Here is a 114,129-nt window from a genome sequence, read left to right as displayed (position 1 = left end):
GCCGTAGTTGACGCACATCGTCATGTTGAGCGCGGTGTTGTGCTTCGTCTTCTCCTCCGCGACCTGCAGCTCCTTGATGACGCTTCGCCACAGTTTCGGTCTGCGTCCCGCCCACCGGATCCGCACGCCGATGGAACCGAGGTAGTCGACCTGCCTGCGGATCGTGTCGCGGTTGAAGCCCATCAGGAAGCGCACCTCCTCGGGGCTGCGCTTCCAGTTCTCGGTGGAGAAGGCGTAGACCGACAGCCACTTCACGCCCAGTTCCACGGCACCCGCGGCCACGTCGATCATCACGGCCTCGCCGCGCTTGTGCCCCTCAATGCGAGGCAGGCCGCGCTGGTTGGCCCAGCGGCCGTTGCCGTCCATCACCAGCGCTACGTGCCTGGGCAGGAGCTCCGCCGGTATCCGTGGTGGCCGGGCGCCGGAGGGATGTGGATCCGGCGCGCGCACCTGGGTGGGAGCCGTCGTGATCGCCCGTCCTGTGAGCCGCACCCGCTGCCTCCGTGTCGCTTTCGGTAACCGGACCGACCCTACTTGCCGGGTACCGGCGCGGCTCGCGCGCGCCTCTCGACGAGCGGCAGGGACCGCAACTGCCGTTCGAGATGCCACTGCAGATGTGCCGCGACCAGGCCACTCGTGTCCCTGCGCGGCCCGGGCAGGGACTCCTCCGCGATGTCCCAGTCCCCGTGCAGCAGCGCCTCGAGCAGCACCAGCACCTCTGGCGCGGGGTGCACCGAGCCGGCGACCCGGCAGCGTCCGCACAACGAACCACCCGCCTGGACGTTGAACGCGGGGTGCGGTCCCGGCTCGCCGCAGCGGGCGCACTCGGTGATGGCGGGCGCCCAGCCGGCGTAGGCCATGGCGCGGAGCAGGAACGCGTCGAGCACCAGGGAGGCGTCCCGGCTGCCCGCCGCCAGCGCCCGCAGGGCTCCGGTCACCAGGAGGTACAGCCGCATCGCGGGCTCGCCCTCCTCGGCGGAGAGCCGGTCGGCCGTCTCGGTGATCGCGCTGGCCGCTGTGTAGCGCTGGTAGTCCCCGACCAGGGGGACGGCGAAGGCGTCCACCGTCTGCACCTGGGTGATCACGTCGAGCGTGCGCCCGGTGTAGAACTGCACGTCGACATGACCGAACGGCTCCAGTCGCGCACCGAAGCGCGAGGTCGTCCTGCGCACACCCTTCGCCACGGCACGGACCTTGCCGTGCCGGCGGGTGATCAGGGTGATGATGCGGTCGGCCTCGCCGAGCTTGTGCACACGCAGCACCACGCCGGTGTCGCGATAGAGCTTCACCCGCTCATGGTCGCACGGCACACCGACTGGACCTGGCGCGCCGCGCGACCGGCGGGTGCCTCAGTAACGGCTGTAGGTGCTGTAGAGGTCGTCGGCGGCGGCGAGGCTGACGATGATCAAGATGATCGAGAGCACCCAGGCAGCGGCACCGATGCAGGTGGCCACGAGGCAGAGCGTCTTCGTGTTCTTCGACGCCTCGCGGGCCATCGGCAGGTTGCCCTGCATCTTGTACGTGTTGACCTCGTTGGACTTCATGATCGCGAAGATCGCGATGATCCACATGAGAAAGATGCAGCCGATGGCCCAGCCCTTGTAGTCCGGGATGTCCTCGCCACCGGGCTGACCGAACGGCTGCTGGCCGTAACCGGGCTGACCGTAGGGCTGCTGCCCGTACGGGGCGGGCTGACCGTACGGCTGCGGCTGTCCGTACGGCGCGGGCTGTCCGTACGGCGCGGGCTGGCCGTACGGCGCGGGCTGGCCGTACGGCAGCGGGGTGGCACCGGACTGCGGATAGCCGGGCTGCTGGCCGTGCCCCGGCTGCTGCTGGCCGTACGGATTGGTCATGAGGATCCCCCTCTGTCGATTCCCCAGTGTGCGCGCCGGTGGCAATCCGAGCGGGACGGGCCACCGTTGCCGGCGGCCGTCAGCGCTGCGTCGAATTCCGGGCTCGCGCGGCAGAGTACTCGCTTCGGCGAGCGCGCACGCAGGCAGGCGGAAAACCGGGCGGCAGTGCTGGGACGGCCGCCGCCGCACCGGCGCGCGGCACACCCGTCGTACCCCGAGTCAGACACGCAGGGCCTCGAACGGCGGGAACGGAAGGTTGCGGACGAGCAGCCAGCCCCCGAGCACCACCCCGGCCGCGAGCGGAGCGAACCGGAGGTGCTGCCAGCCGCGCAAGTGCCTGCCGCGCACCCTGCCCACCGTCCAGGTGACCAGGCTCGCCAGCAGGAGCACGAGGAACGCCAGCGCCACCGCGTTGAAGTGCGCGGCCGCGGCGAGATCGCCGTGCAGCAGGCTGTACAGCATGCGCATCCCGCCGCAGCCGGGGCAGACCAGGCCGAACCACGCCCTCGTCGGACACACCGGAATGGGACCGCCCGGTGTCGTCGGGTCGGCCAGCAGCACCCCCGCGCAACACACTCCGGCCGCCGCGGTGACGGCGAGCGGCGGGGCGAGCGCGCGGGCAAGGGCCCGTACCCCGCGCGCGGGGCGCCCCCGGTAGACCGACGCGCGGGCCGGGCTCACCGGAATCACGGTCAGGCCGGTGCGAACGGGACGACGTCGGCGAACCTGCTGCCGATGAACACCAGTGCCACCACGATGACGACGATGTAGATGACGACGAGGATCACCGTGCTCAGCGCGCCCCACAGCGCCCACTTCTTCGCCTCGTCTGCGGCCTGCTGCGCCTGCGCGTGCATTCCCTGCGCCCACAGGGAGTTCACCTGCCCGGCCTTGACGATCGAGACGATCCCGAGTGGAAGGCAGCACAGCACCGTGACGAGGATTCCCCAGATCAGGTTGCTCTCCGGCGGCGGTCCGGCGTACTGCGGCGGACCGCCGTACGGCCGGCCGGGCGGATAGTGGCCGTAGGGACCGGGGGCACCGTACTGCGGGCCGCCGTAGGGGTACTGGCCCTGTCCGCCGTACTGGCCCTGTCCGCCGTACGGATCGGACCCGCCGGACCATTCACCCGGGTACCGCTCGGTCATGTCGTCCCCTCTCCCGGACGCCCTCGTGACACGTCCCTGGTGTTGACGGATACGCGGGCACCTGTGGTTCCCCCGTCCACCACATCGCGCCGCGGGTCACCGACGATACCGGGACGACCGAGTCAGAAACCGAGGCGGCGCAACTGCTTCGGATCGCGCTGCCAGTCCTTGGCGACCTTGATGTGCAGTTGCAGGAACACCTTCGTGCCCAGCAGCGCCTCGATCTGCTTGCGAGCCCGCGCGCCCACGTCCTTGAGCCGCTCCCCCTTGTGCCCCAGGATGATGCCCCGCTGACTCGGCCGTTCCACGTAGATCAGGGCGTGGATGTCGACGAGGTCGTCGCGGTCCTCGCGCGGGATCATCTCCTCGACGGTCACCGCGATGGAGTGCGGCAGCTCGTCGCGGACGCCCTCAAGGGCGGCCTCGCGGATCAGTTCGGCGATGAGGGTCTGCTCGGGCTCGTCGGTGAGTTCCCCGCCCGGATAGAGCTGAGGTCCCTCCGGAAGCTTGCCGACCAGCACGTCCGCCACGGTCCGCACCTGGAACCCGGACTGCGCCGAGACGGGCACCAGATCGGCGAACTCCATCACCTCCTGCAGGGCGAGGAGTTGCTCGGCGACACGCTCGGGCCCGGCGAGGTCGGTCTTGGTGACGATGCCGACGACAGGTGTGCGCTTGGACAGCTTGCCCAGCTCGGCGGCGATGTAGCGGTCGCCGGGGCCGATCTTCTCGTTGGCCGGCACGCACAGTCCGACCACGTCGACCTCGGCCCAGGTGGAGTGCACGAGGTCGTTGAGGCGCTCGCCGAGCAGTGTGCGCGGCCGGTGCAGTCCCGGCGTGTCGACGACGATGAGCTGCGCGTCCTCGCGGTGGACGATGCCGCGGATCGCGTGCCGGGTGGTCTGCGGTTTGCTGGAGGTGATCGCGACCTTGGTGCCGACCAGCGCGTTGGTCAAGGTCGACTTGCCCGCGTTGGGCCTGCCGACGAAGCAGGCGAAGCCGGAGCGGTGGGCCGACGCCTCGCCGGTCAACGGAGGTCCTCGCGAACAGTGCCGGACGGATCCGCCCGGAAGATCACGGCGTCCGGCGACATGTCCCGGACGGCCGAGACGCAGGCCTCCCTCAGCAGCGGCGTGTCGCTGACGACCACGGCGGCCTCCAGGCCCTCGGCCCCGCTGGACACGGCCGCGGCGACGGCCGCCTGCACCGCGGTGAGCCGCAGCGTCGGCAGCTCGACGGTGCTCGCGGCGTAGGTACGGCCGTCGGTGTCGCGCACCGCGGCGCCCTCGGTGGCCTGGGTGCGGGCACGAGCGGACCGCGCCAGGGTGACGAGCTTGACGTCCTCCGGGTCGGTCAGCTCGATGGCCGCGGTGTCCGTTCCCGCGCTGCCGTTCTCAGGCATGTTCGACGCTCCTGTCGCGCTCGTCCGGTTCGTCGGGGTGGGCGGATCGCATCCGCTTTCCCGCGATGCGATCGTCGACGGCCTGGACGACCACCGTGGTGATCCGCATCCGGCCGCGACGGTCCTTGCCGCCCTCGGCGTGCAGCCGCAGGCCCTCGATCTCCGCCTCGGCTCCGGGCAGCGGGACGCGCCCGAGGCGCTGGGCCAGCAGTCCGCCGACGGTCTCCACATCGCGGTCGGTGAACTCGATGCCGAAGAGTTCCCCGAGATCGTCGACGCCGAGTCTCGCGGATACGCGGACCGAACGTTCGTCGAGATTCTCCACCGGTGGGCGTTCGTCGGTGTCGGACTCGTCGGTGATCTCACCGACGATCTCCTCCAGGATGTCCTCGATGGTGAGCAGGCCGGCGGTGCCGCCGTACTCGTCGACCGCGATCGCCATGTGGTTGTGCGATACCTGCATCTCCTTGAGCAGCTCGTCGAGCCGCTTGGAGTCGGGCACGAACCCGGCCTCGTTCATCATCTCGCCGACCTCGCGGGTGGCCCCCTGCTCGCCCATCGCCGCGCGGGCCAGGTCCTTGAGGTTGGCCACGCCCACGATCTCGTCCACCGACTCGCCGGTCACCGGCAGCCGGGTGAAGCCGGTGCGCAGGGACAGCGCGAGGGCCTGCCGCACGGACTTGGTCTGCTCGATCCAGACGATCTCGGTGCGGGGCACCATGACCTCGCGGGCGACGGTGTCGCCGAGCTCGAAGACGGAGTGGATCATCTCCCGCTCGGAGTCCTCGACGACGCCGCGTTCCTGCGCCATGTCGACGAGCTCGCGGAGTTCCACCTCCGAGGTGAACGGGCCCTCCCGGAAACCCTTGCCCGGGGTGATGGCGTTACCGAGCACGATGAGCAACCGCGACAGCGGGCCCAGCAGCTTGCCGAGCACACGGACCGGCCCCGCCACGACGAGCCCCACCCCGTACGGGTGCTGCCTGCCGATGGTGCGCGGGCCGACGCCGATGAGCACGTAGCTCACCACGAGCATGACCAGCCCGGTGACGACCACGGCGAGGCCGACCGGCTCGATCCAGCGCAGGAAGACGACCGTGACCAGAACGGTCGAGGTGAGCTCGCAGCTCATCCGCAGCAGCAGGAGCAGGTTGATGTGGCGGCGCCGCTCGTCGATGACGGCGGCGAGCTGGCTCGCGCCCCCGCGTCCCATGCGGATGAGGCCGTCGGCCCTCGCGCGGGAGACGGTGGAGATCGCGGCGTCCGCCGCGGCGAACAGCCCGGCCAGCAGGACAAGGAGAATGGCGATGATCAGCAACGCCGTGGAACTGGTCACGTGGCCTCTTACCGCGGGTCTTCCTGCTCGGCAGGTGCGACGTCGAGGCCCGCCGTCCCGAGCAGCCGGTCGTCGGCGCTGCGCTGGGCGTCCCTGCGGTTCGCGGCGCGCATGGCCGACTGGAACTCGCCGAGGATCCGGTTCTGCAGCCCGAACATCTCCCGCTCCTCGGCGGGTTCGGCGTGGTCGTAGCCGAGCAGGTGCAGGACGCCGTGCACGGTGAGCAGGTGCAACTCGTCCTGCAGCGCGTGGCCGGCGGTGCGGGCCTGGTCCTTGGCGAACGCCGGGCAGAGCACCACGTCACCGAGCAGCGCGGGCGAGGCCTCCGGGGCGTCCGGCCTGCGGGTGGATTCCAGCTCGTCCATCGGGAAGGCCATCACGTCGGTGGGGCCCGGCAGGTCCATCCAGCGGACGTGCAGGTCCTCCATCACCTCCAGGGTGACGAGCATGACCGACAGCTCGGCGAGCGGGCTGACCTCCATCTTGTCCAGGGTGAAGCGGGCGGCGGACACGATCGACGTCTCGTCCACCGCGACGCCTGCCTCGTTCGCGATCTCGATGCTCATGCGCGGCGGCCCTTCCGGTCCGCGACGGCCTCGTCCTGGCCGACCTGCCAGCGCTCGTAGGCGTCGACGATGTCGCCGACCAGTCGGTGCCGCACGACGTCCTGGCTGGTCAGCGTGGTGAAGTGCAGGTCATCAACGCCTTCCAGGATCTCCCGGACCACACGCAGCCCGCTGCGCTGCCCACTGGGCAGGTCGACCTGGGTGATGTCGCCGGTGACGACGACCTTGGAACCGAAACCGAGCCGGGTGAGAAACATCTTCATCTGCTCGGGCGTGGTGTTCTGCGCCTCGTCGAGAATGATGAACGCGTCGTTGAGCGTGCGGCCGCGCATGTAGGCCAGCGGGGCGATCTCGATCGTCCCCGCCTGCATCAGCCTCGGGATCGACTCGGGATCGACCATGTCGTGCAGCGCGTCGTAGAGCGGGCGCAGGTACGGGTCGATCTTCTCGTACAGCGTGCCGGGCAGGTAGCCGAGCCGTTCGCCCGCCTCGACGGCCGGGCGGGTGAGCACGATGCGGTTGATCTGCTTGGCCTGCAGCGCCTGCACGGCCTTCGCCATCGCCAGATAGGTCTTGCCGGTGCCCGCGGGGCCGATGCCGAACACCACGGTGTTGGCGTCGATCGCGTCGACGTAGCGCTTCTGGTTCAGCGTCTTCGGCCGGATCGTGCGGCCACGTCGGGACAGGATGTCCATGCTCAGCACGTCGGCGGGTGACTCGGCCGCGCCTGCCGAGAGCATGGCGACGGTGCGGCGGACGGTGTCGGTACCGACCTGCTGACCACGGCCGGCGAGCGTGACCAGTTCGGCGAACACGCGCTCGGCGAAGGCGACGTCGGCGGGTTCCCCGGTCAGGGTGACCTCGTTGCCCCGCACGTGCACGTCGGCGTCGAGCAGCTCCTCGGCCAGCCGCAGGTTCTCGTCACGCGAGCCGAGCAGCGAGAGCACCGCCGCGTCCGGGACGGGGAACTTGGACCGGGCCGGCGAGCCGGCTTCCGGTTCCTGTGCTGCGTGGTTCTCGACTGCCTGCTGTTCGACATCCCCTGGAACGTCGGATCGGGCGGCTCCACCCTGTGCGGTACCGGCCACGTGCCCTCGGGCCTGCTTTCTGCGTGTGTTCGCTACTCGTCGTGTGTGGCGCTGTCCCGTCCGATGCTAGCGGTATCCGCCGACAAGCCGCAGGTGGTCACCCGCTGGACGACTCAGCCGGGCCCGCCGGCCGCACTGCCGAAGAAGCCGAGCTGCTCGCCGCCGAGGACGTGGGCGTGCACGTGGAAGACGGTCTGCCCGGCGTCGGACTCGGTGTTGAACACCACCCGGTAGCCGGACTCCGCGATGCCCTCCAGCCGGGCGACCGTGGCGGCGGTGCCGAGCACTTCGGCCAGCAGCGCCGGGTCGGCCTCGGTGAGCTCGGCGACGTGGCGGTAGCGGGTCTTGGGCACCACGAGCACGTGCACCCGCGCCTGCGGGTTGATGTCGCGGAACGCGATGGTCCGGTCGGTCTCGTGCACGACGTCCGCCGGGATCTCCCTGGCGATGATCTTCTCGAACAGCGTCTCCGCGTCACTCATGCGCGCACCCTATCGCCACGGAACCCGTGACGCCGCAACAACTCCCGGACGCGGGGGGACCATCGGGACGCAGGGTGCCGCGAGGCGATGGAGCCTGGGGGTCGCTCCACCGCCTCGCGGCTCCGCCGGGCCGAGGGGGAGGTGCCCGACGGGGTCGCGGCAGACCGAATTGGCTTGTGACAAGCGAAAACCCGGTCGCGCGATCGTTAACAAGGGTAACTGCTTCGCGGACACGGGCGCCAGGAAACCGCGTAAAAATTTCCGGGTTTCGAAACGTCAGGTGGATTCTCCCCGATCCCACCGGCCGGTGAGCACACCGAGAGCACCGAGGGTCACCGCCGCGGCGGTGGAGGTGCGCAGCACGTCGGGACCGAGCCGGACGGCGGTCGCGCCGGCCTCGGCCAGCAGCCCGGCCTCCTCCGGCGCGATCCCGCCCTCGGGGCCGACGACGAGCAGCAGTTCACCCTCGGCGGGCAGGTGCACGGCGGCGAGGCCGGGGCCGGCGGCGGCGTCGAGCACCAGCGCGGCGGTGGCACGGCGAACCCGGCCGGCGAGTTCCGCCGTGCTCAACGGCTCGGCGACCTCGGGAACCCTGCTCCGCCTGGCCTGCTTGGCGGCCGAGCGGACCGTGGACCGCCACCGGGCCAGCGCCTTCGCGCCACGCGGCCCCTCGTCCCACTTGGCGACGCTGCGGGCCGCCCGCCAGGGGATCACCGCGTCCGCCCCGGCCTCGGTGGCCAGTTCGACGGCCAGTTCGCCCCGATCCCCCTTGGCCAGCGCCTGTACGACCGTGACGCGCAGCGCGGGTGCCGGGTCGGTCCAGCGGCGGGTGACCCTCAGCTCGATCTCGGCGTCCCGGCCCGGCCGGACGGCCTCGACGGTGCAGCGGGCGAGCCCGCCCGCGCCATCGCCGAGCAGCAGCCGTTCACCGGCCCGCATCCGGCGGACCGTGGCGGCGTGGCGGGCCTCCTCGCCGGTGAGTAGGGCGTACTCGCCGGAAGGGAGTGCGTCCACCAGGAACACCGGCGGGGTGGTCTCCCCCGCGTCGGCCACCGGGGCCTACCGGTGGCTCTTGGCGCGCAGCTTGGAGAACAGCCCGCCCGGCTTGGTGCCGTTGCCCGCCACGGTCGGGGCCTCCTCGCCGCGGCGCTGGGCCAGCTCGCGCAGCAGGTCCTTCTCCTCCTCGGCGAGCTTGGTCGGCACCACCACCTCGACATGCACGTGCAGGTCGCCCCGCCCGTCGACACGGCCGGTGGAACGCAGTCGCGGCATGCCCTTGCCGCTGAGCACCAGTTCGGTGTTCGGTTGGGTGCCCGGTTCGATGTCGATCTCGTGCGCCTCGTCGATCAGCGTCTCGAACGGGACGGTCGCGCCGAGCGCAGCCGCCGTCATCGGGATGCGCAGGTTGCAGTGCAGTTCGTTGCCCTTGCGGATGAACACCTCGTGCGGCGCCTCGTCGATCTCGACGTACAGGTCGCCCGCGGGACCACCGCCGGTACCGACCTCACCCTGGCCGGACAGCCTGATCCGCATGCCGTCGCCGACACCGGCGGGCACCTTCGCGGTGACGTTGCGACGGGAGCGGACCCGGCCCTCGCCGGAGCACTGCCTGCACGGATCGGTGATGACCTCGCCGAAACCGCGGCACACCGGGCAGGGGCGGGCCGTGACCACCTGGCCGAGGAAGGAGCGCTGCACGGACTGGATCTCACCCTGGCCGTGGCAGGTGTCGCAGGTGGCCGTCTTGGCCCCCTTCGCGGTGCCCGCGCCGCGGCACAGATCGCAGAGGATCGCGGTGTCCACCGTGATCTCCTTGTCCACCCCGGTCGCGCACTCCTCGAGGCTCAGGCCGATGCGGATCAGCGCGTCGGAACCGGGCTGGACGCGGCTGCGCGGTCCGCGGCCCCGGCCGCCTCCGCCACCGGCACCGCCGAAGAAGGCGTCCATGATGTCGCCGAGCCCGCCGAAGCCCGCGAACGGGTCACCGCCGCCGCGGCCACCACCGGCCCCGGTGTCCATCGGATCGCCACCGAGGTCGACGATCTTGCGCTTCTGCGGGTCGGAGAGCACCTCGTACGCCGTGGTGACCTCCCCGAAGCGATGCTGGGCGTCCTCCGACGGGTTGACGTCCGGGTGCAGCTCCCGTGCCAGCTTGCGGTAGGCACGCTTGAGTTCCTGGTCGCTGGCGTTCTTGGCCACGCCGAGAGTGCCGTAGTAGTCCCTCGCCACCGTCTTGCCGTCCTCCTGCGGTATCGGAACAGAGTGGTCCTCTCCGGCTACTTGCCGGAGAGGATCTGTCCCACGTAGTTCGCCACAGCGCGCACCGCGGCGATCGTGCTCGGATAGTCCATCCTGGTCGGGCCGACCACGCCCATGCCTCCCAGCAGCAGGTCGTCCATGCCGTACCCGACGGACACCACCGAGGTGCTGCGCATCTGCTCGTCCTCATTTTCCTCCCCGATGCGCACGGTGACGGCACCGGGGTTGCGTGCGGCCGCGATGAGCTTGAGCACCACCACCTGCTCCTCCAGCGCCTCCAGTACCTGGCGCAGCGAGCCGGGGAAATCCGCGACGTTGCGGGTGAGGTTCGCGGTGCCGCCGAGCACCAGACGTTCTTCCGGGTGCTCGACCAGCGACTCCACCAGCACGGTACAGATGCGGGTCATCGCGTCGCGCAGGTCGGCGGGTGCCTGCTCGGGCAGGTCGGCCACGCGGGCGGCGGCTTCGGCGAGGCCGTGCTCGGCCACCGCGGAGTTGAGCACGCCGCGGACCCGGCCCACGGTCTCCTCCGACATCACGTCGCCGAGGTCCACCGTGCGCTGGTCGACCCGGCCGGTGTCGGTGATCATCACCAGCATCAGCCGCGCCTGGGTGAGCGGGACGACCTCGACGTGCCGCACCTTGGCGTTGGTCAGCATCGGGTACTGGATGATGGCGACCTGCCTGGTGAGCTGCGCGAGCAGGCGCACGGAGCGTCGCAGCACGTCCTCGGTGTCCAGCGCGCCGTCGAGGAAGCCGATGATCGCCCGCCGTTCGGCGGGCGAGAGCGGTTTGATCTCGGACAGCCGGTCGACGAACAGCCGGTAGCCCTTGTCGGTGGGGATCCGCCCGGCGCTGGTGTGCGGCTGCGTGATGTAGCCGTCCTCCTCCAGCACCGCCATGTCGTTGCGCACGGTGGCACTGGACACGCCGAGGTTGTGCCGGTCGACGATGGCCTTGGAGCCGACCGGCTCCTGATTGGAGACGTAGTCGGCCACGATGGCGCGCAGCACCTCGAAACGGCGATCGTCCGAGTTCGCCACCGCCCACCTCCGTATCCACCTGGTCCGTCCGCCGGGCCCGCCGCGGTCCCCGAGCCGAGTTTACGGACAGCGGGACCGCGGCGGCTCGGTGCCGTGCGGAACCCCCGGCGCGGGACCGGAGGCGGCCCGCTCAGGTGTTGCGCGGGAAGCCGAGCGTCACCCCGGCGGGCTGCTCCGGCCAGCGCGAGGTGACGACCTTGGTCCGGGTGAAGAAATGGAAGCCCTCCGGGCCGTAGGCGTGACTGTCGCCGAACAGCGAATCCTTCCAGCCGCCGAAGCTGTAGTAGCCGACCGGCACCGGGATGGGCACGTTGACGCCGACCATGCCGACCTCGACCTCGTTCTGGAACTTGCGCGCCGCGCGGCCGTCGGCGGTGAAGATCGCCGTGCCGTTGCCGTACGGGCTGGCGTTGACCAGTTCCAGCGCGGCCTCGTAGTCGGCGGTGCGGGTCACCGAGAGCACCGGGCCGAAGATCTCGTCGGTGTAGATCGACATGTCCGGGCGGACGTGGTCGAACAGGGTCGGGCCGAGCCAGAAGCCGCCCCGTTCACCGTCCACCTCGACGCCCCGCCCGTCGACGACGAGCGTCGCCCCCGCCTCCAGGCCTGCGTCCACATAGGACTCGACGCGCTGGTGGTGTGCGGCGGTGACAAGGGGGCCCATCTCCGACTCCGGCTTGCGGCCGTCGCCGACGCGGAGTTTCGTGATCCGCTCGGCGATCCTGGCCACCAGCTCGTCGCCGATCGGGTCGACCGCGACCACGACCGCCACCGCCATGCACCGCTCCCCCGCCGAACCGAATCCGGCGGAGACGGCCGCGTCGGCGGCCGCGTCGAGGTCGGCGTCGGGCAGGACGAGCATGTGGTTCTTCGCCCCGCCGAGCGCCTGTACCCGCTTGCCGTTGCGGGTCCCGGTCTCGTACACGTAGCGGGCGATGGGGGTCGAGCCGACGAACGAGATCGCCTTGACCTCCGGGTGCTCCAGCAGGCCGTCGACGGCAACCTTGTCGCCGTGCAGCACGTTCAGCACCCCGTCGGGCAGTCCCGCCTCGGTGAACAGCTCCGCGATGAAGTTCGCCGCCGAGGGATCCTTCTCGCTCGGCTTGAGCACCACGGTGTTGCCGCTGGCGATCGCGTTGGGCACGAACCACAAGGGCACCATGGCCGGGAAGTTGAACGGGGAGATCACCCCGACCACCCCGAGCGGCTGGCGCAGCGAGTAGACGTCGACACCGGTGGAGGCGTTCTCGCTGAAGCCACCCTTGAGCTGGGCCGCCGCCCCGCAGGCGTACTCGACGTTCTCGATCGCGCGGGCGATCTCGCCCGCCGCGTCCGACTCGACCTTGCCGTGTTCGCCGGTGACGATGCGGGCCAGTTCGTCCTTGCGCGCGGTGAGCAGCTCACGGAAGGCGAACAGGACGCGGGTACGGGCGGCGAGTGAGGCGTCCCGCCAGCCGGGGAAGGCACGGGAGGCGGCGGCGACCGCCTGCTCGACCTGTGGGCCGTCGGCGAGGTCGACCCGCGCGCGAACCTCGCCGGTTGCGGGGTCGAACACGTCCCCGGCCCGGCCACCGGCCCCCTCGGCGGGCCCGGCCGCAGGCTTGCCGTCGATCCAGTGGCTGATCCGGGTGGTCATCGGCTGAGTTCCTCCTGTGCGGTGGCGATGGCGGCGCCGAGGATCTCCAGTGCGTCCTCGGTCTCCTCGTCGGTCAGCGTCATCGGCGGGGCGAGCCGGACCACGTTGCCGTGCAGGCCGCCCTTGCCCACGAGCAGACCGCGTTCACGGGTCTGTTCCAGCACTATGCCCGCGGCGGGCGGACTCGGCTCGTGACCCGCTCCGGGCTCGACCAGTTCCACGCCGATCATCAGGCCCTTGCCGCGGACGTCGCCGATCACGTCGTACCGGTCCGCCAGCTCGCGCAGTCCGCCGATCACCCGGTCGCCCTGCTTGGCGGCGTTGCCCTGCAGGTCGTGGTCGAGCAGGTAGTCCAGCGTCGCCTTGGCCCCGGCGGTGGCCATCGGGTTCCCGCCGAAAGTGGAGATGGAGTTGGCCCGCAGGCAGTCCATCAGTTCCGGGCGGGCGATGACGCCACCGATGGCGAGGCCGTTGCCCAGCCCCTTGGCGAAGGTCATCGCGTCCGGGGTGACGCCGTGCGCGTCGATTCCCCAGAAGTGCTCGCCGGTGCGTCCCCAGCCGGTCTGCACCTCGTCCGAGATCAGCAGGATGCCGTGCTCGTCGAGTACCTCCTTGAACGCGGCGAGCATCCCGTCCGGTGGCACGTTGAATCCGCCGACGCCCTGGATCGGCTCGACGATCATCGCGGCGACGTCGCCGGCGGTGGTCGTCTGCAGCACGTCGCGCAGGTCCTCGACGCAGGCGGCGATGTAGTCGGCGTCGGTGTACCCGGAGAAGGGGCCGCGGTAGCGGTAGCCGCCGTGGACGTAGCTGACCTTCAGCGGCGAGAGCGAGCTGGCCGACCAGCCGCGGTTACCGGTGATACCGATCGTCGCGAACGCCCGGCCGTGGTAGCTGTTGCGCAGCGCCAGTACCTGGTTGCTGCGCCGGTGCTGGGTGGCGAGCATCAGCGCGGTCTCGTTGGCCTCGGTGCCGGAGTTGGTGAAGAACACCTTGGCGTCCGGGATGCCCGACAGTTCGGCGATCTGCTCGGCGAGTTCGACCTGCTTGCGGATCAGGTAGAGCGTGGAGGTGTGCACGACGCCGGTGTCGAGCTGGCCGCGCACGGCGTCGGAAATCTCCGCGACGCCGTAGCCGATCGCGTTGGTCAGGATGCCGGCGAAGAAGTCCAGATAGGTGCGCCCGCGCGAGTCGGTGACGTGGCGGCCGCTGGCATGCACGATCTCGATCGGCTCGTCGTAGTAGAGGGCGAGCCAGTCGGGCAGCACCTTCCGGTGCCGTTCCAGCAGTTCCGCGTCCGCAGGCAGCGTCACCGTCACCACGCCTTCCTCAGCAGGGTCCGTCACCAGGACCGTGCGGCCCCGTCCTCCCAGCGAGTTTCACGGCGTGCTCCGGCGGCCCGCCAGCCGCAACATGTACGGACTCCGCTGACCGCCCGTACAGTCTGTCTCCTGGCCGTGCCGGGCGGCCGGGCCGGAGCGGGCGAGGAGGAGCGCGGTGTACCCCACGGTCGCGGACGTGCTCGCGCTCCCCGTGTTCCGGCAGGGCGGACCGCGGGTGGTCGCCGGTTCGGCGGGCCTGGACAACCGGGTGCGCTGGGCTCACGTCGCGGAGCTCTCGGACATCGCGCACCTGCTGCGCGGCGGCGAACTCGTGCTCACCACCGGGATCGCACTGCCGGACGATCCGGTGGCGCTGGACGTCTACGTCGCCGAACTCGCCGGGGTGGGCGTAGCGGGCCTGGTCGTCGAACTGGTGCGGCACTGGAGCGAGGAACTGCCCGCCGCACTGGTCGAGGCCGCCGCCGGACGAGGGCTGCCGCTGGTGACGCTGTCCCGGGAGACCCGGTACGTGGCCGTCACCGAGGCGGTGAACGGCCTGATCGTCGACGCCCAGGTGGCCGAGCTGCGGGCCGCGGAACGGGTACACGAGACCTTCACCGCGCTGACCGTGGCCGGGGAGGGGCCGGAAACCGTGCTGGCCGAGGTGGCGCGGGCGGTGGATCGGCCGGTGGTGCTGGAGACGCTGGCGCACGAGGTGCTCGCCTACGACGCGGCCGGCACCGATCCGCGCGAACTGCTGGCCGGCTGGTGTGCCCGCTCCCGCGCGGTCCAGCTCGGTGAGCGCACCGGCCACCATCCGGACACCGGCTGGCTGGTCACCGTGGTCGGCGCCCGCGGCCACGACTGGGGCAGGCTGGTGATCGTGCACGGGGATCCGCCGCCACCCCGGCATCTCGTGGTGGCCGAGCGGGCCGCGTCCGCGCTGGCGGTGCACCGGCTGCTCGGCCGGGAGGGCGACAGCCTGGAGCGGCAGGCCCACCAGGCGGTGGTCGGCGAGCTGCTGGCCTCGCCGGTGCCCTCGGCCGAGCTGATCGCGCGCGCCGAGGCGCTGGGGGTGCCGTTGCCGGGCAGGCGGCTGGTCGGTGCGGCGCTGCGGCCGGTGCTCACCGGGGAGGCGCGGGCCGCCTCGGTGCAGCCGCTGCTGCGCGAGCTGGCGGAGGCGGGTGCGCTGGCGCTGCGGCGGGCAAGGGTCTCCGCGCTGACCGGGACCGTCGACGACTCCGGCGTCCGGCTGCTGCTGTCGCTCTCGCCGCAGGCGAACGTCGACGCCGTGTTGCGCAGGCTGGGCGAGGAGATCCGGCAGGGCAGGGGTACCGGGCGGGTGACGGTGGCAGCGGGGTCCACTGTGGATGATCCGGGTGGAGCGGCGCGCACCCTGGCCGAGGCCGCGCACGTGGCGGCCGCGGCGGCACACACCGATCGGGTTCCCGAACGCGGGTTCCACCGGCTCGACGACGTCCGGCTGCGCGGCCTGCTGGAACTGCTCGGCGGGGACGAGCGGCTGCGGGCGTTCGCCACCCGTGAACTGGGGCCGCTGCTGGCGCGCGACGCCGCGACCGGCAGCAGGCTGGCCGCCGCGCTACGGCACTACTGCGAGCACGGCGGCAACAAGTCGGCCGCGGCCGCCGCGGCGCACACCTCGCGCACGGCGTACTACCAGCAGCTCGCCCGGATCGAGCAGGTGCTGGGCGTCCCGCTGGAGGAACCGGAGTCGATGCTCTCGCTGTACGTGGCGCTGCTCGTGCACGACGTCACCGGCGCCGCCCCACCCCGGTGACGGGACCCCCGAAAACCGCAATATGTCGACGTATTGCGCTCTCCCGCCCCGCAATATGTCGACGTATTGCGTTCCCGGCACCCCTTCGTGAAGGCTTTTCACCCGCCCGTGTGGCCGGTCGGGGGCCTGGCGTGCCGATAGGAAGGTATGCCATTTCTCGAGACCGTCACCGCCTGCGCCCTCACCCTGGCCTGTTCGGGCGGCCCCACCGCGCCGGCCGGCCACCACCTCACGCTGACCATGCAGGAGCCGGACGGGCAGACCAGTGCCGTGGTGCTCGAATGCGAGCCCTCCGGTGGTTCCCACCCCACGCCCGACACCGCGTGCGAGACCCTGACGGCGGTGGCCGCGGACTTCGCGGGCATCGCCGGCGAGCAGCGGCAGTGCATCCTGCTGTACTCACCGGTCGAGGTGCAGGCTGTCGGCCGCTGGCAGGGCGAGCGGGTGAATTTCCAGGCCTCCTACGCCAACCGCTGTGTCGCGGGGGCGCAGACCAGCGGGGTGTTCGACTTCTGATCGGCCGATGACCCCGGACGCGGGGCGCCCGGTCATTCCGGGTGCCCCATGTCCGCGAGCCGGCCGCCGCGTCAGGTTCCGCCGAACGAGAGCACCCAGGCACGACCGGCTCCCCGCCCGTTAGGCAACCGGCATTCTGTGTGCCAAGTCACACATCGGTGAACACTCTGCCAGTCCCGCGAACCGGGCGGGCCCACCACGATTCTCCAGATGCGTCGCCGCCCCTCCGGCGGTGATTCCGAGGCGACATCGAGCGGTGGGGTTGCGCGATGACTTCGAACTCCGCGGTACCCGGGCCGGACGGCCGGGCTCGGCAGATCAGGCACGCCGACGGCCGGATCGAGCTGACCGACGTCACCTCCATCGGCAGCGGACGCTTTGTCAATCCTGAACTCGCCCCCGTCCCGATCGGGCGGCGCGACTGGAGTACGTACAACTACTTCGCGCTGTGGATGGGAATGGCGCACAACATCCCGTCCTACCTGCTCGCCTCCGGCCTGATCGCGATCGGGATGAACTGGGCGCAGGCGTTCCTCACGATCACGCTGGGAAACCTGATCGTGCTGATCCCGATGCTGCTGAACAGCCACGCGGGAACGAAATACGGCATCCCGTTCCCCATCTTCGCGCGCGCCTTCTACGGCATCCGCGGCGCCAATCTCGCCGCCCTGCTGCGAGCGTTCATCGCCTGCGGCTGGTTCGGTATCCAGACCTGGGTGGGCGGCCAGGCGATCTTCGTCATCATGGGCAAGCTCGCCGGTGACGGCTGGACCGGTGCGAGCGAGGTCTTCGGCCAGCCGTGGACCATGTGGATCGGTTTCCTGGTCTTCTGGGCGTTCCAGATGCTCATCATCTGGCGCGGGATCGAGGCGGTACGCCGGTTCGAGAACTGGACGGCACCACTGGTCACGGTCGGCTTCCTGATCCTGCTGATCTGGGTGCTGGTGAAGGCCGGCGGACTCGGCCCGATCTTCTCCCAGCCCTCCCAGCTCGGCTGGGGAGCGGAATTCTGGAAGGTGTTCGCGCCTTCGCTGATGGGCATGATCGCCTTCTGGGCGACGCTGTCGCTGAACATGCCGGACTTCACCCGTTTCGGCAGCAGCCAGCGCAAGCAGGCATGGGGACAGGTACTCGGGCTGCCGACCACGATGTCGTTCATGGCGATCGTCTCGATCATGATCACCTCGGGCGGCATCGTGATCTACGGCGAGACGATCTGGGATCCGGTGCTGCTGGCCAGCCGTTTCGATTCACCGGTCGTGGTCGTCATCGCGCTGATCGGACTCGGCCTCGCGACGGTGTCGGCGAACCTGGCGGCGAACGTGGTGAGCCCCTCGTACGACTTCTCCAACGCCTTCCCGAAGCGGATCAGTTTCCGGGTCGGTGGGCTGATCACCGGCGTCGTCGGCATCGCGATCCAGCCGTGGCGGCTGATCTCCGATCCGAACATCTACATCTTCGCCTGGCTGAACTTCTACGGCGGGGTGCTCGCCGCGGTCGCGGGGGTGCTGGTCGCCGGGTACTGGGTGCAGAGCCGGACCCATCTGGAACTGGCGGAGCTCTACACCGAGCACGGCCGGTACTGGTTCACCGGCGGGTGGAACTGGCGGGCGCTGGTGGCGACCGTCGTGGGCGCGGTGCTCGCCGTCGGCGGCGCGTACTCGGCGCCCGGCGAGGGTCCGTTTCCCTCCGACGGCCTCATCCCGATCTTCAGGATCTTCTACGACTACAGCTGGCTGACCGGTCTGGTGGCCGCGATGGTGGTGTTCCTGGTGCTGTCGCCGAACGCGTCGCACCGGGACGCCGTTTCCGGGAAGGACGAGGAGGACACAGGTGAGCAACGTCGTCAGGGCAGGGCTGATCCAACAACGGTGGACGGGTGACAAGGACTCGATGATCCAGGGCGCGGTCGACGCGATCGCCCGCGCCGCGTCCCAGGGCGCACAGGTGGTTTGCCTGCAGGAACTGTTCTACGGCCCGTACTTCTGCCAGATCCAGGACGCCGACTACTACTCCTACACCGAGGCGATCCCGGACGGCCCGACGACGAAGCTGATGCAGGAGGTCGCCGAACGGCACGGGGTGGTGCTGGTCGTGCCGATGTACGAGCAGGAACAGCCGGGCGTCTACTACAACACCGCCGCGGTGATCGACGCGGACGGCACGTACCTCGGCATGCACCGGAAGAACCACATCCCGCAGGTGAAGGGCTTCTGGGAGAAGTTCTACTTCCGTCCCGGCAACCTCGGGTACCCGGTGTTCGACACGGCGGTCGGCCGCATCGGCGTCTACATCTGCTACGAGCGGCACTTCCCCGAGGGCTGGCGGGCACTGGGCCTGGCGGGGGCACAGATCGTGTTCAACCCCTCGGCAACCTCGCGCGGACTCTCGCAGTACCTGTGGCGGCTCGAGCAGCCCGCGGCCGCGGTGGCGAACGAGTACTTCGTCGGCGCGATCAACCGGGTCGGCGTGGAACCCTTGGGCGACAACGACTTCTACGGCCAGACCTACTTCGTCGACCCGCGCGGGCAGCTCGTCGGGGAGGCCGCCTCCGACACCGAGGACGAGGTGGTGGTGCGCGATCTCGACATGGACCAGCTCGCCGAGGTGCGCGACCTGTGGCAGTTCTACCGCGACCGCAGGCCGGACACCTACGACTCGCTCGTGACGCCGTAGGAGGGCAGGACAATGCGCACACGGATCAGCGGCGGGACCGTCCTCGGACCGCATGGCGCCACCGTCGCCGACGTACTCGTCGAGGGCGAGCGCATCGCGGCGGTCGCCACCCCCGAACAGGCCGCGGACTGGAACCCGGACGAGACGATCGACGCCACCGGCAAGTACGTCATGCCGGGCGGGATCGACGCCCACACGCACATGGAGATGCCGTTCGGGGGCACGTTCTCCGCGGACACCTTCGCCACCGGGACCACCGCCGCCGCCTGGGGTGGCACCACGACCATCATCGACTTCGCGGTGCAGGCCAAGGGCACCTCTCTTCTGTCCACACTGGACAAGTGGCACGAGAAGGCCGACGGCAACTGCGCGATCGACTACGGCTTCCACATGATCGTCTCCGACGTCAACGACACCTCGCTCAAGGAGATGGAGACCTGCATCGCCGCCGGGGTGAGCAGTTTCAAGATGTTCATGGCCTATCCCGGCGTCTTCTACTCCACCGATGGCGAGATCCTGCGCGCCATGCGGAAGGCGACCGAGACCGGGTCGACGATCATGATGCACGCGGAGAACGGCATCGCGATCGACGAACTCGCGGCGCAGGCGATCGCCATGGGCGGCACCGAACCGTTGCAGCACAGCCTGACCAGGCCGCCGGAGCTGGAGAGCGAGGCCACCGGGCGGGCCATCGCACTGGCCAAGGTGACCGGCGCGCCGCTCTACATCGTGCACCTGTCCGCCGCCCAGGCACTCGCGGAGGTCGCCGAGGCACGCGACCAGGGGCAGAACGTCTTCGCCGAGACCTGCCCGCAGTACCTGTACCTGTCGATCGAGGACATGGCCAAGGGCGACTTCGAGGGGGCGAAGTACGTCGCCTCTCCCCCGCTGCGCGAGAAACACCACCAGGCCGACCTGTGGCGCGGACTGCGTACCAACGACCTGTCGGTGGTGTCGACCGATCACTGCCCGTTCTGCTTCAAGGACCAGAAAGAGCTGGGGCGCGGCGACTTCCGCGCGATCCCGAACGGGATGCCGGGCGTGGAGCACCGGATGGACCTGCTGCACCAGGGGGTCGTCGCCGGCGAGATCTCCCTCGCCCGCTGGGTGGAGACCTGCTCGACGACCCCGGCGCGGATGTTCGGCCTGTTCCCCCGCAAGGGGATCATCGCGCCGGGATCCGACGCCGACATCGTCGTCTACGACCCGGCCGCGAAACAGACACTGTCGGCGCAGACGCACCACATGAACGTGGACTACTCGGCGTACGAGGGTTTCGCACTGACCGGGCGGGTGGAGACCGTGCTCTCCCGGGGCCGGGTGGTGGTGTCGAAGGACGCGTTCCACGGCAGCACCACCCACGGCACCTTCCTGTCCCGGGACCTCTGCCAGTACCTGAACTAGAGGGAGATGCCGTGGACTTCGGTGTCGTACTGCAGACCGACCCGCCCGCCCGCGAGGTGGTGCGGCTGATGACGCTGGCCGAGCAGGCCGGATTCGGCTACGGGTGGACGTTCGACTCCTGCGTGCTGTGGCAGGAACCGTTCGTCGTCTACTCGCAGGTGCTGGCGGCCACCTCGTCGATGCGCGTCGGCCCGATGGTGACCAGTCCGGGTACCCGCGACTGGTCGGTACTCGCCTCGCTGTTCGCCACGCTCAACGACATGTTCGGCAACCGGACCGTCTGCGGGATCGGCCGCGGCGACTCGGCTCACCGGGTCATCGGCAAGCCGCCGTCGACCCTGGCGACCGTGCGGGACTGCATGCACGTGGTGAAGGAGCTCGCCGAGGGCCGGGAGGTCGACCACGGCGGCACGGTGGTACGGCTGCCGTGGGTACGGGACGGCAGGCTGGAGATGTGGATGGCGGGCTACGGCCCGAAGGCGCTGCGGACCGTCGGCGAGCACGCGGACGGTTTCATCCTGCAGACCGCGGATCCCGCCATCGCGCGCTGGACGATCGGCGCGGTGCGCGAGGCGGCACGGGCGGCGGGCCGCGACCCGGAGGGCGTCACGATCTGCGTGGCGGCACCGGCCTACGTCGGCGAGGACCTGGCGCACCAGCGGGACCAGCTCCGCTGGTTCGGGGGCATGGTGGGCAACCATGTCGCCGACCTGGTCGCCCGCTACGGCGAGTCCGGTCCGGTACCACGCGAGCTGACCGACTACATCGCCGAGCGGGAGGGTTACGACTACGCCCACCACGGGAAGGCGGGCAACCCGAGCACGGACTTCGTGCCGGACCAGATCGTCGACCGGTTCTGCCTGGTGGGTCCGGCCGCGGCTCATGTGGAACGGCTCCGGGAACTCGCCGAGCTGGGCGTGGACCAGTTCGCGCTGTACCTGATGCACGACGACCGCGAGGCGACCCTGTCCGCCTACGGCACGGAGGTGATCGGCGCGCTCGGCGCCTGAACTCCGGCCGCTGCGGCGAGGTGCACCGACAGGCCGTGCCGTCCGGCCGCGATGTCCGGGCGCAGCACCAGGTCCTCGTCGTAGTCGCCGCCGTTCTGGCGCCGGAACGGGATCGGCCGGGCGACCGGCAGCCCGCGCAGCCGTTCGGCCAGCCGGGCGGCCGCCGCGGCGAAGGCGGGGGTGTCGGCGCGGTCCGCGGACGGCACCAGCAGCGGCGGCACCACGGACATGCCGCTGTACCACAAGGTGCCGTGTTGCAAGGGAAACAGCAGTTCGTCGAGCTGTCCGTTCACTCCACGCGGGCCGAGGCTGACCTCCCGCGCGCCCGCGGAGACCACCACCATCGCGCGCTTACCGGTGAGGGTGCCCTCGCCGTAGCGGAGCGTGCGCCCCGTCGCCGGATCGCGTACGCCGAAGGCGAAGCCCTGGACGAACACGCGGTCGAACCAGCCCTTCAGGATCGCCGGCATCGCGTACCACCACAACGGGAACTGCACGACGACCGTGTCGGCCCAGACCAGCTTGTCCTGTTCGGACCGGATGTCGGCACGCAGCGCACCCGCCGCGTGGGCGCGTTGCGCAGCGGCGCCGACGAGGAGCCGGTCGGCGGGATCGTGGTCGAAGTCGGCGGCGCCGACGACCGGGTCCCACCGCATCGCGTACAGGTCCGACTGCCGGACCTCGTGACCGTCGGCGTGCAGCACCCGGACCCCCTCGTCGCGCAACGCGCCGCCGAGCGACCGCGGTTCCGGGTGGGCGAAGACCCACAGCACCTTCATTCCGTCCTCCGTACCCGTCGTGGCCGGGAACCGGCGCACCCGGTCCCCCGTCACGACCGAGTGTGCGTGGCCCGTGCCCTCGGGACGAGCGGCAGGCGGGTCAGGTGACGCCAGGATCGGGCCACCGCGCCAACCGCACGACACGGCATGCCGAGGCGCGCGACACGGCATGCCAGAACGCACGACACGGGGTGCCGAGGCGCGCGACACGACGGGTGGGTGGGACGGAACGGGTCAGCGCTGGATGGACTTGGTTTCCAGGAACTCCTCCAGGCCGAAGCGGCCGAGCTCACGGCCGTTGCCCGACTGCTTGTACCCGCCGAACGGAGCCAGCGGATTGAACGCCCCGCCGTTCACCTCCACCTGACCGGCCCTGATCCGGCGGGCCACGGCGGTCGCCCGCTCCGGGTCACCCGCCCAGACGGCAGCGGCCAGGCCGTAGTCGGTGTCGTTGGCGATGGCCACGGCCTCGTCCTCGGTGTCGTAGGTCAGCACCGACAGCGCGGGACCGAAGATCTCCTCGCGCGCGATCGTCATCTCCGGCGTCACGTCGGCGAACACGGTGGGCCGCACGTAGAAACCGGTCTCCAGGCCCTCCGGGGCCTCGGGTCCGCCGCAGACCAGCGTCGCGCCCTCCTCGATACCCTTCTCGATGAACCCGCGGACCCGGTCCCGCTGCGCTTGCGACACCATCGGGCCGAGCCGGGTCGACGGGTCCAGCGGATCGCCCGCGACGAATCTGCCCGCCAGACCCCTGGCCAGTTCCACCACGGCGTCCCGCTGGTCGCGGTGCACGATCATCCTGGTCAGCGCCGTGCAGGTCTGCCCGCCGTTGAGGTAGGCGTTGTTCAGCCCGGACTTCACCGCCCGCTCGAGGTCGGCGTCGGGCAGGATCACGTTGGGCGACTTTCCGCCCAGCTCCAGCGTCACCCGCTTGACCGTGGCCGCGGCGACCTCGGAGACCCGGGAGCCCGCGCGCGCAGATCCGGTGAACGAGACCATGTCCACGCCGGGGTGCGCCGCGATCGCCTCGCCGACGATCGGGCCGCTGCCGCTGAGCAGGTTGAACACCCCGTCGGGCACGCCCGCGGCCTCGACGATCTCGGCGAACAGGTACGCCGCCAGCGGGGCCACCTCGCTCGGCTTCAGCACCACCGTGCAGCCCGCCGCCAGCGCGGGCAGCACCTTGGCCACCACCTGGTGCAGCGGATAGTTCCACGGGGTGATCGCACCGACCACGCCGATCGGTTCGCGGACGACCAGCGAGTTGCCCAGTTCCTCGGCCTGTTCCGGAACCACCGCCGGATCGCGGTAGCTCTCGGCGACGACGATCGGCAGCGTCGCCTGCACCTTCTGCGCGATCGTCAGCGGGCAGCCCATGTCGGTGGTGATCGTCTCGGCGATCTCGTCCTTGCGTTCGGCCAGGCCGTCGGCGATCCGGCCCAGGTACTCGCACCGCCGCGCGGCCGGCAACGCCGCCCACGCGGGAAACGCGGCACGGGCGGCGACCACCGCGGCATCGACGTCGGCCGGGCTGCCCGCGGGCACCCTGGCGATGACCTCCTCGGTCGCCGGGTTGACCACCTCGATCGTCTCCGTCGAGGTCGAGCCGGTCCACCGGCCGTCGACGTAGATCACCTCGCGCATGCCGTGGATTCCTTCTGCCGCAACAGTTCCCGTCATCATGTCCTCCGCTCGCCGTACGCCTGGTTCACCACTGCGGTCCGAGTGCCTCCTCCGGTGGGGGCGGCCCTGGTGGCGTGCCGTCCCCGAACGGCCTGCCGCCCAGTTCCTCCCGCCCGTGCGGGGTGGCCCAGGCCGACAGGTCCGGCCCGCGCGGCACGATCCGCGTCGGGTTGACCCCCTCGTGCACCTGGTAGTAGTGCCGTTTGATGTGGTCGAAGTCCACCGTGTCGCCGAATCCGGGCGTCTGGAACAGATCCCGCGCGTACGCCCAGAGCACGGGTGACTCGGCGAGCTTCTCGCGGTTGCACTTGAAGTGGCCGTGGTACACCGGATCGAAGCGCACCAGCGTGGTGAACAGCCGGATGTCCGCCTCGGTGATCGTGTCGCCGACGAGGTAACGCTGCCGTTCCAGCCGCTCGGACAGTGCGTCGAGACGGGCGAAGAGCCTGCCGTACGCCTCGTCGTACGCGGCCTGCTTGGCGGCGAAACCGGCCTCGTACACAGCTGCGTTGACGTCGGCGTGCACCGCGCGGTTGACCTCGTCGATCTCCGCGCGCAGCCGCTCCGGGTACAGCTCCGGCGCACCCGCACGCTGGTGGGCGGTCCACTCGGTGGAGAAGTCCAGGGTGATCTGCGGGTAGTCGTTGGTGACCAGGGTGCGGCTGGGGATGTCGACGACGGCGGGCACGCTGATGCCTCCGTCGTAGTCAGGGTCGGCCGCCTGGTACGCCTCGGCCAGGAAACCGATGCCCAGTACCGGATCCACTCCATCCGGGTCGAGGGTGAACCGCCAGCTCCGGTCGTCCTGGATCGGGTCGGCCACCGCCACGCCGATGGCGTCCTCCAGTCCGAGCAGCCTGCGGACCACCAGTCCCCTGCTCGCCCACGGGCAGGCCCTGCTGACGACGAGCCGGTACCGGCCCGGCTCCACGGGCCAGCCGTCGCGGCCGTCGGCGGTGATACGAGCGTCGAAGAAATCGGACGAACGGACGAACTCGCCGGTCTCCGGATCTGTCGGAATTGCCATGCGGCCAGACTAGTTCTTTCGCGCGCGCTGTTCGGTGTGAGCGATGGCCCGGTGCGTAGACTCGCCCGACCCGGCGTATCCGGTTCCCGGCACCGCCGGGGTTGTCCTCGCCGTAGGGAGGTGGTCTGCCGATGCCGTTCATGCCCGTGACCGATTCGATGTTCCTGCTGGTCGAGACGCGTGAACACCCGATGCACGTCGGGGGTCTGCAACTGTTCCGCAAGCCGGAGGGCGCGGGACCGAACTATCTGCGGGACCTGCGGGCGCAGATGCTGGACGACCCGAACGTGCGACGGCTGTTCCGCAGGCGCCCGAGTCGTCCGGTGAACACGGCTGGCCACTGGTCCTGGTCCGACGACACCGACCTCGAACTCGACTATCACTTCCGGCATTCCGCGCTGCCGCAGCCGGGGCGCGTCCGCGAGCTGCTGGAGCTGACCTCGCGCTGGCACGGCACCCTGCTCGACCGGCACCGTCCGCTGTGGGAGACCCACCTCGTGGAGGGTCTGCAGGACGGCAGATTCGCCGTCTACAGCAAGATCCACCACGCCCTGCTCGACGGTGTGTCGGCGCTCAAGCAGCTCCAGTCGACGCTCAGCGAGGACCCGGAGGCGAGGGACTGCCCGCCACCGTGGGGTTCCCGCACACCCGGCGGGACCCAGCGCGGGCCGAGGCCCGCGCAGTCACTGCTCGGCGCCGCGACCCGGACGCTGGAACAGGTCGCCGGGATCGCCCCGGCGGCGTTCAAGGTCGCCAACGAGGCGTTCCGCGAGCAGACGCTGACCCTGCCCATGCAGGCGCCGAAGACCATCCTGAACGTGCCGATCGGTGGCGCCCGCCGGTTCGCCGCGCAGTCCTGGCCGCTGGACCGCGTCCGGACGGTCGCCACCGCCGCCGGGGTCTCCCGCAACGACGTGGTGCTCGCGATGTGCTCGGGGGCGCTGCGCGACTACCTCATCGAGCAGAGCGCACTGCCGCACGCCCCGATGACCGCGATGGTCCCGGTGTCGCTGCGCAAGCAGAGCGACAAGGGCGAGGCCTCCGGCAACTCCATCGGCGCGCTGCTGTGCAACCTCGGCACCGACAAGGCCGACCCGCAGGCGCGGCTGGCGACGATCCACAAGTCCATGGCCGACGGAAAGCGGTTGTTCAAGGGACTCACCCCGCTGCAGGTGCTGCTGCTGTCCGGACTGAACGTGGCCCCGCTCGGGGTCTCCTCGGTGCCTGGTTTCGTCAACAACACCCGGCCGCCGTTCAACCTGGTGATCTCCAACGTTCCGGGGCCACGCAAACAGATGTACTGGAACGGCGCGCAGCTCGACGGCATCTATCCCGCGTCGGTCCTGCTCGACGGACAGGCCCTCAACATCACGCTGACCAACAACGGGGAGAACCTCGACTTCGGCATCACCGGGTGCCGGCGCAGCGTTCCGCATCTGCAGCGGATCCTGACCCACCTCGACACCGCGCTGGCCGAACTCGAGGCCGCCACCAGGTAGTTCAGGCGATGCCTTCCGGGCTCGCGCCTCCCACCCAGGCGCTGTCCGCGGTGATCCGCTCGATCTCGGCGAGGTCGGCCTCGGTCAGGTCCAGTTCGGTGGCGTCGGCGAAGGACTCGATGTGCTCGGGCGTTCGCGAGCCGACGATCGCCACGTGCACGCCCGGCTGCGCCAGCACCCACGCGATGGCGAGCTGGCTGACCGTGGCGCCCCGCGCCGCGGCGAACTCGGCGAGGTCGGCGACCACGGCGAGATTGCGCGTGAACGCTTCGCCCTGGAAGGCCGAGGAGTGGTTGCGCCAGTCGTCGGCGTGGAACGTCGTGTCCGGGGTCAGGGCGCCGGTCAGCATCCCGCTGGCGAGTGCGCTGTAGGCGAGCACCCCGATGTCGTGCTCGCGGGCGTAGGGCAGTGGGTCGGCCTCGATCTCCCGGCGGAACAGGTGGTACGGCGGTTGCAGCGTCTCCGCGGGGCGGGTCCGGTCGAACGCGGCGAGCTGCGCGGTGTCGTAGTTCGACACTCCGGCGTGCCGGATCTTGCCCTCGTCGACGAGTTCCTGCAGTGCGCCCGCGGTCTCCTCGAACGGCGTCTGCGGATCGGGCCAGTGCACCTGATAGAGGTCGATGTGGTCGATGTCCAGTGCGCGCAGGCTCTCCTCCACCCCGGAACGCACCTTGCCCTGGCGGCCGTCGCGCGGACGGGTGGGCGAGAACCGGTCGGCTCCGCCCTTCGTCGCGACGACGACGGATTCCCGGTCGCGTTTCAGCAGCGGGCGCAATGCCTTGCCCAGCAACACTTCCGCCTGCCCCGCCCCATACGCGGGCGCGGTGTCGAAGAGGTTCACGCCCTTCTCGTGGGCGTGCCTGATCGCATCGATGACGAACTGCTCCTCGAACGGCCCCCAGTCGCCACCGATCTGCCAGGTGCCGAGCGCGACCCGCGAAACCTCGAGGCCGCTCCTGCCCAATGTCGTTGTTCGCATCCGGTCAGAAAATCACAGGCGCCGCACGTTCCGCAGCCGAATCGCTACCCCCAAAGAGATATTTGACGGTGTGCCCCGGACGGCCGGACACTCGGCCGATGAACCGCGACATCCACGCGGACGGGCTGCGCGCGCTGGCCCATCCACTGCGCCTGCGAATCCTGTCGTTGCTCACCGGAGCCGCGATGAGCGCGGCGGAGGCCGCCCGCGAACTCGGCGACTCACAGGCCAACATCAGCTACCACCTGCGGCGCCTGCACGACGCCGGGCTGCTCGACATCGTCGAGGAGGTCTCGGTGCGCGGCGGCCAGGCGAAGCGCTACCGGCACGATCCGGACAGCGGGGGGAGGACGTGCGCCCGCGGACCCGACGAGCAGGCGCTGCTGGCGACGATCCTGGCCGCGGAACTGCGCCGCCGCACCGATTACCGGCTCTCCGGCGCGCCGGCCGCGATGACCGACGCGGAGCTGTGGGTGGACGAGCGCACCTGGCAGCAGGTGCTCGCACACGCCCGGGCGCTGAGCCTGCTGCTGCACAACGCCGCCAAGCCACCGAGAACACGGGGGACCCGGCGGGTCAGCGTCACCGTCTCGATGTTCACCATGGATCCCCGCCGGTGACCGTCCGGGATCCGAAGGCACTGCGGGAACCCTTGCGGTTCCGGGACTTCCGCTTCCTGCTCGCCGGAAGGACACTGGCCGAGACCGGCAACGCCGTCGCCCCGGCGGCGCTCGCGTTCGCCGTGCTCGACCTGACCGGCTCGCTCGTCGACCTCGGCGTGGTGGTCGGCGCCCGGTCGCTGGCGAGCGTGCTGCTGGTGCTCTTCGGCGGGGTGATCGCCGACCGGTTGCCGAGGTCGGTGATCACCCAGGGCTCGGAACTGGCCGCGTTCGTGACCCAGGCGGCCATCGCCGCGAGTGTCCTGTGTGGATTCGCCTCGATCCCGCTGCTGATCGCGTTGAGCGTGGTCAACGGCGGGGTCGCGGCGATGTCCTTCCCGGCGGCCTCGGCGCTGACCCCGCAGACCGTTCCGGCGGAACTGCTGACCTCGGCGAACGCCGTGCTGCGCATGGCGATCAACCTCGGCCGGATCGGCGGGGCCTCGGCGGGTGGCCTGCTGGTGGCCGGCCTCGGCAGCGGCACGGCGATCGCGGTGAACGCCGTGGTCTTCCTACTCGGCGCCCTGGCCTACCGCGGGCTCCCGTCCACCGGACAGCGGGCTCCGTCCGGCAGCCGGATCATCGCCGACCTGGTGCACGGCTGGCGGGAGTTCACCGGCCGTACCTGGATCTGGGTCGTGGTCTGCCAGTTCATGGTGGTCAACGCGCTCAACTCGCTCGGGCTGGTGGTGCTCGGCCCGGCGATCGCGGACGACACGATCGGCCGTGCGGGCTGGGGTTTCGTGCTCGCCCTGCACACCGTGGGCGCGCTCGCCGGCGGTGTGATCGCGATCCGGTGGCAGCCCCGGCGGGCCCTGCTCGTGGGCGTCGCGGTGGTCGCGGTCGACGCGGCACCACTCGTCGTGCTGGCCGAGGCCCCCGCTCTGGTTCCCTTGCTGGCGGCGGCGTTCCTGGCCGGGGTCGCGATCGAGCAGTTCGTCGTCGCCTGGGATGTCGCCCTGCAGGAGAACGTGCCCGAGCGCAGCCTGTCCAGGGTGTACTCCTACGACCTGCTCGGCTCGCTGATCGCGGTACCGGCGGGCCAGGTGGCGGCGGGTCCGCTGGCGGAACGCTTCGGCCGGGAGACCACGCTGCTCGCCGCCGCGGCGGTACTGGTGGGCATCACCCTGCTCGCTCTGTGCAGCCGCGAGGTCCGCACGGTGCGCCGCCGGGAGCCCGCCCCGGCCACGCCCCCGTCCGCCTGAAACCGCAATTCGTCGACGTATTGCGGTCCGGGTGAGCGCAATACGTCGACGAATTGCGGCGGGGCTACCGGCCGCCGCGTCCTGGGCGCGCGGGAGTGGAGGGCGGCCACGGCCGGATCTCCTCCAGCAGGCGCGCGACCGCAAGCACAAGGTCGTCCGAGTGACGCGGGCCGACGATCTGCAGGCCCACCGGAAGGCCGTCGGAGGTGAAGCCCGCCGGGACGCTGACGCCCGGCTGCTGCGTCATGTTGAACGGGTAGGTGAACGGCGTCCACTGCGCCCAGCTCTCCATCCCGCTGCCCGGCGGCACGTCGTGCCCCGCCTCGAACGGCGGGATCGGCACGGTCGGCGTGATCAGCACGTCGTAGCGGGTGTGGAACTCGCCCATCCGGATGCCGAGAGCGGCACGCTCGGCGTTGGCGTCGAGGTAGTCGCTCGCCGAGAACGTACGGCCCTTCTCCCACACGGTGCGCAGGCCAGGGTCGATCTTCTCCGCGGATCCCTCCGGGAAGGTGTCCAGCCACTTCGCCGCGCCCGTGGACCAGAGCACGCCGAAAGCGTCGATCGGATCGGTGAAGCCGGGATCGGCCTCTTCCACCCGCAGCCCCGCCTCGGACAGGGCGGCGACCGCCGAGACGACGATCTGCGCCACCTCCGGGTCGACGTCGACGTACCCGAGTCCCGGTGAGAACGCGGCGTTGAGCCCGCGCACGTCGCGGCGGACCGCCTCGCGGTAGGTGCCGACCTGCGGGGGCAGCGCGGTGGGATCGCGGTAGTCGGTGAGTGCCAGCACGTCCAGCATCAGCGCGATGTCGTCGACGGAACGGGCCATCGGTCCCGCGTGCGCCAGCGCACCGAACGGACTCGCCGGGTACAGCGGGATCCGTCCGTGGGTGGGTTTGAACCCGACGATGCCGCAGAAGGACGCGGGGATGCGCACCGAGCCGCCGCCGTCGGTACCCACGGACAGCTCGCCCATACCCGCGGCGATCGCCGCCGAACTGCCACCGGAGGAGCCACCGGGTGTGCGGGAGAGATCCCACGGATTGCGGGTGATCCCGTTGAGCGGGTTGTCGGTGACGCCCTTCCAGCCCAGTTCCGGGGTGGTGGTCTTGCCGAGCAGCACCAGGCCGTGCTCCCGCAGCCGCGCGGTCACCGGACTGTCCACGTCCCACGGCTGGTCCGGGTCGACGCAGGTGGAGCCACGCAGCGTCGGCCAGCCCTGGGTGAGGAACATGTCCTTGATCGAGGTGGGAACGCCGTCGAGCCAGCCGATCGGATGGCCGTCACGCCACCGTTTCTCCGAGTCCTCCGCCTGCGCCATGGCCGACTCCGCGTCGACCATGGTGTAGGCGTTGCAGTCGCCGTCGCGTTCCTCGATCGCCTGCAGCGCGGCGCGCGTGGCCTCCACCGGGGAGAGCTCCCCGGACGAGTAGGCACCCACCAGTTCGCTCGCCGTGAGCAGGTTGTTCGTGTTCGCGGCCATCCATCCTCCTCAAACCCTCTGCGGACATCCGCACTCCTCGACCGCGCGTGGACGGGCTTCGCCGGGTCACCACGCGGACGTTCGCTGCCGGGCTTCTCAGCCGGCGGACGGTACGTAACCCAGCCCCTTGTCGACGAGGTTACGAAGGGGCTCGCCTTCGCGCCACCGCTGGAAGTTCTCGGCGAAGACCTCGACCAGGGTGTCCCGCCAGCCCACCACGTCGCCGGACATGTGCGGCGACAGCAGCACGTTCTCCATCGTCCACAGTGGATGATCGACGGGGAGCGGCTCGGTGTCGAACACGTCGAGCGCGGCCCCGGCGATGTCGCCCGAGCGCAGTGCGGACACCAGGTCGCCGGTCACCACCAGCTCGCCTCGGCCCACGTTGACGAAGCGCGCCGTCGGCTTCATCGCGGCGAACGCACGCGCGCCGAACATGTCCTTGGTCCGCGCCGTCAGCGGGGCGACGGCGACGACGTAGTCGAACGCGGGCAGGTACTCGGTGAGTTCGGCCGAGTCGTGCACGGTGCCGAAGTCGGGGTCGTCCGCCCGGGCACGGCGGCCCGCTCCGGAAACGTCCAGCCCGGCGGCCCGCAGCAGTCTCGCCGTGGAGCGGCCGATCGGCCCGGTGCCGACGACGAGCACCCGCTTGCCCGCGATACGCTCGGTTTCCCTGTGCTGCCAACGGGATTCTCGCTGCAGATCCAACGACCGGGCGAAGTCCTTGGCGAAGGAGAGGACGACACCGAGCACGTACTCGGCGATCGAGTCGTCGAACACGCCGCGCGAGTTGGTCAGCGCGACCTCGCTGCGGACCAGGCCGTCGAACAGCACCGGGTCGACGCCCGCGCTGGCGATGTGCAGCCAGCGCAGGCGATCCGCGGCGTGCCAGGCGCCGGGCACCGCCGTGGAGAGGAAGTCGTAGACGAACAGCGCGTCGGCACCGCGCAGCGCGTCGGCGAGGCCGTCCGCACGGGTGTAGCGGACCTCGGCCCCCTGTTCGACGGCCTCCATGCCGGCAGGGAGCCGGTCGCCGTGCAGGACGGCCAGAACCGGCCGCTCCGGCCCGGTGCCCCCGGGCGTCGATCGCGCTGAATTACCGGTGCCCATCACGTTGACACGGTATGAGTCGGTCGTATGATTGTCAACAATCCGAGGAGGCATCCCGGAGGCGCTCACACCGGCGACTTCACAAGGGGTGAACCTTGGATCTGACAGGGGTGGACTTCCCGTTCTTCGACGGCCCGCTCGCCCAGCGCGGCATCGGCATCATCGCGCCGTTCGACCTTGCCCTGGAACGGGAACTGTGGCGCTGGGTGCCGATGGAGGTCTCGCTGCACCTGGCGCGCACGCCGTACGAACCCGTACCGGTGAGCATGGAGATGGCGCATCTGGTCAGCAACAGCCAGCACCTCGCCGCGGCGACCCGCGACGTGCTGCACGTCGAGCCGGAGGTGGTCGCCTACCTCTGCTCCTCAGGCAGCTTCGTCAACGGCGTGGTGGCGGAAGAGGCGCTGTGCAAGGTGATCTGCGACGCGGGCGCCCCGGCCGCGGTCACCACCTCCGGCGCGCTGGCCGAGGTGCTGCGGCAACGCGACCTGCGCCGGATCTCGGTGCTGACCCCGTACGACACGGAACTGACCGCGAAGCTGCACGACTTCCTGACCGAGCTGGACGTGGAGACGCTGTCCAGCGATCACCTCGGCCTCGGCGGCGGCATCTGGAAGGTCAGCTACCGCACCATCGCGGAGCGGATCATCGCCGCCAACCACCCCGACGCCGAGGCGATCTTCGTGAGCTGCACCAACCTGCCCACCTACGACCTGATCGAACCGCTGGAGAAAGCACTGGGCAAACCGGTGCTCACGGCCAACCAGCTCACCATGTGGGCCTGCCTGCGGCGAATGGAGCTGCCCATCGTCGGTCCCGGCGAATGGCTGCGCGAAGTGTCCTGATCGGACACACCGCGAGGAACGACCGAACGCGACGACCGAACGCGACGACCGAACGCGACGACAACGGAGGTGCGGATGACGACGATCGGTTTCATCTACCCAGACCACGCCGCCGAGGACGACTACCCCCTCGCCGAAGACCTGCTCGGCGGCGGCGTCCGGCTGCCGGTGGAGCACATCTACGGAACCGACCTGCACGCCGTGCCGGAACTGCTCGACCTCGGCAGCCCGGCCCGGCTCGCCGAGGGGGCCGGGCTGCTCGCCCGGCACGCGCCGGACGCCGTGGTGTGGGCCTGCACCAGCGGCAGCTTCGTCTACGGTCCCGAGGGCGCGGCGCGGCAGGTCGCCGGCCTGGCCGAGGCGGCGGGCGGCCTGCCGGCGTCGAGCACCTCGTTCGCCTTCGTCCGCGCCGCGCAGGCGCTCGGCGTGCGGCGCGTGGCCGTCGCCGCGAGCTACCCCGACGACGTCGCCCGGCTCTTCGTCGAGTTCCTCGCGGCGGGCGGCATCGAGGTGGTGTCGATGTCCAGCGCCGACATCGACACCGCCGCCGAGGTGGGCGATCTCGCACCCGAGGCGGTCACCGAACTGGTCGTCGGCCGCGACCACCCGGACGCGGACGCACTGCTCGTCCCGGACACCGCCATGCGCACGCTCGGGCTGATCACCGCGCTCGAACAGCGGCTCGGCAAGCCCGTGCTCACCGCCAACCAGGTCACGGTGTGGGAGGGGCTGCGGCTGGCCGGCGCGTATCGCCCGGTGCCCGAGTTCGGCGCGCTGTTCCGGGGCGGCTCCGCCGATGTCACGGCCGCGGCGGTGGCCGCCGCGGCGGAGGACGGCGGGAGCGGACGGACCGGAAGATGACCGAGATCGAGCCGGTGAGCCGGGAGTCGACGGCGGGGATCATCGCCCGGCAGCTCCGGGACGCCATCATGACCGGGACACTCGCGCCGGGCACCCAGCTCGGCGAGACCGACCTCGCCGCCCGGTTCCAGGTCTCCCGCGGTCCGTTGCGAGAAGCCATGCAGCGCTTGGTGTCCGAGGGCCTGCTGCGCAGTGAGCGGCACCGCGGGCTGTTCGTCATCGACCTGGAACCCGGCGACGTGTACGACGTCTACGCCGCCCGCTCCGCGGTGGAACGCGCGGCGGCACTGCTCATCATGCGCGGGGACAGGGAGGCCGCGGCGGCCGCCCTGGACGAGACCGTGCGGGCCATGGGAGTGGCGGCCGAGGACGAGGACCCGACCGCGCTCTCGGCGGCGGATCTGCGCTTCCACGAGGTACTGATCGAGTCCTCCGGCAGCAGGCGGCTGGTACGGATGGCGCGCACACTGCTGATCGAGACGCGCATGTGCATGTCGGCGCTGCAGCGGACGTACCAGGGCGTCGAGGAGCGGGTCTGCGAGCACAACCGGATCATCCAGGCGATCCGCGCGGGCGAGGAGGAGACCGTACTGACCCTGCTGGAGGCACACATGGAGGACGCGGTGACCCGGCTCGCGCCCGGCACCAGCCTGCGTTCCGGTGCGGCGCCCGGGGTCTCCGGTGAGGGCGTCGACATCGCGTCCACTGTGGACCACAGCGGAAACGTGGTGGTGGCGAAGAAGCCGAGCGGCCACTCCCCCGCGCGCCCACGCGGCCGCCGGCGCTGACGGCCGCTCGGCCGAGAACGGCGGTCAGGCGTTCGCCTTCTCCGCCGCGGATTCGGCCGCCTTCTCCGCGGCCTTCTCCGCCCGCCACGCCTCGTCGTCCTTGCCGCGACGCCAGTATCCGGAGATGGACAGCAGATCCTTGCGCACCCCGCACTCGGTGAGCAGGTACCGGCGCAGCTCGCGGACGAAACCGGCCTCGCCGTGGACGAACGCCTGCACGGTGCCCGCCGGGACACCGGGCTCCCGCACGGCCGCGACCAGGTCCGCGCCGGACGAACGGTGCACCCAGTGGATCCGCGCGTCCGCCTCGGTCGCCAGCGGCTGCTCCTCGGCGGCGTCCTCGACCTCCACGAACACCTGCACGGGAGCCCCGGCCGGCATGGCCTCCAGCGCGACGGCGATGGCGGGCAGGGCGCTCTCGTCCCCGACCAGCAGGTGCCGGTCCGCCTCTGCCGACGGGGCGTATCCACCACCGGGGCCGAGCAGGACCAGCTCGTCACCGGGCTGGGCGGTCACCGCCCACGGACCGGCGAGGCCCTGGTCGCCGTGATGGACGAAGTCGAGGGTCAGCTCGCCCGCGGCCATGTCGACGTGGCGCACCGTGTACGTACGGGTGCGCGGCCACTGCTCGCGCGGAAAGTTCTCCCGCACGGCCTGCATGTCGAACGGTTCCGGGTACCGGACTCCGGGGACCGGGATGAGCAGCTTCACGTAGCTGTCGGTGCACACGAGTCCCTCGAAGGCGGACAGGTCGGGCCCACCGGCGACGATGCGGATCATGTGCGGGGTGAGGTTCTCCTTGCGCAGCACCCGCAGCGTCGTCGACGGCTTGCCCTTGCGCACCGGCCGGTCGGCCATGCTCGCTCCTCGCTCGTGGGGTCGGCCCGGGATCCGGAACCAAGGGCAGCCTAACAAAACCGCGCCGGCTCGGTCGCGGCTCATTCCCGGGCGGTGACCAGAGACACCGGCGAGGGCCTGGTCGCCGACCACGAGGTACACACGCTGGTCGCGCCGACCACCACGAACGCCCCGGCGACCACGGCGCCGACCAGCGCCCACGGCACCGAGACGACGGCCGTGCCGGTCACCTCGCCGATCGTCGACACGATGCCGACCAGCGACAAGGTGGCGGCCAGCCCCCCGAGCACGATGCCGACCGTGGTCACCACCCACGACTCGAGCAGCGCCATCCGCACCACCTGCCACCTGGTGAACCCGGTGACCCGGGCCGCCGCGAACTCCGGGCGCCGTTCGGCGGCGGCGATGACCACGGCGTTGATCACGGCCATCAGCGCGTACAGCCCGCCCAGTCCCATCACGACCCCGGTGATGCCGACGCCGGCGTCCTGTTCCCGCGCCGCCGAACGCTCGATCCACTCCCCGAGACCGGACACCTCCCCCACACCGGCGGCCCGCAGGCCGTCGGCGACTCCGGTGACCTCCGCTCCCGGTTCCAATCGCACGATGGTGCGGCTGCCGTCGGAGGCGGGCGCGGCGGCGGGAAGCAGATCGGCGGGCAGCAGGATCTCCTCGCCGCCGGTCATCGTCTCGGGCAGGATCGCGACCACCCTCAGGGACACGTCGCCGGTGCCCGGGACGGCCACGGTCAGCGTTCCGCCGAGTTCCAGTTCGTGGTCCGAGGCGCTGTCCGCGCCCAGCGCCACCGTGCGCCCGGTCAGGCCGGTCAGCGACCCGGCCGTCATCGGCATCGGATGGGTCGCGGTGTACGCGCCCGGATCGACGGCGGTCGCGACGAGTTCGGTGGTCGTCGTCTCGGTGTCCTCGTCGTCCTTTCCGCTGTACTCGACCCTGGTCACCGACACCGGTACCGCGGTCTCCGTGGCCGCCACCGCCACGCCCGGCGTATCGGCGATCCGCTCGGCGTCCCCGCCGGTGGACTCGACGACGAGGTCACCGGCGAGCGTTCGCCGCCGTTCCTCCAGTGAGGCGGCACCGATCGAGGTCAGCACCGAGGACTGGCCGACCAGCAGCGCCACCAGCACCAGCAGCGGAGCGGCGGTCGCGGCGCCGCGCCGGACGTTGTCCCGCACGTTGGCGCGTGCCAGGTGGGCAGCCGGCCCGCCGCGCAGCACCAGGCCGAACAGCCTGCCCACCAGCGGCACCACCAGCGGACTCAGCGCCGCCAGCCCGACCGAGGCGGCCAGTGCGGCGTTGATCGCCAGCGGCTGCGCCCCCACCGGCCCGGCGAACGGCGCGATGATCACCATGGCGATCCCGCCCGCGAGGAACAGCAGCCCGAAGAACCAGCGGGAGAACGACATCACCCGCAGTGCGGAACCGCTGTCGCGCAGGGCTTCCAGCGGCCGTACCCGGGCGGCGCGGCGGGCCGCGACGTAGACCCCCGCCAGCGCGACCCCGATCCCGGCGCCGATGGACACCCCCAGGATCCACCCGCGCCAGTCCGCCGTGAACCCGGTGGGCAGAAAGCCCAGCGTCGTCAGCAGAGCCGTCTGCAGGCGCATCACCAGCAGGCCCAGCGGGACCCCGGCGGTGGTACCGATGAGCCCGAGCAGCAACGCCTCCGACAGCAGCAGCCTGCGCACCTGTGCCGGCGCGCCGCCGACGAGACGCAGCAGGGCCAGGTCGCGCCTGCGCTGGGCGACGGTGAACGCGAACGTGGAACTGACGATGAAGACGGCGAGGAACGCCGAGAAGCCGAGCGTCACGCCGAGCAGGGCCAGCGCCGACTCGTACCCCTCGGCGAGCCGTGCCCGGTCGATCGGCGGGAGACCCGCGGGTACCTCGGCCGTGGCGGCGGAGATCAGGATCAGCAGCGAGGACTGAACCAGCGCCACCCCGACGGCCACGGTCAGGATCGCCCCGATGAAGAGTTGCCAGCGTTCGCGGAACGTGCTCCAGGAAAGGCCGAGCATGTCAGGCCTCCAGCCGGGCGAGCCGATCGGCGACCTCGCGCGCGCTCGGACGGCGAGCGTGGTCGACGATCCGGCCGTCGGAGAGGAACAGCACCGAGTCGGCGCTCGCCGCCGCGGCCGGGTCGTGGGTGACCATCACGATGGTCTGACCGGCCCGGGCCACCATCTCCCGCAGCAGTCCGAGAACGGTGCGCGCGGATCCGGAGTCGAGGGCGCCGGTGGGCTCGTCGGCGAACAGGACCGAGGGCCGGGTGACCATCGCCCTGGCGATGGCGACCCGTTGCTGCTGCCCGCCGGAGAGCTCGCGCGGCCGGTGCCGGAGCCGGTCCCCCAGGCCGACCCCGGCGAGCACCGCCCGTACCTCGCCGTTGGCGGCCCTGCGCCCGCCGAGTTTCAGCGACAGCGCCACGTTCTGCTCGGCGGTCAGCGCACCGATGAGGTTGAAGCTCTGGAAGACGAACCCGATCTCCCGCCTGCGCAGCAGGGTCAGGTCCCGGTCGCTCGCCGAGGTGATGTCCGTTCCGCCGATCAGGACCTGGCCGGATCCGACCGGTTCGAGCCCGGCCGCGCAGTGCAGCAGCGTGGACTTGCCGGAGCCGGACGGGCCCATCACCGCCGTCCACGATCCCGCCGGGAAAGCGACGCTCACGTCGTCGAGTGCACGGACCCGCGCCGTGCGGGTGCCGTAGGTGCGGCTGACGCCGCGCAGCTCCACCGCGGCCGTGGTGCGCTCGGCCGGGTCCCTCCGCTGTGTTCCCATCGCTGCCGTCATGGAAGACGATTCCACCCGGAAAACCCGGTCCGCGGCAGCCAGGACACCCCCGAAGCGATGGTGGGGCGTGCCCTACCCGAGGTGAGTCCACACGCGACCCGACGCGGAGGGTCAGCCGGTCAGCCGGTGGACGACGCCGTCGGCGAGCAGCCTGCCGCGGTCGGTGAGCACGGCGCGGCCCTCGGCCAGCGCGGCGGGCTCCAGCAGTCCCTCGTCCGCCGCGGCGCGTGCCTGGATGGCACCGTGCGAACCCAGCGCGTCGAGGGCGAGCCCGTCGGAGAGGCGCAGTTCCAGCATGACGCGCTCGAGGTGCCGGTCGGTGTCGGTCAGTACCTCGTTGCCGCCGGCGGGCGACTCGCCCTCGGCGAGCAGGCCGGTGTAGCGCGCGGGATGCTTGACGTTCCACCATCGGACGCCGCCGACGTGGCTGTGCGCTCCCGGCCCGGCGCCCCACCAGTCGCCACCCTGCCAGTAGCCGAGATTGTGCCGGCAGCGCGCGGCCTCGGAGGACGCCCAGTTCGACACCTCGTACCAGTGCAGGCCCGCTCCGGCGAGGGTGGCGTCGATCATCTCGTAGCCGGTTGCCAGCACGTCGTCGTCGGGGGCGGGGATCTCGCCGCGGCGGACGCGGCGGGCCAGCGCGGTGCCCTCCTCGACGATCAGCGCGTAGGCGGAGACGTGGTCGACCCCGGCGTCGAGCACCGCGTCCAGGGAGGCCCGCAGGTCCCGCGTCCGCTCCCCCGGCGTGCCGTAGATGACGTCGAGGTTGACGTGCTCGAAGCCGGCGGCGCGCGCCTCGCGGGCGGCGGCGACCGGGCGTCCGGGGGTGTGCACCCGGTCGAGGACGCGGAGGACGTGCGGGGCGGCGGACTGCATGCCGAGGGAGACCCTGGTGTATCCGGCCTCGCGCAGCCCGGCGAAGAACTCCGGAGAGGTGGATTCCGGATTGGACTCGGTGGTCACCTCCGCGTCGGGGGCGAGGCCGAACCCGGCGCGCACCGCGTCGAGGATCGAGGCGAGGCCCTCGGCGCCGAGCAGGGAGGGTGTTCCGCCGCCGACGAACACGGTGTCCACCGGCGGCGGCGTGCCCAGCACGCGGGTGGCCAGGTCGAACTCCCGGCGGACGCCGTCGAGCCAGGACTCCGGCGAGGAGCCGGAACCGAGCTCCCCGGCGGTGTAGGTGTTGAAGTCGCAGTAGCCGCAACGGGTGGCGCAGAACGGGACGTGCACGTAGACGCCGAACGGGCGGGATCCGAGACCACGCAGCGCGCTCTCGGGCAGCGTGGCGTCGAGGGGCGCCGTCGGGCCGGCGAGCGGAAGGGTGGCCACGCCCTCCAGTGTCCCAGGCACCGCGGTGGGCCCGGCGCGTCGGCCCTGATGACGCAGGTCACGTCGCTCCCAGCATGCGGACTCGATTGGGCCACATACTGGGCACGTGGCAGTCTGGAACACGTGACCCGTGCTGGTGTGTGCCTCGTGACCAGGCGGCACGTCGATCTTCGGCGTGTCTCCAGCGCTCTGTGCCGACCCTGACGATCCACCCCGGCCGACAGAAAACCACCGCGCCCGGCGCCCTCGCGCCGCCGCGGTCGACGACAGCAGGCGCCGGATCCGCCGCGCAGCGCTCCCACCACGTCCACACCAGGGGCTTCTCGGCGTCACGGTGACCTCCCGTTTCCCGGAGGACGAACCATGGCCTCGCCCACGCGCGACAATCCGAAGACCGGCCGCACGCAGCGCCGCGGCGAAGGCCAGTGGGCGCTGGGCTACCGCGAACCACTGAACCCGAACGAGCGGTCGAAGAAGGACGACAATCCGCTGAACGTGCGGGCGAGGATCGAGAACATCTACGCGCACGGCGGTTTCGACTCGATCGACCCGGGTGATCTGCGCGGACGTTTCCGCTGGTACGGCCTGTACACCCAGCGCAAGCCGGGCATCGACGGCGGCCGCACGGCGACCCTGGAACCGGAGGAGCTCGACGACGAGTTCTTCATGCTCCGGGTCCGGCTGGACGGCGGCGCGCTGACCACCGAGCAACTCACCGTGCTGGGCGAGATCTCGCAGACCTACGCGCGGGACACCGCGGACATCACCGACCGGCAGAACATCCAGTACCACTGGATCCGGGTGGAGGACATGCCCGCCATCTGGCAGAAGCTCGAGGGCGCGGGCATGACGACGATGGAGGCCTGCGGGGACAGCCCGCGGGTGATCCTGGGCTCGCCCGTCGCGGGGATCTCGGTGGACGAGGTGCTGGACGGCACGCCGGCGATCGAGGCGATCACTCGCCGGTACGTCGGAGATCCGGCGTTCTCGAACCTGCCGCGCAAGTTCAAGACCGCGGTGTCCGGCCAGCCCGACGTGGCGCACGAGGTGCACGACATCGCGTTCGTCGGCGTCGAGCATCCCGAACACGGGCCGGGCTTCGACCTGTGGGTCGGTGGCGGCCTTTCGACGAACCCGATGATCGGACAGCGACTGGGCGCGTGGGTGCCGCGGGACGAGGTCGCCGACGTGTGGGCCGGCGTGATCGGCATCTTCCGGGACTACGGCTACCGCAGGCTCCGTTCCAGGGCGCGGATCAAGTTCCTGGTCAAGGACTGGGGTGCGGAGCGTTTCCGCGAAGTGCTGGAGCGGGAGTACCTGGGGCGCGAACTGATCGACGGCCCCGCACCGGCCGTGCCGGAACGGCCGATCGACCACGTCGGGGCTCACCGGCAGCTCGACGGCAACTTCTACGTGGGTGCCGCGCCGATCGCCGGGCGGGTGTCCGGCTCGACGCTGCTGGCGGTGGCGAAGGCCGCCGAGGGTGCCGGTTCGACGCGGGTGCGCCTTACCCCGCAACAGAAGCTCGTGGTGCTCGACGTCGCGGAGTCCGAGGTGGACGGCCTGTCCTCGGCTTTGGACGAGCTGGGCCTGCAGACGGCCCCGTCGCCGTGGCGGCGCGGGGTGATGGCGTGCACGGGCCTCGAGTACTGCAAGCTGGCGATCGTCGAGACGAAGAGGCGTGCACACGACCTGGTGGCGGACCTGGAACGCAGCCTGGCCGATATTCAGTCGCATGTGGACACTCCGGTGACGGTGCACCTGAACGGCTGCCCCAATTCGTGTGCCCGGATCCAGACGGCGGACATCGGCCTGAAGGGCCAGATCGTCACCGACGCGGACGGAAGCCAGGTGGAGGGATTCCAGGTGCACCTGGGCGGCGGCCTGGGCCTGGACGCCGGGTTCGGCCGGAAACTGCGCGGGCACAAGGTGACCAGCGGGGAACTGACCGGGTACGTGGAGCGGATCGTCCGCAACTACGTCGCGGGCCGCGAGGACGGTGAGCGGTTCGCGCAGTGGGTGGCGCGGGCCGACGAGGAGGCGCTGCGATGACCGGCGGGCCCACCCACCCGGGCAGCCCCCTTCCCCGCCCGTGCGAGTGGGCGGCATGAACGAGCGGGCCACGCCGTTTCACTGCCCCTACTGCGGTGACGAAGATCTTCGCCCGGAAGAAGGGGGCGCCTGGCTGTGTTCTTCCTGTCGCAGGGTGTTCTCGGTGAAGCTGATCGGCCTGCGGTTCCCGGACGGTGCTCCTGCCGCCCCGGACGCCACGAGCGAAGGGTGAGAGACCAGTGACGACCACGACTCGTACCGAGGAGCTCAAGGAACTGGCCCGCGACGCCGCGCGGACCTACGCGGAGGCCGGGGCCGAGGAGTCGATCCGCTGGGCGTTCGACACCTTCGGCGACGACCTGATCGTGGCCTCGAACATGCAGGACGCGGTGCTGATCGATCTGGCGACCAGGGCCAGGTCCGATGTGGACGTCCTGTTCCTGGAGACCGGCTACCACTTCGCGGAGACGATCGGCACCCGGGACGCGGTCGCCCACACCTACCCGGGGATCACGGTGGTGAACGCCACCGCGGACCAGTCGGTGGCGGAGCAGGACGCGGAGCACGGCGCACGACTGCACGACCGTGATCCCGGGCTGTGCTGCAATCTGCGCAAGGTGGTGCCGCTGCGCCGAACGCTGTCCGGCTACTCGTGCTGGATCACCGGAGTGCGCCGGGTGGACGCGCCGACACGGGCGGACACGCCGATCGTCACCTGGGACGAACGCAACGGGCTGGTGAAGGTGAACCCGATCGCGGCGTGGACCGACGACGAGTTCAACGACTACATCGTGCGCAACGGGATTCTGGAGAACCCGTTGGTACAGGACGGTTTCCCGTCGATCGGCTGTGCGCCGTGCACCGCACGGGTGGCGCAGGGCGACGATCCCCGCAGCGGACGCTGGGCGGGCAAGTCCAAGACCGAGTGCGGCCTGCACGGCTGAGAGGGGCGATACATGACGACCGTCGAGCGTGCGGACGTAGCCGCGCGGGACAATCTGGCCGCGCTGGAGTCCGAGGCAATCCACATCTTCCGTGAGGTGGCGGGTGAGTTCGACCGCCCGGTGATCCTGTTCTCCGGCGGCAAGGACTCGACGCTGCTGCTGCACCTCGCGATCAAGGCGTTCTGGCCCGCGCCGGTGCCCTTCCCGCTGCTGCACGTGGACACCGGGCACAACTTCGACGAGGTGATCGCCTTCCGCGACCACGTGGTGGAGAAGTACGGCCTGCGCCTGCTGGTGGCGAACGTCCAGGACTGGATCGACGACGGGCGGCTGGCGGAACGCCCGGACGGCACCCGCAATCCGCTGCAGACACAGCCGTTGCTGGACAGCATCACCGACAACCGCTTCGACGCCGTGTTCGGCGGAGGACGCCGGGACGAGGAACGCGCACGGGCCAAGGAGCGGGTTTTCAGCCTGCGCAACGCCTTCGGCCAGTGGGAGCCACGCCGTCAGCGGCCGGAGCTGTGGAACCTGTACAACGGCAGGCACCGTCCCGGCGAGCACGTGCGGGTCTTCCCCCTGTCCAACTGGACCGAGGCCGACGTGTGGAACTACATCGCACGGGAGGGCATCGAGCTGCCGTCGATCTATTTCGCGCACCGCCGTGAGGTCTACCTGCGGGACGGCATGCTCCTCACCGAGGGCCCCTGGGGCGGCCCCCGCGACGACGAGGAGGTGCGCGAACTGACCGTCCGGTACCGCACCGTCGGCGACGGTTCCTGCACCGGTGCCGTGGAGTCCGCCGCGGCCGAGGTGGACGAGGTCATCGCCGAGGTACAGGCGAGCAGGCTCACCGAACGGGGTGCCACCCGCGCGGACGATCGGCTCTCCGAGGCAGCGATGGAGGACCGCAAGCGAGAGGGGTACTTCTAGAGATGAGTTCACTACTGCGCCTGGCCACGGCCGGCAGCGTCGACGACGGGAAGTCGACGCTGGTCGGCAGGTTGCTGTACGACACGAAGTCGGTGCTCGCCGACCAGCTCGAGGCGGTACAGCGCGCCAGTGTCGATCGTGGACTGTCCACTCCGGACCTCTCGCTGCTGGTGGACGGCCTGCGCTCGGAACGTGAGCAGGGCATCACCATCGACGTCGCCTACCGCTACTTCGCGACGCCGAACCGGAGTTTCGTGCTCGCCGACACCCCTGGACACGTTCAGTACACCCGCAACACGGTGACGGGCGCGTCGACGGCGCAACTCGCCGTGCTGCTGGTGGACGCGCGCACCGGGGTGGTGGAGCAGACGCGCAGGCACGCCGCCGTCTTGGCGCTGCTGGGCGTGCCACGGCTGGTGCTGGCGGTGAACAAGATCGACCTGCTGGACTACGACGAGGGCGCGTTCTCGGTCATCGCCAAGGAGTTCACGGCCCATGCCGCCTCATTGGGCTACGCGGCGGGTTCGGTGCTGGCGGTGCCGGTGTCCGCCCTGCACGGGGACAACGTGGCGAGCCGGTCGGACCGGACTCCGTGGTACTCGGGGCCGACACTACTGGAGCACCTGGAACGGGTGCCGGTCGCTCCGGACCCGGACGGCGATCCGTTCCGGTTGCCGGTGCAGTACGTGATCCGGCCACGGACGGCGGAGCATCCCGACTACCGCGGCTACGCGGGGCAGGTGGCCGCGGGAACGATCCGACCCGGCGACCGGGTGGTCGTGCTGCCACAGGGGCTGCCGACGACGGTGCGGCGGGTGGACACCGCGGACGGGCCGCTGGACGAGGCGGGCCCCGGCAGTTCGGTGACGGTGTTGCTGGACGACGACATCGACATCGCGCGCGGTGACCTGATCGCCTCGGCGGACCGTCCTCCTGTGCTCACCGACGAGCTCACGGCCGCGGTGTGCTGGCTGTCCTCGACGCCGTTGCGGGCGGGCGCGAAGGTACTGGTGAAGCACGGCGCGCGCACCGTGCAGGCGTTCGTGGACGAACTGGTGAGCCGGTTCGACGAGCAGGGTCTGTCTGTTGTGGATCGTCCAGATTCCTTGGAGCTGAACGAGATCGGCAGCGTCCGGCTGCGACTGTCGGAGCCGGTTCCGGTGGACGACTACGCGACGAGCCCACGCACCGGGGGGTTCCTGGTGATCGAGCCCCGGGACGGTGACACGCTCGCGGCCGGCATGGTGGGCGACCGGTTCTCCACGATCGGCGCGGTCCCCTCATGACGGCGCCGCCGCTGGTGCTGGTGGCGCACGGGAGCCGCGACCCGCGGTCGGCGGCGACGGTGCGCGCCCTGGCGGCGGTGGTCCGGGACACCGCGCCGGGCACGGACGTGCGGGTGGCGTTCCTGGACCTGTCGGACCCGCCGGTGCCCGAAGTGCTGCGCGAGGCGCACGCGGACGGGCACCGGGAAGTCGTGGTGGTGCCACTGCTGCTGGGCAGCGCCTACCACGCCAGGGTGGATCTGCCCGCGATCGTCGCCGAGACGACGGCGGCGATGCCACGGCTGCGGGTGCGGGTCGCCGAGGTACTGGGCGCCGACCCGCTGCTGGAGGCGGTGGCGTGCGACCGGCTCGCCGATGCCGGCGCGGACATGGTCGATCCGGAGCTGGGTGTGCTGGTCTCCGCGGTGGGCTCCTCACGGCCGGAGGCGAACGAGGCGGTGGCGGCGATCGCGCGACGGTGGCGGGCGCGGCGGCCCGGCGGCGGCCCGGTGGTGCCCGCGTTCGCGAGTACGGCGGCGCCGGACGTCCCGGCGGCGGTGACCGCCCTGCGCGCCCACGGTGCGCGGCGGATCGCGGTGGCGTCCTGGTTCCTGGCCCCGGGGCTGCTGCCCGACCGGATCGCCCTGCTGGCCCGCACGGCCGAACCGGATGTGCTGATCGCCGGGCCACTGGCCGCGGAACCCCGGGTGGCTGAGGTGGTGCTGCGCCGCTACGGCAGCGCGATGATGGCGCCTGCGCGCACGGCCTGAGCGGCCACTACCCCGGACGGCCCAACACGATCCGGCATCCGGCTGTTCTCGTTCCCAGCCGCCGTCACCGAGCGCGTATGGGAACGGCTGCCTCTTGACCTCGGAATCTACTGACAAGTAGCTATTGAGATGCCGCGGCTCCGTGACACACCGTCGTATCACTCACACCAGAGGTGGCTTCATGAACCCGAGTTCCCGCCGTTCCGCCGCCCGCGCGCTCGCCTGCGCGGCGATCGCACTCGTCCCGCTCACCGCACTCGCCACACCGGCCTCCGCCGAGGCCTTCGACATCACCTTCGACTGCCAGGCCGACGCGCCCATCGTCGGACCGCAGCAGACGACCCTGACCCAGGGCACCGACATCACCGCCCCGGCCACGGTCGCCCCCGGTGGCGCCTTCGACGTCGTGATCGACCCGACCGCGACGACGGTGCCCGCGAACGTCAACGGATTCACCGTCAAGCAGATCAAGGACGTCGCGCTGCAGATCCCGATCCCGGCCAACTCGACCTTCGTCAGCGCGGACCTCACCGGCGGCTCCGGCCTCGGTAGCGAGCCGTCGATCGATGTGGAGGGCTCGGTGGCGACGCTGAGCTTCGCCGGCCCGGTGGCCGGTGGCGCCGAGTTCGAGTTGCCGACCGTGACCGCGCACCTGACCGCGGGCGAATCCGGCACCATCGAGACGAAGTTGGGTGGCACCAGCTACGAGGACCCGGGTCTGACGCTGACGACGGTGGTCAACCAGCTCGTCGACATCGAGGCCCCGACGGCCTGCTTCCCCGACCCCAGCCCCGTCTTCACCACCACGACGATCGGCTGAGCCACCCGCCGGCCGGGTCGCGGGCGAGGCACCTGCCACCGTTCGCGACCCGGTACCGTGCCCGCATGGCTGAGCAACGGGCGGACGAGCTGGTGCACTACGCGGTGACCGGCGGCGTCGCCACCATCACGCTGGACTCTCCGCGCAACCGCAACGCGCTGTCCGCCCAGCTTCGCCGGGAACTGACCGAGGGCCTGGAACGAGCGGTCTCCGACGCCGGGGTACGGGTGATCGTGCTCGACCACACCGGGCCGGTGTTCTGCGCCGGGATGGATCTGAAGGAAGCGCGTGGTGCCGGCGCGGGCGACCAGGGCGTCAACGAGTTCCCGCGGATCCTGGAGCGGATCTGGACCAGTCCGAAGCCGGTCGTCGCGAAACTGGCCGGGCCCGCCCGCGCCGGTGGTGTGGGCATCGTCGCCGCCGCCGACATCGTGGTCGCCGCCGACACCGCGACCTTCGCCTTCACCGAGGTCCGGATCGGCGTGGTCCCCGCCATCATCTCGGTGACGGTGCTTCCGCGGCTGCACGCGCGCGCCGCGCACGAACTGTTTCTCACCGGGGAGACCTTCGACGCCGCGCGGGCCGCCGAGATCGGGCTGATCAACTCCGCCGTCCCGGCCGAGCGGCTCGACGACGAGGTCCGCCGGTATACGGCCGCACTGGCTCTCGGCGGCCCGAACGCGCTCGCCGCGACCAAGGAACTGCTGCGCACCCCGCGGGAACCGGACATGGCCACCGCGTTCGAGCGGATGAACGCCCTGTCCGTCGGCTTCTTCGCGAGCCAGGAGGGCCAGGAGGGCATCACCGCCTTCACGGAGAAGCGCGCGCCGAACTGGGTGCCCGCACAGGCCACCGAGCACTGACGCCCGTTCCGGCAGGGCTCCTGGCGGGTTCTGGCCCGGCCGGGTTTCAGGCCTCGTCGAGCACGACGGTGAGCGTGCGGCCGTCCGCGCGCTCACCTCCCGGCGCGAGCGCGCGTACCGCGTCCGAGAGCACGCCGTGGATGGCCAGGTAGGCGCGAGGCTGCGCTTGCTTGAGCGCGTCCCAGCCGACCCAGATCAGCACGTGCTCACCCGCGGGCAGCCAGGACAGATCGGTGAGGCAGTCGTAGAGGGCGTCCAGGTTGCGCGCCGACCAGTCCGGAAAGGACAGAGCCGTCGCGATACCGTCCATCGTGGACGCCTTGTCCGGCGCGGCACCGCTCTCGGCGACGTGCGGGTAGGCGCCCCTGGCGCGCGCCTGCGCCGAGACTGCCACCGGACCGTTCTGTTCCACTGCGGATCACGCCCTAACCGTTGGGGTCCACGACGACGAAGGAATCGTAGTGATCGCCGGTGTAGTACAACTCCGAGGAACTCCCGGCGACCAGCCTGCGCGCGCCCCGGTCCCGGCTCTGCGGCGTCGGCACGGTGTACTCCCGGTAGTAACCGGACTCCTCCGGCGGCAGGATGCCTTCCCGGTTGCCGAAGACGGTGCCGTCCCGGCCGGGGTACGGAAACGGGCCCTGCGAACGGATCAGCTCCCAGGTGTCGGCGGCCTCCGGCGGCAGACTGGAGAGCGTCTGGACGGTGAGGCCGGAGTCGGCGCCGGGAACCTCGGTGCCGGACGCGGTGTCGTCACCGAGCACGTCCTTGGCGAGCCATCCGGCGAACACGAGGATGACGAGACCGACGAGAGCTGCGGTGATCCGCCTGCGGGAAAGCACCCGCTCAGCCTACGACGGCGGTTCGGGCCGCTCCCGGGCACGGCGGGCTGAGCCGAACCGGGACGCCACGAGGCCGACCACCCGGTCGATCACCCAGGCCGCGAGAGCGCACACCGGCAGCACGACGGCGATGACGATCAGGAACTGGAGCGGGAACCAGAGCTGCGCCAACCACAGCTCCATGCTGTCCCACCAGGCCGACAATCCGTCCACGTGACGAATCCTACGCGCGACGCACATGCCGCCACGGCCGCGGCCCGATACGCTCGGCCGATGTTCGCCGTATACGCCAAGGAACCCAACGCCGAGGACCCGCTGGCGTCACTGGTCGTGGGTGACCGTCCGGATCCCGAGGTACCCGACGGATTCGTGACAGTGGCGGTCAAGGCCGCCAGCCTGAACATGCACGACCTGTGGACCCTGCGCGGGGTCGGCATCAAACCGGAGCAGTTCCCGATGATCCTGGGCTGCGACGGCGCGGGCGTGCTGGAGGACGGCTCCGAGGTCGTGCTGCACTCCGTGGTCAACGCACCGGACTGGCAGGGCGACGACACGCTGGACCCGAAGCGCACGCTGCTGACCGAGAAGCACCAGGGAACGTTCGCCGACCACGTCGTGGTGCCCCGGCGCAACGTGCTGCCGAAGCCGGCGGGCCTGTCCTTCGCCGAGGCGGCGACGATGGGCACGGCCTGGCTCACCGCGTATCGCATGCTGTTCGTGAAGTCGGGGCTGCGCCCCGGCCAGACCCTGCTGGTGCAGGGCGCGTCGGGTGGCGTCTCCACCGCACTGGTCCAGCTCGGCCGCGCGGCGGGCTTCCGGGTGTGGGTCACCGGGCGCAGCGAGAGCAAGCGCGCACTGGCCGAGAGCCTCGGCGCGCACCAGACCTTCGAGTCCGGCGCCCGGCTGCCGGAGCGGGTGGACGCCGTATTCGAGACGGTCGGCAAGGCGACCTGGTCGCACTCGATCAAGTCACTCAAGCCGGGCGGGATCATCGTCGTCTCGGGGGCCACCAGCGGCCCGGACGCGCACGCCGAGCTTCAGCGGGTCTTCTTCCTCCAGCTTCGCGTCGCAGGGTCGACGATGGGCACCCGGGACGAGCTGGCGGGCCTGCTCTCCTACGTCGATCTCGCGGGCATCCGGCCGCAGATCGGTGCGGAGCTGCCGCTGGAGGAAGCCGCCCAGGGATTCACCGATATGCTCGGCGGCGCGACGGCCGGGAAGATCGTCTTCACCCGGTAGCGTCCCGACCTGCGCGGACACCGTATTGGCACCATGCCGATGCATGTTTGTTATGCACAAATTGAGAACTAAAGTCGTGGGTTCTTGGATTACCCTGGATCCATGACCGCAACGCAGCGGGACCCGGCGCGGACGGCGGCGGACGAGCAGGCGGCGGCTCCGGAGGCGATCCGGACCGGCTACCGCCGGTTCGCCGGGGTCCGGACGCGGGTCCTGGAGGTCGGTCCACCGCCACGCCGGGCGTCGCGACGCTCGGGCAGGCACGGTTCGCGGCGGATCAGCGAGGCACCCCGGCTGGTCCTGCTGCACGGCTACTGCGACAGCGCGGACACCTGGCGTCCCGTGCTCGCCGAGATGGCCGCGGCGGGCCACGCCGCCATCGCGGTCGACCTGCCGGGATTCGGCGAGGCGGAGCCACTTCGGCCGGGCGGGATACTTCCCCAGCTCGACGCGTTCGTCGCCGCGGTGATCAAGGAGCAGGCGGCGCTCGGTGACGTGGTGCTCGCCGGGAACTCGCTCGGCGGCACGATGAGCCTGCGCGCCGCGCAGGACGCGCCGCCGTCATTGGCCGGCGTGGTCTCCATCGCCGCCCCCGGTTTCGTCGACTCCTGGCTGGTGCGCACCGTGGGCAGGTACCCGCTGCCACTGCGCCTCTACTCCTCGCTGCCGCTGCCCATTCCCGGCTTCCTCGTGCGCACGGTCGCGGGCCGGGTCGTGCCCCGGCTGCTCTACGCCGACTCCGCCGCCGCCGACGCCGAGCAGGTCCGCCGCTTCACCGGACTGTTCCCCGACTACCGGTCCACCACCACCCGGCTGGAGCAGGCTCGCGAACTGGTGACCGAACTGGCCGACGCCTATCAGCCGGACCGGGTGACCGCTCCGTTGCTGATCGTCTCCTGCGGGAAGGACAGACTGGTCAGCGTCGCGTCCGGGCGGCGGCTGCACTCGCTCGTACCGCACAGCAGGCTGCTCGTCCGGGAGGACTGGGGGCACTGCCCGCAACTCGACGATCCGCAGGCGATCGCGGACCTGCTGACCTTCTTCGCCGCCGGAGCGCGCAGGCGCGCCGACACCGCCGCCGGCCGGACCGGCGGCGAGCGGCGGAGCGCGACCGGCTGAGTCAGCTCCCGAGCGTGCGGGCGAGATGCGCCCTTGCATCGCCCGCCCGGCCGGTGCCGTAGACCCGCAGGAACTCCGCCAGCTCCGGGAATCGCTGGTCGAGCGTCGCAGCAGCGGCTTCCAGCTCGGCCGCGGAGGCCACCTCGCGCAGCAACGCCTGGATCGTGCCCACCGGATCGCCGGGAAGCTGCTGCGGCACCGGTGGCGCGGCCGGCACCGGCTCGGCGTCCGCGTCGGGGGCCCGCCGGTCGAGCGGTCCGGCGTCCGCGTCTCCCGGGTCGGACGCCGTCGCCCGCGGCTCACCGGAGCCGGACCTGATCGTCGCGAGCAGCTCGTCCACCCTCGCCGACGGCATGCGCTCGAAGTCCGGGTCGCCGAGCAGATCCTCGATCGCCCGCAGCCGGGAGAACACGGCCTCGTCGCCGATCCTGGCGCGGTTGCCGGACATGAGCTGTGACAGCGCCGGGGCCGGCAGCCCCAACAGGTAGGACAGGCCCGCCTGCGGGAGGTCGAGCCGCTCCAGCAGCCGGCCGAGCCGCTCGCTCAGCGGCTCCCCATACCATTCGACCTGCTGCTGCCGGTTGCGCTCGACCACGCTTTCGGACATCGGGCCCCTCCTCGACGCACCGCTGCTCATCCGCCCCCGCCACCGCCGGAGGGTCGCCCGGAAGCCTATCCAGGGCATGGGTGTCCCGTCGCCCTCGGCCGTGTGTCGGCGGCCGGTACGAGGATCTGCGTGGCGGCAAGGGGTTCGGCTCAGCCGAACCGGGCGGCCGCCCGATCGAGGGCCGTGACGGCCTCGGCCCGCAGCCTGCCGACGATCCCCGCCGCCGGGCCGGTACCGGCGAGTGGATACGTCTGGCCCGCCCAGCAGGAGACCGCTTCGCCGTCCCCCGCCGCCGCGGCCGCGTCCCTGATGGGCTTGGTGACGTGGAGAATCTGCGGATACGCCGCGGGGGCGTGCGCGGTGTGCTCGGCGAGGAACCGGTTGACGATCCCCCGGGCAGGGCGTCCGGTGAACGCCCGGGTCAGTGCCGTCGGCCGGCCCCCCGCCGTCAGCGCTTCCCGTTGCACGGCGGAGGTTCCCGCCTCGTCGGAACGCAGGAACGCGGTACCGAGCTGGGCGGCGACCGCTCCGGCCGCGAGCACAGCCGCGACGTCCGCCCCGTGCATCAGCGCACCGGCCGCGACGAGCGGCACGTCCACCTCCGCGGCGACCAGGCGAAGTGCGGCGAGCAATCCGTACAGTTCACCGCCGGCCTGGCCGGCGCCGTCGTCGGTGAACGCTCCGCGGTGCCCGCCCGCCTCGAAACCCTGGACGCACAGCACATCCGCGCCCCGGCGGACCGCCCGGCGGGCGTCCTCGGGGGTGGCGACGGTGATCACCACCTGGATGCCTGCCTCGTGCAACCGCCGCACGTCCTCCTCCTCGGGCAGCGCGAAGGTGAACGAGACCACCGGAATATCCCGGCGCAGCACCAGATCCAGCTTCGCCGGGTAGCCGTCGTCGTCCCACTTCGCGAGCCCCGGCGTGACACCGTGCGCACGTGCTTCGCGCGCCATCCTGCCGACGTAGCCGGATATGTCCACAGTGGATCGCTCGCGGGGCACGAAGAGGTTGACACCGAACGGTTCCCGGGTACGCTCGCGGACCTCGTCGATCTGACGATCGAGCGCGCCGACACCGAGCATCCCGGCGGCGAGAAAGCCGAAGCCTCCCGCGCCGGTCACCGCGGCGACCAGTTCCGGCGTCGTGGGTCCGCCCGCCATCGGCGCGGCGATGATCGGCGTGCGCAGGGTGTCCAGCATGGACCGATGATACGACCGGGCGGACACGCGCGCGGGTGCGCTCCGCCACCGCGCCCGGCGACACACACGCTGAACGTTTGATGAAGGGCCGGAGAAATCGCAGGTGACCGGTTTTTCCGTTGCACATCACCAACTTTCGTCGGTCGACGATCACCCTCGGCCGGGTCCAGGGTGGTGTGCCAATGCGAACAGCGCGCCCCTCGGGCGCCCGGCGACGCCAGCGGGAAAGGAGCCCGGTCCGGATGCTGCAGGAGGCCCTGAGCGACGTCCTGCTCGACCAGCCGGGCGTCCTGCCCGCCGGGTGCCTGCTCTGTCTCGGGTTCGGGCTGATCGCCTGGTTCTCCGCCGAGCACCTCGGCTGGTCCCGCGGCCCCGCGGTGCTGGCGGCGACCGGCCTCGCGGTCGCGGTGTCGGTGACCCTGATGCGGTTCGGCTCCCCGATGCCGGACCACCCGTCGGTCCGGCACGCGGGCGAGTGCCGGGCGAACTCCTTCTCCCTGCGTGGCGTCCAGCAGTGGCTCAACCTCGTCATGCTCGCCCCGTTCGGGTTCCTGGCGACGATCGCCGTCCGCCGGGCGGGGCCGGTGATGTTCGCCAGCGCGTCGATCAGCGCCGCGATCGAGTTCGCCCAGGCGTACACCGGACTCGGGTTCTGCGAGTCGCAGGACTTCCTGAACAACACCGCGGGCGCGGTGGCCGCGGCGCTCGCGGCCCGCGCCCTGCTCAGCGCGTCCGACCTGCGCGACCGGCACCTGCTCCAGCATCGCGGGGGCAGGCATCGGATGACCCGCGACACCGCGGCACGGCGGACCGCGCACGCCCGCGCGATCGTCGCCCGGCACGCCGAGAACTGGCGCCGTACACCCGCCGCGCGTGCGGGCGGGACGCGCGATCCGGGCGGCGGCTGGTGACCCGTCCGGTACCGGACGGGCAGGCAACAGCGGTGTGTCCGCGTTGTTGCCGGGACTCACCCCGTGGCACCCGGCGTGTTTCATGATCGGGAACGATCGGTAAGACACCTTGCCCGGCGCGTCCGGGGATCCGCAGGCTGATCACGGGCGAGGCCCTGACCTCGCAGGATCCCAACGGATTGAGGAGATCATGAGCGAAGCACGCAGCAACAGCCAGATCGGGACCGGACGGGCCAGGCGCTGGACGATGCGTGGAGCCGCCGTCACCGCGGTGGCCGTACCGCTGGCCCTGATGATGAGTGGCAGCGCCTCGGCCGCGGAGATCACGCCGATCGCGGAGTACCTGGACGAGACGATCGCCTCGACCTCCGCCTCGGTGGTCGAGGCGCTGTCCGCCCTGCTCGGCGTCTGACACGTCGTGGCGGGCCCGGCCGCAGCGGCGGGCCCGCCACGACGCTACTTCTTGCCCTTGCCCTTGTCCGACGACTCGTCCGTGGACAGCGCGGCGACGAACGCCTCCTGCGGAACCTCGACCCGGCCGACGGTCTTCATTCGCTTCTTGCCTTCCTTCTGCTTCTCCAGCAGCTTGCGCTTACGGCTGATGTCGCCGCCGTAGCACTTGGCGAGCACGTCCTTGCGGATCGCGCGGATCGTCTCGCGCGCGATGATCCGCGCGCCGATCGCCGCCTGGATGGGCACCTCGAAATGCTGGCGCGGGATCAGCTCGCGCAGCCGGGTGGCCATCCTGTTGCCGTAGGCGTACGCGGCGTCCTTGTGCACGATCGCGGAGAACGCGTCGACCGGCTCGCCCTGCAACAGGATGTCGACCTTGACCAGGTCGGCGCTCTGCTGGCCCGCCTCCTCGTAGTCGAGCGAGGCGTAGCCGCGGGTGCGGGACTTCAGCGAGTCGAAGAAGTCGAAGATGATCTCGGCCAGCGGCAGGTTGTAGCGCAGCTCGACGCGGTCCTCGGACAGGTAGTCCATACCGAGCAGCACGCCGCGTTTTCCCTGGCACAGCTCCATGATCACGCCGATGAACTCCGAGGGCGCGAGCACCGTCACCTTGCTGACCGGTTCGCGGACGTCGCCGATCTTGCTGCCACCCGGCCAGTCCGACGGGTTGGTGACGACGAGTTCGGTGCCGTCGTCCAGCGTGACCTCGTACACCACGTTCGGCGCGGTGGAGATCAGGTCGAGGCCGAACTCGCGCTCCAGCCGGTCGCGGGTGATCTCCAGGTGCAGCAGGCCGAGGAACCCGCAGCGGAATCCGAAACCGAGGGCGACCGAGGTCTCCGGCTCGTAGGTCAGCGCCGCGTCGTTGAGCTGCAGCTTGTCCAGTGCCTCGCGCAGGACCGGGTAGTCGGAGCCGTCGACCGGATACAGTCCGGAGTAGACCATCGGCTTCGGTTCGCGGTACCCGGCCAGCGGTTCGGTGGCGCCCCTGCGTTCCCAGGTCACGGTGTCGCCGACCTTGGACTGCCGGACATCCTTCACCCCGGTGATCAGGTAGCCCACCTCTCCCACACCCAATCCCTTGGTGGCCTTGGGTTCCGGCGAGATGATGCCGACTTCGAGCAGTTCGTGCGTGGCGTTCGTGGACATCATCCGGATCTTCTCGCGCGGCGAGATCCGCCCGTCCACGACACGGATGTAGGTGACCACGCCGCGGTAGGTGTCGTAGACCGAGTCGAAGATCATCGCCCTGGCCGGGGCGTCGGCCTCACCGACCGGTGCCGGCACCTGGCGCACGGCCTCGTCGAGCAGTTCCCGCACGCCGGCACCGGTCTTCGCCGACACCCGCAGTACATCGGTCGGCTCACAGCCGATGATGTGCGCGAGTTCGGCGGCGTACTTGTCCGGGTCGGCGGAGGGCAGGTCGATCTTGTTCAGCACCGGGATGATGTGCAGGTCCTTCTCCAGCGCCAGGTACAGGTTCGCCAGCGTCTGCGCTTCGATGCCCTGCGCCGCGTCCACCAGCAGGATCGCGCCCTCACACGCCTCGAGCGCGCGGGAGACCTCGTAGGTGAAGTCGACGTGGCCCGGCGTGTCGATCAGGTGCAGGACGTGCTCCTGGCCGTCGAGGACCCACGGCAACCGCACATTCTGCGCCTTGATGGTGATGCCGCGCTCGCGCTCGATGTCCATCCGGTCCAGGTACTGCGCCCGCATCGCCCGTTCCTCGACCACTCCGGTGATCTGCAGCATCCGGTCGGCCAGCGTCGACTTGCCGTGGTCGATGTGCGCGATGATGCAGAAGTTCCGGATCTGCTCCGGCGGCGTGAAGGTCGTATCGGCGAACGTCGTCACAGGCGTGGTCCTCGGCAATGCTCGATCGGGGTCGTCCGGGCGGGTGGTTCCCTCGGAACTGGTGGTCCGGCGGAGCCGCGCGCAACGCGGAGCCGAACCCACCCGTCCATCGTCCCACGTCACGTCGCGGGCGACTCCGGGTCATCCCCGATGCGCGGCCGGTACGTCCGTGTTGTCCTCGAAGTATGGGAACTTCGATCAGCACCCTGCTCGACCGGACGTTCGGTCACCCGCGCGGGCTGCTCGGCCGGATCGGCGGCAGCCTCATGGCTCGTGGCAACGGCGCGACCGAACTCCACGTGGTGGAGGTGGCCAGGCCGGGGGCGGAGGAGACCGTGCTGGTACTGGGGCCGGGGCCGGGAGTGGGCCTGCTGGCCGCGGCCCGCCGGAGCGGCACCGTCGTGGGCGTCGACCCCTCCGCGGAGATGGTGGCCCGCTGCCGGGAACGGTGCGCCGCCGCCGGTCGGGCCGGGGTGGAACTGCGCACCGGTTCGGCCGCGGCGACCGGGCAGGCCTCCGGCTCGGTGGACGTACTGCTCAGCGTCAACAACGTGCAGCTCTGGACGGACCGCAACGCCGGGTTCACCGAGGCGTTCCGGGTGCTGGGCCCCGGCGGCAGGCTGGTTCTGTCGGCGCACGAGCGGTGGCTGCCGGTGAGCAGGCACGAACTGGCGAGGGAGGCGGAGGCGGCCGGGTTCACCCGGCTGCAGACCTGGGTCTGGGATCCACCGGGCCGTGGCGCCGGGCGGGCCGCGCAGCTCCGGGCGTACCGCGACTGACCCTGCCGGCGACCGATCCCGCCGTGACCGACTGCCCCCGCCGCGACCGATCCGGCGGTCAGTCCGGGCGCACGTCCGCGCGCAGCGGGTGGTCGGCGGGAATCTCCACCAGGACGATCCGGGTGCCGTCCGGGTCCGAGATCCACGCCTCGTCCAGGCCCCACGGTTCCCGGCGGGCCTCCCGGTCGACGGTCACGCCCCGGCCCGCCAGTTCGGCGAGTGTGCCGGGCAGATCGCGTACCTGCAGCCACAGCGACACGTCCCCGGAGCCGGTTCCGCCCTCGCTCACCACTTCGAGGAAACCCTGGCCGAGGAAGAAGACCGTGCCGACGGGGAACGTCCGGTAGACGGCAAGGCCGAGCGTGTCCCGGTAGAACTCGATGCTCACCTGGTGGTCACGCGGCTTCAACAGCGTCCGGCTGCTCAGAACGTCCATGCTTCATCCCTACCCGGCGCGGCCGCGCACGGCCACCCGCGGGCTCCGTCCCCGCGTCCGGCGACACCACCCGTGAGCTGCGCGGACGGTGGCTGCTAGAGTCGTCGCTCGTTGCCGTGTGGCATTCCGCAATGGAGGAAAGCCCGCCCGGTCCGGTCTGCCGGACGGCGGGGCCACCAGAACGCGGCGACGACAATCCCCACCGACGAGGAGCGCCGGCATGGCCAACATCAAGTCCAAGATGAAGCGCATCAAGACCAACGAGAAGGCGCGTCAGCGCAACCAGTCGGCGAAGTCCGCGGTCAAGACGGCGGTCCGCAAGTTCCGTGAGGCCGCCGAGGCCGGCGACAAGGACAAGGCCGTCGAGTTGCAGCGTGCCGCCGGCCGCGCGCTGGACAAGGCCGCCAGCAAGGGTGTGCTGCACCCCAACCAGGCCGCGAACAAGAAGTCCGCGATGGCCCAGCGCGCCAACAAGCTCTGACCCGCGGTACGAATCTTCGGCTTCACCCGGAACCCCGGCGAGCACCGCTCGCCGGGGTTCCGTGCGTCTCGGGCCCGCCCCGGCTCAGCGCTGCTGCTTGGCCGCCACGACCTCGAGTACGGCGCGCTCCAGTGCGTAGTCGGCGTGCGCGGCGGCACCCTTGACCTCGGCGTTGAGCCGGGCGACGGTGCGCATGGCCTCGGCGAGGCCGTCCTGGCCCCAGCCGCGGATCTGGCCCTGTGCCTTGCGGATCTTCCACGGGGGCATGCCGAGCTGACCGGCGAGGTGGTTGGGATTGCCACGGCCCGCGGCCGCGACCCGGGCGATGGTGCGGACCGCGTCGGCGAGCGCGTCGGCGACGAGCACGTGCGGCACGCCGATCTGCAGAGCCCAGCGCACCGACTCCAGCGCCGCCGCCCCGTCTCCCGCGACGGCCTTCTCCGCGACGGCGAACCCGGTCACGTCCGCACGGCCACGGTGGTACCGGCGCACCGCGTCCTCGTCGACCGTCCCGCCGGAGTCGGCCACGAGCTGCGCCGCCGCGGCGGACAGCTCACGCAGGTCGGAGCCGACGGCGTCGATCAGGGCGGCCGTCGCGCTCGGCTCGATCTTGCCTCCGGCGCGGCGGACCTCGTTGCGTACGAACCCTTCGCGCTCCGCCGGGCGGGTGATCCGGGCGCACTCGGTGACCTCGGCGCCCGCCTTGCGCAGAGCCGCGGGCAGGGCCTTCGCCGCCTTGCTGCGGCCACCCCCGGTGTGCACGACGACGAGGGTGACACCGTCCGCGGGCTGCCGGACGTAGTCGAGAATCGCGTCCGAGATGTCCTGCCCGGCATCGTGCGCCGCGTCCAGGACGATCACCCTGCCCTCGCTGAAGAGCGAGGGGCTGACGAGTTCGGCGAGCATCGGTGCTGTGAGCTCAGCCACCTTGACCCTGCTGAGCTCGGCGCCGGAGTCGGCCGCGCGAGCGGCGTCAAGACTGGCACGGACAGCCCGTTCGACGAGGAGTTCCTCGTCGCCCAGCACCAGATGCAGCGGGGCAGGGCCGGTCGCTGGGGAAGTCACGGCGCCGATCCTGCCACGCCCGGCCGACGTTCCAGGAGATGGACTCCACGTCCACCCCTTGGCATCGACCGGTGGTCATGTCGTACCGTGGCCGGGGAAGCCCGCATGCGATCACCGCGGCGCGCTCCGCACAACCGAATACCGCTCATCCAGAGGGGCAGAGGGAACGGCCCGATGAAGCCCCGGCAACCGGCGTCAGCCAGTCATCTCGAATCCGCGAGGTAGCTGACGATCACGGTGCCAATTCCGGCCCGCGCAAGCGGGACAGATGAGGAAAGGACCTCGTGATGACCGCAGCCCTGGGAACCACCACCTCCACCAAGAACGGCTTCGATCTCGGCCCGGCCGTCGAACTGGTGTCGAAGGAAGAGGGCCACCGCCAGCCGCTCGCCCCGGAGTTCGTGTCCGCCGAGGACTTCTCCCCGCTCGAGGTCGCCTACGACTTCGGCCGGGTGCGCCGCGAGGACATCGAAGCCGGACCGCGCAACATCTGGCGCTACAAGAAGCTTCTCCCCGTTCCGTCGAACGTCGAGCAGATCCCCAACACCGAACCGGGCTGTACCCGCCTGGTCCGCGCCGACCGCCTGGCGAAGGCGCTCGGGCTGAAGAACCTGTGGGTGAAGGACGACACCGGCAACCCGACGCACTCGTTCAAGGACCGCGTGGTCGCCGTCGCGCTGGCGGCCGCCAGGGAGTTCGGTTTCGAGGTGCTCGCCTGCCCGTCCACCGGGAACCTGGCCAACGCCGTCGCCGCGGCCGCCGCCCGGGCCGGCTGGGACTCGGTGGTGCTCATCCCGTCCTCGCTGGAGCGGGCGAAGGTACTGACGACCGCCGTCTACGACGGTTCGCTGATCGCCGTCGACGGCAACTACGACGACGTCAACCGCCTGGCCACCCAGCTCGCCGCCGAGCGGGAGAACTGGGCGTTCGTCAACGTCAACGTCCGGCCGTACTACTCGGAGGGTTCGAAGACGCTGGCCTACGAGGTCGCCGAGCAGCTCGGCTGGCGGATCCCGGAACAGCTCGTCGTGCCGATCGCGTCCGGCTCCCAGCTCACCAAGGTGGACAAGGGACTGCGCGAGCTCGGCGAGCTCGGACTCGTGGAGGCCAGCCCGTACCGGATCTTCGGCGCGCAGGCGAGCGGCTGCTCACCGGTGTCCGCCGCCTTCCGCTCGGGCCACGACGTCGTGCAACCGGTGAAGCCGGACACGATCGCCCGCTCGCTGGCGATCGGCAATCCCGCCGACGGGCCGTACGTGCTCGACGTCGTGAACCGCACCGGCGGGGCGATCGAGGATGTCAGTGACGAAGAGGTGGTGGAGGGCATCCGGCTGCTCGCTCGCACGGAGGGCATCTTCACCGAGACGGCGGGCGGGGTCACGGTCGCCACCGCGAAGAAGCTCATCGAGGCGGGCAAGCTCGATCCCGAGGCGGAGACCGTCCTGCTCATCACCGGGGACGGACTCAAGACGCTGGACGCCATCGAGGGCAAGGTCGGCCCCAGGGCCACCGTGCCGCCGAACGCCGACGCCGTCCGCGCGGTACTGGAGGACTGAGCCGCACCGGTGGCGCGACGTCGTGAGACGCTGATGCCATGGCGAAGCCCTCTCCCCTACAGGTCCGCAACATCGTGGTGGCGATCGCCGCCGTCGGCGCGGCGATCTGGAACCTGTCCATGGGCGGGCCGGTGTGGCTCACCGCGATGTTCGGCGTCGGCTGTGTACTGGCGGTCGCCTCGGCCGTGCTGAACGGCCGGGGCGACAAGGCCTGACTTCTCCTCTACCGGCAAGGAGTTCAGCCGCTCGGCGGCCCGATCATCGCCGGTGCGTCACTCACGCGAGGGCGATGGCGATGATCCCGGCCAGGACGATGACCGACCCCGTGAGCCTGCGGACGGGGTCGGGCTCGCCCAGCAGCCGCCAGGCCGCCAGCCCTCCGAGCACGATGCTCGACTCCCGCGCGGGGGCGACCAGGCTCACCGGGGCGATGCGCATCGCGTAGAGAACGAGCAGGTAGGCGATCGGCGACAGCAGTCCGACCACGACCACCTCGGTGCGGTGCCGTCGCCACAACTCACCCACCCGGCCCCGGTCGCGCAGCGCACCGGGCGCGAGCAGGGCGCTTTGCAGCACCGCGGCCGTGCCGAAGTAGACCAGTGGGGGAACCCCGAGGTCCGCCACCGAAAAGGCGTCCCACAGCGTGTACGCGGCGATGGCCGCGCCGGTCAGCACGCCGTAGCCGAGCCCGGCCCGGCGAGCCCGCCGCCTGGCCGCCGAGTCCTCGGTGGCCTTGGCCCCGCCGGTGCCGATCACCAGTACGCCGGCGACGACGAGCAGCGCACCCGCGCCGCCGAGCACACCGGGACGTTCGCCGAGGAACACCACGGCCGCGAACACCGACAGCAGCGGCCCGGTGCCCCTGGCGAGCGGGTAGACCACGGACATGTCGCCGACCGCGTATCCGCGCTGCAGCACGAGGCCGTACGCGACGTGACATACCGCCGTGACCGCCGACGCGCCCAGCCAGCTCCACTGTGGACGGTCGGGCGCGGCGAGCAGTGCCCCGATCGCCAGCGGCAAGCAGGCCACGGCGGACACCGTGTAGTACAGAAACACGAACCGTGCGCCACCGTCGACCCGCTTCGCCGCCAGGTTCCACCCGGCATGCAGCATCGCGGCGACGAGGACGAGTGCCAGTGCCGTGCCGTTCACACCTACCTTCTACCCCGGCGGCCACCACCGCCCCGCCCCGGGTGGACGCCACCGTCAGCGCAGGCGTGCGGGGGCCATCGGCGGCCGCGCCGGATCGGTATCGGTATCGGTCCGCACGATTCACGCAGCCGGGTGCCGTAACGGGAGTCGCCACCAGTCCGGCCGGATCGTGCCTGTCACATCTCAGGTGCCCGGCCGGCTGACTGGAGTCACCTCATCGGTCCCCACCGCCCGGTTCGCGGTCGGCGTGGCCGAACAAGGACAAGATCCACCGTTGATCGGACAGTCCTACGTGGAGCGTCGATGCCGGGAGACCGCCGGAGCCGGGTACTTCGCCACCGTGGAACGTCGAGGTGCCGTCCCGCCGGGCGAGCTCAGGTCGTGATCGGGTGCGGCATGATGGCAGCTCTGGGCGACTATTCAGCCCTGTTCCTGGTGTGGAAGCCGGCGGCGCCGTCGGTGTCGGCCTGCGCGTAGTCGGCGATGCCGGCCTGACCGGCGGCAGCGATCCGGCCAGGTCCGCTCACGCACTGGTTCGCGGCTTGTCGTATGGCCGTCGCGGCAGGACCGTAGTCGCCGAGAAAGTTCTGGCCGAGGGGTCCTTGTCCCAGTTGGCCGTCCAGTGACGTGATGGCGGACAGGGACGTTTCCCAGCCGGTGCGCAGATCTTCGCCCGCGGCGGCGAGTGCGGCCATGGCCCGTTCGGTGGCCGCGGTGTCCATGTGCAGGTTTCCGCCGGAGGGGCCGGTCATGAGTGCGTCGCAGGGTCTGCGGTACGGGCGAGTACGTGCAGGACCGGGTCGGCGACGGGATCGAAGTCGTCGGCGGTGACCTCGTCGGGCAGCAGCGGCGCGACCGCCGAGAACACCCGGTGATGGGCAGTATGTGCGGCGGACTGGACGGTGTGGGTAATGGTTTTCGCGAGAGCGTCGGCATCGGCCGTCCGGTAGATGCGTGGGTCCAGTCGTAAAGACCGCAACTCGCCCCACGCGTCGACCGAGGCGGTCACCAGGCCGTCCGTGGATTCCGCGGTCGCGTCGATGTCGGCCAGTCGGTTCACCGCTGCCCGGACGCGGATGATCTCGGTGTCGTTCATCGTGCGGTCAGATCCTTTCCACTGCTCACGGCAGGCTCAGTCGTCGTCGCCGGTCAATGGCAGCACCCCGGTGTGCGCGGCACCTGCGCTGGTCCCGGCGCCCGTTCCGACCCCCGCCATGGGGATCGACGTCCATGTTCCGCTGGGCCCGACGTCATGGGATACCGACCCGCCCGGGCCCACGGCCCCGGACACCTCGCCATGGACGGTGGTGCCTTCTTGGGCGTCTACGGTTTGCCCGTTGCTGATCAGAGGACCAGCCCCGAAGAACAAGCCTGCGCCCGGGCCAGCCGTGGCCGACACACTGCCGGTGAGTGCCCACTCGCCGTCCGGAGCTCGGACAACGCAGCCGGTGAGTGAGCCGCTGCCCGCGCCCACGTCTCCAGACGCTCCGACGCAGGCGCCGAGCGTGTGCTGACCGAGGACGTGCTGGGCGACGATGTTCACCGCCCCGGCCAGTCCGGCTGCCCGGTCGATCGTCTCCCCGGCGACGCTCGCACCGGCGGCCACGAGTGCTTTGGCCCGGTCCAGCATGGCGTCGCCGTCCCGAGCGAGATCCACGACGCCACCGAGTGCGCTCGCGACGAGCTGACGGCATTCCTGCGCGACCATGTCGAACCACCTGTTGCGCCCACGGGCGCATGAAAGGGTTGACGATCATGAGTTCGTAAACGGGGTCCGCCTGCGCGACCAGCTGGGTGATCGCGGTCTTGACGCCGGTCAGTTGCCCGGCATACGCGGACGCACGGGCGGTCTGCCCACCCATGTGCTGAACCATCTCGGCGACCCGCGCGAGTTGATCGTCGACCGCCCCCCGCAACACGACGCCGGCCTCGTCCGGCCACGCCGCGCCGGTCGCGGCAGCTGCGCGACCGGCCTGCTCGCCTGCCCTGGTCACCGTTTCAGCGGCCCGCTGCCAACTCAGCGCGAGCTGGCTCGCCGTGTCCTCGCTGTCCGGGGGCCACTCGTCCCATATCACTTTCACGGCCGACCACAACGGGCTCGAAAGCTCAGGAATCGCCATCGCACCATCTCTCCCCTCTGACGGTGATCCACCCACTGTCGCTCTCGCGCAACAATTCGTGGACCCCAAGTCCTGTAACTGCCACTTGAGCGACGGCATTCTGTCGAGCAGTCGATCTGTGTCGGCGGCAAGCACCAGACGGACCGACGGCAATCTCCGCAGACCTGTGTGCTGCCGAACTCGTCCTCCACGAGCAGTGCTGTGGTGCGGACGGCACCGCCACCGTGGCCCGTTGCGCGAGCGGCCCATGGCACGGGGAAGCAATCACGGTCCGGGCCCGCGGCCGCACTGCGCGCCGGCGGTGGGAATCAGCTCGGCTGCGCGGAACCGTCCGCGGGTTACGGGTCGGCCGCCGGTGAGCGCGCGAAACCTTCGTGCCGCGACACGCTGTCGTCCAGCCGTCGTGAGACTTGTGAAGGGACAACGGATCGAGAGCACCCACTTCGGCGCCTCCTGCCGATTCGCGACCGCCGCCGGCGCACACCGCATGACCATCGAGTCCACTGTGGATGGTCGGGCACAGGGTCGTCAGCACGGATGGCGCTGACGGCCTCGCCGGACCACCGCCGGACCACGCTCGTCCGGCACCACCGCCGCATCCCCGTCGGTATCGGTCCGCGCGATCAACGCACCACCCGCCGACAGGACATCCAAGGTCACCGGATTCGGATGCCCATACCTGTTCCCCTCCCCCACGCTCACCAGAGCCACCCGGGCACCGGCAGCACCAAGGAACTCTGGAAGGGCGAAACGACTGCCATGGTGCGGCACCTTCAGGATGTCGGAGCGCAGGTCGGCTCCGGAGGCAAGCAGGTCGGACTGAGCCGCGAGTTCGACGTCGCCGGTGAGCAATACCGTGCCCGCGGACGTGGCCGCGCGCATCACCACCGAGGTGTTGTTGATCCCGGTGCCGTCCTCCTCCGACGAATCCTGCGGCGGCACGTACTCCGGCCCGAGCACGTCCACGGTGAGCGCGGGCCAGGACAGCCGCTGCCCCACGCTCAGCTCCAGCAGCGGCACACCGGCTGCCGAGGCGGTTGCCGCCACCGAGCGCCACGCCCAATCCGGCCGCCGGCCGGGCCCCACGGCCACCGCACCGACTGCCCGGCTCTCGAACACCGAGCGCAGCCCGCCGATGTGGTCGGCGTGGAGATGACTGAGGATCACCAGCGGTACCCGCTCGACATCCAGCCGGTCCAGGCATTCGTCGACCGGCCCGGGTTCGGGGCCGGTGTCCACCACGATCGCCCGCCCGGGTTCGCCGGTCGCCAGTACCAGCCCGTCACCCTGGCCGACATCGCAGGCGGTGATGGCCCACCCGGCAGGAGGCCAGGACGGGGAGATCACCTGCCCGGGGACCGCCACGAGCAGCGCTCCCGCGAGCAGCAGGGCCAGGCAGATGCGGACGCCGCGCCTGCGCAGCGCGACCACAGCGACCACGGCGAGCAGGGCCGCGAGGAGTCCGCCCCACCAGCCCGAGGGCCACGGCAATACGGCCCAGGGCAGGCCGGCCGCCTCCCGTGCCACGAAGATCAGCCACTCCGCCTCAGGCGCGGCAGCGTGCACCAGTACCTCGGCGGCTCCGGGCCACCACGGAGCCAGTGCCGCCGCGAGGACACCGAAGATCGTGGCCGGTGCGACCACCGGCGCCGCCAGTACGTTCGCCGCCACCGCGACGAGGCTGATCTCGCCCGCCATCCCGGCGATCACCGGCGCCGTCGCGACGAACGCCGCCAGCGGAACCGCGAGCCCCTCGGCGAAACCCGGTGGGATCCCCTTCCGTGCCAGCATCTCCGACCATCGGGGAGCGACCAGGACGAGTGCGCCGGTGGCGATGACCGAGAGCGCGAAGCCGAAGCTCACCGCCATCGCCGGGTCCCACAGCACCAGGCCGATCACCGCGCAGGCGAGCGCGGGCAGGGCCGAACCGTGCCGGCCGAGTGCCAGCGCCAGCAGGGCGATCGCACCCATCACCCCGGCGCGCAGGACGCTGGGTTCCGGCCCTACCAGGACCAGGAAGGCGAGCAGCGCCGCACCGGCCGTCACGGCGGCGAACCTCGGTCCGGCACGCAGCAACCGCGCGGTCAGCAGCACGGCACCACAGGTAATTGCCACATTGGTGCCAGATACCGCCGTGAGATGTGACATGCCGGAGTCGAGGAAGTCCTCCTCGACTCGCGAGGACAGGCCTGTGGTGTCGCCGACGACGAGCCCGGGCAGCAGTCCGGCCGGCTCCTCCGGGAGAACGGAACACGCCTCACGGAGTGCGGCACGCATCGACTCGGCGGCCACCTGGAACCACGGCGCACCGCCGGAGATCACCGGTGGGCCCCGCACGTACAGCACCCCGACCGTCAGCTCCCCGGAGCGGGGCGGTGCCAGGCTGCCGGTCGCGGTGACCCGCTGGCCAGGCAGTATCCGCGACCAGTCGTCGAACGGTGCGATCAGCAGTGTTCGGCCGGTACTCGCCACCGGATCACCGCCGACCACGGCGCGATCGAGCTCCCCGGCGATGACAACGCTGCGGGATCCGCCCTGCTGGTCCCCGTATCCGGGTGACCGGACCGGCCGAGGTCGTTCGGTCACCGTCACCGACATCTCCGCCTCGCCGCCCCGGGCGGCGAGGCCACGCATGTCGTCCTGCTCGGCCTCCAGCAGGCGCACCCCCAGTGGCGCGGCGGACAGCACGCCACAGACGAGAAGCGCACCGAACGCCACCCGGCGCCGGTCCCCACGCACCGGGCTCTGGCGGAGACCCATCGCGCCCGCCGACGCGGCGAGCGCGCCCACGACGATCGCCGCCCACCATCCGGCCAACAGGCCCAGTAGCGCCGCCAGCCAGACCGCCAGCGCCGGGGCGAGCAGGCGCAGGTCCTGCTCCGATCTGACCGCCACGGCCGCGGGCGTCACCGCACGCTCACGTGTTCGCGCAATTTCGAAAATCGGGTCTCACCGATACCATCGACCTCACGAAGTTGTTCCACCGCACCGAAAGTGCCGTGCTGGGTCCGCCAGTCGACGATGCGCTTCGCCGTCACCTCACCGACTCCGGGCAGTGCGTCGAGCTGCTCCGCGGTCGCTGTGTTGAGGTTGACCTTCGCCCCTTGCGCGGCCCCTGGCGCGGCGCCCGGAGCGGCGCCGGGGGCGTCCGGGACCGGGGCCGCCAGCGGTGCTGGTTGCACGTCCGGCGGTACGGGTACGCCGACGTACACCTGCTCGCCGTCGGTCAGCCTGCGGGCAAGGTTGAGGGCACTGATGTCGGTGTCGGCCACGGTTCCGCCCACCGCGGTGAGCGCGTCCGCGACCCGTGCGCCCGCGGGCAGGGTGACCAGACCGGGCGCGGACACCCGGCCGACGACGCTGACCACCACCCCTTCGGCGGCGGGCGCCGACGAAGGAGGCCCGGCGGCCGGTTTCGCGGAAGACGAATCGCGCGCGGCGGGCAGCGGGGGTGGCGCCTCGGCGCTCGGTGGACTCCGCAGCAGCGCGGATCCGGCAAGCACGGCCACGACCACGCCGAGCAAGGCGGCCACCAGAATCCAACGCCGAGGCCCCGGCGATCCCCGTTCGGCCACCGAGGTGGGCACCCAGCGCTCCACCAGCCTGCCGGACACGCGTCGCGCGTCCGCCGCCGGTCCGCCGGCCGCGGCGGAGGCCGCGGCCGCGAGCTGTGCCAGCCGCGCGCTCGGCGCGGTGCCGCCGCGGTGCGGTTTCGGGGATGTGGCCGCCTGGCCTGATCTGTCGAACACCCCACCGACGCTAGGGAGCGCGGGCCGGTACGGAACAGCGCCGACTCCGCGCCCTGTGGACAGCCGGGGGGATGTGCACAACCGGCCGGGCAGGTCGGTGCGCCCGATCCTGGCCGGTGTGCGACGACGCGGCCCGCCGAGAGCCGCAGCCGATCCCCACGCCGGCGGTCAACGAAAAGTCAGGCGAGGCCGCCACGGACCGGGCTCGCGGGCTTCTGCACCACCACACCGAGCACGCCGGGGCCGGTGTGCGCGCCGACCACGGCGCCGATCTCGGACACCAGGCAACCTCGGGACTCCGGCAACCGCTCCTCCAGCCGGTTGGCGACCTCCACGGCCCGTTCCGGGGAGCCGAGATGATGCACGGCCAGCTCCACCGGCTCCTCCCCCGCGGTCTCCGCGGCGAGGTCCACCAGTCGCGCGATGGCCCGGTTCATCGTCCGCACCTTCTCCAGCGGCTGGATCCGTCCGTCAGCCACCCGCAGCACCGGCTTCACCGACAACGCGGTGCCCAGCAGTGCCGCGGCCGCGCCGATGCGCCCGCCCTTGCGCAGGAACTCCAGCGTCTCGACCGCGAACAGGGTCTGCGAGGAGCCCGCGGCCGAGACGGCAGCCGCCTCCACCTCCGCCGCGCAGGCGCCCGCCGCCGAGGCCTGCGCGGCGTGCAGCGCGGCGAAACCGAGCCCCATCGCGGTGGTGCGGGAGTCGACGACACGCACCCGGTCCGCACCGACCGCGTTCGCCGCCCGGACCGCCGCGTTCCAGGTGCCGGACAGTTCCCGGGACAGGTGCACCGACACCACGCCGTCCGCCCCCTCGTCCAGGGCGGCGCGGTAGACGGACTCGAACTCGGCGGGGGTCGGCAGCGAGGTGGTGACGGTGCGACGCTGGCCGAGAGCCTCGGCCACGGCCGAGGGGCCGACCTCCACCCCGTCGAGACCGGACACCCCGTCGATCAGCACGTGCAGCGGGACGACGGTGATCGCGTGCCGTTGCGCGAAGCCCTCCGGGAGGTGGGCTGTGGAATCCGTGACTACGGCGACCGACACCCCGCCAGCCTACGTTGCGCCGCGAGTGCGCTGCCCCGCGAGCAACGGGCCCAGTACCCCGGTCATCGCCGTGCCCACCGACCGATGCCCTTCCCAGCCCCAGTGGATACCGTCGGGGTTACCGTGCCCGCCGAGGACATGCGGGCCGACGGTGTCCGCGAGATCGACCAGCGGCACCTCGGTTCGCTCCGCCCAGCGTGCGATCGCGGCGGCCGTCGCGGCCCGCACCGTGTGCACGTAGCCGTAGGACGGCGCCCGGTGCACCGACGGCAGGATGCCCACCACCGGCAGCCCGGGCCGGACCACCCGGACGGCGTCCACCACGGCGTCCAGGTAGCGCACCGTCAGCACGGTCGGGAGCACCGCGGGCCTGCCGCGCAGCACGACGGCGAGGCGGGGTTGCGCAGCGAGATACGCCTGCCGCACCACCCGGCGGACGCCGTCGGGACGCAGGTAGCGCAGCCCGGTACGCAGGTAGGTCGGCAGCGGCGATGGCAAAGTGTCCATGCTGCCCACCGCAAGGACCAGCGCGTCGATCCGGTGCAGGTCGGCCCACACCCGCGGATCCCCGGTGAGTGACCACCAGGCGTCGCGGGCGGTCCAGCCGATCCCCGCGGCCATGTCGGCGCTGCCGCCGAGCGCGGCGGCGGTGAGGTTGGGCCACAGCCGGGGGTCGTCGGCGGGATGCGCGCCGTCCGGGCCGTGGAAACTGAGGGAGTCGGCGAGGACCAGCAGCCGCGGGCCGGGGTCGGACACGCGTTCAGGCGGTCATGCCGGCGTTGTACGCCTGCAGTCGCCAGATGCCGTCCCGCCGCCGCAACTCCACCCAGTGGCAGTTGGAGATCCCGGCGAGCGCGGGCCAGGTCTGCAGGGGCAGGCCGAGCAGCTTGCCGGTCAGGGCGACGATCAGGCCGCCGTGTGCGGCAAGCAGCACCGTCTCACCAGGACAGGCCTCACCGCTCTGCAGGTCCGCGACCACCTCGAACGCCCGGTCGGCGACGTCGACCCTGGCCTCGCCGCCGGGCGGTGCCCAGGTCGGGTCGGCGCGCCAGCGCACCAGTTCGCCAGGCCAGCCCTGCTCGACCTCGGGTGTGGTGAGGCCCTGCCAGTCGCCGAGATGGGTTTCGCGCAGTCGCTTGTCGATACGCAGCGGCACACTGATCGCGTCCGTCAGCACGGTGGCGGTGTCGGTGGCCCGGTGCAGGTCGGAGGCGATGACCAGGTCCGGCTCGAACCTGGCCAGTGCGGGCGCCGCGAACCGGGCCTGGTTCCAGCCGACGGGGGTCAGCGCGGAGTCGAGATGGCCCTGCATCCGTCCGGTGGCGTTGTAGTCGGTCTCCCCGTGCCGCCAGAGTACGAGTCGGCGCAGAGTCACGGGGACTCCTCGCCCGAGACCTCCCTGACCCGCTCGTCGAGGCCCTCGACCTCGATGCGGGGACAGTCCTTCCAGAGCCGCTCCAGGCCGTAGAAGGAGCGTTCCTCGTCGTGCTGGACGTGGATGACGACGTCGACGTAGTCGAGCAGCACCCAGCGGCCCTCACGGGCGCCCTCGCGGCGGACCGGCTTGTGACCGGCCACGCGGAGCTTCTCCTCGACGTTGTCGACGATGGCGCCGACCTGCCGCTCGTTGGGCGCCGAGGCGATCACGAAAGCGTCGGTGATGACGAGCTGGTCGGAGACGTCGAGCACGACAACGTCGGACGCCTTCTTGTCCGCGGCCGCATGGGCCGCAGCGGTCGCGAGCTGTCGGGCTTCGGACGTGGCTGCCACGGTGCTCCTTCGGGTCGTGAGTGCGCCCGCCGAGGGTACCCGCCGACCTCGGCGGCCTGCTCACACGCACCGTCAGGAGCGTTCCAGCCCCCGGTACAGACTGCGCTTGTCGATGTACCTGACCACGCCGTCGGGGACCAGATACCAGACCGGTTCCCCCGCCGCGGCCCGTTCCCGGCAGGCGGTCGAGGAGATCGCCATGGCGGTGATCTCGACCAGGCTCACCTTTCCGCTGGGCAGATGGTGGTCGTCGAGGTGGTATCCGGGCCTGGTCACGCCGATGAAATGCGCGAGCTCGAACAGTTCGGCGGCGTTGCGCCAGCTCAGGATCTGCTCCAGCGCGTCGGCACCGGTGATGAAGAACAACTCGTCGTCCGGGTACTGCAGGTGCAGGTCCCGCAAGGTGTCGACGGTGTAGGTGTGACCGTCGCGGTCGATGTCCACCCTGCTGACGGAGAAGACCGGGTTGGAGGCCGTCGCGATGACGGTCATCAGGTAGCGGTCCTCGGCGCGGGTGACCACGCGATCGCTCTTCTGCCAGGGCTGGCCGGTGGGCACGAAGATCACTTCGTCCAGCCCGAACCGGGACTGGACCTCGCTGGCCGCGACGAGGTGACCGTGGTGCACCGGGTCGAAGGTGCCGCCCATGACCCCGATACGGCGTGGTGACATGCGGCCGAGCGTAACCGGGCCCGCCGTCCGGCGTGGGCGGGCACGTCCGGCACCGGCACGTGCCTCATCCGGGTGATGGTCGCCGCGAACGGATCCGTTCGCGGCGATCCGATCCCCCTCGGCGGCGCCGTCGTCGGACGGATGGGGTAGACGTGGAGCCGTGGACACCAGCACCCTGCGCACCCGGGCCGAGGAACTCCTCCGCGCACTCGCCGGCGAGGACGCCATCCTGCGCGACGACCAGTGGACGGCGATCGAGGCGCTCGTCGCGCACCAGCGGCGAGCGCTGGTCGTGCAGCGCACCGGCTGGGGCAAGTCGGCGGTGTACTTCCTCGCCACCGCGCTGCTGCGGGAGCAGGGTGCCGGGCCGACGGTCATCATCTCCCCGCTGCTCGCCCTGATGCGCAACCAGATCTCGGCCGCGGCCAGGGCCGGGATCCACGCGGCGACGATGAACTCGGCGAACGCGCAGAACTGGGACGAGGTGCAGGCCGCCGTCACCGCCGGAGAGGTCGACGTGCTGCTGGTGAGCCCGGAACGGCTCAACAATCCGGACTTCCGCGACACGGTGCTGCCCAAGCTCACCGCCTCCGCCGGGCTGCTCGTGGTGGACGAGGCGCACTGCATCTCCGACTGGGGCCACGACTTCCGGCCGGACTACCGGCGGCTGCGCACGCTCCTGGGCGATCTACCGGACGGGGTGCCGGTACTCGCGACCACGGCCACCGCGAACGACCGGGTCGCCACCGACGTCGCCGAGCAGCTCGGCATCGGGCACGAGAACGGCACACTGGTGCTGCGCGGCCCGCTCGACCGGGAGAGCCTGCGCCTCGCGGTCGCGACCCTGCCGACCCCGCAGGCGCGGCTGTCCTGGCTCGCGGAGCACCTGGGCGAGCTGCCCGGGTCCGGGATCATCTACACGCTCACGGTCGCCGCCGCGCACGACGTCGCCGGGCTGCTCACCGAGCACGGATTCCCGGTGAGCGCCTACACCGGCAAGACCGATCCGGCGGAACGGCAGGCCGCCGAGGACGATCTGCTGGCCAACCGGGTCAAGGCGCTGGTCGCGACCTCCGCGCTCGGCATGGGTTTCGACAAGCCGGACCTGGGGTTCGTGGTGCACCTGGGCGCACCCTCGTCCCCGATCGCCTACTACCAGCAGGTCGGCCGCGCCGGCCGCGGGGTGCGGCACGCCGAGGTGGTGCTCCTGCCGGGCCGCGAGGACGTCGACATCTGGCGGTATTTCGGCTCGCTGGCGTTCCCGGAGGAACGGCGCGTCACCCAGGTGCTCAACGCACTGTCCTATGCGGACCGTCCACTGTCGACGGCCGCGCTGGAACCGAGCGTCGAGTTGTCGCGCTCGCGGCTGGAGATGGTGCTGAAAGTGCTCGACGTCGACGGCGCGGTCCGCCGTGTACGCGGCGGATGGGTCTCCACCGGCGAGCCGTGGGCGTACGACGAGCAACGTTACGAGCGTGTACGCACCGCCCGCGATGCCGAGCAACAGGCGATGCTCGACTACATCGGCACCACGGGCTGCCGCATGGAGTTCCTCCTGCGGCAGCTCGACGACCCGCATGCCGCGCCCTGCGGCCGGTGCGACAACTGCACCGGAGCGCACTGGGACACCGCGGTCTCCGAGAGCACCGCCACCTCGACCCGGGAACGGCTGAGCAGGCCGGGCGTGGAACTGGCGCCACGCAAGCAGTGGCCCACCGGGATGGCCTCACTCGACGTGCCGCTCTCCGGGAAGATCCCGGCGGACGAACTGGCCGAGTCCGGCCGCACGCTCGGCAGGCTCACCGACGTCGGCTGGGGCAACCGATTACGGGAGATCGTCGGCGACCGGGCCACGGACGGCCCGGTGCCCGATCCGGTGTTCGCCGCCTGCCTGACCGTGCTGGCCGCCTGGGACTGGGCGGAGCGGCCGGTCGCGGTGGCCGGGATCGCCTCGCACACCAGGCCGGGGCTGACCGGCGACCTGACCGCCAGGCTCGCGTCCGTCGGCAAGCTCACCCATCTCGGCCGGCTGGACGCCCTCGGCCCGCCACCGCGCCGGGCGAACAGCGCGCAGCGGCTCGCCGACCTGTGGGGACGGCTGGCGCTACCGGAGGAGCTGCGCGACCGGATCGCCGAGCTGGACGGGCCGATCCTGCTCGTCGACGATCTCGTGGACACCGGCTGGACGATGACGCTCGCCGTCCGGCTGCTCCGCACCGCCGGGGCGCGGGCGGTGCTGCCGTTCGCACTGGCGAGTTCCGCCTGATCCGGCGGCGCGACGTTCCGTTTCACCCGTCTGTGTGGCAGGGTGCCAACTCATTCTGCCCGGAGCGTGGAGGTGGACGTGGCCGATCCGCTGGCCGAGAAACCGGTCGCACACCGGTTGCCGGTACGGAAACTGTTCGCCGCCAGTGTCGGCAACGCCCTGGAATGGTTCGACTGGACCATTTACGCGACCTTCAGCATCTACTTCGGTGCCGCCTTCTTTCCCGGTGAGCTGTCCGACGTCAACACCTTCGCCACCTACGCGCTGGCGTTCTTCTTCCGTCCGCTGGGCGGCGTGCTGCTGGGCCGGTTCGCCGACCTCAGGGGCCGCAAGCCGGCGATGATCTTCACGATCGTGCTGATGGCCGGTGGTTCGGTGATGATCGGCATCCTGCCGACCTACGAGCAGGTCGGCTGGCTCGCACCGGCGCTGCTGCTGCTGGCGCGGATCGGGCAGGGGATCTCGCTCGGCGGCGAGGTCTCCAACGCCTCCGCCTACCTCGGTGAGGTGGCGCCGTCGAGATGGCGGGGGCGCTACTCCTCGTTCTTCTACATCTCCACCGGGACGGCGGTGCTGTTCGCCTCGGTGCTCGGTTTCGTGCTGTCCCGCAGCCTGGACCAGGCGGCCCTGGAGAGCTGGGGCTGGCGGCTCCCGTTCATCCTCGGCGGCGTCCTGGGCGTGATCGGATTGTGGTTGCGCCGCAGCCTGTCCGAGACCGAGCAGTTCGAGGACAACAAGGCCGAGGCCCGCCGTGTCCGGCGGCCACTGCTGACGACGCTGCGCGAGCATCCCCGCGCGGTCGGCATGCTCGTCGGCTTCACCATGCTGTCCACGCTCTGCTACTACACGTTCTTCTCGGCACTGACCCCGTTCGCGGTGAAGACCCGGCAGGCCGACGATGTGGACGTGTTCCTCGCGCTGTCGGTGGGCACCGCACTGTTCGTCGCCCTGCAGTACCCCATGGGCGCGCTGTCCGACCGGTTCGGGCGAAAACCGCAACTGCTCGTGTGGTCGGCGGCGACCGCCGTGCTCATCGTGCCGCTGTCGACGCTGGTGCGGCCGGGCATCGGCGGACTGATCGTGGTGTTCTGTGTCGGGCTCGGCCTGTACAGCGCGATGACCTCACTGGCGCCGGCGATCATGAGCGAACTGTTCCCGACGACTCTGCGCGGACTCGGTATCGGTGCTTGGTACAACCTGACGGTCGCCGTGTTCGGCGGTACCGCTCCCCTGCTGATCGCCGCACTGGCGAAGGCGGACGCCTCGGAGGTGTTCTTCTGGTACGTGGCCGTCGCGGCGGCGGTGACGTTCCTGGTGGTGCTGACCATGCCGGAGACGAAGGGGACGGAGCTGCGCTGAGCCCGAGGCCGGGCCGGTGGCCGGGTCAGTGCAGCGGGACCAGATCGTCAGCGTGCACGACCTCGCGGCGCTGCTCGGCCGGAACCTCGTGGCTGGACAGCCCGATCAGTGCGGGAAGTTCCGCCGAGTCGAAGGCGACCACCCCGCGAGCCACGACCGTGCCCGCCGGATCGGCGAGATCGACCACGTCACCGGCGTGGAACTCCCCGTCCACCCCGGTGATCCCGGCCGCCAGCAGCGAACGCCTGCGTCCCATGACGGCGGTGACGGCACCCTCGTCCAGCCGCAGCCTGCCTGCGGTGCCCGCGGCGTGGCCGAGCCAGAAACGCCGTGCGGACAGGCGTGCCGGGGCGGCGGCGAAAGCCGTGCCGACGTCGGCGGGGCCGAGCGCGCGTGCGGCGTCGGCCGCGGCGGCGAGCAGTACCGGGATGCCCGATCCGGCGGCGGTACGCGCCGCCGCCAGCTTCGACACCATGCCGCCGGTACCGAGACCGGAACTCGACATGCCCACGGAGATTCCGTCCACATCGGACTGACCGGTGACCTCGGCGATCCGCCGAGTCGCCCCGTCGCGGGGATCCCCGTCGTAGAGAGCGTCCACATCGGACAGTAGGACAAGCGCGTCGGCCCCGACGAGGTGCGCGGCGAGTGCCGCCAGCCGATCGTTGTCGCCGAACCGGATCTCCTCAGTGGCGACGGTGTCGTTCTCGTTCACCACCGGCACCGCGCCGAGGGCCAGCAACCGGGAGAAGGTGCGCTGCGCGTTGCGGTAATGCGCGCGGCGAACCATGTCGTCGGAGGTGAGCAGCACCTGGCCGACGGTGAGCGCGTGGCGGCCGAAGGACTCGGCGTAGGCGTGGGCGAGGGCGAGCTGACCGACGCTGGCGGCGGCCTGCTGGGTCGCCAGGTCGCGCGGCCTGGCACCGAGCGCGAGTGGAGCGAGTCCCGCGCCGATCGCGCCGGAGGAGACCAGCACGATCTGGCTACCCGTCGCCACCCGGGACGCGATCGCGTCGACCAGCCTGTCGAGACGAGCCACGTCGAGCCCGTCGCCCGCGGTGGTCAGCGCCGAGGAGCCGACCTTGACGACGATTCTTCCCGCGGCGGCGATCGCCGTTCTGGCGTCACTCACCATGGCGGACCGTCACGTCGTCCGCGGCGCCGTCGAGCTCACCATCCTCGTCGGGCTCACCTTCGCGGCGGCGCTTGCGCGCCTCCTTGCGTTCGGCCGCGCCGACGCGGCTCTGGTCTTCGAGCCGGGCGTCGGTGCCGCGGCCGGACATGTGGGCGGCCACCCCGGCCGGGGTGGAGGGCTCCCAGTCGAACGAGACGTCGCCGATGGTGACCTGGCTGCCCGGCTCGGCACCCGCGCGGGCCAGCGCCTCCTCGACGCCCAGCCGGTTGAGCCGGTCACCGAGGTAGCCGACGGCCTCGTCGTTGCTGAAGTCGGTCTGCCGCACCCAGCGTTCGGGGCGGTGCCCGTGGACGGTGAAGGAGTCGGCCTCGTCCTCGTCGCGGACGACGGTGAAGCCCGCCTCGTCCACGGCGTGCGGACGCAGCACGATCTGCTGTGCCTCGGCGGCGGGCTGCTCCGCGCGGTACCGCTCCACGACCGAGCCGAGCGCGTACGTCAGTTCGCGGAGTCCCTTGCGGGAGGCCGTGGAGACCTCGAAGACCGGCAGGCCGCGGGCTTCCAGGTCGGAGCGGACGAGTTCGGCGAGTTCGGCCGCCTCCGGAACGTCGATCTTGTTCAACACGGCAACCCTCGGCCGGTCGGCCAGGTCGCCGCCGAGACTGGGCGTGTAGCGCGCCAGTTCCTCTTCCAGAGCGTCCACATCGGACAGTGGATCGCGCCCGGACTCGTAGGTGGCGCAGTCGATCACGTGCACCAGGACGGCGCAGCGCTCGATGTGCCGGAGGAAGTCGAGGCCGAGCCCCTTGCCCTGACTCGCCCCCGGAATGAGGCCGGGGACGTCGGCCATGGTGAACACGGTCTCGCCCGCGGTGACGACACCGAGGTTGGGCACCAGCGTGGTGAAGGGGTAGTCGGCGATCTTCGGCTTGGCCGCGGAGAGCACCGAGATGAGCGAGGACTTGCCCGCCGACGGGAAACCGAGCAACCCGACGTCGGCCACCGATCGCAGTTCCAGCACCAGATCGCGCGCCTCACCGGGCTCGCCGAGCAGCGCGAAACCGGGCGCCTTGCGCGCCTTCGACGACAGCGCGGCGTTGCCGAGCCCGCCACGCCCGCCCTGCGCCGCGACGAAGGTGGTGCCCGGGCCGATCAGATCGGCGACGACCTCGCCGCTCTCCGTCAGCACCACGGTGCCGTCCGGAACGTGCATCTCCAGGGTCTGGCCCGCGGCACCGGCCCGGTGGCTGCCCTGTCCCTGCTTGCCGTTGCCCGCACGCGCGTGCGGGCGGAAGTGGAAGTCGAGCAGGGTATGCACGTTCGGGTCGACGATCAGCAGCACATCGCCGCCGTTGCCACCGTTGCCGCCGTCCGGGCCGCCGAGTGGTTTGAACTTCTCGCGGTGCACCGAGGCACAGCCGTTCCCGCCGTCACCGGCGGCCAGATGGATCACCGCGCGGTCAACGAACCGGGACGCCATGTCTTGCCTCTCTCATCACAGGAAACCACACACTCGGTGGAACAAGACCGACGCGATCGCCGGACCTCTCACACGAAAACGAGGGGCGGCACCGGAACATTCCGGCGCCGCCCCTCGAATGAACTTCTCGCGTGACCGCCCAGAACTCAGGCGTCCACGGGAACGATGTTCACGGTCTTGCGACCGCGCTTCGCGCCGAACTCGACGGCACCGGCCGCGAGCGCGAACAGCGTGTCGTCGCCGCCACGGCCGACGTTGACGCCCGGGTGGAACTTGGTGCCGCGCTGACGCACCAGGATCTCGCCCGCGAGGACTTCCTGGCCACCGAAGCGCTTGACCCCGAGCCGCTGGGCATTGGAGTCGCGGCCGTTACGGGAGCTGGACGCACCCTTCTTGTGTGCCATGGCTGCTCAGCCTCTTCTGCTAGGTGTGACGGTCTTACTTGCTGATACCGGTGACCTCAAGGCGGGTCAGCTTCTGCCGGTGACCCTGCCGCTTGTGGTAGCCGGTCTTGTTCTTGAACTTGTGGATGCGGATCTTGGGGCCCTTGGTCTGCTCGACGACCTTGCCGATGACCGAGACCTTCGCCAGCGCGTCAGCGTCCGTGGTGACCTCGCCGCCATCTACGTGCAGTACAGCGGGGAAGGTGTGCTCGGTACCCGGCTCGCCCTCAAGCTTCTCGACCTCGACGACGTCGCCGACGGCCACCTTGTACTGCTTGCCGCCGGTCTTGACGATCGCGTACGCCGACACGGAAGTCTCCTGCTTGCTCGACAATGGGTGGGGGCTTGCGCGAACCGTCCCACACCCGGCGGTCCGGTGTTCGCGCAATAGGACCGCACCGAGTGCGGACCGTCTTACAGGTTACGGTGCGCCCGAAATGGGGGGCGCACCGGGGTCGGGAACAGTGATCAGCCGTTGTCCCCGGCATCCACCGGCGGGCCCGCCGGACGGGAGGCGACCCTGCGTGCCCGCCTGCGCACCGGACGAGCCGGAGCGGCGGACTCGCCGCCCGGGGCCCCGGTCCCGGCGGGTCCGGCGTCGGCCGGTGCGGGAGTGGCGACGGAACCCTCGGCTCCGCTGTCGCCGGTCCGCTCGGCGGGTGTGCCCGCGTGGTGACCGTTGGTGGGTCGCCGCGCCGCTTCGGCGTCTGCCGTGCCCGCGACCGTGGTGGAGGCTGCGGCGTCCCCGGTACCGGCACCCGCGTCCCTGCTCGCCGAACCGGCGCTGCGGGTGGCCCTGCCACGGCGGGTACGGCCCTTGGGCGCGTTCTCCTTGGCCGTGGCGTCCTTCGGCCCGTTCTCCCCGGTACCGCCGTTCGTGGCGGCAGTGGTGTCCTCGGTGGAGGAACCGTCCCCGGCGGTGGCGCGTTCACCGGACACCGTGTCCGGCTCGTCCTTGTGCGCGACCTTCGAGGCGTTCGCCATCGCCTGGACGGCGCTGACCACGGACTCGCGCTGCTCGGGCGTCGGTGCGGGCGGGGTGCCGCCGGGCGTGCCGCCCTTGACGGGCTCCGACTGGCCGGAGTCCTCACCCTTGCCACGACCACGCGAGCGACGGGCACCCTGCTGCTGGCCACCGCCGCCGTTGCCACCACCGCCGCCGTTGCCCTTCTGCGGCTCGGTGGACACCAGGACGCCTCGACCCTTGCAGTGCTCGCACGTCGTGGAGAACGCTTCGATCAGGCCGGTACCGACACGCTTGCGTGTCATCTGGACCAGACCCAGCGAGGTGACCTCGGCGACCTGGTGGCGGGTGCGGTCCCGGCCGAGGCACTCGGTGAGCCTGCGCAGCACGAGGTCGCGGTTGGACTCCAGCACCATGTCGATGAAGTCGATGACGATGATCCCGCCGATGTCGCGCAGCCGGAGCTGGCGGACGATCTCCTCGGCGGATTCCAGGTTGTTCCTGGTCACCGTCTCCTCGAGGTTGCCGCCGGAGCCGGTGTACTTGCCGGTGTTGACGTCGATCACGGTCATCGCCTCGGTGCGGTCGATGACCAGGTAGCCACCGGAGGGCAGCCAGACCTTGCGGTCGAGTGCCTTGGTGATCTGCTCGTCGATGCGGTAGTCGGCGAACACGTCGCCGGTGCCGGTGTAGCGCTTGAGGCGGTCGGCCAGGTCGGGGGCGACGTGCTCCACGTAGGAGTGGATGGTCTCCCACGCGGTGCCGCCCTGGACCTCGAGCTTGACGAAGTCCTCGGTGAACAGGTCGCGGACGACCTTCACCAGTAGGTCCGGCTCCTCGTAGAGCATCGTCGGCGCGCCGGACTTCTTGCCGGACTTGCCGGTGTTGCCCTCGGCCTTCTCCTTGATGACGTCCCACTGGGCCTTGAGCCTGCGGACGTCGCGGTCGAGTTCCTCCTCGCTGACGCCCTCCGAGGCGGTGCGGATGATGACGCCCGCGTCCTCGGGGACGATGCGCTTGAGGATGTCCTTGAGCCTGCGCCGCTCGTTCTCCGGCAGCTTGCGGGAGATGCCGGTGGCACCGCCGGCGGGGACGTAGACCAGGAAGCGGCCGGGCAGCGAGATCTGGGTGGTCAGCCGTGCGCCCTTGTGCCCGATCGGGTCCTTGGTGACCTGGACGAGCACGCTGTCGCCGGAGGAGAGGGCCTGCTCGATCTTGCGGGCCTTGCCTTCCAGGCCCGCGGCGTCCCAGTCGACCTCGCCGGCGTAGAGCACCGCGTTGCGGCCGCGGCCGATGTCGATGAACGCCGCTTCCATGGACGGCAGCACGTTCTGCACGCGGCCCAGGTAGACGTTGCCGACGATCGAGCCGCTGCCGGAGGAGGTGACGAAGTGCTCGCAGAGCACGCCGTCCTCCAGCACGCCGATCTGCGTGGAGTCGCCGTGCTCGGCGACGACCATGGTGCGCTCGACGGCCTCGCGGCGGGCGAGGAACTCGGCCTCGGACAGGATCGGCGCGCGACGGCGGCCCGCCTCGCGACCGTCCCGGCGGCGCTGGCGCTTGGCCTCCAGCCGGGTTGATCCGCGGACGCTGCGCACGCCGTCGCCGCGGGTACGCTCACCGGTGCCGCCGTCGGGCTTCGACTCGCGGACGTGCGTGACGGTGTTGGGCGGGTCGTCGGGGGTGTTGCCGCCGCCGTCTCCCTCGGCGCTGTCGCCGCCCTTGCGACGCCGGCGCCGCCTGCGGCGCTTGCCACCGGACTCGCCGTCGTCCTCGGAGTCGGCGTCGCCGCCGCTGTCCGCGCCCTTCTCGGACGGCTTGTCGCCGCCCTTGTCGGCGTTCTTGTCGCTTGCCTTGTCCGAGGTCTTGTCGTTCTTCTCGGCCTTGCGGTCGCCGGAGTCCTTCGCGTCCCTGCCGTCGTCGCCGGAGTCCCTGCGCCGGTCAGCGGTGTCGCCCTCGGACTGCTCCTCGTCCTGCTGACCGTCACGGGCGTCGTCGCCGCCCTTGCCCCGGCCGCGTCCGCGACGTCCACGGCGACGGCGGCGCCTGCCGCCCTCGTCGTCGTCCGCGTCGTCCTCGGCACGATCCGCGGGGCCGGTCCCGCTGTCGGAGTCGGAGCGGTCGGAGTCGGAACGGTCCTTCTCGGAACGGTCGGACTCGGAACGGCGCTCGGGGGGCTTGGACCGGACGGGCTCGTCCTCCTCGTCCTCCGGCGGCAGGAACACCGGCGAGGGCGCGGCGAATACGGGCAGGTGGGCGGGTCCGCGGCGGCCGCGGCTCGGCGTGCTCGCCTGCTGCTCCTCGTCGGTCGCCACTCGCGTGGCGAACGGCCGGGCACGCTCGGCGGCCGTTGCCGGGGCCGGGGACCGCTCGGGTTCGGTGGCCTGCGGTTCCGGTGCCCGCACGGCACCGGCCGGGGTGGCCTGCTCGGCTCCCTCGCCCGCACCGTCGGCATCCAGTTCGGCGGCGACCTTCAGGGCCACCTCGCGGGTCACGCTGGACTGGGCGCTGCGCGCCGTCTCACCGAGCTGGGTCAGTGTCGCCAGCAGTTCCCGGCTGCTCTTGCCGAGCAGTTTCGCCAGGGCGTGTACCCGGATCCTGGCCGGCAGGTCTGCCAGCGGGCCGTTCCCGGGTGCGGCGGTAGCCCCGCCACTGTTCTCGGCGGGTGTTTCCGCGTTCGACATGTATCTCCTCCGCCCCCGGGCGCGTCAGCCAGCTCGGACCGGCCGGGAGCATTTCCCGATGCCGGTACCGGCTGAAAGGACGCGGCCGCGCAGGGGCCCTTTCTGTTGTGTTCCGTCGTGGTGGTCACCGACGACGGCAATCCTTACCTCACACCGCCACGGCACCGGAGGATCCGGCGGCCGACGACGGCAGGTCCGCTCGGCGACACGCGGGCTGGGCTCATAGCGTTTCGCCGCCTCCCACGTCGTCGAGCCGCCCGGCACCCACGGTGCTCACGGCGGCGACGACCCGGAACCCGGCCAGCACGTCACCGGGCCGCTGCGCCTGGTGGCTCCCGCACCTGGCGGGCCCATCGACTCAGCAGCCACCCCGAGTATCCCACACGTCCGGCCGGGCGGGTCCCACTCGGGCACGCGGGCGCGTCCCGCGGGTACAGACGTGCAGGCCGGGCACACTGCGGGGCACCGGCCGGGGGAACTTCGCGGAATGGCTTGTCCCCTCACGGGCGGGTGGCTACCGTTCGGCTCGAGGCAGGCCGAGGACCCCATCGAGCCAGGCACGACGACCTCACGACCACGACATTCCCCATGGAGGCGCCCGGTGTCCGTGCTGGGGCGGGTCTCGGCGGCGATCGGCTGCGCCGCGCTGACCGTGCTGGCCCAGGCCGTCCCGGTGACGCCGGTGGCGGCCGAGGATGACGCCGCCGACTGCGCCGCCGAGCGGGCCACTCGCTACGTCGTCCTGTTCGACCGGGGCACCCCAGAGGACGACGCGGGAACGCGGGCCCGGGACGCGTGCGGCGACCTCACCGGCTACTACCCCGAGATCGCGGTCGGCGTGGTGACCTCCGCCGATCCGCGTTTCACCGATCGCATGGGCCCCGGGCGCGCGTTCAGCGCCCAGGCCGAGCGCCGGGCCGCCGGCGGGGCGGGCAACGCGACCTCCCCGCGCGGGGAGCGGTCCGTTCCCGTCTCCTCGACCCGCGCGACGCTGGATCCGACCGACCCCGGTGCGATCCCCGCCACCGACCGCACCGATGAGCAGTGGGACATGGCGATGATCGGCGCCGACCGGGCGCGGGCCGTCTCCGGCGGCAGCGCGGACGTGGTGGTGGGCGTGCTCGATTCGGGAATCGACGCACGGCACCCCGACCTGGCCGATGCCGTGGAGCCCGCGTTGTCGGCCGGGTGCCTGTCCGGCGTCCCGGACACCACCGAGGACGCCTGGGCGCCGACGACCTCCGTGCACGGCACGCACGTGGCGGGCACGATCGCGGCCGCGGACGACGGCGCCGGCGTCACCGGCGTCGCTCCGGGCGTGCGGCTGGCCTCGGTGAAGGTCATCGACGATCGCGGCCGGGTCGACCCCGAGGCTGTGGTGTGCGGGCTGATGTGGGCGGCGCGGAAGGGTTTCGCGATCACCAACAGCAGCTTCGCCGTGGAGCCGTGGGCGCTGTCCTGCGCGCAGACCGAGCAGCGCGAGGTGGTGCGCGAGGCGCTCGCCCGGGCCACTTCCTACGCCACTTCCGCCGGGGTGCTCAACGTCGCGGCCGCCACGAACGAGTCGGTGAACCTGTCCCCGTCACCCGAGGGGCGGGCGACGGCACGGAGTTCCGGCTGCGACTCCCTGCCCGCGGGACTGCGCGACGTGGTGGCCGTGTCCGCCGTGGACGATGGAGGAGTCAAGGCCGGCTACAGCTCCTACGGACTGGGCGTGGTGGGGCTGGCGGCCCCGGGTGGGGATTCCGGCAGGTGCGTGCTGTCCACGGTGCCCGGCGGGTACGACTCGCTGTGCGGGACGTCGATGGCAGCGCCGCACGTGAGCGGGGTAGCGGCTCTGCTCGCCTCGGCCCGGCCGGACCGTGGCGTGCGAGAGCTGCGGACGGCGCTCGAGCGGCAGGCGGATCCGATCTCCTGCCCGACCGACTACGACCTCACCGGCGACGGCACCCAGGACGCCTACTGCGCCGGATACACCGCCTACAACGGCTTCTACGGTCACGGCATGGTCGACGCACTCGCCGCCGTCCGCGGCGGCACGGTGACGAGCGCGGCCGGCTGAGGGGCCGCTCAGCGCAGCAGCAGCCTGCCGAGCCTGCGCGAGGTGGCCCACAGGCCGATCCCCGCCATCACCACGAGATAGGCCACGTGGCCGAACATCGACGGGTCGAGCACACCGGTGAAGAACCCGCGCATCAGTTCCACACCGTGGTAGAGCGGGGTGCACTGGACGACCACCCGCAGCGCCTCCGGATACACCTCCAGCGGATAGAACGTGGTGGAGAACAGGAACATCGGCATCACGGCGAGGTTGATGAAGTCGAACTGCGAGGGGGTGCGCAGGAAAGTCGCGCAGGCCATGCCGATCGCCGCGAACGCGAAGGCCAGCAGCAGCGCGGTGGGCACCAGCAACAGCGACCACGGCGTGACGATGAGGCCCATCCCGCCCATCACGCCGTAGAACGCGAGGGAGTAGGCCCCGCCGCGCAGCACCGCCCAGGTGATCTCGCCGATGGCGATGTCCAGTGGACCGATCGGCGTGGCCAGCATCGCGTCGTAGAGCTTCGCGTAACGGAACTTGAAGAACACGTTGAAGGTGCTGTCGAACACCGCGCCGTTCATCGCCGAGGACGCGAGCAGCGCCGGGGCGACGAACGCCACGTAGCTGAGGACCTGGCCGCCGGGGCCGGCGACCTCGCCGACCAGCTTGCCGAACCCGATCTGGAAGGCGAGCAGGTAGAACAGCGGCTCCGCCACACCGGAGGCGAAGACCAGCCAGGCACGCGAGGACACCAGCGCGGATCGCTCCAGCAGCGCGCTCGCCCGTCCCGCGTAGAGGCCGGCGGGCAGAACGCGCAGCAGCAGCCCGCGGCGATGTTCCTGCTGTACGGGGACCACCTCACACCACCAGTCGCTTGTAGAACCAGTGCCGGGCGACGAGGAGCCCGGCGGTCACGACCGCGCCGAGGAACACCAGGTGCCCCAACGCGGGGACCAGGTCCAGACCGCCGAGAGTCGCTCCCCTGGCCAGTTCGTTGCCGTGCCAGAGCGGGGAGATCCAGGCCAGCCAGCGCAGGTACGCCGGGATCTGCTCGACGGGGAAGAAGGTGCCGGAGAACAGGATCATCGGCATCACGACGAACCGGAACAGCGAGGCGAACCGGGTTCCCTCGTCGAAGGTGGACGCCGCCATCGCCATCACCGGTGCGGCGCAGGCGATTCCGGTGAGCACCGCGACCAGCACGACGGCGAGTACCCCGGCGTTGAGCCAGGCGCCGAAGAGCGCCGCGACGATCGCGTAGACGATCCCGGCGAGACTTCCGCGCAGACCGACCCAGATGAGCTGGCCGCCGAGAAGCTGCCCCGGAGTGATCGGGGTGGCGGTGACGGCGATGTAGTCCTTCTGCCACTTGAAGCCGGACAGCACCGGGTAGCTGGACTCCCCCACTGCCTGCTGCACCGCTCCGGCGACCAGCAGCGCCGGGGCCACGTAGTGCAGATAGGACAGTCCGCCGGTGGCCGCGCCGGGCTGGACCTGCGAGCCGAAGCCGAGCCCCATCGCGGCGAGGTAGAACAGGGGCTGCAGTCCGGTGGAGTACAGATTGGACGTCCAGTAGCGGCGATACCAGGTCCAGTGCCCCTCGACACGCAGCCAGGCGGCGCGCCAGGAGTTCACCACCTGTCCGGTGGCGGGTGCGGCGGGCATCAGTCGACCAGCGTGCGGCCGGTGAGCCGGAGGAAGACGTCCTCCAGCGTGCTGCGGCGGACCAGGCTGGACACCGGCCGCACACCGCGGGCGTGCGCCTGTTCCAGTGCGGTCTCACCGGCCGCGGTGTAGAGCAGGATCCGGTCGGGCAGGACCTCGACGCGGTCGGCCAGGTCCTCGACCCCGGCGACCGCCGCCTGCTGCTCCCCCGGCGGGAAACGCAGTTCCAGTACCTCCCGGGTGGAGTGGCGCGCGATGAGTTCGGCGGGCGAACCCTCGGCGACGATCCGGCCGCCGTCCATCACCACGAGCCGGTCGCACAACTGCTCGGCCTCGTCCATGTAGTGGGTGGTGATGATCAGCGTGACACCCCGGGACTTGAGCCGGAAAAGCCTGTCCCACAACAGATGTCGGGCCTGCGGGTCAAGTCCGGTGGTGGGCTCGTCGAGCAGTAGCAGCTCCGGGTCGTTGACCAGTGACCGGGCAATGGTGAGCCGGCGCTTCATACCGCCGGAGAGCGGCTCGACCTCCTGGTCTGCGCGTTCGGTGAGCTGGGCGAACTCCATCAGTTCCTCGGCCTTGGCCCGCACGTGTGCGCGCGAGAGACCGAAGTAGCGACCGTAGACCTGCAGGTTCTGCCGGACGGTCAGCTCGTTGTCCAGGTTGTCCTGCTGCGGGACGACACCGAGGCGGGCGCGGATCCGGGGGCCGGCGAGGTCCGGGTCCATGCCGAGCACGGAGAGGTCTCCGTCGGTGCGGGGCGACACGCAGGCGATCATCCGCATGGTCGACGATTTGCCCGCGCCGTTCGGGCCCAGGAAGCCGAACGCCTCGCCCTGCCGCACATGCACATCGACCCCGCGGACCGCCTCGAAGTCGCCGAATCTCTTCACCAGCGCCTTGGCGCTGACCATCACCCCATCGTCCACCACCTCGACACGATCCCACGAGGCACCGACATTTTCGAGGAGTTTTCCACCTACTGCCAGCGCGCAGGTGAGGGTGCGGGCGTCGGCGATCATCACGCCGGTTGGGCCGCGATGCGGGGCCGGGCACGCTTCTGCCCGGTGTCGCGGAATCGGGCGATGGCTTGTCGGCATGGACCCGCGACGCTTGGTCGAGTCGGGGCGGGCCCCGGCCCGTGTGGCGGGCCGGGGCCTGTGCACCTCAGTTCACGGTGAGGGTGGCCGCGCGGGTGACGCCGTTGACGGTCACCCGCAACTCGGCGGTACCGGCTTTGAGTGCCGTGATCGTCCCGGTGGCAGGGTCGAAGGAGACCACGTGCTCCGGTCCGGGCGGCCCGTCTGCCGGGAAGTGCAACGCCGGGTCGCCGGCCCAGTCCGCGCCGACCGGGTAGGCCACCGGGATCTCCCGGTCGCCCTGTGCGACGGTCGCCGTCGCCGCCGCGGTGTCGCCCACCGCCAGCGGCCCCGGGGCGGTGAGGGTCAACTCGTCGACGTGCGCCCTGGTCTCGATCCGCACCGGCTGTGCGGCATCGTCCGGATCGACGCGGACCAGGCTCCAGCCGGTGAACCCGCCGTCGCCGGGCGCGGCGGCGGGAGCCTTGCCCGAGTTGCCGTTCACGAGGTACGGCACACCATCCACTCTGGACAGTGAGAACACGCCGGCGTGCGAGGTGACCGCACCCGCTGACTTGCCCGACTCCCGCTCGAACCCGGACAGCCAGTCGGTCACCAGGTCGGCCTCCTTGGCGTCCTCCAGTTCGGAGTTGCCCGCGGGCGCGGGATCGTCGACGGGGTGGTGCATGGCGACCAGCACGCCACGCACCGCCGGGTCGGCGGCCGCGCCGTCGAGCGCCTCGCGCAGCATCCGCACCTGATCGAAACCGCCCGCGCGCAGGCTGCCCCGCGAGGAATCCAGTCGTACCAACCGGATTCCCTCGATGTCCTCGACACCGGACGGGGCACCGAACTCGGCCTGGAACTCGGCCAGCCCGTCGCCGCCCTCGGCCTCGTGGTTGCCCGGCACGTAGCGCCACGGCACCTTGCCCTCGAGTTCCTCGGCGATGATCGTGCGGGCGAGCGCGAAGTCCGGCGCGGTGCCCCGGTCGGTCAGGTCACCGTTGATCAGTACCAGGTCCGGTTTCGCCGCCACGGCCTCGCGCATCGACCGGCGGGCCTGCGCGACCAGCGGCGATTCCGGGTCGTCCGCGGTGAACTGCGCGTCGCTGACGACCGCGACCCGCAGCCCCTCCGGCGCCGTCACGCCGTCGGTGACCAGCGCCGGGTCCGGCACCCTCGGGTCGGCGGGCGGGCGCGCGTCCGGCGAGACCGACGCGGTCAGGTCGTCGAATTCGAGCCTGCCCGAGTACGCCTGGTCGGGCGCGTTCTCCACCGCGTAGAACTTGCTCAGTTTCTGCCCGGCGGGCAAGCCGTCCGGCAGGGCGGTATCGACATAGCGCCAGCCGGTCCAGTCCACCTCCAGGGACAGGTCGACCACGGTGGCGACCTCGGCCGCGTCGCGCAGCTCCGCGCGCACCCAGGCGCCCTTGCCGTCCCCGTTGATCCACATGCCGAAGCGCTGTGTGCCCGGTGGAAGCTCGACCGGCTGGTCGGCGTTGACGTAGGCGGCACGGGTCGCCGTGGTCCCGTCGAGCCGGTAGTCCAGTCCCAGTCCCTGGCCGCCCTCGTGGCCGGGTGCCTCGTCGATCGCGGCGCCGACGCCCTCCGGGAAGACGCTCGCCGTCCAGCCCGCCGGGCCGTCCAGCCCGGAGAGCGTCTCGGGGGAACTGCCCACGGACGCGGCGAGGTGGCTGGTCAGCCCGCCCGCGGTGACCTTGATGTTGCTCGCCCCGGAGGCGGTCAGCGCCGTCACGCGGAACTGGTCACCCGCCTCGGTCACCTCGACGACCTTCGGGTCGTAGTCGAGCGTGACGTCCCGGGGGGCCAGCCAGGTGCCGTAACCGTCGGCGTCGTAGCCGTAGACGGAGAAGGTGCCGGTGTCGCCCGACTTGGCGAGCCCGAGTTGTTCGGTGCTGGTGCCCAGCCGCACGGGTTCGCCGAGCACGGTCATGGTGGTGCTGCCGCTGATCCCGCCGTTCGACGCGCTCACCTCGACCTCCGCGCGGCGCCCCGGGTCGCCGGGGTCCGCCTTGCCGGTGAACACATCGCCGGCGACCTCGCCTCGTCCGGGATTCGCGCTACTCCAGGTGGTGTCGGTGGTGACGGGGGCGCCGGACTCGTCGTGCCCGCCGGGGACAAGCCTGCGGGACAGTCCGGACAGGACACGCTCGGCGTCGTCGCCGGGTGAGGCCGTGTGCGGCGCGAAGCCGGTGAGTTCCCCGCTGCCGGGCGGGGTCGCGAAGCCGAAACCGTTGGGCACCGGTCGCTGCGGCCCGTCGGCGGGCAGGTTGCGCACGCTGGGACCGGCGTCGCCGACCGGTCGGGCGAGCATGGTGGTGGATCCGCCGCCGTCGAAGTTGACCGCGTCGTCGGCGCCGAGGGACTTCATGTGCCGGGCGATGTCCAGCTCGGTCATGCCCCGGCTGATGCCGGTGCCGTCCACGGTGACCAGCCACATCCTGCTGCCGTCCGCGGAGAAGCCCGCCGCGGTGCGGGGGTGCTTGGTGCCGTCGTCGAGGGGTTCCTGGATCACGCCGTCCCGGACCAGCGTCTTGCTGCCACCGACCGCGACGGCGATCTCGCCCGCGTCACTGCGGGGCGCGTAGCTCACGCCCACCGCGTCACCGGGCTTCAGGCCGGCCAGCACGTCGGCGCCCGCGTCCCGGGCGAGCAGGACGGTGCTGCCGGCCGGGATCGGGCCGTCCACCGGCTGCGGGCGCACCTCGGCCACCACGCCGTCGCGGATCTCGACCTCGGTGACGCGCTGCGCGCCGAGCACCGCCGTCGAGCGGGATGCCTGGCCCCACAAGGGTGTGTAGACGCCGATGCCGTCGGCAGGCAGCACCGGGCCGTTCAGGTTGCTCGCGGGCGCGCGCACGTCGCCGGGCAGGGTGACGGTCGCGTCGAGGAAGACCTCGGCGAGCCTGGCCTGTCCTTCGGCGGTGACGCTGGCGGTCAGGTTGTGGCCCTCGGCGGGGGCGTTCTGCAGCTCGCCGTCGGCGATCCCGACACCGTCCGGTGCCCCGGTCGCGTTCATGTCGAAGAAGTCGCCGTTGACGCCGGCGACCGCACCGCTGCGTTCGACCTGTTCGGACAGCGGCGTGCGGTCGGCGACCACGCCGGGGTTCAGGTAGGTCGGCACGGGCCCGGCCGCCATGTCGACGGTGAGCGTGTCCCCGCGGATCCAGCCGTTCGGGTCGAAGCGGTCGAATTCGGTGAGTTCCAGACCGGGACCGACCGGGACGGTGGAGCTGCTGGTGACCAGCCCCTCGTCGGGCTCGGCGGCGGGTGCGTGCACGGAGGGCCGCTCCCCCGCCGAGGACGGGCTGGGCGCGGCCTCGATGGGCGGGGGGCCCAACGGCGCCGCGAGCGGGTCGGCGGCGACCGGGATGGCGAGCGCGGTGGCCGCGGCGGCGACCACGGCCAGTACGACCACGGAACGTGACTTCTTCACCCATTACCCCACAGATTGGTGAACATTTCGAGCGATAGCTCACCGTATCGGGGGACGGAAGGGAAGGGGTTCCGGGATGAACACGTCGAACAGCGGACGATGGAGTGAACGTGAACGGGCCGCGTCACCCGTGGGTGACGCGGCCCGTCGACGCCTGCTGCCGACCGTTCTACCCGGTCGGCACGACCTCGGTCAGTTGTTCGGGAACCAGAGCTTCAGCTCCCGCTCGGCGGACTCGGCCGAATCCGAGCCGTGCACCAGGTTGTACTGGACCTCGGTGGCGAAGTCGCCGCGCAGGGTGCCCGGGGTGGCCTTCTCCACGGGGTCGGTGCCCCCGGCGAGCTGGCGGAAGGCGGCGATGGCGCGCTCCCCCTCGACGGCGATCGCGACGACCGGGCCGGAGGTGATGAACTCGAGCAGGTCGCCGAAGAAGGGGCGCTCCTTGTGCTCGGCGTAGTGCTCCTCGGCAACGGAGCGCTCGACGGTGCGCAGCTCCAGCGCGGCGAGGGTGAGGCCCTTGCGCTCGATGCGCGAGACGACCTCGCCGACGAGGCCCCGCTTGACGCCATCGGGCTTGACCAGGACCAGCGTGCGTTCACTCACGACGGTATTTCTCCTTACTAGACCTTGTGTTATGCGGCCGAGCCTATCGAGTCGCTCCGGCGGCGCTGCGGTCACCGGTCGCGGAGGGACGGGTTGGGGGACGGAGACACCGAAACCGCCGCGCGCACGCCCGGGCCGCGACGGGGTTGCTTCCCAGCCGCGGTAGCCCCCGGTGCCCGTCGCCCCGGCTGGCGAAGGCCCACCGAAGTAGTCCCCTGGGGCGACCTCCAGGTACTCCTCGTTCTCCTCGATGAGGAGATGTTCCTGCTCGCCGTACCTGGTGCTGACGAATGCCAGGAGGTGGGTGCCGAACTGGCTGTAGTCCACGAATGCGCCGCGCTCGTCGACGAGCGCGAGCCGGACGCGCATGCTTTTCCGGCTCCCGTCGACATAGCGCACGACCACGGTGGCCGTCTCCCCGTCCATCGCCACGTCCGGGACGTAGAACTCCTGGGCCCGCCGCACGGCGTCGGCACGGTTCCTCGGCTCGGTGCGGTTCAGTTCCGACAGCAGCCAGTCGTACGATCTGGCCGCCTCACTGCCGATCCCCATCCACCGGACGGTACGCGGCGCCCGGGCCGCACCTCAGTCGTTCCCGCCGGATCAGCACCTCGCCGTCCGGCCGAGCTGCCCGGTGTCCGCCGCGCGGGTGTCAGCGGTAACCAGTGGTGTCGGCGGGCAGGCCCGCGTCCTGGACCTCGGTGACGTAGTACCAGGCGTCCGGCCTGCTGCCGTCGAGGTCGGTGAAGCCGTAGACCCTCGCCAGTTCACCGCTGGAGACGGACGCGCCGTTCCACCGGGACAGGTCTGGGTCACTCGCGAGTGCCGCCACCGCGCGGCCGACGAAGGCGGGGCTCTCCGAGATGGCGAAGTGCGGCGAGCGCGCGGTCGCGTCCCGCCAGTTCGCCTCGGTGACCCCGTACGCCTCCAGCATGGCCTCGGAGCGCAGCCAGCCCGGGGTGAGGGACACCGCGGTTCCCCCGTACGGCCCCAGTTCGTGCGCGAGTGCGAAGGCCATCCGGTTCACCGATGCCTTGGCCAGGTCGTAGAAGAAGGAGACCCGGTAGTTCCCCGCGTTGTACTCGTCGGTCCCGTCGGTCACTTCCACGGCCAGGCCACCGGGCGTCCTGATCAGCAGCGGCATCGCGAAGTGACTGGTGATGGCGTGGGTGTCGACGGCCAGGCGCAGGGTGCGCAGCCCGAGTTCCAGCGAGGACTCCCAGACGGACTTGTCCCACTCGATCTCGGTGGCACCCAGATGTCGTTCACCAGGATGTGCAGGGCGCCCTGCTCCGCGTCGATCCGGGCGACAAGTGCGCGGACCTCTTCCGGCACCAAATGGTCCACGCGGACCGGGATCACGTGCCCGCCCGCCGTGTCGACGAGTGCGGCCGTCTCCTCGATGGTCTCCGGCCGGTCCATCTCCGAGCGCACCGAACCACTGGTCCGGCCGGTGACGTAGACGGTGGCGCCCGCGGCGCCCAGTTCGACGGCGATTCCCCGCCCCGCCGCCCTGGTGCCCCCGGCGACCAGTGCGATCTTGCCCGACAATGCCGTCCGCGCTGAGCCCATGGCCGCGAAGGCCAGCAGCGAGCACCGACAGGAACGGCCTGCGCGCTATCCGCTCCCGGCGGGCGGGGGCTGCTGGCTGGGCAGGGTTCCCTCGGCCATGCGGCGGGCGACGTCGCGGCGCAGCCACAGCAGCCACAGCCAGATCGCCAGGAACAGGATGCCGATCACCGACACGGCGGGGACGACGAAGAAGAACGCGATGAGCGCGACCTGCAGGGCCAGCACGACGGGCAGCGCCCACGGACGGCGCAGCATGCCGCACAGCACGAGGTGCGCCACCGCGATCGCGATGACCACCCACGCCGTCCCGCTGCCGATCCCGGAGCCCAGGTTGGCGATCACCGGCAGCGCGAGCGCGACGACGATCCCCTCCATAATCAGCGTTCCGGCCAGCACGCCGCGGAACGACTTCATCGGGTCCTTGGCAGGCGGTCGCGGCGTCGCCGTCGTGTCCTCCTCCGACATCACGCCTCCAGCCTCGTGCGCGGTCATTCCGGCTCCCTGCCGAACAGTGTGCGGGCCTCTCCGGCGACGACCACCGAGCCGGTGATCAGCACACCGCCACCGGCCAGCGGTTCCTCCGGGTCGTCGGACTGCTCGACGAGCCCGATCGCCGTCTCGACGGCGGCGTCCAGGGTGGTCTCGACCGAGATGCGTTCCTCGCCGAAGATCGTTCTGGCCAGTGCCGCCAGTTCGTCGGCCGGCATCGCCCTGGGGTTGCGGGCCTGGGTCACCACGAGCTCCGACACGACCGGCTCCAGTGCGTCCAGGATGCCGTGGGCGTCCTTGTCGGCCATCACGCCGACCACGGCCACCAGCTTGCGGAACGCGAACTCCTCGCCGACCGCACCCGCCAGCGCCTTGGCGCCGTGCGGATTGTGGGCGGCGTCGAGCAGCACGGTCGGTGCCGCGCGGACCCGCTCCAGCCTGCCCGGCGTGGTGATCTCGGCGAACGCCTCCCGCACGGCCTCGCCGACCAGTTTGCGCTCCTTGCCCGCACCGAAGAACGCCTCGACGGAGGCGAGCGCCAGCGCGGCGTTGGCGGCCTGGTGGGCGCCGTGCAGCGGCAGGAAGATGTCCTCGTACACGCCGCCGAGCCCCTGCAGCCTCAGTAGCTGCCCGCCGACGGCGATCTCACGGGCCAGGACGCCGAACTCGCTGCCCTGCCGTGCCACGGAGGCGTCGACCTGGATGGCCCGTTCCAGCAGTACCCGTTCGACGGCGTCGTCCTGTTCGGCGAGCACCACCACCGAGCCGGGTTTGATGATCCCGGCTTTCTCGGCGGCGATCGCCTCCAGGTCGGCACCGAGGTACTCGACGTGGTCGATGCCGATCGGCGTGATGGTGGCGATCTGGCCGTCGGCGACGTTGGTGGCGTCCCAGCGGCCGCCCATCCCCACTTCGAGCACCGCCGCCTCCACGGGCGCGTCGGCGAAGGCGGCGAAGGCCATGCCGGTGAGCACCTCGAACTTGCTCATCAGCGGGCCCTTGTCGCCGGTGGCACGATCGACCATGCCGATGAACGGTGCGACGTCGGCGTAGGTCTCCACGTACTTGGCCGCCGAGACGGGTGCGCCGTCGATGCTGATGCGCTCGGTCACCGACTGCAGGTGCGGGCTGGTGTAGCGGCCGACGCGCAGGCCCATCCGGGTCAGCAGCGCTTCGATCATCCGGGTGACGGAGGTCTTGCCGTTGGTCCCGCCGACGTGCAGTACCGGGTAGCCCTTGTGCGGGTCGCCCAGCAGGCTCAGCAGCGCCGCGATCCGCTCGGTGGACGGCTCGATCGTCGTCTCCGGCCAGCGCTGGTTCAGTTCCGCCTCGACGGCGCCCAGTTCGTACCGGGCCTGCCTGCCGTTCGGATCGATCTCCGGCGGGGGCGCGCCCTGGTCGTCGAGTTCGTGCGGGGCATGCTCGTCCGGGCCGGCGGCGGCGAGGTCGGGCACCGGGCCGAGCGCGAGGTTGTCGCCGAGCTGGCCGATACCACCGATTCCGCCGCGGGAACCACCGCCGACGTCGAACGCCTCGTCGCTCGCGGTCAGTGTGCCGTCGGTGTCGTCGGCGGACTGGTCGTAGGGATCACGGTCGCGCTCGTGGGTGTCCGGCTCGTAGGGGTCCGGCTCGTAGGGGTCCGGCTCGTAGGGGTCACGGTCGTCGTGGTCGTCGCTGGACCCGCGGTCGAGTTCGTCGATCCCGCGGAAGCTGCCCGGATCGGCGAGTTCGGCGCTTCGGCGCGGTGGTGCCGGCTGGTCCGGTTCGGCTGATCCGCCGGAGTCGAATGATTCGTCCGGCAGGTCACGGCCGTCTTCTCGCGGCACACGTGCTCCCAACTCGTGCCTGGTGACAGTACCTGCCGAGTCTACGTGCGACCGCCCGGCGGGCGGCGGGCGACCGCACGGCGAGGCCACCCGTACGGGCGCAGCGGGATCGGCCGGATCCCAGTAGGAACAGAAGTGTTCGTCGTACACCGTTCCCGCACCCTCCAGAATCCGAGGCCGTTCATGCGCGTTCGCCGTCCCCTGCTCGCCGGAATCGTCACCGTGTCGGCGCTGCTCGCCGTGCTGCTGCCCGGATCGGCCTCGGCCGATGCCGTCCCGGAGTGGGGCAAGGCCGGTTCCGGGCCGGACGACGCCGTCGAGTACGTGGCCCTCGGCGACTCGTACACCGCCGGTCCGCTCATCCCGCTGCTGCGCCTGGACCCGGTCGGCTGCGCGAAATCCACCTCGAACTATCCCTCGCTGCTCGCCGGGCGGCTCGGGGTCTCCCGGTTCACCGACGTGAGTTGCAGCGCAGCGGACACCGGCGACATGACGGCCGCGCAGAGCGTGCCGCTGGGCTCGAACAAGCCACAACTCGACGCGCTGGACGCCGGCACCGATCTGGTGACCCTCGGCATCGGCGGTAACGATCACGGTGTCTTCGGCAGCATCATCAGCACCTGTCCGGGCCTGCGCGATGCCGACCCGGCGGGCGCGCCCTGCCGGGAGCACTTCACCGAGAACGGCGTGGACACGCTGATGACGGCGATCGCGGACACCGGGCGCAGCGTCGAGGGCGTGCTGCGGGAGATCCGCTCGCGGGCACCCGAGGCCACCGTGCTCGCCGTCGGCTACCCGCGGATCGCGCCGGAGTCCGGCTACTGCGCCGCGCTCCCCTTCGCCGAGGGCGACTACGCCTGGCTCAATTCCATCGAGGAAGCGCTCAACAAGGCGGTGTCCGACGCCGTCGGCGCCGAGGGCACGTCGTCCTATGTGGACACGTTCGGTCCCTCGCTCGGGCACGACGCGTGCGCGGGCGGACAGGCGTGGATCAACGGCAAGGACACGAACCTGCTCGCCGCGGCGAGTTACCACCCGTTCCGCCGCGGCATGGAGGGCATCGCCGGGGTGCTCGCCGAGCACCTGGGCTGACGCCGGAAACCCGCCCGGCGGAGGGGTAACGCCGCCCGGTCGGCCAGTGCGCGCACGGTACCGGGACGCATAGCGTCGGACGGACGGCCGGGATCCGACAACGAGGTCTCCGGTCTTCCGTACAGCCGACCACGAGGAGGCCGACCCCATGGGGCGCTATGTGATCGAACGATCTCTGCCCGGAGCGGGAGCCCTGCGACAGGAGGATCTAGCCGATCTCTCCCGTAAGTCGAACGACGTGCTGGCCGACCTCGGCGAGGAGATCGCGTGGGTGCAGAGCTATGTCACCGGGGACAAGCTGTACTGCGTCTACGACGCGAACGATCCGGAGCTGATCGCCGAGCACGCGCGGCGCGGCGGCTTCCCGTGCGACCGGGTGTCCGAGGTCCGCACGGTGATCTCCCCGGACACCGGCCGCTGACCGAGCCGACCAGGCCGAGCCGACCAGGCCCGGCCTGGTCGGCTGTCAGGACACCGGCAGCGCCGCGAGCCGCGAGTTGATCCGTTCGATGTCGGCGACCGCGGTCTCCCTGCGCACCTTGATCTTGTCGACGACGGCGGCCGGGGCCTTGTCGATGAAGGCCTGATTGCCGAGCTTGCCCTCGGTCTGCTTCAGCTCCTTCTCGGCCACCGCGAGGTCCTTGGCCAGCCGCTTGCGCTCGGCGACGGTGTCGATCGTGCCGGAGAGGTCGAGCTCCACGTTCGCCGTCCCGCCGCCGAGTGCGACCTCGAAGGCCGCGCTCGCGGTGAACCCGTCCTCCGGTTCGGTGAGCCGGACGAGCGAGCGCACCGCGGCCGCGTGCCCGGCCAGGTCCTCCCAGCCGGGGCCGGTCAGCCGGGCGGAGACCTTCTGCCCCGGCTTGAGCCCCTGGTCCGAGCGGAAGCGGCGAACCTCGGTGACCAGCTTGCGCACGTCGGCGATCCGCTTGTCGGCGACCGGGTCGGCATAGCGGGCGTCGGTACCGTGCAGCGCGGGCCACTCGGCGACGACCAGCGAATCGCCTCCGGTGAGGGTGGTCCACAGTCGTTCGGTGACGAACGGGATGAGCGGGTGCAGCAGCCGGAGCACCGTGTCGAGCACGTGGCCCAGCACCGCCCTGGTCGCCTCGACACGCTCCGGTTCGCCTTGGTAGAGCTGGACTTTCGCCAGTTCCAGGTACCAGTCGCAGAGCTCGTCCCAGGTGAAGTGGTAGAGCGTCTCGGTGGCCTTGGCGAACTGGAAGTCGGCGAGCTGATCGTCCACTTCGGACACGACGGTGGCGAGTCCGCCGAGGATCCACCGGTCGGCCTCCGTCAGCGCGTCCGGCTCGGGCACCGGGCGGGCGCAGGTGGCGCCGTTCATCATCGCGAACTTGGTGGCGTTCCACAGCTTCGTGCAGAAACTGCGCGAGCCGTTGACCCATTCCTCGCTGATCGGCACGTCGGTGCCGGGGTTGGCGCCACGGGTCAGGGTGAACCGCAGCGCGTCGGTGCCGTAGCGGTCCATCCACTCCAGCGGGTCGACGACGTTGCCCGCGGACTTCGACATCTTCTTGCCGTTCTCGTCCCGGACCATGCCGTGCAGCGCGATCGTCGCGAACGGCGGCCGCCCGGTGGCGTAGATGCCGAACATCATCATCCGGACGACCCAGAAGAACAGAATGTCGTAGCCGGTGACCAGCACCGAGGTCGGATAGAACTTGCGCAGGTCCGCGGTGTCGTCGGGCCAGCCGAGCGTGGAGAACGGCCACAGCCCGGAGGAGAACCAGGTGTCGAGCACGTCCTCGTCCTGCGTCCAGCCCTCGGGCGGCTGTTCGCCCGGCCCGAGGCACACCATCTCACCGTCCGGACCGTGCCAGACGGGAATGCGGTGACCCCACCAGAGCTGGCGGGAGATGCACCAGTCGTGCAGGTTGTCCACCCAGTCGAAGTAGCGCTTGGCCATCTCCGGCGGGTGCACGGCGACCTCGCCGGAGCGCACCGCGTCACCCGCCGCCTTCGCCAGCGGGCCGACCTTGACGAACCACTGCAGCGACAGCCGTGGCTCGATCGGCTCCTTCGACCGTTCGGAGTGCCCGACGCTGTGCAGGTACGGGCGCTTCTCCGCGACGATGCGTCCCTGCTCGCGCAGCTTTTCCCGGACGGCCGCGCGGGCGGCGAACCGGTCCATCCCGTCGAACTCGGTGCCGGTGCCGGTGATCCGGCCCTGCTCGTCCATCATCGTCAGCATCGGCAGGCCGTGCCGTTTGCCGATCTCGAAGTCGTTCGGGTCGTGCGCCGGGGTCACCTTGACCGCACCGGTGCCGAACTCCGGGTCCACGTGCTCGTCGGCGACCACGACGATGGAGCGGCCGGTCAGCGGCAGCTCCACGGAGCGGCCGACGAGGTGCCGGTACCGCTCGTCGCCGGGGTGGACGGCGACGGCCGTGTCGCCGAGCATCGTCTCGACCCGGGTGGTGGCCACGACGATCGAGTCGTCACCGTCGCCGTAGCGCATGGAGACGAGTTCGCCCTCGACCTCCTTGTGCTCGACCTCGGCGTCGGAGAGCACCGAACGCAGTTCCGGGGACCAGTTGACCAGGCGCTCGGCGCGGTAGATCAGCCCGTCGTCGTAGAGGCGCTTGAAGATCGTGGTGACGGCGGTGGACAGGCCCTCGTCCATGGTGAACCGCTCGCGGGTCCAGTCCACGCCCTCGCCGAGGCGCTTCATCTGCGACAGGATCCGGCCACCGTGCTCGTTCTTCCACTGCCAGACGCGGTCGACGAAGGCCTCCCGGCCGAGGTCGCGGCGGCTGGTGCCCTCGGCGCGGAGCTGCTTCTCCACCAGCGCGTGCACCGCGATGCTGGCGTGGTCCATGCCCGGCAGGTACAGCGCCTCGGCACCGCGCATCCGGTGGTAGCGGGTGACGGCATCGATCAGCGTGTGCTCGAAGGCGTGGCCGATGTGCAGGGAGCCGGTCACGTTCGGTGGCGGGATCACCACGCTGAACGGGGGCTTGGCCGAACTCGCGTCGGCGGTGAAGTACCCGGCGTCTACCCAGCGCTGGTAGAGCGCGGCCTCTTCGTCGGCCGGGCTCCAGGTCGCAGGAAGGTCGGTCTGCTGCTGGGGCGCGTTCTCGGTCACAGCAGGTAAGTCTACGAACCGGGTCCGGGCGGGTTAATCCGGATCGCCTCCGCCCGCCCCGTGGTCGCGCCGAAGCCCGGTAGCCCCCACTATGGAGGGGTGAACCGCGACGCACCGACGAACGATGTCGACGAGACCGAACTGGCCGTGGGCAAGCCGAAGGGCTGGGCCGCCGGGATCCCCGGAGTGGCGGTGTCGCTGCTGCGCGGGGTCGAGCAGATGGGTGCCGGCCGCACGGTGCACACCCTGCGACTGCTGAACCAGCGGGAGGGCTTCGACTGTCCCGGCTGCGCGTGGCCGGAGCCGAGGGAGGCCGACGGCGAGCAGCGCAAGCTGGCCGAGTTCTGCGAGAACGGCGCCAAGGCGGTCGCCGAGGAGGCGACGAAACGACGGGTCGGCGCCGACTTCTTCGCCCGCCACTCCGTCGCCGAACTGGCGGAGAAGACCGACTTCTGGCTGGGTCAGCAGGGCCGGATCACCGAGCCGGTCGTGCTCCGGGAGGGGGCGAGCCACTACGAGCCCATCTCCTGGGACGAGGCGTTCGCACTGACCGCGCGCACCATGAACGGCCTCGCCGAACCGGACGAGGCGATCTTCTACACCTCCGGGCGCACGAGCAACGAGGCCGCCTTCGTCTACCAGCTTCTGGTGCGCTCGTTCGGCACCAACAACCTGCCCGACTGCTCCAACATGTGCCACGAGTCCTCCGGCGCGGCGCTGGCGGAGACCACAGGCATCGGCAAGGGCTCGGTCAGCCTGGCCGACATCCACCGGTCGGACCTGATCGTGGTGGTCGGGCAGAACCCGGGTACGAACCACCCGCGGATGCTCTCGGCGCTGGAGGAGGCGAAGAAGAACGGCGCGAAGATCGTCGCCGTGAACCCGCTGCCCGAGGCCGGGCTGATGCGGTTCAAGAACCCGCAGAACGTGCGCGGTCTCGTCGGCAAGGGCACCCCGCTGGCCGACGAGTTCGCGCAGATCAAGCTGGGCGGCGACCTGGCGTTCTTCCAGGCGCTCGGGCACCTGCTGCTGTCCTGGGAGACGGCCGCGCCGGGCACCGTGCTCGACCGCGACTTCATCGACGGTTCCACGCACGACTTCGCGGCCTATGCCGAGCACCTGCGGGAACTGGACTGGGAACAGGTGGACGAGGCGACCGGCCTCGACCGGGAGCAGATCGTCCGCATCGCGCGGATGCTCGTCGACTCCGACCGCACCATCTACTGCTGGGCGATGGGCCTGACGCAGCACCGGCACTCGGTGCCGACGATCAAGGAGATCGCGAACGTCGCGCTGTTGCGCGGCATGATCGGCAAGCCGGGTGCCGGGCTCTGCCCGGTGCGCGGGCACTCCAACGTCCAGGGCGACCGCACGATGGGCATCTGGGAGAAGATGCCGGAGAAGTTCCTGGAGCGGCTGGAGGACGAGTTCGGCATCCCGGTGCCCCGCAAGCACGGCTGGGACACCGTCGACTCGATCCGCGCCATGCGGGACGGCAAGGGAAAGGTCTTCTTCGCCGTCGGCGGCAACTTCGCTTCCGCCACACCGGATTCGGAACTGACGGCCGCCGCGCTGCGGTCGTGCGAACTGACCGTGCAGGTATCGACGAAGCTCAACCGCTCGCACCTGGTACACGGCAGGACGGCGCTGATCCTGCCGACCCTGGGCCGCACCGAACGCGACCAGCAGGCGGGTGGCGAGCAGTTCGTCACGGTCGAGGACTCGATGTCGGTGGTGCACTCGTCCCGTGGCCGGCTGGAACCGGCAGGTGACCGGTTGCTCTCCGAGGTGGCGATCGTCTGCAGGCTGGCCACCGCCCTGTTCGGCGCGGACCACGCGGTGCCCTGGCGTGACTTCGAGGGCGACTACGACCTGATCCGGGACCGCATCTCCCGGGTGGTCGACGGCTGCGCGGACTACAACGCGCGGGTCCGGCTGCCGGACGGGTTCGTGCTGCCCAACGCACCGCGGGACTCCCGGGAGTTCAGCGGCACCAAGACCGGGAAGGCCACGTTCACCGCGAGCGAACTGGAGTACCCGCGGATCCCCGACGGCAGGCTGCTGCTGCAGACGCTGCGCAGTCACGACCAGTACAACACCACCATCTACGGCCTGTCCGACCGCTATCGCGGGATCGAGGACGGCAGGCGGGTGGTGTTCGTGAGCCCGGCCGACCTCGCCGCCCTCGGCTTCGCGGACGGTGAGTACGTCGACATCGTCTCCGAATGGGCTGACGGCGACCGTCGCGCGGAACGGTTCCGGGTCGTCGAGTACCCGACGGCCCCCGGCTGCGCCGCGGCGTACTTCCCCGAGGCCAACTCGCTGGTGCCGCTGGACTCGGTGGCGAAGACGTCGAACACGCCGGTGTCGAAGTCGATCCTGGTGCGGCTGGAGGCGGCGAACTAGCACGTACGGGCCTCGTGCGCCGGCGGATGCGCTCCTAGACTGACCGGGAGGCGGGCCGGACCACGGCCCGTGACCACCGGGGGCGGTATGAGCACGGTCCACGAGCGCATCGACGGCCGGCTGCGGGACTTCGTCTCCGCGCAGCCGGTCTTCTTCGTCGCGACCGCGCCGGACGGGCCGGACGGCCACGTCAACGTCTCACCGAAGGGCTACCCGGACACGTTCACCGTGCTGGACGAGCACACGGTCGCATATCTGGACCTGGAGGGCAGCGGGGTCGAGACGATCGCCCACCTGCGGCAGAACGAGCGGATCACGCTGATGTTCTGCGCCTTCTCCGGACCGCCGAACATCGTGCGGCTCTACGGCCACGGCCGCGTGGTCACCCCCCAGGACCCCGGTTTCGGCGACCTGCTGGCGCGGTTCGGCCCGCATCCCGGCGTGCGCACCGTCATCGTGGTGGACGTGGAGCGGATCGCCGACTCCTGCGGCTACTCGGTTCCGGAGATGACCCTCGAGCGCGACCGGGACGTTCTGGACCGGCTGGCCGGTACCGAGGGCTCGCGCAAGCGCCGCACCGCACGGATGAACGCCGAACGCCGCAGCATCGACGACATCCCGGCCCTGCGGCCCGGGGAGACCGACCCGGTGAGCCTGCATTCGGCGACCGGTCCGCCAACCGCCTGCCGGTGAATGCGAGGGAGCCCAGTGACCACGACGGCGATGTGGCAGGAGGGGCGGCGGCGCGCCGAGTGGCTCGACGGGTACGCGGCGGAGTACGCGAGGGTGGCGAACACCAACATCCACCGCGAGTTCCCGAACTCCATCACGAGCCTGATGCGGGAACCGGGGGACGCCCCGGACCGCCCCAGCCGGATCCACCCGGTGTTCTTCGGCAGCTTCGACTGGCATTCCTGCGTCGAGATGCACTGGGTACTGGTGCGACTGCTGCGGAGTACACCCGGAGGTCTGCCCTCGGACGCGATCCGCTCCTCGCTGGACGCTCTGCTGACCGAGCCGGCACTGGCGGGCGAGGCGGCGACGTTCCGGGTGCGCTCGGCGCACACCCGGCCCTACGGCTGGGGCTGGGCGCTCGCGCTGGCGCACGAACTCGGCACCTGGGCCGATCCGGACGGCCGCCGGTGGTCGGCGTACTTCGCGCCACTGGCCGAGGCGGTGGTCGAGGCGTTCGTGGAATGGCTGCCGAAGGCCACCTACCCGGTCCGCCACGGCCTGCACGGAAACAGCGCGTTCGGCATGGCCCGCGCGCTTCCGTACGCCCGGGCCAGGGCCGCCGACGGCGAGCCTGCGCTGCTGGAGGCCATCGCCGGGGCGGCCCAGCGCTGGTTCGGCACCGATGCCGGCTACCCGGCCGCGTGGGAACCCTCCGGCACCGACTTCCTGTCCCCCGCGCTCACCGAGGCCGAGCTGATGGCGGACCTGCTCGCCGAGGCCGACTTCCCGATGTGGCTGGACCGGTTCCTGCCCGGGCTCGCCGCGGGCGAGCCGGCCACGCTGTTCTCCCCGGCGGTGGTCAGTGACGACAGCGACGGCATGATCGCGCACCTGCACGGACTGAACCTGCACCGCGCGTGGGGCTGGCGGCGGATCGCCGAGTCACTGCCCGAGGCGGACCCGCGGCTCGACCTGCTGGCCGAGGCCGCGGCGCGGCACGCCGAGGCCGAACTCGGCAACGTCAGTGGCGGTGACTACGCGGTGGAGCACTGGCTGGTGGCGTACGCGGTGCTGTACCTGAGCTGAGCGTGCTCAGGTGTTCGTCGTCATGATCACCGTCGGCACCATGATGGCGACCATCACCGCGGCGGTGACCTCCTCGACGGCCTTGCGCATCGCCTCGGACGCCCAGTTGCCCTCGGCGATCTCCTTGGCCCGGGACTTGACCAGTTTCGGGTCGGGACCCTCGATGGTCTTCTCCGCCAGGTCGATCGCGGCGAGCAGGGAGATCAAAGCTCCCTCACGTTCGGTGGGCTTCCCACCGTCGACGAGTACCCGGTGGAGCCCGGCGCGCACCTGCTCCTCGTGCCGGGAGTCCTCGGCGGGCCAGCTCGTCGTGGGGAACAGGCCGAGGACCTTGCCCTTCTCCTTGCGCAGCACCCCTCGCTCGGCGAGAGCTTCGAGCAGCCTGCCGGAGAGGTTGTCCCCGGAGAGCGGGCTGATCGCGTCCTTCGGCTTCTTACCGTCCATTGTGGACAGCTTTGCGAGGGCGTCGTCCAGTACCGGGTGGCCGAGCGGCGAGGTGTCGCCGACGGTGAGCCTGCCGGGCTTCTTCGCGCTCTCGTCCGTCACGTCGACCCGGCCGTGGGTGGCCAGTTCGATCAGCAACGCTCCGGCGAGCGCGTATTCCAGATTGGACGCACCGGACACGGGCTTGCCCGTCTCGTCGTCGAACACCAGCAGTACGAGATCCTCCGCGATGAGCATGCCCGCAGCCTATTGGTTACCGGCGATTCCCGCAGACGCGGGCGAATGGCCCACTCGCCAGGGCCATTCGGGTCTCGGAAGCTCGCGTTGCGTGCGAACCCGGTGACGGTACGGGTTCTACTCGGATGCCGGAGTTTCGGATCGGGGCCGACCGGGCAACTCGACCACTGGATACATCCGCCGACCTGAGGAGAGCGCGATGTCGACCGGGCTGATCATCGCCATCATCGTGGGGGCCGTCGTCGTGATAGCGGTCGTCACCGCAATCGCACTGGCCATCCGCGCCAAGCAGCGCCGCGCGCGGCTGCGGGACAAATTCGGCGACGAATACGACCACGCGGTACACGGCCAATCCGGGCGCCGGGCGGGCGAGCGGGAACTGGAGCACCGCGAGAAGCGGCACGCTCAGCTCGATATCCGCCCGCTGTCGCCCGCCGCGCACGAGCGCTACACCCGAAGTTGGGGCGCCATTCAGCAGCAGTTCGTGGACCGCCCGGCCAGCGCCGTGGTCGAGGCGGACCGAGTACTGACCGAGCTGATGTCCGAGCGCGGCTACCCGACCCAGGGTTTCGAGCAGCAGCTCGCGGACCTGTCGGTGGAGCACTCCCGGACGCTGGAGCACTACCGGACGGCACACGACACGATGCTGCGCCAGCAGGAGAACAAGGGCACGACCGAGGACCTGCGGTCGGCGATGCTGCACTACCGGACCCTGTTCGAGGAGTTGCTCGACACCGGCGACCAGTCCCCACCCGCGCAGCAGCCGGGACACCGCGGCGATCCCACACCGCCGACCGGTCCGGTTCCGCAGCAGCAACCGCCGGGATACCAGGGGGCGGCGGGACAAGCGCCCGCCCAGCAGCAGTACCCCCAGCAGCAGTACCAACAGCGGAATCCGCAGCAGCCGGTGCAGGGCGGACCGCAGCACGACGACCCGCAACGCCGGCAGCCGGCCGGCCAGGAATGGCAGCCGGTGCAACCGGATCAGCCGATGCCGCGGGGCGGCCCGCAGCAGCCCGCCGGGCCGGGGCAACCGGCCCAGCCCGGACAGCAGTTTCCTCCCGGCGGCCAGTACCCGCCGCCACAACAGGAAATCCCGCCCAACGCCAGCCCGCCGCGCCACTCGCGCTGACGCCAGGGCCCGTCCGGCGGTTCGCGGTCGACGGGGTTCGTGATCGAGCGCGAATACCGTGACCGTGGAACCGCCGGACGTACCCCGGGCCCTAGGTCCGCAGGTGCGACGCCCCGTTCAGATCGAGGATCGCGCCCGCGGCCCACTGCGCCTCCGGCGAGGCCAGGTACACCACGGCCGCCGCCACCTCACCGGGTTCGCCGACCCTGCCGAACGGGCTCTGCCCCCGCAGCGCGTCGCCGGAATCCCCGGTGAGCCTGCTCGCGACGCGACCCGTCGCGGTGAAGCCCGGCGCCACGGCGGTCACCGCGATTCCGTGCGGCGCCAGCGACACCGCCAGCGACTGGGACAGCGAGTGCAGCCCGGCCTTGCCCGCCCCGTAGGCGGGATGGTCCGGTTCGCCCCGCTGCGCGCCCCGGGAGCCGACGTTCACCACCCGCCCGCCGCGTCCGCGCGCGATCATGTGCCGGGCGACGCAGTAGGTGAGGTTGGCGGCACCGAGCAGGTTGACCTCCACCATGTCCCGCCAGATCCGCTGCCAGTCCACATAGGACGTCTCGGCCACCGGATGTGCGCTGTCCGGCGAGGTGGCCAGCGCCGCGTTGTTCACCAGCACGTCGACTCCGCCGAGCAACTCCTCGGCGGAGTCCGCGATCCCCTGCACGGCAACGGGGTCGGCCAGATCACCGGACACCAGCACGTGCCCGTCACCGGGCAGGCCCGCGAGCACCGCCCGCGCCCGCGCATGGCCGTGCACGCAGTGCACGGCGACCCGGTCGCCGCGCTTCGCGAACGCCGACGCCACCGCCGCCCCGATGCCCCGGGAGGAACCGGTGACCAGGACGCCGCGTGAACTCACCGGGCGAAGATCTGCGACTCGTCCGCGAACGCCTTGAACTCGAGGGCGTTGCCCGCCGGATCATGCAGGAACATCGTCCACTGCTCCCCCGGCTCACCGCCGAAACGCTGGTACGGCTCGATGACGAACTCCGTGCCCGCCCCGCGCAGGCGATCGGCGAGTTCGTGGAACCGGTCGATCTCCAGGATCAGCCCGAAATGCGGCACCGGGACGTCGTGCCCGTCCACCGGATTGTGGATCGACTCCGGCCTGCTGCCCGGCACGACGTGGGTGACGAGCTGGTGACCGTGCAGGTTCCAGTCCACCCAGGTGGTGTCCGACCGGCCTTCGGGCAGACCGAGCACACCGCCGTAGAACGCGCGGGCGCGCTCCAGGTCGTCGACCGGAATGGCAAGGTGGAATGCTGGCCTGGCGTTCATCGCTGCGTTGCCTCCTGGTGTCCGTGAAAATGCCGTTCACCGCCGGACACTACGCACGCCCGGCGCCGGATTCAGCCGCCGAAGAGCTTCGTGACGGTCTGCGCGAGCTGGAAGACGCCGTAGGCGAAGGGCACGCCGACCCACGCCCACGCCACGATCAGCAGCGGCCGCCGGGAGTTCCCGGCCGGGGAGCGTTTCTCGTTCATCAGGCGTCCTTTCCGGCGGTGGCCCGGCCGGGTTCACCGGCGGGCTCGTGGAACCTCGGATGTACCGGCCGCACCAGCTCGTTGGCCAGGAAGCCGACCACCAGCAGCCCGATCATCACGTACAACGACGTGGAGTACAGGTCCGGTCCGGACTTTCCGGCCTCGCCCTGGCTGTCGGCGATGGCGTTGACGATCAGCGGGCCCAGTACACCCGCGGTGGACCAGGCGGTGAGCAGCCGCCCGTGGATGGCCCCGACCTGGTAGGTACCGAACAGGTCCTTCAGGTACGCCGGGATGGTGGCGAATCCGCCGCCGTAGAAGGACAGGATCACCAGAGCGCACAGCACGAAGACCAGTTTCGAGGAGTTCGTGGTGAGCGCGATGACGAGGTACATCAGCGCCCCGGCACCCAGGTAGAGGCGGTAGATGTTCTTACGCCCCACCAGATCCGAGGTGGAGGACCAGACGAACCTGCCGAGCATGTTCGTCAGCGACAGCAGGGCAACGAACCCGCTCGCCGCCGCCACGCTGACCGGTGCCGAGGTGTCCTCGAAGAACGCACGGATCATCGGATCGGCCTTCTCCAGGATACCGATCCCGGCGGTGACGTTGAAGCAGAGGATGACCCACAGCAGCCAGAACTGCGGCGTGCGGATCGCGTTGCGGGCGGACACGTTGGCACGGGTGATCATCGAGTTGCCGTCCGGCTTCGGCGGGGTCCAGCCCTTCGGCCGCCAGCCGTCCGCAGGCACCCGGATCAGCAGCACGCCCAGCGACATGAAGACCGCGTAGACGATTCCGTGCACCAGGAAAGCGGTGGCGATGCCGCCGGTGTCGGTACCGAACGAGTCCAGCATCTGCCGCGACCACGGCGAGGCGATGAGCGCGCCACCGCCGAACCCCATGATCGCGATACCGGTGGCCATACCCGGCCGGTCCGGGAACCACTTGATCAGCGTGGAGACCGGCGAGATGTAGCCGATTCCCAGCCCCACGCCGCCGACCAGGCCGTAGCCGAGGACGACCACCCAGAACTGGGAGAGCGCGACACCGAGCGCGGAGATGAGGAAGCCCGAGGAGAAGCAGGTGGCGGAGACGAACATCGCCCAGCGCGGGCCGTTGCGCTCCACCAGTGTCCCGCCGAACGCCGCGGACAGTCCCAGCATGACGATGCCGAGCTGGAACGGCAGGGCGCTCTGCGTGCCGGACAGGCCGAGCGCGTCCTGCAACGGGCTCTTGAACACGCTCCACGCGTACGCCTGGCCGATGGCCAGATGCACCGAGAGCGCGGCGGGCGGGATCAGCCAGCGGCTCCATCCGGCGGGCGCCACGGTGTGCGAACGATCGAGGAAGCTGAGTGCCATGCGGCGCTCCTCACCTACGCTGAAGATGTGAGTCTGCAATGTATTACCCGGTCGCCGCGAGCGCAGCGAAGCGCCCGTCACGGCATCCGGGATCTCCGCGAACGGTGGCCGCGGACACCCCGGCGGCCGGCCGGTGATCCACTCCCGAGGTTGCAGTACGCCGTCGAGCACCATCGCCCGAACCCGTGGTGGGAACAGCGTGGCGTACACCTCGCCCAGGTGCGTCCCGTAGAACGTGCCGTTGTAGTGCAGCTGCTGGTCACCGACGGCGCGGCGCAGCAGGTCCATGTTCCTGGCCACGTCGGCCGGGTCATCGGAACAGGTGACCGGAGTGGACTCGCCGACGCCACGAGGGCCGAAACCGACGATGTCGAAGCGGGCGCTCACGATCGGCTCCAGCCGTGGCGGGATCCGGCCACTGCTATCGGGGCCACCGGGGTTGGTGAACACGGTGCCGGACGCGTCCCCGCGGCGGGCTCGTCGACACACTCCGGGCGTAGGCTCGGGAGACGGCGAGGTGCGCGGCGCAGCGTCGATCGCAGTGTTCGGCACGAATGCGGGAATGAGGCCTGAATGGGACGGGTGACGGTCCGCAGGCCGGTCCGGATGATCTCCGCGAACGGTGAACGCAGCCGCCCCGACGCGCTGGCGGCCGAGGAGCCGATGGAGGTCCGGGTCGGCGGCAGGGCGCTGGCGGTGACCATGCGGACACCCGGCAACGACATCGAGCTGGCACACGGCTTCCTGCTCACCGAGGGCGTGGTCGGCGACCGCGAGGACGTGCGCGCCGCGCGCTACTGCGACGGGGTCGACGAGCAGGGCCGCAACACCTACAACGTGCTCGACCTGACCCTCGCCGAGGGGGTGCCACCGCCGGAGACCGGGGTGGAGCGCAACTTCTACACGACCTCGTCCTGCGGCGTCTGCGGCAAGGCCGCGCTCGACGCCGTCCGGCTGCGCACCCGCTACCACCCGTCTTCCGACCCGTTCACCGTGTCCCCGGAACTGCTGGCCGGGTTGCCCGACGCCCTGCGTGAGCGGCAGAAGGTGTTCGCGACGACCGGCGGGCTGCACGCGGCCGCCCTGTTCGACGCGGACGGCGGACTGCTGGTCGTGCGGGAGGACGTCGGCAGGCACAACGCCGTCGACAAGGTACTGGGCTGGGCACTGCTGGAGGGCCGCATCCCGCTCACGGGCCACGGCCTGCTGGTCTCCGGCCGCGTCTCGTTCGAGCTCGTCCAGAAGGCGGCGATGGCGGGGGTGCCGCTGCTGGCGGCGGTGTCCGCCCCGTCCTCGCTGGCGGTGGAACTGGCCGAGGAGCACGGCATGACCGTGATCGGCTTCCTGCGTGGCGCGAACATGAACGTCTACTCCGGACAACATCGGGTGACCTGAGCCGGGGTGCGAAACGCAGGAGCCCCGGCGAGCGATGAGCTGATGCGAGGTCGGCTCCATCCGAGAGACCGGCGGGTTCGTCCCGTCGTCCGGCCCATCGGGATCAGGCGCGACGGAGGCCGGGGTGCGGAGCAGGGTGGGGTCGGCCGGACGAGGGCCTGCCGACGGTCAGCCGGAGGACCTGCCCGCGCAGGGCGAAAGGCGGCACAGCCGTCGTTCGGTGTTGCTCGCGGGCGGCTCGGGTCTCGGGGTCCTCGGTGTCGCCGCGGCCACCGCCTCCGGGAAGCTGCCGTTCACCGAGCCGCTGCAGCGGGGACTCGGCGTCGCCTCGCCCTCCCCCGCCACCCAGGTCGGCGTCACCAGGATCGAGAAGGTGTACTCCGCGGCGCGTGGCCGCGAGGTGGAACTGGTGACGATGCTGCCGTCACGCTCTCCCGCCCGCGGGCTGCCGATGGTGCTGCTGCTGCACGGCCTGGGGGCGTCCGCCCGCAAGGCCGCACCGACCGGACTGGTCTCGCGGCTGAGCAGTGACGTGGCGCGCAGGGCGATGCCGTCGTTCGGCTTCGTGGCGGTCGACGGTGGCAACAGCTACTGGCACGAGAACACATCCGGCGACGACCCGATGGGCATGCTGCTCGAGGAGATCCCGGCGTGGCTGCGCGAACGAGGTCTCGGCGGCCGGGACGGCGCACCGTTCGCCTGCGCGGGCAACTCGATGGGTGGCTTCGGCTCCATGCTCTACGCCCGCCGGCGTTCGGAGCGCAGGCAACCCGTCTCGGCGGTCGCGGTGATGGCCCCGGCGCTGATCACCTCGTGGGCGGAGATGTCGAAACGCGGGGCGTTCCGCGACGCGGCCGACTGGGCGTCGATGGATCCGCTGCGCAACATCGACGCGCTGCGCGGCATCCCGACCGGGCTGTGGTGCGGAACCGAGGACCGGTTCATCGAGGGAGCCCGCCGCTACATCGCCGCAGCCAGGCCCACCGTCGGGTTCACCGGGCCCGGCACGCACTCCGACGCGTTCAACCGCTCCGTCGTGCCCAGCGTCATCGGCTTCCTCGGCAAGCACGTTCCCCGATCGGGCGCCGCCTCCGTCAGGTGAGTTCGGTTCGGAACACGGCGTGCGGACGCCGTGGTGATCGCCCGCGAACCGCTCAGTCGGCGTGGTAGTAGCGGCCGAGCACGGCCATCGTCCAGAACGCGACGAACAGCGCCCCGGTGAACATGATGGCCCAGCGCAGGAGCCTGCGCCTGCGATCGAGGTTGTGCCGCATCCGGGACAGGGCGAACGCGGCCAGGCCGAGCAGTGGCAACGGCAGCACGGGCAGCAGCGAGAACCGGGATACCGACGCCGCGGCGCACGACACGGCGAGCAGGCCCATCGTCAGAGCGAGCACCCGGTGCAGCCGCGTACACCGCTCGTAGGCGCCGACGATCATGCGCTGGGTCAGCTCGCTGAAGCCGTGCACCTCGCCGATCGGAGGACGCTCACCGTCCGGGCGAGGGCTCACCGTCAACTCCCGCCGCGCTCAACGCGCGGCCACGTACTGGTCAGGCCGACTTCTCCCCGCGCTCGTTGCGCTGACGGCGCGAGGGCTGCCGCGACACGATCGTCGGGTTCACGTTCTCCCGCACGGTCTGCTCGGTGATGACGACCTTCGCCACGTCGTCGCGACTGGGGATGTCGTACATGACCGGCTGGAGGACTTCCTCCATGATCGCGCGGAGACCGCGGGCACCGGTGCCGCGCAGCACCGCCTGGTCGGCGATCGCCTCGAGCGCCGTCTTGGTGAACTCGAGCTCGACGTTGTCCAGCTCGAAGAGCTTCTTGTACTGCTTCACCAGCGCGTTGCGCGGAGCGGTGAGGATTTGCACGAGCGAGAGCTTGTCCAGGTTCGACACGCTCGCCACCACGGGGAGGCGGCCGATGAACTCCGGGATGAGACCGAACTTGATCAGATCCTCCGGCATGGTGTCGGAGAAGACGTCGCTGTCCTCGATCTCGCGCTTGGTGCGGATCTCGGCACCGAAGCCAAGGCCCCGCTTGCCGACGCGCTCGTTGATGATCTTCTCAAGGCCCGCGAACGCACCTGCCACGATGAACAGGACGTTCGTGGTGTCGATCTGGATGAACTCCTGGTGCGGGTGCTTGCGACCGCCCTGCGGCGGCACCGAGGCGGTGGTGCCCTCCAGGATTTTCAGCAGCGCCTGCTGGACGCCCTCACCGGAGACGTCGCGGGTGATCGACGGGTTCTCCGACTTGCGGGCGATCTTGTCGACCTCGTCGATGTAGATGATGCCGGTCTCGGCCCGCTTGACGTCGTAGTCGGCGGCCTGGATGAGCTTGAGCAGGATGTTCTCGACGTCCTCGCCCACGTATCCGGCCTCGGTGAGCGCGGTCGCGTCAGCGATGGCGAACGGGACGTTCAGCAGCTTCGCCAGCGTCTGCGCGAGGTAGGTCTTGCCGCAGCCGGTGGGGCCGAGCATCAGGATGTTGGACTTGGCCAGTTCGACCGGCTCGTCCTTGGAGTCCTTCGGCCCGGACTTGTCGTCGGACTGGATGCGCTTGTAGTGGTTGTAGACCGCCACCGCGAGCGCGCGCTTCGCGTCGTCCTGGCCGATGATGTACTGCTCGAGGAAGTCGCGGATCTCGGCGGGCTTCGGCAGCTCGTCGAGCTTGACGTCGCCGGCCTCGGCCAGCTCCTCCTCGATGATCTCGTTGCACAGGTCGATGCACTCATCACAGATGTACACGCCTGGGCCGGCGATGAGCTTCTTCACCTGCTTCTGACTCTTCCCGCAGAAAGAGCATTTCAGCAGGTCCCCGCCGTCACCGATCCGAGCCATGGCCGTCGACCTCGTCCCCTCCGGCGCACCGGAATGCACCTGATGCGTCTGTATGCCCGCGTCACAACACAGGCCCTTGCGAGCTTGTAACGACGGTACCTGCCCGGAGGGCCGTACGGGAGAACCCGCGCCATCACAAGCACGAACCAAGAGACCTTAGCGTCACGGTGGGGTGCGTGTCGCTCGGCGACACGCACCCCACCGGCGACGAGATCAGCTCTCCATGGAGGCCTTGCGGTACGGCAGCACCTGGTCGATGATGCCGTACTCCTGCGCCTGGGCGGCGGTGAGGATCTTGTCGCGCTCGACGTCGCGGCGGACCTGCTCCTCGGTCTGGGTCGTGTGCTTGGCCAGCGTGGTCTCCATGAGCTTACGGACCCGCTGGATCTCGGCGGCCTGGATCTCCAGGTCCGAGACCTGCCCGTAGGTGCCCTCGGTGGCCGGCTGGTGGATCAGCACCCGCGCGTTCGGCAGCGCCATGCGCTTGCCCGGGGTTCCCGCCGCCAGCAGGACCGCCGCCGCGCTCGCGGCCTGGCCGATGCACATCGTGGCGATGTCCGGACGGACGTACTGCATCGTGTCGTAGATCGCCATCAGCGCGGTGAACGAACCACCGGGCGAGTTGATGTAGATCGTGATGTCGCGATCCGGGTCCTCGTGCTCAAGGTGCAGCAACTGGACCATGATGTCGTTCGCCGAGGCGTCGTCCACCTGGACGCCCAGCATGATCTGGCGCTCCTCGTACAACTTGTTGTACGGGTTGGATTCCTTGATCCCGTAGCTGGTGCGCTCGACGTACGAGGGCAGCACGTACCGGGACTGCGGGAGCTGGAAGTTGCTCATGTGGTTCTCCTCCTACCGGACCCGGTCAGCCGTTCGCGTTCGGGAGCTGGTTCTCCCGGGTGAGGACGTGGTCGACGAAGCCGTACTCCCTGGCCTCGTCCGCCGTGAACCACCGGTCGCGGTCACCGTCGGCGGTGATCTGCTCCACCGTCTGACCGGTCTGGTCAGCGGTGATCTTGGCCAGCTCGTGCTTCCACTTGCCGAACACCTCGGCCTGGATCGCGATGTCGGAGGCGGTGCCGCCGACGCCGGCCGAGGGCTGGTGCATGAGGATGCGTGCGTGCGGAAGCGAGTAGCGCTTGCCGGGGGCACCCGAGGAGAGCAGGAACTGCCCCATCGAGGCCGCGAGGCCCATCGCGTAGGTCGCCACGTCCGGCTTGATGAGCTGCATCGTGTCGTAGATGGCGAAGCCCGCGGTCACCGAGCCGCCGGGCGAGTTGATGTAGAAGCGGATGTCGGATTCCGAGTCCTCCGCCGACAGCAGCAGAAGCTGCGCGGTGATGCGGTTGGCGATGTCGTCGTTGACCTCGGATCCGAGCACGACGATCCGCTCCTGGAGCAGCCGCTCGTACACCGAATCGGTCAGGTTGAGTCCCGCGGTGCTGGTCCGCCCCTCGGGCATGTGCTGCGTCACGTGTGCCTACCTTTTCGCCGCCGTGGCCGTCGTGGGGACGACGACCACTCCCTTGCGTCCTAGTCGAATGCCTGGGATCTGGGAAGATCTTGCAACCGACCCTAACGAACTTGGGCGGTGCAGAATGCCTGACACCGCCCAAGTTCGCTCAGAGCATTACTTATCGTCGGTTGTTCCCGCGTTCTCCGTGACCTGCGCCTCCTCGGCCGCGGTCTCGGGCTGGCCGGTCTCGGCCTGGTCCTGCGGGCCGAACAGCTCGTCCAGGTCGATCGCCACACCGGCCGAGTCGGTCACCGTGGCACCGCGCACGACCGAGGCGAGCGCCTTGCCGCGGCGGACGTCGGCGTAGATCGCGCCGAGCTGGCCGGACTGCTGAGCCCGCTGCACGTACTCGTCCGGGCTGACGCCGAAGCGCTGCGCCTGGTAGACGATGCGCTCGGTCAGCTCGCCGTCGTTGACCTCGACGTTCTCGGCGTCAGCGATGGTGTCCAGCACAAGCTGGGTACGGACCGCCTTCTCCGACTCCTCGCGGACCTCGGCGTCGAACTGCTCGACGGTCTTGCCCTCGGCCTCGAGCGCCTTGGCGAACGCGTCCTCGTCGTGGTCGAACTGGTGCACCGCGTCGTGCTTGCGGTTCTCGATCTCGCCGTCGAGGACGGCCTCCGGCATCGGGACCTCGGTGGAGTCGAGCAGTGCCTCGAGCACCTTGTCGCGGGCCTGGACGCCCTGCTGCATCTTCTTCACCCGGCCGAGCCGCTCGCGAAGGTCGCCCTTGAGCTCGTCGATGGTGTCGAACTCGCTGGCCATCTGGGCGAACTCGTCGTCCGCCTCGGGCAGCTCGCGCACCTTGACCGACTGCACGGTGACGCTGACCTCGGCGTCCTTGCCGGCGTGGTCGCCGGCCACCAGCTTGGTGGTGAACTTCTTGGTCTCGCCCTCGTCGGCGCCGATGATCGCGTCGTCGATGCCGTCGACGAGCTGACCGGAACCGATCTCGTAGGACAGCCCGGAGGTGGTCGCGTCCGCGACCTCCTCGCCGTCCACCTGCGCGGAGAGGTCGATCGAGACGAAGTCGCCGTTCTCCGCGGGACGCTTGACGCCGGTCAGGGTGCCGAATCGGGCGCGCAGCTCGTCGAGCTGCTCGTCGACCTCGGACTCCTCCAGCTCGACATCGTCGACGCTGACGGAGATGCCGGCGAAGTCGGGCAGGTCGATCTGCGGCCGGATGTCGACCTCGGCGGTGAACTCCAGGACCTCGCGGTCCTCGAGCTTGGTCACCTCGAACTCGGGACGGCCCAGCGTGCGGACCTCGCCCGCCTGGACGGCTTCCAGGTACTTGGCGGGGATGACCTCGTTGACGACCTCATCGAGCACCGGGGCGCGGCCGATCCGGCTCTCCAGCACCCGGGCCGGCACCTTCCCGGGGCGGAACCCGGGGATGCGGACCTGCTGGGCGATCTTCTTGTACGCGCGGTCGAAGTTCGGTTTGAGTTCGTCGAACGGCACCTCGACATTGATCTTCACCCGCGTCGGGCTGAGCTGCTCGACGGTGCTCTTCAACGTGATTCTCCTCGAGCCGTAACGGTCTGGTTCGTGCTTCTTACCGGTGATTGGCGTTCACAGCTCCGCGGCCACGCATGGGCCACGGGCAGGGGCGAGTCTAGGCCCAGGGGCAGGTCTTGCCTGTTCGGGGTCCGGTTTGGCCGCCAACGGCCACGCATACGCCGACGGCGGCGACCCGCCGTACCGGAGGTCGCCGCCGTCGGCGGTCTGACGTGCGTCTTCTCGAGTGGAGCGGGTGACGGGAATCGAACCCGCGTAGCCAGTTTGGAAGACTGGGGCTCTACCATTGAGCTACACCCGCACGGGCCCGGCGGACCAGGCCTGCGAGTAGCTTACCGGTTACCGCTAAGCTGCCGTCGCACCGCCCGGGGTTTCCGGTTTCCGGTGCGGCGGAGCGGGATGTGGCGCAGCTTGGTAGCGCATTCGCTTTGGGAGCGAAGGGTCGCAGGTTCAAATCCTGTCATCCCGACCGATGTGATGTCTCAGGACATCGGCGACAGTCGGACCGACGAAGTGTCGGTTCGGCTGTTGTTATGTGTGGGGTCGGCGGGTGGGCCCTTTGGGGGCTCCGGTGGGTTGGTAGTCGCGTCTGGGGTTGAT

106 protein-coding genes, 2 tRNA genes, 4 pseudogenes and 1 riboswitch (1 of these 113 only partly in view) are annotated in these 114,129 nt (G+C 70.9%); of the genes and pseudogenes, 40 read left to right on the top strand and 72 right to left on the bottom strand.

Translation table 11 applies throughout. From position 1 onward, the window contains the following. The 16 genes from CFN78_RS04020 to CFN78_RS03945 all read right to left on the bottom strand — a co-directional run. Positions 1-492: the 5' portion of an isoprenyl transferase gene (locus CFN78_RS04020; protein ID WP_094861211.1), read on the bottom strand. Its footprint begins 351 nt before the window's first position; 492 of the gene's 843 nt are visible here — the first part of the coding sequence; its start codon is at positions 490-492; its stop codon lies beyond the left edge, outside the window. Between the two features lie 38 nt (positions 493-530). Continuing rightward, positions 531-1,289 carry a DNA repair protein RecO gene (recO, locus tag CFN78_RS04015; RefSeq protein ID WP_094861210.1) on the bottom strand — a complete coding sequence of 253 codons (759 nt, stop codon included), beginning with the start codon at positions 1,287-1,289 and terminating at the stop codon, positions 531-533. Between the two features lie 60 nt (positions 1,290-1,349). After that, a complete protein-coding gene (locus CFN78_RS04010; protein ID WP_094861209.1) occupies positions 1,350-1,853 on the bottom strand; it encodes a CD225/dispanin family protein in 504 nt (167 codons plus the stop codon). 219 nt (positions 1,854-2,072) lie between these two features. Next, the gene (locus CFN78_RS04005; RefSeq protein ID WP_094861526.1) at positions 2,073-2,534 is read right to left on the bottom strand and encodes a DUF2752 domain-containing protein; all 462 of its coding nucleotides are present in this window, start codon (positions 2,532-2,534) and stop codon (positions 2,073-2,075) included. A gap of 11 nt (positions 2,535-2,545) precedes the next feature. Then, entirely contained in the window at positions 2,546-3,001 is a 456-nt protein-coding gene (locus CFN78_RS04000; protein WP_094861208.1) for a CD225/dispanin family protein, read from the bottom strand. A gap of 122 nt (positions 3,002-3,123) precedes the next feature. Then, a complete protein-coding gene (era, locus tag CFN78_RS03995; RefSeq protein ID WP_094861207.1) occupies positions 3,124-4,032 on the bottom strand; it encodes a GTPase Era in 909 nt (302 codons plus the stop codon). Next, a complete protein-coding gene (locus CFN78_RS03990) occupies positions 4,029-4,403 on the bottom strand; it encodes a cytidine deaminase (protein WP_420807848.1) in 375 nt (124 codons plus the stop codon). Before CFN78_RS03990 ends, era begins: the two co-directional genes overlap by 4 nt. After that, the gene (locus CFN78_RS03985) at positions 4,396-5,739 is read right to left on the bottom strand and encodes a hemolysin family protein (RefSeq protein WP_094861206.1); all 1,344 of its coding nucleotides are present in this window, start codon (positions 5,737-5,739) and stop codon (positions 4,396-4,398) included. Before CFN78_RS03985 ends, CFN78_RS03990 begins: the two co-directional genes overlap by 8 nt. A gap of 8 nt (positions 5,740-5,747) precedes the next feature. Then, entirely contained in the window at positions 5,748-6,305 is a 558-nt protein-coding gene (ybeY, locus tag CFN78_RS03980) for an rRNA maturation RNase YbeY (protein ID WP_094861205.1), read from the bottom strand. Beyond that, on the bottom strand, positions 6,302-7,393 hold the full coding sequence (locus CFN78_RS03975; RefSeq protein WP_094861204.1) for a PhoH family protein: 1,092 nt from the start codon (positions 7,391-7,393) through the stop codon (positions 6,302-6,304). The genes ybeY and CFN78_RS03975 overlap by 4 nt, the downstream gene beginning before the upstream one ends. Positions 7,394-7,506: 113 nt before the next feature. Continuing rightward, positions 7,507-7,875 carry a histidine triad nucleotide-binding protein gene (locus tag CFN78_RS03970; protein ID WP_094861203.1) on the bottom strand — a complete coding sequence of 123 codons (369 nt, stop codon included), beginning with the start codon at positions 7,873-7,875 and terminating at the stop codon, positions 7,507-7,509. 276 nt (positions 7,876-8,151) lie between these two features. Continuing rightward, positions 8,152-8,928 carry a 16S rRNA (uracil(1498)-N(3))-methyltransferase gene (locus CFN78_RS03965; protein WP_094861202.1) on the bottom strand — a complete coding sequence of 259 codons (777 nt, stop codon included), beginning with the start codon at positions 8,926-8,928 and terminating at the stop codon, positions 8,152-8,154. 6 nt (positions 8,929-8,934) lie between these two features. After that, positions 8,935-10,104, bottom strand: a complete 1,170-nt coding sequence (gene dnaJ, locus CFN78_RS03960) for a molecular chaperone DnaJ (RefSeq protein ID WP_094861201.1) — start codon at positions 10,102-10,104, stop codon at positions 8,935-8,937. Positions 10,105-10,151: 47 nt separating this feature from the next. Continuing rightward, the gene (hrcA, locus tag CFN78_RS03955; protein ID WP_094861200.1) at positions 10,152-11,177 is read right to left on the bottom strand and encodes a heat-inducible transcriptional repressor HrcA; all 1,026 of its coding nucleotides are present in this window, start codon (positions 11,175-11,177) and stop codon (positions 10,152-10,154) included. Between the two features lie 130 nt (positions 11,178-11,307). Next, a complete protein-coding gene (locus CFN78_RS03950; RefSeq protein WP_094861199.1) occupies positions 11,308-12,813 on the bottom strand; it encodes a CoA-acylating methylmalonate-semialdehyde dehydrogenase in 1,506 nt (501 codons plus the stop codon). Beyond that, positions 12,810-14,126, bottom strand: coding sequence for an aspartate aminotransferase family protein (locus tag CFN78_RS03945; protein ID WP_240519282.1), 1,317 nt, complete (start codon positions 14,124-14,126; stop codon positions 12,810-12,812). Before CFN78_RS03945 ends, CFN78_RS03950 begins: the two co-directional genes overlap by 4 nt. Before the next feature lie 184 nt (positions 14,127-14,310). Between CFN78_RS03945 and CFN78_RS03940 the strand changes: the two genes are divergently transcribed. From CFN78_RS03940 to CFN78_RS03915, 6 genes are all read left to right on the top strand, one after another. Next, complete coding sequence (locus tag CFN78_RS03940; protein WP_094861198.1) at positions 14,311-15,933, top strand: PucR family transcriptional regulator; 1,623 nt, start codon at positions 14,311-14,313, stop codon at positions 15,931-15,933. Positions 15,934-16,080: 147 nt separating this feature from the next. Beyond that, positions 16,081-16,449, top strand: a complete 369-nt coding sequence (locus CFN78_RS03935) for an SSI family serine proteinase inhibitor (protein WP_094861197.1) — start codon at positions 16,081-16,083, stop codon at positions 16,447-16,449. A gap of 269 nt (positions 16,450-16,718) precedes the next feature. Further along, positions 16,719-18,332 (top strand): NCS1 family nucleobase:cation symporter-1, encoded by a 1,614-nt coding sequence (locus CFN78_RS03930; RefSeq protein ID WP_094861196.1) that lies wholly within the window; start codon positions 16,719-16,721, stop codon positions 18,330-18,332. Next, positions 18,283-19,125 carry a nitrilase-related carbon-nitrogen hydrolase gene (locus CFN78_RS03925; RefSeq protein WP_094861195.1) on the top strand — a complete coding sequence of 281 codons (843 nt, stop codon included), beginning with the start codon at positions 18,283-18,285 and terminating at the stop codon, positions 19,123-19,125. The genes CFN78_RS03930 and CFN78_RS03925 overlap by 50 nt, the downstream gene beginning before the upstream one ends. 12 nt (positions 19,126-19,137) lie before the next feature. Continuing rightward, positions 19,138-20,529 (top strand): dihydropyrimidinase, encoded by a 1,392-nt coding sequence (gene hydA, locus CFN78_RS03920; protein ID WP_094861194.1) that lies wholly within the window; start codon positions 19,138-19,140, stop codon positions 20,527-20,529. A gap of 11 nt (positions 20,530-20,540) precedes the next feature. Then, entirely contained in the window at positions 20,541-21,539 is a 999-nt protein-coding gene (locus CFN78_RS03915) for a TIGR03842 family LLM class F420-dependent oxidoreductase (RefSeq protein ID WP_094861193.1), read from the top strand. On the opposite strand, the gene CFN78_RS03910 is transcribed toward CFN78_RS03915, so the two are convergent. The 3 genes from CFN78_RS03910 to CFN78_RS03900 all read right to left on the bottom strand — a co-directional run bounded on the left by CFN78_RS03910 (position 21,503) and on the right by CFN78_RS03900 (position 25,031). Beyond that, a complete protein-coding gene (locus CFN78_RS03910; protein ID WP_094861523.1) occupies positions 21,503-22,318 on the bottom strand; it encodes an NAD(P)H-dependent oxidoreductase in 816 nt (271 codons plus the stop codon). The two genes, CFN78_RS03915 and CFN78_RS03910, sit on opposite strands and share 37 nt — an antisense overlap. A gap of 234 nt (positions 22,319-22,552) precedes the next feature. Continuing rightward, positions 22,553-23,965, bottom strand: coding sequence for an aldehyde dehydrogenase family protein (locus CFN78_RS03905; RefSeq protein WP_094861192.1), 1,413 nt, complete (start codon positions 23,963-23,965; stop codon positions 22,553-22,555). A 64-nt stretch (positions 23,966-24,029) separates the two neighbouring features. Beyond that, positions 24,030-25,031, bottom strand: coding sequence for a glutathione S-transferase family protein (locus tag CFN78_RS03900; protein ID WP_094861191.1), 1,002 nt, complete (start codon positions 25,029-25,031; stop codon positions 24,030-24,032). 131 nt (positions 25,032-25,162) lie between these two features. Between CFN78_RS03900 and CFN78_RS03895 the strand changes: the two genes are divergently transcribed. After that, on the top strand, positions 25,163-26,530 hold the full coding sequence (locus tag CFN78_RS03895) for a WS/DGAT/MGAT family O-acyltransferase (RefSeq protein WP_094861190.1): 1,368 nt from the start codon (positions 25,163-25,165) through the stop codon (positions 26,528-26,530). A gap of 1 nt (position 26,531) precedes the next feature. On the opposite strand, the gene CFN78_RS03890 is transcribed toward CFN78_RS03895, so the two are convergent. Continuing rightward, on the bottom strand, positions 26,532-27,509 hold the full coding sequence (locus tag CFN78_RS03890; protein WP_094861189.1) for an aldo/keto reductase: 978 nt from the start codon (positions 27,507-27,509) through the stop codon (positions 26,532-26,534). 98 nt (positions 27,510-27,607) lie between these two features. Here CFN78_RS03890 and CFN78_RS03885 point away from each other — a divergent pair, with 98 nt between their 5' ends. Both CFN78_RS03885 and CFN78_RS03880 read left to right on the top strand, forming a co-directional pair. Next, positions 27,608-28,129: a helix-turn-helix domain-containing protein gene (locus tag CFN78_RS03885; protein WP_094861188.1), complete on the top strand. Its 522-nt coding sequence runs from the start codon at positions 27,608-27,610 to the stop codon at positions 28,127-28,129. Next, positions 28,126-29,373, top strand: a complete 1,248-nt coding sequence (locus CFN78_RS03880) for an MFS transporter (protein ID WP_094861187.1) — start codon at positions 28,126-28,128, stop codon at positions 29,371-29,373. Before CFN78_RS03885 ends, CFN78_RS03880 begins: the two co-directional genes overlap by 4 nt. A gap of 64 nt (positions 29,374-29,437) precedes the next feature. Here the strand turns inward: CFN78_RS03880 and CFN78_RS03875 are convergent, their stop codons facing one another. Together CFN78_RS03875 and CFN78_RS03870 are read right to left on the bottom strand one after the other, a co-directional pair. Then, positions 29,438-30,859, bottom strand: coding sequence for an amidase (locus CFN78_RS03875; RefSeq protein WP_094861186.1), 1,422 nt, complete (start codon positions 30,857-30,859; stop codon positions 29,438-29,440). Positions 30,860-30,955: 96 nt separating this feature from the next. Continuing rightward, a complete protein-coding gene (locus tag CFN78_RS03870; protein ID WP_094861522.1) occupies positions 30,956-31,873 on the bottom strand; it encodes a D-2-hydroxyacid dehydrogenase in 918 nt (305 codons plus the stop codon). Between the two features lie 206 nt (positions 31,874-32,079). Here CFN78_RS03870 and CFN78_RS03865 point away from each other — a divergent pair, with 206 nt between their 5' ends. From CFN78_RS03865 to CFN78_RS03855, 3 genes and pseudogenes are all read left to right on the top strand, one after another. Continuing rightward, positions 32,080-32,814: a maleate cis-trans isomerase family protein gene (locus CFN78_RS03865; RefSeq protein WP_094861185.1), complete on the top strand. Its 735-nt coding sequence runs from the start codon at positions 32,080-32,082 to the stop codon at positions 32,812-32,814. Between the two features lie 75 nt (positions 32,815-32,889). Continuing rightward, a pseudogene (locus CFN78_RS03860) lies at positions 32,890-33,597 on the top strand (maleate cis-trans isomerase family protein); the annotation flags it as partial. A 74-nt stretch (positions 33,598-33,671) separates the two neighbouring features. Then, positions 33,672-34,463, top strand: coding sequence for a GntR family transcriptional regulator (locus tag CFN78_RS03855; protein ID WP_094861184.1), 792 nt, complete (start codon positions 33,672-33,674; stop codon positions 34,461-34,463). Between the two features lie 24 nt (positions 34,464-34,487). Here the strand turns inward: CFN78_RS03855 and CFN78_RS03850 are convergent, their stop codons facing one another. The 4 genes from CFN78_RS03850 to hemW form a co-directional block, all read right to left on the bottom strand. Next, positions 34,488-35,321: a siderophore-interacting protein gene (locus CFN78_RS03850; protein ID WP_094861183.1), complete on the bottom strand. Its 834-nt coding sequence runs from the start codon at positions 35,319-35,321 to the stop codon at positions 34,488-34,490. A gap of 80 nt (positions 35,322-35,401) precedes the next feature. Continuing rightward, positions 35,402-37,357 carry an ABC transporter permease gene (locus CFN78_RS03845; protein WP_094861182.1) on the bottom strand — a complete coding sequence of 652 codons (1,956 nt, stop codon included), beginning with the start codon at positions 37,355-37,357 and terminating at the stop codon, positions 35,402-35,404. Position 37,358: 1 nt separating this feature from the next. Then, positions 37,359-38,117 (bottom strand): ABC transporter ATP-binding protein, encoded by a 759-nt coding sequence (locus CFN78_RS03840; RefSeq protein WP_094861181.1) that lies wholly within the window; start codon positions 38,115-38,117, stop codon positions 37,359-37,361. A gap of 123 nt (positions 38,118-38,240) precedes the next feature. After that, positions 38,241-39,458 carry a radical SAM family heme chaperone HemW gene (gene hemW / locus CFN78_RS03835; RefSeq protein WP_205660423.1) on the bottom strand — a complete coding sequence of 406 codons (1,218 nt, stop codon included), beginning with the start codon at positions 39,456-39,458 and terminating at the stop codon, positions 38,241-38,243. Positions 39,459-39,821: 363 nt separating this feature from the next. On the opposite strand from hemW, the gene CFN78_RS03830 reads away from it, so the two are divergent. The 8 genes from CFN78_RS03830 to CFN78_RS03795 all read left to right on the top strand — a co-directional run bounded on the left by CFN78_RS03830 (position 39,822) and on the right by CFN78_RS03795 (position 47,105). Further along, positions 39,822-41,510: a nitrite/sulfite reductase gene (locus tag CFN78_RS03830; RefSeq protein WP_094861180.1), complete on the top strand. Its 1,689-nt coding sequence runs from the start codon at positions 39,822-39,824 to the stop codon at positions 41,508-41,510. A 55-nt stretch (positions 41,511-41,565) separates the two neighbouring features. Next, entirely contained in the window at positions 41,566-41,742 is a 177-nt protein-coding gene (locus tag CFN78_RS29695; protein WP_094861179.1) for an eL43 family ribosomal protein, read from the top strand. Positions 41,743-41,749: 7 nt separating this feature from the next. After that, entirely contained in the window at positions 41,750-42,454 is a 705-nt protein-coding gene (locus CFN78_RS03820) for a phosphoadenylyl-sulfate reductase (RefSeq protein ID WP_094861178.1), read from the top strand. Between the two features lie 12 nt (positions 42,455-42,466). Next, on the top strand, positions 42,467-43,387 hold the full coding sequence (gene cysD / locus CFN78_RS03815; RefSeq protein ID WP_094861177.1) for a sulfate adenylyltransferase subunit CysD: 921 nt from the start codon (positions 42,467-42,469) through the stop codon (positions 43,385-43,387). Positions 43,388-43,389: 2 nt separating this feature from the next. Further along, entirely contained in the window at positions 43,390-44,673 is a 1,284-nt protein-coding gene (locus CFN78_RS03810) for a sulfate adenylyltransferase subunit 1 (RefSeq protein WP_094861176.1), read from the top strand. Then, positions 44,670-45,422: a sirohydrochlorin chelatase gene (locus CFN78_RS03805; RefSeq protein ID WP_094861175.1), complete on the top strand. Its 753-nt coding sequence runs from the start codon at positions 44,670-44,672 to the stop codon at positions 45,420-45,422. Before CFN78_RS03810 ends, CFN78_RS03805 begins: the two co-directional genes overlap by 4 nt. Before the next feature lie 181 nt (positions 45,423-45,603). Further along, positions 45,604-46,242, top strand: coding sequence for a cyclase (locus tag CFN78_RS03800; protein ID WP_094861174.1), 639 nt, complete (start codon positions 45,604-45,606; stop codon positions 46,240-46,242). A 65-nt stretch (positions 46,243-46,307) separates the two neighbouring features. Then, positions 46,308-47,105, top strand: a complete 798-nt coding sequence (locus CFN78_RS03795; protein WP_094861173.1) for an enoyl-CoA hydratase-related protein — start codon at positions 46,308-46,310, stop codon at positions 47,103-47,105. A gap of 46 nt (positions 47,106-47,151) precedes the next feature. On the opposite strand, the gene CFN78_RS03790 is transcribed toward CFN78_RS03795, so the two are convergent. Genes CFN78_RS03790 through CFN78_RS03780 form a run of 3 tightly spaced genes read right to left on the bottom strand, consistent with a single transcriptional unit; the run spans position 47,152 to position 48,160 of the window. After that, positions 47,152-47,499 (bottom strand): barstar family protein, encoded by a 348-nt coding sequence (locus tag CFN78_RS03790; RefSeq protein ID WP_240519249.1) that lies wholly within the window; start codon positions 47,497-47,499, stop codon positions 47,152-47,154. Between the two features lie 31 nt (positions 47,500-47,530). Next, entirely contained in the window at positions 47,531-47,947 is a 417-nt protein-coding gene (locus CFN78_RS03785; RefSeq protein WP_094861172.1) for a guanyl-specific ribonuclease, read from the bottom strand. Between the two features lie 9 nt (positions 47,948-47,956). Next, entirely contained in the window at positions 47,957-48,160 is a 204-nt protein-coding gene (locus tag CFN78_RS03780; protein WP_240519296.1) for a hypothetical protein, read from the bottom strand. 60 nt (positions 48,161-48,220) lie between these two features. On the opposite strand from CFN78_RS03780, the gene CFN78_RS03775 reads away from it, so the two are divergent. Next, complete coding sequence (locus CFN78_RS03775) at positions 48,221-49,186, top strand: zinc-binding dehydrogenase (RefSeq protein ID WP_094861170.1); 966 nt, start codon at positions 48,221-48,223, stop codon at positions 49,184-49,186. A gap of 102 nt (positions 49,187-49,288) precedes the next feature. Beyond that, on the top strand, positions 49,289-50,305 hold the full coding sequence (locus CFN78_RS03770) for an alpha/beta fold hydrolase (protein ID WP_094861169.1): 1,017 nt from the start codon (positions 49,289-49,291) through the stop codon (positions 50,303-50,305). Position 50,306: 1 nt separating this feature from the next. On the opposite strand, the gene CFN78_RS03765 is transcribed toward CFN78_RS03770, so the two are convergent. After that, the gene (locus CFN78_RS03765; RefSeq protein ID WP_205660422.1) at positions 50,307-50,912 is read right to left on the bottom strand and encodes a hypothetical protein; all 606 of its coding nucleotides are present in this window, start codon (positions 50,910-50,912) and stop codon (positions 50,307-50,309) included. Between the two features lie 149 nt (positions 50,913-51,061). Beyond that, entirely contained in the window at positions 51,062-52,114 is a 1,053-nt protein-coding gene (locus CFN78_RS03760) for an NAD(P)H-dependent flavin oxidoreductase (protein ID WP_094861167.1), read from the bottom strand. Between the two features lie 242 nt (positions 52,115-52,356). Here CFN78_RS03760 and CFN78_RS03755 point away from each other — a divergent pair, with 242 nt between their 5' ends. Together CFN78_RS03755 and CFN78_RS03750 are read left to right on the top strand one after the other, a co-directional pair. Then, positions 52,357-53,025 carry a VanZ family protein gene (locus CFN78_RS03755; protein WP_165777434.1) on the top strand — a complete coding sequence of 223 codons (669 nt, stop codon included), beginning with the start codon at positions 52,357-52,359 and terminating at the stop codon, positions 53,023-53,025. Positions 53,026-53,215: 190 nt separating this feature from the next. Then, positions 53,216-53,437, top strand: coding sequence for a hypothetical protein (locus CFN78_RS03750; RefSeq protein ID WP_094861165.1), 222 nt, complete (start codon positions 53,216-53,218; stop codon positions 53,435-53,437). Positions 53,438-53,481: 44 nt separating this feature from the next. Here CFN78_RS03750 and lepA read toward each other — a convergent pair whose 3' ends face one another. Further along, positions 53,482-55,332, bottom strand: a complete 1,851-nt coding sequence (gene lepA, locus CFN78_RS03745; protein ID WP_094861164.1) for a translation elongation factor 4 — start codon at positions 55,330-55,332, stop codon at positions 53,482-53,484. 185 nt (positions 55,333-55,517) lie between these two features. Here lepA and CFN78_RS03740 point away from each other — a divergent pair, with 185 nt between their 5' ends. After that, entirely contained in the window at positions 55,518-56,111 is a 594-nt protein-coding gene (locus tag CFN78_RS03740; RefSeq protein ID WP_094861163.1) for a class I SAM-dependent methyltransferase, read from the top strand. Between the two features lie 58 nt (positions 56,112-56,169). Here CFN78_RS03740 and CFN78_RS03735 read toward each other — a convergent pair whose 3' ends face one another. Then, positions 56,170-56,547, bottom strand: a complete 378-nt coding sequence (locus tag CFN78_RS03735) for a VOC family protein (RefSeq protein ID WP_094861162.1) — start codon at positions 56,545-56,547, stop codon at positions 56,170-56,172. A 220-nt stretch (positions 56,548-56,767) separates the two neighbouring features. On the opposite strand from CFN78_RS03735, the gene rpsT reads away from it, so the two are divergent. Continuing rightward, a complete protein-coding gene (gene rpsT / locus CFN78_RS03730; protein ID WP_094861161.1) occupies positions 56,768-57,028 on the top strand; it encodes a 30S ribosomal protein S20 in 261 nt (86 codons plus the stop codon). A gap of 84 nt (positions 57,029-57,112) precedes the next feature. Here the strand turns inward: rpsT and holA are convergent, their stop codons facing one another. Beyond that, a complete protein-coding gene (holA, locus tag CFN78_RS03725; protein WP_094861160.1) occupies positions 57,113-58,093 on the bottom strand; it encodes a DNA polymerase III subunit delta in 981 nt (326 codons plus the stop codon). 142 nt (positions 58,094-58,235) lie between these two features. After that, positions 58,236-58,368: riboswitch (SAM riboswitch) on the top strand. Between the two features lie 12 nt (positions 58,369-58,380). On the opposite strand from holA, the gene thrC reads away from it, so the two are divergent. Then, on the top strand, positions 58,381-59,649 hold the full coding sequence (gene thrC, locus CFN78_RS03720; protein WP_094861159.1) for a threonine synthase: 1,269 nt from the start codon (positions 58,381-58,383) through the stop codon (positions 59,647-59,649). Between the two features lie 38 nt (positions 59,650-59,687). Beyond that, positions 59,688-59,864 (top strand): hypothetical protein, encoded by a 177-nt coding sequence (locus tag CFN78_RS29015; protein WP_165777433.1) that lies wholly within the window; start codon positions 59,688-59,690, stop codon positions 59,862-59,864. Positions 59,865-59,925: 61 nt separating this feature from the next. On the opposite strand, the gene CFN78_RS03715 is transcribed toward CFN78_RS29015, so the two are convergent. The 12 genes and pseudogenes from CFN78_RS03715 to nadD all read right to left on the bottom strand — a co-directional run bounded on the left by CFN78_RS03715 (position 59,926) and on the right by nadD (position 70,164). Next, positions 59,926-60,804: an EamA family transporter gene (locus CFN78_RS03715; protein WP_094861158.1), complete on the bottom strand. Its 879-nt coding sequence runs from the start codon at positions 60,802-60,804 to the stop codon at positions 59,926-59,928. 416 nt (positions 60,805-61,220) lie between these two features. Beyond that, on the bottom strand, positions 61,221-61,556 hold the full coding sequence (locus CFN78_RS03710) for a hypothetical protein (RefSeq protein ID WP_094861157.1): 336 nt from the start codon (positions 61,554-61,556) through the stop codon (positions 61,221-61,223). Further along, positions 61,553-61,900, bottom strand: coding sequence for a YbaB/EbfC family nucleoid-associated protein (locus tag CFN78_RS03705; protein WP_094861156.1), 348 nt, complete (start codon positions 61,898-61,900; stop codon positions 61,553-61,555). The genes CFN78_RS03710 and CFN78_RS03705 overlap by 4 nt, the downstream gene beginning before the upstream one ends. Before the next feature lie 36 nt (positions 61,901-61,936). Continuing rightward, on the bottom strand, positions 61,937-62,512 hold the full coding sequence (locus CFN78_RS03700) for a hypothetical protein (RefSeq protein WP_094861155.1): 576 nt from the start codon (positions 62,510-62,512) through the stop codon (positions 61,937-61,939). A gap of 37 nt (positions 62,513-62,549) precedes the next feature. Next, positions 62,550-62,924, bottom strand: a pseudogene (locus CFN78_RS30415) (WXG100-like domain-containing protein); the annotation flags it as partial. 528 nt (positions 62,925-63,452) lie between these two features. Continuing rightward, positions 63,453-65,819: a ComEC/Rec2 family competence protein gene (locus CFN78_RS03695; protein WP_094861519.1), complete on the bottom strand. Its 2,367-nt coding sequence runs from the start codon at positions 65,817-65,819 to the stop codon at positions 63,453-63,455. Between the two features lie 11 nt (positions 65,820-65,830). Continuing rightward, a complete protein-coding gene (locus CFN78_RS03690; protein ID WP_420807847.1) occupies positions 65,831-66,673 on the bottom strand; it encodes a ComEA family DNA-binding protein in 843 nt (280 codons plus the stop codon). A 179-nt stretch (positions 66,674-66,852) separates the two neighbouring features. Next, positions 66,853-67,722: a DegV family protein gene (locus CFN78_RS03685; protein ID WP_094861154.1), complete on the bottom strand. Its 870-nt coding sequence runs from the start codon at positions 67,720-67,722 to the stop codon at positions 66,853-66,855. Between the two features lie 9 nt (positions 67,723-67,731). Beyond that, complete coding sequence (gene octT, locus CFN78_RS03680; RefSeq protein WP_094861153.1) at positions 67,732-68,478, bottom strand: diglucosylglycerate octanoyltransferase; 747 nt, start codon at positions 68,476-68,478, stop codon at positions 67,732-67,734. A 4-nt stretch (positions 68,479-68,482) separates the two neighbouring features. Then, positions 68,483-69,097 (bottom strand): histidine phosphatase family protein, encoded by a 615-nt coding sequence (locus CFN78_RS03675; protein ID WP_094861152.1) that lies wholly within the window; start codon positions 69,095-69,097, stop codon positions 68,483-68,485. Beyond that, entirely contained in the window at positions 69,094-69,492 is a 399-nt protein-coding gene (gene rsfS / locus CFN78_RS03670; protein WP_094861151.1) for a ribosome silencing factor, read from the bottom strand. The genes CFN78_RS03675 and rsfS overlap by 4 nt, the downstream gene beginning before the upstream one ends. A gap of 72 nt (positions 69,493-69,564) precedes the next feature. Continuing rightward, positions 69,565-70,164: a nicotinate-nucleotide adenylyltransferase gene (gene nadD / locus CFN78_RS03665; protein WP_094861150.1), complete on the bottom strand. Its 600-nt coding sequence runs from the start codon at positions 70,162-70,164 to the stop codon at positions 69,565-69,567. 160 nt (positions 70,165-70,324) lie between these two features. Between nadD and CFN78_RS03660 the strand changes: the two genes are divergently transcribed. Continuing rightward, positions 70,325-72,430, top strand: coding sequence for a RecQ family ATP-dependent DNA helicase (locus tag CFN78_RS03660; protein ID WP_094861149.1), 2,106 nt, complete (start codon positions 70,325-70,327; stop codon positions 72,428-72,430). Between the two features lie 78 nt (positions 72,431-72,508). Next, positions 72,509-73,789, top strand: coding sequence for an MFS transporter (locus CFN78_RS03655; protein WP_094861517.1), 1,281 nt, complete (start codon positions 72,509-72,511; stop codon positions 73,787-73,789). A 25-nt stretch (positions 73,790-73,814) separates the two neighbouring features. On the opposite strand, the gene proB is transcribed toward CFN78_RS03655, so the two are convergent. From proB to CFN78_RS03630, 5 genes are all read right to left on the bottom strand, one after another. After that, positions 73,815-74,921 carry a glutamate 5-kinase gene (proB, locus tag CFN78_RS03650; RefSeq protein WP_094861516.1) on the bottom strand — a complete coding sequence of 369 codons (1,107 nt, stop codon included), beginning with the start codon at positions 74,919-74,921 and terminating at the stop codon, positions 73,815-73,817. Continuing rightward, positions 74,914-76,401, bottom strand: a complete 1,488-nt coding sequence (gene obgE / locus CFN78_RS03645; protein ID WP_094861148.1) for a GTPase ObgE — start codon at positions 76,399-76,401, stop codon at positions 74,914-74,916. Before obgE ends, proB begins: the two co-directional genes overlap by 8 nt. Positions 76,402-76,547: 146 nt before the next feature. Then, positions 76,548-76,805 (bottom strand): 50S ribosomal protein L27, encoded by a 258-nt coding sequence (gene rpmA, locus CFN78_RS03640; protein WP_094861147.1) that lies wholly within the window; start codon positions 76,803-76,805, stop codon positions 76,548-76,550. Positions 76,806-76,839: 34 nt separating this feature from the next. Next, positions 76,840-77,154 carry a 50S ribosomal protein L21 gene (gene rplU / locus CFN78_RS03635; RefSeq protein ID WP_094861146.1) on the bottom strand — a complete coding sequence of 105 codons (315 nt, stop codon included), beginning with the start codon at positions 77,152-77,154 and terminating at the stop codon, positions 76,840-76,842. A gap of 158 nt (positions 77,155-77,312) precedes the next feature. After that, positions 77,313-80,492: a translation initiation factor IF-2 N-terminal domain-containing protein gene (locus tag CFN78_RS03630; RefSeq protein WP_094861145.1), complete on the bottom strand. Its 3,180-nt coding sequence runs from the start codon at positions 80,490-80,492 to the stop codon at positions 77,313-77,315. 601 nt (positions 80,493-81,093) lie between these two features. Between CFN78_RS03630 and CFN78_RS03625 the strand changes: the two genes are divergently transcribed. After that, positions 81,094-82,554, top strand: a complete 1,461-nt coding sequence (locus tag CFN78_RS03625) for a S8 family peptidase (protein ID WP_420807846.1) — start codon at positions 81,094-81,096, stop codon at positions 82,552-82,554. A gap of 8 nt (positions 82,555-82,562) precedes the next feature. On the opposite strand, the gene CFN78_RS03620 is transcribed toward CFN78_RS03625, so the two are convergent. The 8 genes and pseudogenes from CFN78_RS03620 to folC form a co-directional block, all read right to left on the bottom strand. After that, complete coding sequence (locus tag CFN78_RS03620) at positions 82,563-83,390, bottom strand: ABC transporter permease (protein WP_094861143.1); 828 nt, start codon at positions 83,388-83,390, stop codon at positions 82,563-82,565. A gap of 1 nt (position 83,391) precedes the next feature. Then, positions 83,392-84,198: an ABC transporter permease gene (locus CFN78_RS03615; RefSeq protein WP_094861142.1), complete on the bottom strand. Its 807-nt coding sequence runs from the start codon at positions 84,196-84,198 to the stop codon at positions 83,392-83,394. Next, positions 84,198-85,112: an ABC transporter ATP-binding protein gene (locus tag CFN78_RS03610; protein ID WP_094861515.1), complete on the bottom strand. Its 915-nt coding sequence runs from the start codon at positions 85,110-85,112 to the stop codon at positions 84,198-84,200. Before CFN78_RS03610 ends, CFN78_RS03615 begins: the two co-directional genes overlap by 1 nt. A 253-nt stretch (positions 85,113-85,365) precedes the next feature. After that, positions 85,366-88,734, bottom strand: coding sequence for a phosphodiester glycosidase family protein (locus CFN78_RS03605; protein WP_094861141.1), 3,369 nt, complete (start codon positions 88,732-88,734; stop codon positions 85,366-85,368). Between the two features lie 192 nt (positions 88,735-88,926). Next, positions 88,927-89,337 (bottom strand): nucleoside-diphosphate kinase, encoded by a 411-nt coding sequence (gene ndk / locus CFN78_RS03600; RefSeq protein ID WP_094861514.1) that lies wholly within the window; start codon positions 89,335-89,337, stop codon positions 88,927-88,929. Between the two features lie 652 nt (positions 89,338-89,989). Continuing rightward, positions 89,990-90,909: pseudogene (locus CFN78_RS03595) on the bottom strand (SDR family oxidoreductase). A 45-nt stretch (positions 90,910-90,954) separates the two neighbouring features. Further along, positions 90,955-91,374, bottom strand: coding sequence for a DUF4233 domain-containing protein (locus CFN78_RS03590; protein ID WP_094861513.1), 420 nt, complete (start codon positions 91,372-91,374; stop codon positions 90,955-90,957). Between the two features lie 23 nt (positions 91,375-91,397). Beyond that, positions 91,398-93,224 carry a bifunctional tetrahydrofolate synthase/dihydrofolate synthase gene (gene folC, locus CFN78_RS03585; protein ID WP_420807845.1) on the bottom strand — a complete coding sequence of 609 codons (1,827 nt, stop codon included), beginning with the start codon at positions 93,222-93,224 and terminating at the stop codon, positions 91,398-91,400. A gap of 183 nt (positions 93,225-93,407) precedes the next feature. Between folC and CFN78_RS03580 the strand changes: the two genes are divergently transcribed. Further along, the gene (locus CFN78_RS03580; RefSeq protein WP_094861511.1) at positions 93,408-94,316 is read left to right on the top strand and encodes an SGNH/GDSL hydrolase family protein; all 909 of its coding nucleotides are present in this window, start codon (positions 93,408-93,410) and stop codon (positions 94,314-94,316) included. Positions 94,317-94,464: 148 nt separating this feature from the next. Further along, positions 94,465-94,737 (top strand): DUF4242 domain-containing protein, encoded by a 273-nt coding sequence (locus tag CFN78_RS03575; RefSeq protein ID WP_094861140.1) that lies wholly within the window; start codon positions 94,465-94,467, stop codon positions 94,735-94,737. Between the two features lie 45 nt (positions 94,738-94,782). On the opposite strand, the gene CFN78_RS03570 is transcribed toward CFN78_RS03575, so the two are convergent. Beyond that, complete coding sequence (locus CFN78_RS03570) at positions 94,783-97,419, bottom strand: valine--tRNA ligase (RefSeq protein ID WP_094861139.1); 2,637 nt, start codon at positions 97,417-97,419, stop codon at positions 94,783-94,785. 99 nt (positions 97,420-97,518) lie between these two features. Here CFN78_RS03570 and CFN78_RS03565 point away from each other — a divergent pair, with 99 nt between their 5' ends. The 3 genes from CFN78_RS03565 (at position 97,519) to CFN78_RS03555 (ending at position 101,586) form a co-directional block, all read left to right on the top strand. Next, positions 97,519-99,825: an FdhF/YdeP family oxidoreductase gene (locus tag CFN78_RS03565; RefSeq protein WP_094861138.1), complete on the top strand. Its 2,307-nt coding sequence runs from the start codon at positions 97,519-97,521 to the stop codon at positions 99,823-99,825. 87 nt (positions 99,826-99,912) lie between these two features. Continuing rightward, entirely contained in the window at positions 99,913-100,518 is a 606-nt protein-coding gene (locus tag CFN78_RS03560) for a pyridoxamine 5'-phosphate oxidase family protein (RefSeq protein WP_094861137.1), read from the top strand. A gap of 15 nt (positions 100,519-100,533) precedes the next feature. Next, positions 100,534-101,586 carry a DUF2891 domain-containing protein gene (locus CFN78_RS03555; RefSeq protein ID WP_240519248.1) on the top strand — a complete coding sequence of 351 codons (1,053 nt, stop codon included), beginning with the start codon at positions 100,534-100,536 and terminating at the stop codon, positions 101,584-101,586. 6 nt (positions 101,587-101,592) lie between these two features. Here CFN78_RS03555 and CFN78_RS03550 read toward each other — a convergent pair whose 3' ends face one another. Then, entirely contained in the window at positions 101,593-102,267 is a 675-nt protein-coding gene (locus CFN78_RS03550) for a GOLPH3/VPS74 family protein (RefSeq protein ID WP_094861136.1), read from the bottom strand. 199 nt (positions 102,268-102,466) lie between these two features. Between CFN78_RS03550 and CFN78_RS29465 the strand changes: the two genes are divergently transcribed. Continuing rightward, positions 102,467-103,399, top strand: coding sequence for a hypothetical protein (locus tag CFN78_RS29465; RefSeq protein ID WP_205660421.1), 933 nt, complete (start codon positions 102,467-102,469; stop codon positions 103,397-103,399). Positions 103,400-103,490: 91 nt separating this feature from the next. Here CFN78_RS29465 and CFN78_RS03540 read toward each other — a convergent pair whose 3' ends face one another. The 5 genes and pseudogenes from CFN78_RS03540 to CFN78_RS29005 all read right to left on the bottom strand — a co-directional run. Next, entirely contained in the window at positions 103,491-104,258 is a 768-nt protein-coding gene (locus CFN78_RS03540) for an SDR family NAD(P)-dependent oxidoreductase (protein WP_094861135.1), read from the bottom strand. Further along, positions 104,255-104,677 (bottom strand): VOC family protein, encoded by a 423-nt coding sequence (locus tag CFN78_RS03535; RefSeq protein ID WP_094861134.1) that lies wholly within the window; start codon positions 104,675-104,677, stop codon positions 104,255-104,257. Before CFN78_RS03535 ends, CFN78_RS03540 begins: the two co-directional genes overlap by 4 nt. Positions 104,678-104,748: 71 nt before the next feature. Further along, positions 104,749-104,883, bottom strand: coding sequence for an MFS transporter small subunit (locus tag CFN78_RS30050; protein WP_276307320.1), 135 nt, complete (start codon positions 104,881-104,883; stop codon positions 104,749-104,751). Continuing rightward, positions 104,883-106,247 carry an L-lactate MFS transporter gene (locus tag CFN78_RS29010; RefSeq protein WP_165777454.1) on the bottom strand — a complete coding sequence of 455 codons (1,365 nt, stop codon included), beginning with the start codon at positions 106,245-106,247 and terminating at the stop codon, positions 104,883-104,885. The genes CFN78_RS30050 and CFN78_RS29010 overlap by 1 nt, the downstream gene beginning before the upstream one ends. A 147-nt stretch (positions 106,248-106,394) precedes the next feature. After that, positions 106,395-106,697: pseudogene (locus CFN78_RS29005) on the bottom strand (alpha/beta fold hydrolase); the annotation flags it as partial. Positions 106,698-106,820: 123 nt separating this feature from the next. Here CFN78_RS29005 and fdhD point away from each other — a divergent pair. Continuing rightward, positions 106,821-107,642: a formate dehydrogenase accessory sulfurtransferase FdhD gene (fdhD, locus tag CFN78_RS03525; protein WP_094861132.1), complete on the top strand. Its 822-nt coding sequence runs from the start codon at positions 106,821-106,823 to the stop codon at positions 107,640-107,642. A 181-nt stretch (positions 107,643-107,823) separates the two neighbouring features. Next, positions 107,824-108,744: an alpha/beta hydrolase gene (locus tag CFN78_RS03520; RefSeq protein WP_094861509.1), complete on the top strand. Its 921-nt coding sequence runs from the start codon at positions 107,824-107,826 to the stop codon at positions 108,742-108,744. A gap of 52 nt (positions 108,745-108,796) precedes the next feature. Here CFN78_RS03520 and CFN78_RS03515 read toward each other — a convergent pair whose 3' ends face one another. From CFN78_RS03515 to CFN78_RS03490, 6 genes are all read right to left on the bottom strand, one after another. Next, complete coding sequence (locus CFN78_RS03515) at positions 108,797-109,153, bottom strand: hypothetical protein (protein ID WP_133116281.1); 357 nt, start codon at positions 109,151-109,153, stop codon at positions 108,797-108,799. A gap of 40 nt (positions 109,154-109,193) precedes the next feature. Continuing rightward, positions 109,194-110,489, bottom strand: a complete 1,296-nt coding sequence (gene clpX, locus CFN78_RS03510; protein WP_094861130.1) for an ATP-dependent Clp protease ATP-binding subunit ClpX — start codon at positions 110,487-110,489, stop codon at positions 109,194-109,196. Between the two features lie 213 nt (positions 110,490-110,702). Then, positions 110,703-111,332, bottom strand: coding sequence for an ATP-dependent Clp protease proteolytic subunit (locus tag CFN78_RS03505; protein WP_094861129.1), 630 nt, complete (start codon positions 111,330-111,332; stop codon positions 110,703-110,705). 25 nt (positions 111,333-111,357) lie between these two features. Further along, a complete protein-coding gene (locus CFN78_RS03500; protein ID WP_094861508.1) occupies positions 111,358-111,954 on the bottom strand; it encodes a ClpP family protease in 597 nt (198 codons plus the stop codon). Positions 111,955-112,122: 168 nt separating this feature from the next. After that, positions 112,123-113,526 carry a trigger factor gene (tig, locus tag CFN78_RS03495; RefSeq protein ID WP_094861128.1) on the bottom strand — a complete coding sequence of 468 codons (1,404 nt, stop codon included), beginning with the start codon at positions 113,524-113,526 and terminating at the stop codon, positions 112,123-112,125. 230 nt (positions 113,527-113,756) lie between these two features. Beyond that, positions 113,757-113,830: transfer RNA gene (locus CFN78_RS03490), tRNA-Gly, on the bottom strand. A gap of 94 nt (positions 113,831-113,924) precedes the next feature. On the opposite strand from CFN78_RS03490, the gene CFN78_RS03485 reads away from it, so the two are divergent. Continuing rightward, positions 113,925-113,998: transfer RNA gene (locus tag CFN78_RS03485), tRNA-Pro, on the top strand. The last annotated feature ends 131 nt before the right edge of the window (positions 113,999-114,129 follow it).

Source organism: Amycolatopsis antarctica, assembly GCF_002262875.1.
GTDB lineage: Bacteria > Actinomycetota > Actinomycetes > Mycobacteriales > Pseudonocardiaceae > Amycolatopsis > Amycolatopsis antarctica.
The sequence above is the reverse complement of the archived record's forward strand: the minus strand, read 5'-3'. Positions and strand labels throughout refer to the sequence as shown.

What these genes read in the sequence shown, in the direction of transcription:
- CFN78_RS04010 (WP_094861209.1), bottom strand. Translation starts at nt 1,853, where the DNA reads ATGACCAATCCGTACGGCCAGCAGCAGCCGGGGCACGGCCAGCAGCCC.
- CFN78_RS04000 (WP_094861208.1), bottom strand. Translation starts at nt 3,001, where the DNA reads ATGACCGAGCGGTACCCGGGTGAATGGTCCGGCGGGTCCGATCCGTAC.
- CFN78_RS03990 (WP_420807848.1), bottom strand. Translation starts at nt 4,403, where the DNA reads ATGCCTGAGAACGGCAGCGCGGGAACGGACACCGCGGCCATCGAGCTG.
- ybeY (WP_094861205.1), bottom strand. Translation starts at nt 6,305, where the DNA reads ATGAGCATCGAGATCGCGAACGAGGCAGGCGTCGCGGTGGACGAGACG.
- CFN78_RS03970 (WP_094861203.1), bottom strand. Translation starts at nt 7,875, where the DNA reads ATGAGTGACGCGGAGACGCTGTTCGAGAAGATCATCGCCAGGGAGATC.
- CFN78_RS03950 (WP_094861199.1), bottom strand. Translation starts at nt 12,813, where the DNA reads ATGACCACCCGGATCAGCCACTGGATCGACGGCAAGCCTGCGGCCGGG.
- CFN78_RS03935 (WP_094861197.1), top strand. Translation starts at nt 16,081, where the DNA reads ATGCCATTTCTCGAGACCGTCACCGCCTGCGCCCTCACCCTGGCCTGT.
- CFN78_RS03930 (WP_094861196.1), top strand. Translation starts at nt 16,719, where the DNA reads ATGACTTCGAACTCCGCGGTACCCGGGCCGGACGGCCGGGCTCGGCAG.
- hydA (WP_094861194.1), top strand. Translation starts at nt 19,138, where the DNA reads ATGCGCACACGGATCAGCGGCGGGACCGTCCTCGGACCGCATGGCGCC.
- CFN78_RS03910 (WP_094861523.1), bottom strand. Translation starts at nt 22,318, where the DNA reads ATGAAGGTGCTGTGGGTCTTCGCCCACCCGGAACCGCGGTCGCTCGGC.
- CFN78_RS03905 (WP_094861192.1), bottom strand. Translation starts at nt 23,965, where the DNA reads ATGCGCGAGGTGATCTACGTCGACGGCCGGTGGACCGGCTCGACCTCG.
- CFN78_RS03900 (WP_094861191.1), bottom strand. Translation starts at nt 25,031, where the DNA reads ATGGCAATTCCGACAGATCCGGAGACCGGCGAGTTCGTCCGTTCGTCC.
- CFN78_RS03895 (WP_094861190.1), top strand. Translation starts at nt 25,163, where the DNA reads ATGCCGTTCATGCCCGTGACCGATTCGATGTTCCTGCTGGTCGAGACG.
- CFN78_RS03890 (WP_094861189.1), bottom strand. Translation starts at nt 27,509, where the DNA reads ATGCGAACAACGACATTGGGCAGGAGCGGCCTCGAGGTTTCGCGGGTC.
- CFN78_RS03885 (WP_094861188.1), top strand. Translation starts at nt 27,608, where the DNA reads ATGAACCGCGACATCCACGCGGACGGGCTGCGCGCGCTGGCCCATCCA.
- CFN78_RS03875 (WP_094861186.1), bottom strand. Translation starts at nt 30,859, where the DNA reads ATGGCCGCGAACACGAACAACCTGCTCACGGCGAGCGAACTGGTGGGT.
- CFN78_RS03870 (WP_094861522.1), bottom strand. Translation starts at nt 31,873, where the DNA reads ATGGAGGCCGTCGAACAGGGGGCCGAGGTCCGCTACACCCGTGCGGAC.
- CFN78_RS03855 (WP_094861184.1), top strand. Translation starts at nt 33,672, where the DNA reads ATGACCGAGATCGAGCCGGTGAGCCGGGAGTCGACGGCGGGGATCATC.
- CFN78_RS03850 (WP_094861183.1), bottom strand. Translation starts at nt 35,321, where the DNA reads ATGGCCGACCGGCCGGTGCGCAAGGGCAAGCCGTCGACGACGCTGCGG.
- CFN78_RS03845 (WP_094861182.1), bottom strand. Translation starts at nt 37,357, where the DNA reads ATGCTCGGCCTTTCCTGGAGCACGTTCCGCGAACGCTGGCAACTCTTC.
- CFN78_RS03840 (WP_094861181.1), bottom strand. Translation starts at nt 38,117, where the DNA reads ATGGGAACACAGCGGAGGGACCCGGCCGAGCGCACCACGGCCGCGGTG.
- CFN78_RS03830 (WP_094861180.1), top strand. Translation starts at nt 39,822, where the DNA reads ATGGCCTCGCCCACGCGCGACAATCCGAAGACCGGCCGCACGCAGCGC.
- CFN78_RS29695 (WP_094861179.1), top strand. Translation starts at nt 41,566, where the DNA reads ATGAACGAGCGGGCCACGCCGTTTCACTGCCCCTACTGCGGTGACGAA.
- cysD (WP_094861177.1), top strand. Translation starts at nt 42,467, where the DNA reads ATGACGACCGTCGAGCGTGCGGACGTAGCCGCGCGGGACAATCTGGCC.
- CFN78_RS03810 (WP_094861176.1), top strand. Translation starts at nt 43,390, where the DNA reads ATGAGTTCACTACTGCGCCTGGCCACGGCCGGCAGCGTCGACGACGGG.
- CFN78_RS03805 (WP_094861175.1), top strand. Translation starts at nt 44,670, where the DNA reads ATGACGGCGCCGCCGCTGGTGCTGGTGGCGCACGGGAGCCGCGACCCG.
- CFN78_RS03800 (WP_094861174.1), top strand. Translation starts at nt 45,604, where the DNA reads ATGAACCCGAGTTCCCGCCGTTCCGCCGCCCGCGCGCTCGCCTGCGCG.
- CFN78_RS03795 (WP_094861173.1), top strand. Translation starts at nt 46,308, where the DNA reads ATGGCTGAGCAACGGGCGGACGAGCTGGTGCACTACGCGGTGACCGGC.
- CFN78_RS03775 (WP_094861170.1), top strand. Translation starts at nt 48,221, where the DNA reads ATGTTCGCCGTATACGCCAAGGAACCCAACGCCGAGGACCCGCTGGCG.
- CFN78_RS03770 (WP_094861169.1), top strand. Translation starts at nt 49,289, where the DNA reads ATGACCGCAACGCAGCGGGACCCGGCGCGGACGGCGGCGGACGAGCAG.
- CFN78_RS03765 (WP_205660422.1), bottom strand. Translation starts at nt 50,912, where the DNA reads ATGTCCGAAAGCGTGGTCGAGCGCAACCGGCAGCAGCAGGTCGAATGG.
- CFN78_RS03760 (WP_094861167.1), bottom strand. Translation starts at nt 52,114, where the DNA reads ATGCTGGACACCCTGCGCACGCCGATCATCGCCGCGCCGATGGCGGGC.
- CFN78_RS03755 (WP_165777434.1), top strand. Translation starts at nt 52,357, where the DNA reads ATGCTGCAGGAGGCCCTGAGCGACGTCCTGCTCGACCAGCCGGGCGTC.
- CFN78_RS03750 (WP_094861165.1), top strand. Translation starts at nt 53,216, where the DNA reads ATGAGCGAAGCACGCAGCAACAGCCAGATCGGGACCGGACGGGCCAGG.
- CFN78_RS03740 (WP_094861163.1), top strand. Translation starts at nt 55,518, where the DNA reads ATGGGAACTTCGATCAGCACCCTGCTCGACCGGACGTTCGGTCACCCG.
- CFN78_RS03735 (WP_094861162.1), bottom strand. Translation starts at nt 56,547, where the DNA reads ATGGACGTTCTGAGCAGCCGGACGCTGTTGAAGCCGCGTGACCACCAG.
- rpsT (WP_094861161.1), top strand. Translation starts at nt 56,768, where the DNA reads ATGGCCAACATCAAGTCCAAGATGAAGCGCATCAAGACCAACGAGAAG.
- thrC (WP_094861159.1), top strand. Translation starts at nt 58,381, where the DNA reads ATGACCGCAGCCCTGGGAACCACCACCTCCACCAAGAACGGCTTCGAT.
- CFN78_RS29015 (WP_165777433.1), top strand. Translation starts at nt 59,688, where the DNA reads ATGGCGAAGCCCTCTCCCCTACAGGTCCGCAACATCGTGGTGGCGATC.
- CFN78_RS03710 (WP_094861157.1), bottom strand. Translation starts at nt 61,556, where the DNA reads ATGACCGGCCCCTCCGGCGGAAACCTGCACATGGACACCGCGGCCACC.
- CFN78_RS03705 (WP_094861156.1), bottom strand. Translation starts at nt 61,900, where the DNA reads ATGAACGACACCGAGATCATCCGCGTCCGGGCAGCGGTGAACCGACTG.
- CFN78_RS03700 (WP_094861155.1), bottom strand. Translation starts at nt 62,512, where the DNA reads ATGGTCGCGCAGGAATGCCGTCAGCTCGTCGCGAGCGCACTCGGTGGC.
- nadD (WP_094861150.1), bottom strand. Translation starts at nt 70,164, where the DNA reads ATGTCACCACGCCGTATCGGGGTCATGGGCGGCACCTTCGACCCGGTG.
- obgE (WP_094861148.1), bottom strand. Translation starts at nt 76,401, where the DNA reads ATGGCGTCCCGGTTCGTTGACCGCGCGGTGATCCATCTGGCCGCCGGT.
- rpmA (WP_094861147.1), bottom strand. Translation starts at nt 76,805, where the DNA reads ATGGCACACAAGAAGGGTGCGTCCAGCTCCCGTAACGGCCGCGACTCC.
- CFN78_RS03630 (WP_094861145.1), bottom strand. Translation starts at nt 80,492, where the DNA reads ATGTCGAACGCGGAAACACCCGCCGAGAACAGTGGCGGGGCTACCGCC.
- CFN78_RS03615 (WP_094861142.1), bottom strand. Translation starts at nt 84,198, where the DNA reads ATGCCCGCCGCACCCGCCACCGGACAGGTGGTGAACTCCTGGCGCGCC.
- CFN78_RS03610 (WP_094861515.1), bottom strand. Translation starts at nt 85,112, where the DNA reads ATGGTCAGCGCCAAGGCGCTGGTGAAGAGATTCGGCGACTTCGAGGCG.
- CFN78_RS03590 (WP_094861513.1), bottom strand. Translation starts at nt 91,374, where the DNA reads ATGTCGGAGGAGGACACGACGGCGACGCCGCGACCGCCTGCCAAGGAC.
- CFN78_RS03580 (WP_094861511.1), top strand. Translation starts at nt 93,408, where the DNA reads ATGCGCGTTCGCCGTCCCCTGCTCGCCGGAATCGTCACCGTGTCGGCG.
- CFN78_RS03575 (WP_094861140.1), top strand. Translation starts at nt 94,465, where the DNA reads ATGGGGCGCTATGTGATCGAACGATCTCTGCCCGGAGCGGGAGCCCTG.
- CFN78_RS03560 (WP_094861137.1), top strand. Translation starts at nt 99,913, where the DNA reads ATGAGCACGGTCCACGAGCGCATCGACGGCCGGCTGCGGGACTTCGTC.
- CFN78_RS03550 (WP_094861136.1), bottom strand. Translation starts at nt 102,267, where the DNA reads ATGCTCATCGCGGAGGATCTCGTACTGCTGGTGTTCGACGACGAGACG.
- CFN78_RS29465 (WP_205660421.1), top strand. Translation starts at nt 102,467, where the DNA reads ATGTCGACCGGGCTGATCATCGCCATCATCGTGGGGGCCGTCGTCGTG.
- CFN78_RS03535 (WP_094861134.1), bottom strand. Translation starts at nt 104,677, where the DNA reads ATGAACGCCAGGCCAGCATTCCACCTTGCCATTCCGGTCGACGACCTG.
- CFN78_RS30050 (WP_276307320.1), bottom strand. Translation starts at nt 104,883, where the DNA reads ATGAACGAGAAACGCTCCCCGGCCGGGAACTCCCGGCGGCCGCTGCTG.
- CFN78_RS29010 (WP_165777454.1), bottom strand. Translation starts at nt 106,247, where the DNA reads ATGGCACTCAGCTTCCTCGATCGTTCGCACACCGTGGCGCCCGCCGGA.
- fdhD (WP_094861132.1), top strand. Translation starts at nt 106,821, where the DNA reads ATGGGACGGGTGACGGTCCGCAGGCCGGTCCGGATGATCTCCGCGAAC.
- clpX (WP_094861130.1), bottom strand. Translation starts at nt 110,489, where the DNA reads ATGGCTCGGATCGGTGACGGCGGGGACCTGCTGAAATGCTCTTTCTGC.
- CFN78_RS03505 (WP_094861129.1), bottom strand. Translation starts at nt 111,332, where the DNA reads ATGAGCAACTTCCAGCTCCCGCAGTCCCGGTACGTGCTGCCCTCGTAC.
- CFN78_RS03500 (WP_094861508.1), bottom strand. Translation starts at nt 111,954, where the DNA reads ATGCCCGAGGGGCGGACCAGCACCGCGGGACTCAACCTGACCGATTCG.